This window comes from Amycolatopsis sp. NPDC114503, assembly GCF_055633655.1.
The window spans coordinates 899,277-1,008,998 of the sequence record NZ_JBVKDT010000003.1 but is presented as its reverse complement, the minus strand read 5'-3'; the positions used below and the strand labels follow the sequence as shown (position 1 = coordinate 1,008,998).

At 69.3% G+C, this 109,722-nt stretch carries 98 protein-coding genes and 2 pseudogenes (1 of these 100 cut by a window edge); 48 read left to right on the top strand and 52 right to left on the bottom strand.

Annotation, left to right across the window (positions count from 1 at the left end; all coding sequences use genetic code 11):
- Positions 1-127: 127 nt before the first annotated feature.
- The 3 genes from ACZ7OI_RS17185 to ACZ7OI_RS17175 are packed head-to-tail and all read left to right on the top strand — an operon-like array spanning position 128 to position 1,416.
- Positions 128-400: a hypothetical protein gene (locus ACZ7OI_RS17185; protein ID WP_470265166.1), complete on the top strand. Its 273-nt coding sequence runs from the start codon at positions 128-130 to the stop codon at positions 398-400.
- Between the two features lie 15 nt (positions 401-415).
- On the top strand, positions 416-826 hold the full coding sequence (locus ACZ7OI_RS17180) for a PadR family transcriptional regulator (protein WP_470265165.1): 411 nt from the start codon (positions 416-418) through the stop codon (positions 824-826).
- Complete coding sequence (locus tag ACZ7OI_RS17175; RefSeq protein ID WP_470265164.1) at positions 826-1,416, top strand: hypothetical protein; 591 nt, start codon at positions 826-828, stop codon at positions 1,414-1,416. Before ACZ7OI_RS17180 ends, ACZ7OI_RS17175 begins: the two co-directional genes overlap by 1 nt.
- A 234-nt stretch (positions 1,417-1,650) precedes the next feature.
- On the opposite strand, the gene ACZ7OI_RS17170 is transcribed toward ACZ7OI_RS17175, so the two are convergent.
- Positions 1,651-2,766: a tyrosine-type recombinase/integrase gene (locus ACZ7OI_RS17170; protein ID WP_470265163.1), complete on the bottom strand. Its 1,116-nt coding sequence runs from the start codon at positions 2,764-2,766 to the stop codon at positions 1,651-1,653.
- A 661-nt stretch (positions 2,767-3,427) separates the two neighbouring features.
- On the opposite strand from ACZ7OI_RS17170, the gene ACZ7OI_RS17165 reads away from it, so the two are divergent.
- Positions 3,428-3,778 carry a hypothetical protein gene (locus ACZ7OI_RS17165; protein ID WP_470265162.1) on the top strand — a complete coding sequence of 117 codons (351 nt, stop codon included), beginning with the start codon at positions 3,428-3,430 and terminating at the stop codon, positions 3,776-3,778.
- A 384-nt stretch (positions 3,779-4,162) separates the two neighbouring features.
- Positions 4,163-4,507: pseudogene (locus tag ACZ7OI_RS17160) on the top strand (histone-like nucleoid-structuring protein Lsr2); the annotation flags it as partial.
- Between the two features lie 377 nt (positions 4,508-4,884).
- Here the strand turns inward: ACZ7OI_RS17160 and ACZ7OI_RS17155 are convergent.
- The 27 genes from ACZ7OI_RS17155 to ACZ7OI_RS17025 all read right to left on the bottom strand — a co-directional run bounded on the left by ACZ7OI_RS17155 (position 4,885) and on the right by ACZ7OI_RS17025 (position 29,617).
- On the bottom strand, positions 4,885-5,169 hold the full coding sequence (locus ACZ7OI_RS17155; protein ID WP_470265161.1) for a DUF3558 family protein: 285 nt from the start codon (positions 5,167-5,169) through the stop codon (positions 4,885-4,887).
- A 998-nt stretch (positions 5,170-6,167) separates the two neighbouring features.
- Positions 6,168-6,662 carry a hypothetical protein gene (locus ACZ7OI_RS17150; RefSeq protein WP_470265160.1) on the bottom strand — a complete coding sequence of 165 codons (495 nt, stop codon included), beginning with the start codon at positions 6,660-6,662 and terminating at the stop codon, positions 6,168-6,170.
- A 104-nt stretch (positions 6,663-6,766) separates the two neighbouring features.
- Positions 6,767-6,946 (bottom strand): helix-turn-helix domain-containing protein, encoded by a 180-nt coding sequence (locus ACZ7OI_RS17145; protein WP_470265159.1) that lies wholly within the window; start codon positions 6,944-6,946, stop codon positions 6,767-6,769.
- A 373-nt stretch (positions 6,947-7,319) separates the two neighbouring features.
- A complete protein-coding gene (locus ACZ7OI_RS17140) occupies positions 7,320-7,919 on the bottom strand; it encodes a DUF3558 domain-containing protein (RefSeq protein WP_470265158.1) in 600 nt (199 codons plus the stop codon).
- Between the two features lie 174 nt (positions 7,920-8,093).
- Positions 8,094-8,795, bottom strand: a complete 702-nt coding sequence (locus ACZ7OI_RS17135; protein ID WP_470265157.1) for a DUF3558 domain-containing protein — start codon at positions 8,793-8,795, stop codon at positions 8,094-8,096.
- Positions 8,792-9,424, bottom strand: a complete 633-nt coding sequence (locus ACZ7OI_RS17130) for a DUF3558 domain-containing protein (protein ID WP_470265156.1) — start codon at positions 9,422-9,424, stop codon at positions 8,792-8,794. Before ACZ7OI_RS17130 ends, ACZ7OI_RS17135 begins: the two co-directional genes overlap by 4 nt.
- 262 nt (positions 9,425-9,686) lie before the next feature.
- On the bottom strand, positions 9,687-10,346 hold the full coding sequence (locus tag ACZ7OI_RS17125; RefSeq protein ID WP_470265155.1) for a DUF3558 domain-containing protein: 660 nt from the start codon (positions 10,344-10,346) through the stop codon (positions 9,687-9,689).
- Complete coding sequence (locus ACZ7OI_RS17120) at positions 10,343-10,969, bottom strand: DUF3558 domain-containing protein (protein WP_470265154.1); 627 nt, start codon at positions 10,967-10,969, stop codon at positions 10,343-10,345. The genes ACZ7OI_RS17125 and ACZ7OI_RS17120 overlap by 4 nt, the downstream gene beginning before the upstream one ends.
- Before the next feature lie 191 nt (positions 10,970-11,160).
- A complete protein-coding gene (locus ACZ7OI_RS17115) occupies positions 11,161-12,372 on the bottom strand; it encodes a hypothetical protein (protein WP_470265153.1) in 1,212 nt (403 codons plus the stop codon).
- Between the two features lie 277 nt (positions 12,373-12,649).
- Positions 12,650-12,949 carry a hypothetical protein gene (locus ACZ7OI_RS17110; protein WP_470265152.1) on the bottom strand — a complete coding sequence of 100 codons (300 nt, stop codon included), beginning with the start codon at positions 12,947-12,949 and terminating at the stop codon, positions 12,650-12,652.
- 214 nt (positions 12,950-13,163) lie between these two features.
- A complete protein-coding gene (locus ACZ7OI_RS17105; protein ID WP_470265151.1) occupies positions 13,164-13,865 on the bottom strand; it encodes a DUF3558 domain-containing protein in 702 nt (233 codons plus the stop codon).
- Positions 13,862-14,002, bottom strand: a complete 141-nt coding sequence (locus ACZ7OI_RS17100; RefSeq protein WP_470265150.1) for a hypothetical protein — start codon at positions 14,000-14,002, stop codon at positions 13,862-13,864. Before ACZ7OI_RS17100 ends, ACZ7OI_RS17105 begins: the two co-directional genes overlap by 4 nt.
- A 415-nt stretch (positions 14,003-14,417) precedes the next feature.
- Positions 14,418-15,683, bottom strand: a complete 1,266-nt coding sequence (locus tag ACZ7OI_RS17095; RefSeq protein WP_470265149.1) for a helix-turn-helix domain-containing protein — start codon at positions 15,681-15,683, stop codon at positions 14,418-14,420.
- Between the two features lie 453 nt (positions 15,684-16,136).
- A complete protein-coding gene (locus ACZ7OI_RS17090) occupies positions 16,137-16,769 on the bottom strand; it encodes a hypothetical protein (protein ID WP_470265148.1) in 633 nt (210 codons plus the stop codon).
- A gap of 109 nt (positions 16,770-16,878) precedes the next feature.
- On the bottom strand, positions 16,879-17,751 hold the full coding sequence (locus ACZ7OI_RS17085) for a S1 family peptidase (protein ID WP_470265147.1): 873 nt from the start codon (positions 17,749-17,751) through the stop codon (positions 16,879-16,881).
- A gap of 134 nt (positions 17,752-17,885) precedes the next feature.
- The gene (locus ACZ7OI_RS17080; protein ID WP_470265146.1) at positions 17,886-19,190 is read right to left on the bottom strand and encodes a cytochrome P450 family protein; all 1,305 of its coding nucleotides are present in this window, start codon (positions 19,188-19,190) and stop codon (positions 17,886-17,888) included.
- Positions 19,180-20,460, bottom strand: a complete 1,281-nt coding sequence (locus ACZ7OI_RS17075) for a cytochrome P450 family protein (protein ID WP_470265145.1) — start codon at positions 20,458-20,460, stop codon at positions 19,180-19,182. Before ACZ7OI_RS17075 ends, ACZ7OI_RS17080 begins: the two co-directional genes overlap by 11 nt.
- Entirely contained in the window at positions 20,457-21,074 is a 618-nt protein-coding gene (locus ACZ7OI_RS17070) for a GTP-binding protein (protein WP_470265144.1), read from the bottom strand. Before ACZ7OI_RS17070 ends, ACZ7OI_RS17075 begins: the two co-directional genes overlap by 4 nt.
- Positions 21,055-21,405 (bottom strand): DUF742 domain-containing protein, encoded by a 351-nt coding sequence (locus tag ACZ7OI_RS17065; RefSeq protein WP_470265143.1) that lies wholly within the window; start codon positions 21,403-21,405, stop codon positions 21,055-21,057. Before ACZ7OI_RS17065 ends, ACZ7OI_RS17070 begins: the two co-directional genes overlap by 20 nt.
- 3 nt (positions 21,406-21,408) lie before the next feature.
- A complete protein-coding gene (locus ACZ7OI_RS17060) occupies positions 21,409-21,873 on the bottom strand; it encodes a roadblock/LC7 domain-containing protein (protein WP_470265142.1) in 465 nt (154 codons plus the stop codon).
- On the bottom strand, positions 21,870-23,156 hold the full coding sequence (locus ACZ7OI_RS17055) for an ATP-binding protein (RefSeq protein WP_470265180.1): 1,287 nt from the start codon (positions 23,154-23,156) through the stop codon (positions 21,870-21,872). Before ACZ7OI_RS17055 ends, ACZ7OI_RS17060 begins: the two co-directional genes overlap by 4 nt.
- Before the next feature lie 181 nt (positions 23,157-23,337).
- Positions 23,338-24,183, bottom strand: coding sequence for an SAM-dependent methyltransferase (locus ACZ7OI_RS17050; RefSeq protein WP_470265141.1), 846 nt, complete (start codon positions 24,181-24,183; stop codon positions 23,338-23,340).
- Positions 24,180-26,045 (bottom strand): tetratricopeptide repeat protein, encoded by a 1,866-nt coding sequence (locus ACZ7OI_RS17045; RefSeq protein WP_470265140.1) that lies wholly within the window; start codon positions 26,043-26,045, stop codon positions 24,180-24,182. Before ACZ7OI_RS17045 ends, ACZ7OI_RS17050 begins: the two co-directional genes overlap by 4 nt.
- A gap of 62 nt (positions 26,046-26,107) precedes the next feature.
- A complete protein-coding gene (locus ACZ7OI_RS17040; RefSeq protein ID WP_470265139.1) occupies positions 26,108-27,070 on the bottom strand; it encodes an SAM-dependent methyltransferase in 963 nt (320 codons plus the stop codon).
- A 96-nt stretch (positions 27,071-27,166) separates the two neighbouring features.
- Positions 27,167-27,580 carry a hypothetical protein gene (locus ACZ7OI_RS17035; protein ID WP_470265138.1) on the bottom strand — a complete coding sequence of 138 codons (414 nt, stop codon included), beginning with the start codon at positions 27,578-27,580 and terminating at the stop codon, positions 27,167-27,169.
- A 965-nt stretch (positions 27,581-28,545) separates the two neighbouring features.
- Entirely contained in the window at positions 28,546-28,995 is a 450-nt protein-coding gene (locus tag ACZ7OI_RS17030) for a hypothetical protein (protein ID WP_470265137.1), read from the bottom strand.
- A complete protein-coding gene (locus ACZ7OI_RS17025) occupies positions 28,988-29,617 on the bottom strand; it encodes a GPP34 family phosphoprotein (RefSeq protein WP_470265136.1) in 630 nt (209 codons plus the stop codon). The genes ACZ7OI_RS17030 and ACZ7OI_RS17025 overlap by 8 nt, the downstream gene beginning before the upstream one ends.
- 772 nt (positions 29,618-30,389) lie before the next feature.
- Between ACZ7OI_RS17025 and ACZ7OI_RS17020 the strand changes: the two genes are divergently transcribed.
- The 3 genes from ACZ7OI_RS17020 to ACZ7OI_RS17010 all read left to right on the top strand — a co-directional run bounded on the left by ACZ7OI_RS17020 (position 30,390) and on the right by ACZ7OI_RS17010 (position 34,188).
- Positions 30,390-31,544 (top strand): helix-turn-helix domain-containing protein, encoded by a 1,155-nt coding sequence (locus ACZ7OI_RS17020; RefSeq protein WP_470265135.1) that lies wholly within the window; start codon positions 30,390-30,392, stop codon positions 31,542-31,544.
- A 29-nt stretch (positions 31,545-31,573) separates the two neighbouring features.
- On the top strand, positions 31,574-32,317 hold the full coding sequence (locus ACZ7OI_RS17015; RefSeq protein WP_470265134.1) for a 5-formyltetrahydrofolate cyclo-ligase: 744 nt from the start codon (positions 31,574-31,576) through the stop codon (positions 32,315-32,317).
- 548 nt (positions 32,318-32,865) lie between these two features.
- Positions 32,866-34,188 (top strand): helix-turn-helix domain-containing protein, encoded by a 1,323-nt coding sequence (locus ACZ7OI_RS17010; protein ID WP_470265133.1) that lies wholly within the window; start codon positions 32,866-32,868, stop codon positions 34,186-34,188.
- Between the two features lie 11 nt (positions 34,189-34,199).
- Here the strand turns inward: ACZ7OI_RS17010 and ACZ7OI_RS17005 are convergent, their stop codons facing one another.
- On the bottom strand, positions 34,200-34,847 hold the full coding sequence (locus ACZ7OI_RS17005) for an HAD family hydrolase (RefSeq protein WP_470265179.1): 648 nt from the start codon (positions 34,845-34,847) through the stop codon (positions 34,200-34,202).
- 510 nt (positions 34,848-35,357) lie between these two features.
- On the opposite strand from ACZ7OI_RS17005, the gene ACZ7OI_RS17000 reads away from it, so the two are divergent.
- Positions 35,358-36,200 carry an alpha/beta hydrolase gene (locus ACZ7OI_RS17000; protein WP_470265132.1) on the top strand — a complete coding sequence of 281 codons (843 nt, stop codon included), beginning with the start codon at positions 35,358-35,360 and terminating at the stop codon, positions 36,198-36,200.
- Between the two features lie 29 nt (positions 36,201-36,229).
- On the opposite strand, the gene ACZ7OI_RS16995 is transcribed toward ACZ7OI_RS17000, so the two are convergent.
- A complete protein-coding gene (locus ACZ7OI_RS16995; protein WP_470265183.1) occupies positions 36,230-37,225 on the bottom strand; it encodes a hypothetical protein in 996 nt (331 codons plus the stop codon).
- A 264-nt stretch (positions 37,226-37,489) separates the two neighbouring features.
- Positions 37,490-37,672 (bottom strand): annotated as a pseudogene (locus tag ACZ7OI_RS16990) (helix-turn-helix domain-containing protein); the annotation flags it as partial.
- A 344-nt stretch (positions 37,673-38,016) separates the two neighbouring features.
- Here ACZ7OI_RS16990 and ACZ7OI_RS16985 point away from each other — a divergent pair.
- From ACZ7OI_RS16985 to ACZ7OI_RS16955, 7 genes are all read left to right on the top strand, one after another.
- Positions 38,017-38,337 (top strand): hypothetical protein, encoded by a 321-nt coding sequence (locus ACZ7OI_RS16985; protein ID WP_470265131.1) that lies wholly within the window; start codon positions 38,017-38,019, stop codon positions 38,335-38,337.
- Positions 38,338-38,826: 489 nt separating this feature from the next.
- On the top strand, positions 38,827-40,038 hold the full coding sequence (gene fxlM / locus ACZ7OI_RS16980; RefSeq protein ID WP_470265130.1) for a methyltransferase, FxLD system: 1,212 nt from the start codon (positions 38,827-38,829) through the stop codon (positions 40,036-40,038).
- A gap of 83 nt (positions 40,039-40,121) precedes the next feature.
- Complete coding sequence (locus ACZ7OI_RS16975) at positions 40,122-40,259, top strand: hypothetical protein (protein ID WP_470265129.1); 138 nt, start codon at positions 40,122-40,124, stop codon at positions 40,257-40,259.
- A gap of 78 nt (positions 40,260-40,337) precedes the next feature.
- Positions 40,338-43,148 (top strand): lantibiotic dehydratase, encoded by a 2,811-nt coding sequence (locus ACZ7OI_RS16970; RefSeq protein ID WP_470265128.1) that lies wholly within the window; start codon positions 40,338-40,340, stop codon positions 43,146-43,148.
- On the top strand, positions 43,145-44,242 hold the full coding sequence (locus ACZ7OI_RS16965; protein WP_470265127.1) for a lanthionine synthetase C family protein: 1,098 nt from the start codon (positions 43,145-43,147) through the stop codon (positions 44,240-44,242). Before ACZ7OI_RS16970 ends, ACZ7OI_RS16965 begins: the two co-directional genes overlap by 4 nt.
- Positions 44,243-44,256: 14 nt before the next feature.
- Positions 44,257-45,093 (top strand): thiopeptide-type bacteriocin biosynthesis protein, encoded by an 837-nt coding sequence (locus ACZ7OI_RS16960; protein ID WP_470265126.1) that lies wholly within the window; start codon positions 44,257-44,259, stop codon positions 45,091-45,093.
- 249 nt (positions 45,094-45,342) lie between these two features.
- Positions 45,343-46,587: an IS110 family RNA-guided transposase gene (locus ACZ7OI_RS16955; RefSeq protein WP_470265125.1), complete on the top strand. Its 1,245-nt coding sequence runs from the start codon at positions 45,343-45,345 to the stop codon at positions 46,585-46,587.
- A gap of 141 nt (positions 46,588-46,728) precedes the next feature.
- On the opposite strand, the gene ACZ7OI_RS16950 is transcribed toward ACZ7OI_RS16955, so the two are convergent.
- The 4 genes from ACZ7OI_RS16950 to ACZ7OI_RS16935 all read right to left on the bottom strand — a co-directional run bounded on the left by ACZ7OI_RS16950 (position 46,729) and on the right by ACZ7OI_RS16935 (position 53,171).
- On the bottom strand, positions 46,729-47,016 hold the full coding sequence (locus tag ACZ7OI_RS16950; RefSeq protein WP_470265124.1) for a hypothetical protein: 288 nt from the start codon (positions 47,014-47,016) through the stop codon (positions 46,729-46,731).
- A 1,403-nt stretch (positions 47,017-48,419) separates the two neighbouring features.
- Positions 48,420-49,616, bottom strand: a complete 1,197-nt coding sequence (locus ACZ7OI_RS16945; RefSeq protein WP_470265123.1) for a hypothetical protein — start codon at positions 49,614-49,616, stop codon at positions 48,420-48,422.
- 517 nt (positions 49,617-50,133) lie between these two features.
- Positions 50,134-51,309, bottom strand: a complete 1,176-nt coding sequence (locus ACZ7OI_RS16940) for an LGFP repeat-containing protein (protein ID WP_470265122.1) — start codon at positions 51,307-51,309, stop codon at positions 50,134-50,136.
- A 698-nt stretch (positions 51,310-52,007) separates the two neighbouring features.
- Positions 52,008-53,171 (bottom strand): LGFP repeat-containing protein, encoded by a 1,164-nt coding sequence (locus tag ACZ7OI_RS16935; protein WP_470265121.1) that lies wholly within the window; start codon positions 53,169-53,171, stop codon positions 52,008-52,010.
- A gap of 501 nt (positions 53,172-53,672) precedes the next feature.
- Between ACZ7OI_RS16935 and ACZ7OI_RS16930 the strand changes: the two genes are divergently transcribed.
- The 4 genes from ACZ7OI_RS16930 (at position 53,673) to ACZ7OI_RS16915 (ending at position 58,809) form a co-directional block, all read left to right on the top strand.
- A complete protein-coding gene (locus tag ACZ7OI_RS16930) occupies positions 53,673-57,212 on the top strand; it encodes a colicin E3/pyocin S6 family cytotoxin (RefSeq protein WP_470265120.1) in 3,540 nt (1,179 codons plus the stop codon).
- On the top strand, positions 57,209-57,511 hold the full coding sequence (locus tag ACZ7OI_RS16925; RefSeq protein WP_470265119.1) for a DUF7683 domain-containing protein: 303 nt from the start codon (positions 57,209-57,211) through the stop codon (positions 57,509-57,511). Before ACZ7OI_RS16930 ends, ACZ7OI_RS16925 begins: the two co-directional genes overlap by 4 nt.
- A 106-nt stretch (positions 57,512-57,617) precedes the next feature.
- Positions 57,618-57,857, top strand: coding sequence for a hypothetical protein (locus tag ACZ7OI_RS16920; protein WP_470265118.1), 240 nt, complete (start codon positions 57,618-57,620; stop codon positions 57,855-57,857).
- Positions 57,858-58,002: 145 nt separating this feature from the next.
- Positions 58,003-58,809, top strand: a complete 807-nt coding sequence (locus tag ACZ7OI_RS16915; RefSeq protein ID WP_470265117.1) for a hypothetical protein — start codon at positions 58,003-58,005, stop codon at positions 58,807-58,809.
- A gap of 106 nt (positions 58,810-58,915) precedes the next feature.
- On the opposite strand, the gene ACZ7OI_RS16910 is transcribed toward ACZ7OI_RS16915, so the two are convergent.
- Both ACZ7OI_RS16910 and ACZ7OI_RS16905 read right to left on the bottom strand, forming a co-directional pair.
- Positions 58,916-59,713: a hypothetical protein gene (locus tag ACZ7OI_RS16910; RefSeq protein ID WP_470265178.1), complete on the bottom strand. Its 798-nt coding sequence runs from the start codon at positions 59,711-59,713 to the stop codon at positions 58,916-58,918.
- A gap of 5 nt (positions 59,714-59,718) precedes the next feature.
- Positions 59,719-60,546 carry a hypothetical protein gene (locus tag ACZ7OI_RS16905; RefSeq protein WP_470265116.1) on the bottom strand — a complete coding sequence of 276 codons (828 nt, stop codon included), beginning with the start codon at positions 60,544-60,546 and terminating at the stop codon, positions 59,719-59,721.
- Between the two features lie 460 nt (positions 60,547-61,006).
- On the opposite strand from ACZ7OI_RS16905, the gene ACZ7OI_RS16900 reads away from it, so the two are divergent.
- From ACZ7OI_RS16900 to ACZ7OI_RS16870, 7 genes are all read left to right on the top strand, one after another.
- Entirely contained in the window at positions 61,007-61,564 is a 558-nt protein-coding gene (locus tag ACZ7OI_RS16900; protein ID WP_470265115.1) for a DUF4254 domain-containing protein, read from the top strand.
- The gene (locus tag ACZ7OI_RS16895; RefSeq protein WP_470265114.1) at positions 61,564-61,884 is read left to right on the top strand and encodes a hypothetical protein; all 321 of its coding nucleotides are present in this window, start codon (positions 61,564-61,566) and stop codon (positions 61,882-61,884) included. The genes ACZ7OI_RS16900 and ACZ7OI_RS16895 overlap by 1 nt, the downstream gene beginning before the upstream one ends.
- Positions 61,877-62,212, top strand: coding sequence for a hypothetical protein (locus ACZ7OI_RS16890; protein ID WP_470265113.1), 336 nt, complete (start codon positions 61,877-61,879; stop codon positions 62,210-62,212). The genes ACZ7OI_RS16895 and ACZ7OI_RS16890 overlap by 8 nt, the downstream gene beginning before the upstream one ends.
- Before the next feature lie 159 nt (positions 62,213-62,371).
- The gene (locus ACZ7OI_RS16885; RefSeq protein WP_470265112.1) at positions 62,372-62,974 is read left to right on the top strand and encodes a bifunctional DNA primase/polymerase; all 603 of its coding nucleotides are present in this window, start codon (positions 62,372-62,374) and stop codon (positions 62,972-62,974) included.
- Positions 62,975-63,151: 177 nt separating this feature from the next.
- The gene (locus ACZ7OI_RS16880; protein ID WP_470265111.1) at positions 63,152-63,334 is read left to right on the top strand and encodes a hypothetical protein; all 183 of its coding nucleotides are present in this window, start codon (positions 63,152-63,154) and stop codon (positions 63,332-63,334) included.
- A gap of 207 nt (positions 63,335-63,541) precedes the next feature.
- Positions 63,542-63,925 carry a hypothetical protein gene (locus ACZ7OI_RS16875; RefSeq protein WP_470265110.1) on the top strand — a complete coding sequence of 128 codons (384 nt, stop codon included), beginning with the start codon at positions 63,542-63,544 and terminating at the stop codon, positions 63,923-63,925.
- Positions 63,926-64,313: 388 nt separating this feature from the next.
- Positions 64,314-64,619, top strand: a complete 306-nt coding sequence (locus tag ACZ7OI_RS16870) for a hypothetical protein (protein WP_470265109.1) — start codon at positions 64,314-64,316, stop codon at positions 64,617-64,619.
- A 276-nt stretch (positions 64,620-64,895) separates the two neighbouring features.
- Here ACZ7OI_RS16870 and ACZ7OI_RS16865 read toward each other — a convergent pair whose 3' ends face one another.
- Entirely contained in the window at positions 64,896-65,276 is a 381-nt protein-coding gene (locus ACZ7OI_RS16865; protein ID WP_470265108.1) for a histone-like nucleoid-structuring protein Lsr2, read from the bottom strand.
- A gap of 758 nt (positions 65,277-66,034) precedes the next feature.
- On the opposite strand from ACZ7OI_RS16865, the gene ACZ7OI_RS16860 reads away from it, so the two are divergent.
- Positions 66,035-66,238 (top strand): hypothetical protein, encoded by a 204-nt coding sequence (locus tag ACZ7OI_RS16860; protein ID WP_470265107.1) that lies wholly within the window; start codon positions 66,035-66,037, stop codon positions 66,236-66,238.
- A 241-nt stretch (positions 66,239-66,479) separates the two neighbouring features.
- Here ACZ7OI_RS16860 and ACZ7OI_RS16855 read toward each other — a convergent pair whose 3' ends face one another.
- The 3 genes from ACZ7OI_RS16855 to ACZ7OI_RS16845 form a co-directional block, all read right to left on the bottom strand.
- A complete protein-coding gene (locus ACZ7OI_RS16855) occupies positions 66,480-67,067 on the bottom strand; it encodes a hypothetical protein (protein WP_470265106.1) in 588 nt (195 codons plus the stop codon).
- Between the two features lie 283 nt (positions 67,068-67,350).
- The gene (locus ACZ7OI_RS16850; RefSeq protein WP_470265105.1) at positions 67,351-67,932 is read right to left on the bottom strand and encodes a hypothetical protein; all 582 of its coding nucleotides are present in this window, start codon (positions 67,930-67,932) and stop codon (positions 67,351-67,353) included.
- A 627-nt stretch (positions 67,933-68,559) separates the two neighbouring features.
- Complete coding sequence (locus ACZ7OI_RS16845; RefSeq protein WP_470265104.1) at positions 68,560-71,919, bottom strand: hypothetical protein; 3,360 nt, start codon at positions 71,917-71,919, stop codon at positions 68,560-68,562.
- A gap of 737 nt (positions 71,920-72,656) precedes the next feature.
- On the opposite strand from ACZ7OI_RS16845, the gene ACZ7OI_RS16840 reads away from it, so the two are divergent.
- The 8 genes from ACZ7OI_RS16840 (at position 72,657) to ACZ7OI_RS16805 (ending at position 79,429) form a co-directional block, all read left to right on the top strand.
- Positions 72,657-72,986, top strand: coding sequence for a hypothetical protein (locus tag ACZ7OI_RS16840; RefSeq protein WP_470265103.1), 330 nt, complete (start codon positions 72,657-72,659; stop codon positions 72,984-72,986).
- A gap of 61 nt (positions 72,987-73,047) precedes the next feature.
- Positions 73,048-73,617, top strand: coding sequence for a hypothetical protein (locus tag ACZ7OI_RS16835; RefSeq protein ID WP_470265102.1), 570 nt, complete (start codon positions 73,048-73,050; stop codon positions 73,615-73,617).
- 124 nt (positions 73,618-73,741) lie between these two features.
- On the top strand, positions 73,742-75,148 hold the full coding sequence (locus tag ACZ7OI_RS16830) for a pentapeptide repeat-containing protein (protein ID WP_470265101.1): 1,407 nt from the start codon (positions 73,742-73,744) through the stop codon (positions 75,146-75,148).
- A gap of 251 nt (positions 75,149-75,399) precedes the next feature.
- Positions 75,400-75,792, top strand: coding sequence for a hypothetical protein (locus ACZ7OI_RS16825; RefSeq protein WP_470265100.1), 393 nt, complete (start codon positions 75,400-75,402; stop codon positions 75,790-75,792).
- 29 nt (positions 75,793-75,821) lie between these two features.
- Positions 75,822-75,989 (top strand): hypothetical protein, encoded by a 168-nt coding sequence (locus ACZ7OI_RS16820; RefSeq protein ID WP_470265099.1) that lies wholly within the window; start codon positions 75,822-75,824, stop codon positions 75,987-75,989.
- 382 nt (positions 75,990-76,371) lie between these two features.
- A complete protein-coding gene (locus ACZ7OI_RS16815) occupies positions 76,372-77,643 on the top strand; it encodes a NucA/NucB deoxyribonuclease domain-containing protein (protein ID WP_470265098.1) in 1,272 nt (423 codons plus the stop codon).
- Positions 77,618-78,223 carry a hypothetical protein gene (locus ACZ7OI_RS16810; protein WP_470265097.1) on the top strand — a complete coding sequence of 202 codons (606 nt, stop codon included), beginning with the start codon at positions 77,618-77,620 and terminating at the stop codon, positions 78,221-78,223. Before ACZ7OI_RS16815 ends, ACZ7OI_RS16810 begins: the two co-directional genes overlap by 26 nt.
- A 210-nt stretch (positions 78,224-78,433) precedes the next feature.
- Complete coding sequence (locus ACZ7OI_RS16805) at positions 78,434-79,429, top strand: nSTAND1 domain-containing NTPase (RefSeq protein ID WP_470265177.1); 996 nt, start codon at positions 78,434-78,436, stop codon at positions 79,427-79,429.
- Positions 79,430-79,787: 358 nt separating this feature from the next.
- Here the strand turns inward: ACZ7OI_RS16805 and ACZ7OI_RS16800 are convergent, their stop codons facing one another.
- The 3 genes from ACZ7OI_RS16800 to ACZ7OI_RS16790 form a co-directional block, all read right to left on the bottom strand.
- Positions 79,788-80,432: a hypothetical protein gene (locus ACZ7OI_RS16800; protein WP_470265096.1), complete on the bottom strand. Its 645-nt coding sequence runs from the start codon at positions 80,430-80,432 to the stop codon at positions 79,788-79,790.
- Between the two features lie 11 nt (positions 80,433-80,443).
- Complete coding sequence (locus ACZ7OI_RS16795) at positions 80,444-81,730, bottom strand: NucA/NucB deoxyribonuclease domain-containing protein (RefSeq protein WP_470265095.1); 1,287 nt, start codon at positions 81,728-81,730, stop codon at positions 80,444-80,446.
- Positions 81,731-82,152: 422 nt separating this feature from the next.
- Positions 82,153-82,494: a hypothetical protein gene (locus ACZ7OI_RS16790; RefSeq protein ID WP_470265094.1), complete on the bottom strand. Its 342-nt coding sequence runs from the start codon at positions 82,492-82,494 to the stop codon at positions 82,153-82,155.
- Between the two features lie 379 nt (positions 82,495-82,873).
- Here ACZ7OI_RS16790 and ACZ7OI_RS16785 point away from each other — a divergent pair, with 379 nt between their 5' ends.
- Positions 82,874-86,662: an nSTAND1 domain-containing NTPase gene (locus ACZ7OI_RS16785; protein ID WP_470265093.1), complete on the top strand. Its 3,789-nt coding sequence runs from the start codon at positions 82,874-82,876 to the stop codon at positions 86,660-86,662.
- Between the two features lie 617 nt (positions 86,663-87,279).
- Complete coding sequence (locus ACZ7OI_RS16780) at positions 87,280-87,903, top strand: DUF6461 domain-containing protein (RefSeq protein ID WP_470265092.1); 624 nt, start codon at positions 87,280-87,282, stop codon at positions 87,901-87,903.
- Positions 87,904-88,310: 407 nt separating this feature from the next.
- Here ACZ7OI_RS16780 and ACZ7OI_RS16775 read toward each other — a convergent pair whose 3' ends face one another.
- Positions 88,311-88,841, bottom strand: coding sequence for a hypothetical protein (locus ACZ7OI_RS16775; RefSeq protein ID WP_470265091.1), 531 nt, complete (start codon positions 88,839-88,841; stop codon positions 88,311-88,313).
- Positions 88,842-89,129: 288 nt separating this feature from the next.
- On the opposite strand from ACZ7OI_RS16775, the gene ACZ7OI_RS16770 reads away from it, so the two are divergent.
- The 5 genes from ACZ7OI_RS16770 to ACZ7OI_RS16750 all read left to right on the top strand — a co-directional run bounded on the left by ACZ7OI_RS16770 (position 89,130) and on the right by ACZ7OI_RS16750 (position 93,747).
- Entirely contained in the window at positions 89,130-89,348 is a 219-nt protein-coding gene (locus ACZ7OI_RS16770; protein ID WP_470265090.1) for a hypothetical protein, read from the top strand.
- Between the two features lie 80 nt (positions 89,349-89,428).
- Complete coding sequence (locus tag ACZ7OI_RS16765) at positions 89,429-91,147, top strand: DnaB-like helicase C-terminal domain-containing protein (protein WP_470265089.1); 1,719 nt, start codon at positions 89,429-89,431, stop codon at positions 91,145-91,147.
- Between the two features lie 138 nt (positions 91,148-91,285).
- Entirely contained in the window at positions 91,286-91,432 is a 147-nt protein-coding gene (locus tag ACZ7OI_RS16760) for a hypothetical protein (protein ID WP_470265088.1), read from the top strand.
- Between the two features lie 567 nt (positions 91,433-91,999).
- On the top strand, positions 92,000-92,872 hold the full coding sequence (locus tag ACZ7OI_RS16755; RefSeq protein ID WP_470265087.1) for a DUF3800 domain-containing protein: 873 nt from the start codon (positions 92,000-92,002) through the stop codon (positions 92,870-92,872).
- Positions 92,873-93,228: 356 nt separating this feature from the next.
- Positions 93,229-93,747 (top strand): GNAT family N-acetyltransferase, encoded by a 519-nt coding sequence (locus ACZ7OI_RS16750; protein ID WP_470265086.1) that lies wholly within the window; start codon positions 93,229-93,231, stop codon positions 93,745-93,747.
- Positions 93,748-93,865: 118 nt separating this feature from the next.
- Here ACZ7OI_RS16750 and ACZ7OI_RS16745 read toward each other — a convergent pair whose 3' ends face one another.
- The 4 genes from ACZ7OI_RS16745 to ACZ7OI_RS16730 form a co-directional block, all read right to left on the bottom strand.
- Positions 93,866-94,114, bottom strand: coding sequence for a hypothetical protein (locus tag ACZ7OI_RS16745; RefSeq protein ID WP_470265085.1), 249 nt, complete (start codon positions 94,112-94,114; stop codon positions 93,866-93,868).
- Positions 94,115-94,185: 71 nt separating this feature from the next.
- On the bottom strand, positions 94,186-95,784 hold the full coding sequence (locus ACZ7OI_RS16740; protein ID WP_470265084.1) for a DNA polymerase Y family protein: 1,599 nt from the start codon (positions 95,782-95,784) through the stop codon (positions 94,186-94,188).
- Positions 95,785-96,346: 562 nt separating this feature from the next.
- Positions 96,347-97,084, bottom strand: coding sequence for a hypothetical protein (locus ACZ7OI_RS16735; RefSeq protein ID WP_470265083.1), 738 nt, complete (start codon positions 97,082-97,084; stop codon positions 96,347-96,349).
- Between the two features lie 622 nt (positions 97,085-97,706).
- A complete protein-coding gene (locus ACZ7OI_RS16730; protein WP_470265082.1) occupies positions 97,707-98,003 on the bottom strand; it encodes a hypothetical protein in 297 nt (98 codons plus the stop codon).
- A gap of 1,408 nt (positions 98,004-99,411) precedes the next feature.
- Between ACZ7OI_RS16730 and ACZ7OI_RS16725 the strand changes: the two genes are divergently transcribed.
- Positions 99,412-103,218, top strand: a complete 3,807-nt coding sequence (locus tag ACZ7OI_RS16725) for an nSTAND1 domain-containing NTPase (RefSeq protein ID WP_470265081.1) — start codon at positions 99,412-99,414, stop codon at positions 103,216-103,218.
- A 124-nt stretch (positions 103,219-103,342) separates the two neighbouring features.
- Here ACZ7OI_RS16725 and ACZ7OI_RS16720 read toward each other — a convergent pair whose 3' ends face one another.
- The gene (locus ACZ7OI_RS16720) at positions 103,343-104,053 is read right to left on the bottom strand and encodes a hypothetical protein (RefSeq protein WP_470265080.1); all 711 of its coding nucleotides are present in this window, start codon (positions 104,051-104,053) and stop codon (positions 103,343-103,345) included.
- 373 nt (positions 104,054-104,426) lie between these two features.
- Between ACZ7OI_RS16720 and ACZ7OI_RS16715 the strand changes: the two genes are divergently transcribed.
- Both ACZ7OI_RS16715 and ACZ7OI_RS16710 read left to right on the top strand, forming a co-directional pair.
- A complete protein-coding gene (locus tag ACZ7OI_RS16715) occupies positions 104,427-104,738 on the top strand; it encodes a tetratricopeptide repeat protein (protein ID WP_470265079.1) in 312 nt (103 codons plus the stop codon).
- A gap of 756 nt (positions 104,739-105,494) precedes the next feature.
- Positions 105,495-105,692, top strand: coding sequence for a hypothetical protein (locus ACZ7OI_RS16710; protein WP_470265078.1), 198 nt, complete (start codon positions 105,495-105,497; stop codon positions 105,690-105,692).
- On the opposite strand, the gene ACZ7OI_RS16705 is transcribed toward ACZ7OI_RS16710, so the two are convergent.
- Positions 105,682-105,924, bottom strand: a complete 243-nt coding sequence (locus tag ACZ7OI_RS16705) for a DNA cytosine methyltransferase (protein ID WP_470265176.1) — start codon at positions 105,922-105,924, stop codon at positions 105,682-105,684. The two genes, ACZ7OI_RS16710 and ACZ7OI_RS16705, sit on opposite strands and share 11 nt — an antisense overlap.
- A 108-nt stretch (positions 105,925-106,032) precedes the next feature.
- On the opposite strand from ACZ7OI_RS16705, the gene ACZ7OI_RS16700 reads away from it, so the two are divergent.
- Both ACZ7OI_RS16700 and ACZ7OI_RS16695 read left to right on the top strand, forming a co-directional pair.
- Entirely contained in the window at positions 106,033-107,817 is a 1,785-nt protein-coding gene (locus ACZ7OI_RS16700; RefSeq protein WP_470265077.1) for an AAA family ATPase, read from the top strand.
- Positions 107,814-109,166 (top strand): 5-methylcytosine restriction system specificity protein McrC, encoded by a 1,353-nt coding sequence (locus tag ACZ7OI_RS16695; RefSeq protein WP_470265076.1) that lies wholly within the window; start codon positions 107,814-107,816, stop codon positions 109,164-109,166. Before ACZ7OI_RS16700 ends, ACZ7OI_RS16695 begins: the two co-directional genes overlap by 4 nt.
- Before the next feature lie 449 nt (positions 109,167-109,615).
- Here ACZ7OI_RS16695 and ACZ7OI_RS16690 read toward each other — a convergent pair whose 3' ends face one another.
- Positions 109,616-109,722, bottom strand: the end of a protein-coding gene (locus ACZ7OI_RS16690) for a hypothetical protein (RefSeq protein ID WP_470265075.1). 724 nt of this gene lie beyond the right edge of the window; the window shows 107 of its 831 coding nt (coding positions 725-831); its start codon lies beyond the right edge, outside the window — the gene reads right to left on this strand; it ends in the stop codon at positions 109,616-109,618.

The window sequence follows — 109,722 nt, the reverse complement described above, 5'->3', positions numbered from 1 at the left end:
CTATCGCCTTTACTTCATGCCAACTACCGCCTGTACTGGGCGAAGAACTACAACGTCAGACGACCCGGTGATGCCAACTACCACCTGTCGTCACAGCGGTGCGCCCGAGAGTCCCGAGGATTTGACGATGTACCGTCCGAAGTGGGAGGTGCTGCTCGACTTGGCGAAGGTGTATCCGGTCGGGTCGGCGGAGGTGTCCGTGCCGGGCGCGGTCGATTTTCAGGCGACGGTTCCGGCAACGTTGGCGATGCGGGCGCGGACGACGACCGGGCGCAAGATCGGGTACGTGATCTTCCGTTTGGGAGATCCGAGCCGGGGGTCGACGGGGCACAGTCAGTGGGTGCTGTGGGACGCGATCCGCGAAGGACAAGTCGAGGGCGGACCTGCGCCGGGCCGGTGAGGTGCCCCTTCCTGTATGCGCGCCGTGCTCCCGGTCACGTCTCATCCGAGACACCTATGTAGAGTAAGTGTCATGCGAGTCACGCACGCGCTGGTCCAGGTCGCAGTGGCCATCATGTTCGACCCCGACGCAAGGCAGTGGGGCTATGACCTCAGCAGGGCGTCCGGCGTGCGCTCGGGCGTCATGTATCCAATCCTTCGGCGGATGCTGGACGAGGGGTGGGTAACCGACGGGTGGGAGTCCGAGGAGGAAGCAGGCAAGCGGCCTCCTCGGCGGTACTACCTCTTGACAGACAAGGGGCGTCAGGCCTTGGCGGCCCTTCTAGCGTCTGCGCGATCCGATGCGCGCTTCCAAGGCTTCCGGTTCGGGCAGCCGTGGGAGGCGACTCGGTTCAATTGGCGGCGGATCGGGTCAGGGTGCAGCTGATGTCCGAGTTGATCGATTTCGCAGGCTCGCCTTGGTCTCTTCTTCTTGCGATCATTATCTTTGGATTTGCGCCCGGGTTCTTCCTTCGGCTGACTGTTCGGCTATATCCAAAGGGTGACGGGCGACGCAAAGAGCTTGTGTCTGAACTCTACAATATGGCGAGGCTGCAAAGACCTTTTTGGGTAAGCGAGCAGATTGAAACCGCCTTGTTCGAGGGGCTCCCGGAAAGGTGGCTTGAATTCCGTCGAAAGCGGTCCGCGAAAAAGTCTAGAAAGAAACATGATGAGGATCGGCGCTGTCTGCTCGGCGCCGTCTCCCGCACCATGGACGACTTGCATCAGTCGCAGGTCGGCCAACGCGCGATCTCGGGTGGAACTGCAAAATTGGACGGATTCTACGCCGAGCTAGACTCAATTGAACTGAAACCCTTGGCCAGGTCTATGGCTTATGATTTGCTGAAGGGGCATCCCGATCAGAAGAGGCTCGTTGAAGCTGAACTGCGCTGGCAGAAAATGGGGTTGTATCTACAGGGCGCTGTTGAATCAGATCCTAGCGTGCGAGTAAACGATTCCAACCGCCCGGTGTCGTGAGGGCGGTGTGCCGGTCGTGGCACGGCTTGCCCAGCGGGCGTAGCCGGTGCCAGGCGTCGGGATCGGGCACTCCGCGGTCGACGAGCGATCGGCGGTTTCGGGATAGTGGTCGGCCACGGTGGCGGGTCGTCGGCAGAGGTCGCAGATCCGGTGCGCGCGCAGGAACGCGGCGCAGTCGATCGTTTCCTCTGCCGCTTCATGCTGAAGCAGGCTCAGCCGGGTGAAGGACGGAAGTCAATTGAGTCGCAACGCTGCGGCTGCGGAGTCGAACCTCTCGGCGACCTGCCGAGACGGCGCGTTCACGAGGTTCAGCACGGGCAAGCCGTATCGATCCGTTGTCTCTTGGTGCAGGTGCCCGAAGTGTTCTTTGATTCGAGCCGGGTCAACGCCGGCTATCCGCATCGCTGTGGCGAGAGTGTGGCGGCCGACGTGTGCGGTGACTCGTGCCGGGTCGTCGATGCCGGCCCGTCGGGCCAGGCGTTCGAGCGTGACGTTGACATTCTGTCGCGCCATCCGTCGGCCGGTCGCGGTCGCGATCAGATACGGCGGTTCCGAGTGCACGCCGCGGACCGCGAGCGCCGATCCGATCCCGCGCGAGGCGAGATACTCCTCCAGTCGGCTCCATACTTGGTCCGGGATCGCGAAGGAGTGCCGGCGGCCGCCTTTCATCGCGATGTCCGCGATGCGGATGCCCTGTGTGATCCGGATCTTGGTCAACCTGATGTCCAGCATCTCCGAGACGCGGGTTCCGATCATGAGCAGCCACGCCACGATCACTCGTGAGCGGAGCCGTACCTGTTCGACCGGGTCGGCGTCGGCCGCGGCGAGCAGTCGCGCGGCTTCGTGTTCGTCGAGCGAACGGGATGCAGCCGGTGTTTTCGGGATGTCGACGCCCAGGTTTGCCCGGTCGACGAGGGTGAAAGGGTTGACGTCGAGGTGGCTGGACCGCGTCAGCCATCTGTAGAAGGTGCTGGCAACAGTGAAGGTATGTCCCCTGGTGGCGTGGCTGAGCAACTGCCCGTCCTGAGGGCGGGGAGTTTCCCGCAACGCTTCTGTCCATGCGACGACAAGCTCTCGGTGCGCGTCGAGCAAATGCAGACGTTGGCGGGCGCACCAGTTGAGCCAGGTGACGCCGTTGCGAAGCTCAGCAGTGCTGCGCGGGCGCTTGTCCGCGACGTGGTATGGCCAGCCGATGCCGTCCGCATAGACCAACCGGGTATTGCCCTTCACCCCACCCAGCCATTTGCGCACCAAGTCCAGTTCCCGGGCCCACCGCTCGCCAGCCTCATCCGGAACCACTTCCGGGACGACACGGACAGGCGCGAGATCAACCGCGTTCGACCCGGTCATCGACAGTGCTCCGCCCAGACGGCACCGGTCTCGCCGTGTCGCAGCGAACGACCTTGTTTCTCGAGCATGGCGACCGTCGCGAAGATCTGTGATCCGAGTCCGGTGATGCGGTCGGCGTGTGAGGCGGCGGTACGGAACCCATCAGGACCCGCGGTTTTAGGGCACAGGCCCGCAAGCGGCGAGTTAACAGTAGTCATCATGTCCTGGTCGCAAAGCGAGTGCGGCGAAGGTACTGCCTGCACCACAAAGGATTCGTCTATGTTGGCACGGCTTCGCCGCGCCTCGTCGCTTGACGTTCTGCCATCACGTGCTTGGTAACCGGCTCGAACGACTCGTCCTTGATCGCCGTTGACGGTGTCCTCGCCCGCATCGACACTGATATCACCGAGATGCGCAACGCTCCCGTGTCACGCCCCGACAACTGACTCGCAGGCGCGGGCCGGAGAAGCCGAGCGACGACCGTCAGAACCGCGGCGGTGTCAGGTCGTCTCGGGGAGCATGAGCATCGAGCCGTCGTCCCAGTACAGACTCGCCGGAGATGGGCTCCATCGCGGGCGGGCGGGACCTTGGCCGTTCCACACGACCGCCGGTTCCGTGCCGGGGTCGGCCAGTTCCACGATTGCCAGCTGGCTCTGCCCCGGACGACGGCAATGGTGCCGCTGTGCTGTGTCAGCGCTTCGGCGACGCGGTAGGCCTGGCCGGCCGCGCGGCCGCCCGGTATCGCGGCGTGTCGTTTCGGGTCTTGCCGTTGAAAAAGCCGGGTCAGGCTCCAGATCGCGGCGAAGGGCCAGGTAATTGCGGAGAACACGTCGGCGAAGAATTCCCCGATCTCCGCGAGGCATCCGCCCGGGCCGTTCCCTCGTGCCGCACCGCGTTTCCGCTTGGTGTGACGGTCCCGCCGAGCAGCGACGGTGACCCGGCCCAGCCCGGTAACCTGCACCGGCTCGCGCCAGGCCGCTTCGAAGTGCTGCTGTGCCTGCATGATCTGTATTTCGTTCATCAGCCTATCTAGAAGACGTTTCCAAGGATGCCGGGTTCTGGCAAGGCGTCGGTGCCGACGTTGCTGCCGGAGACCGAACGCAGGCGAACTCGAGTTACCGCGGTCCGGCCGTAGCTTCTGCCCGGCGAGTCACCAGGCCCTCGATCTCTGCTGCGGCACGACCGGTTGTCCGCTACGCGTCTAATCTACCGCAGCTTTCTGAGGCGGAAAGAGCGAGCGTGCCGATACGGAAAAAACGTCCAGCCGCTCATGTCATAAAGTGGATTATGACATGAGTTCCCCGTCGGACTGGCGGTTCACGGAAATGCCGTTGTCGGTCAGCTGCATCGGACTTGGCTGTGGTACAACAGGATTCGGCAGGCGGATCGCGTCTGCCGGCATCACTGGAGGGAAAGCATGGCTCAGAAAGTTCTTGTGTCGATGGTGGACGACCTGGACGGCACGGAGGCGGACGAGACGGTTGAGTTTGCGTTGGACGGTGTCGAGTACTCGATCGACCTGTCGAGCGAGAATGCTGGCGATTTGCGGGACGATTTCCACCGCTACATCGAGAACGGTCGTCGTGTCGGCGGGCGCAAGCGCAAGCAGACTGCCCGTGGCCGTGCGCAGACCGGCGAATCGCTCGCGGCGAAACGTGAACGAAGCCAGGCGATCCGGTTCTGGGCCAGGAAAAACGGCTACCAGAACCTGGCCGAGCGCGGGCGGATACCGGCAGAGGTCGTTGCCGCTTTCGACCAGCGTACTGAAGTGCAGGCGGCCGGGCAGGCCGTCGCCGCGACGAAGAAGGCCCCACGCAAGGCATCAGCGAAGTAAGCTGTTCGCACTTGTTCGATCGAGGCACTGCGTGCCCTCAGGCCGGCATTCGAAGTCCTGCCGGGCGGGGAAAGTTGGGGAGCGTGCGCACGCGACGTCGCGTGCCCGCGAGGGAGTCCCCGGCCGGTGGCCCCGCCTGGCAGTCCAGGCGGGGCCTGGCGGGTCGATGTCGCTGTCCTCCTGCGCTGACCCAGATGCGAGCCGGTGCGCCGCCTCTGTGCGTGCCGCACGCTGGCCTTCGCGGCCTGGAACGACGGTTGCCTGCTCGTAGATCTCGGCGGCGCGGGGGCATCGCTCCGCGACCGTCACCGACCGCCTTTCAGATTCCCCAGCACGAGTTGGGCGACCTGGTGAGCCGACTCGCACGCATCGCCGTTCGTTCCCCTCTTTTCCGGGGACTGGGTCACGGAGATCGCGACGATGTCCTGGTCGCTGGTTCCGAGCGCGACTTCGCATTGAGCCTTCGACGCTCGCAAATCCATCTGGCCGTAGGCGACGATCGGATACCCGTCGATCGGATTCAGCGGCAGGAAGAACGGATAGATGCTTCCCTTTGCGCGGTAGTAGCTCGTCAGACCGAGGGTGTCCACAGTGGAGAACGTCACGATGACGTGCGCTTGGCTGTGTCAGGCGCACGAAGGGCCGGCGGGCGCGTTCACGTCCTCTTTGGGAGCGGTTCCGGCGCCGACCAGGTTTTCCGCCTGGGCCTGGCTCAGGGCGGTGCAGGGTGCGGTGTTGAAGCGTGCCGTGTCGATGGGGTTCTCGACCGTCGGCACACCCGGGCCAGGAACCTGTGCGGTCCTGGCGGTGGCTGAGGCGGGAGGCGAGGGCTGGACGGCAGATGCCGTCGCTGCTGCACGGCCCTCAGTCGTGTTCGAGCATCCGGAGAGCCCTGCCAGCGCGGCGCAGGCGAAGGCGGGCAAGGCGTTTTTCATGAGATTCCCTCGTTGTTCTTGACCTCCGTCGAGTGCATGTCCTCGGCCACTGCGTGCTTTTTTCCTAGCACAGTGCGGTGCTTCTTGGCTTGCCAATACTTGCTTCTGCCGGATCAGTGTCTCTGCCGCCGGCCCTCGGCGACCGTGCGGCGGAGCGCCGCCAGGCGCACGGACTGCCATGGCTGAATGGCTGTGCGTTCATCGAGGCAGCGCCCGCGAGTCGGGCGCCGGCGCGGAGCGTCACAGCCAATTCCTCACTCGGCGTCCGCACGGCCCGCGCCGTCAGGATTCGTGTCTTGTCGGCACCCGGCCGGCGGAACGATCTCCTGCGGCCGGGACATCTCGTCGGCCGAACGAGGCCGGGTCTCCGCCGAGGTGCACGCCGCGTCGGAGCGCGGCGGCGTGCAGCGGCCGGCGAACCCGGGTGCGGAGACCTCGGGTCCGGCATCGAGGACACCGCGGGCAATGCGCCAGAGACCGGCGAAGCAGCCCGCTTCGCGCGCGGTCCGATGCGGCGCAGGACGGCGCGGGGCGGGCGTTCGTGCTGCGGGTGGATCCGGAAACGTGGAGCCGGGCAACGCGGGGCGACTTCCCCTGCAGGAAAGCCGACACCGCGCTGCCCGGCGCGACTGCCCGGCCGGGCGGGCATCGCATCAGACGCCATGGTGATTCCCTGGCCTTGGCCGGCGCGGATTGCTGCTGTCGTCCCGTTCGTCCGGTGCGTCGGCTGCCCCCCTCGTGATCGTGGATACGAGCGCCTGTGCGTGGCCGCCGGCGGGCAGCAATTCCGTCATGAGGTCGTAGAGCGGCGCCTCGAGCTCCCCGCGTTCGTTGCCCAAGGCGAACAAGACGGAGCAGACACCCGCTTGCAGGTCGTCGTCGGTGCAGTAGCCTTCCTCGCGCAGCCGGATGCCGAGGGCTAAGTATTCCTCCAGTCCGTCGGTCCGGTCTGACTTGTGCCGGCGCAGCGCCTTGTACCAGAACGACGCGATGAGCGTGCCGCGGGTCCAGAGCGGCGGAAGGAGTCCGGCGGCGAGGAGAAGATCAGCTGTTTCTCCGGCCGGGCCCAGCTCGCCGGTCTTCGCGGCGTCGGCGATGTCGTCGATCAGCTGCATGCCCAGGCTTTCGAGCTTTCCAGAATGATGCATCGGGTGTCCTCCTCGGTTGAATTCAGCGACGCCGCTGGGTGGCCGCTTCGCTGATGGGCGGGGTTTCCGGCCGGTACTCCGCAACGGACGGCCGGGATCTCGTTTCACGACGGTTGGTCGTCGCTGGTCTTGCGCCGGTCGAAAGCCTTCTGCCCGCCCGGCGGGCGGAGGGTCACTTTCTCCCGGAGCAGCAAGCGGCGGATAGTTCCCAAAGACGCCTCATGCGCGTTGGAGATGCTGTGAATATCGGCTCCGGATTCGTACTTCTGGACGATCCTGTCCACGTCGAGTTCACGGCGCACCTCCGCCGGATTTCCGGCTGGGTGGCGCCCTCGTCGCGCAGAACGCGTCCTGTCCAACCGGGAGACGGGCCGTGCTCGCGGGCGATCTCGGTGATCGACGCGCCGGTCCGCCATGCGGCGAGCATCGCCCTGTTGCGTTCGCTTCGCGAGACCCGGTCTTCGTCTGCGCTCGCATCGCTCACGGCAGGCGTCCTCCGGTCCGGCGTCCTCGTCGGCGTTGCGGGGCGGGCGGGAGTGCGGGACAGATGGCTGCCGCCGGTGCCGACTGCAGTGCAATCTTCCGTTTCTGCTGACAACAGGTCCTTCCCGCGCAGGACAAAGCAGCGCGTTGGCGAGGACTCGGGCAGAGAGGCGGTCATGGCGAGCCTGCCCGTCGCAGAAGGTTGGCGACGGCCAGGTCGGCAACGTGCCGGGCGTCCTGGCAGGGATCGGCTTCTTTCCCCGTTTGAGAGTCGGCCAGCTTCACGTCGACCTCGAATGCGGCGTTGTCGGCGATGCCGATCGCGACGCTGCAGCGGCCGGTGGGCCGGTCGTCGGTCGGCCCGTACGCCACTATGGGGTAGCCCTGCACGGGTGCGAGTTCCGCGAAGAAGCCTTCGTTCTTCTTCGCGTAGACGTGGCCGAGGCCGTCGGTCCAGGCGTAGACGAGCTGCACGCCGATGCCCGAGCCGCGGCTCGGGTTGGACCACCGGCATTGTCTGGCGACGCCGGTGTCCTGCGAGGGCTGCACCTGCGGCGGCACACCGGAGAACAATGCCTTCGCCTGTGCATCGGTCAGGACCGTGCAGGGATCGCCTTGGACGAGAGACGCCGGCAGCGGACTCGCAACCTTGGGAACAGCTGACGAGGGCTGCTGTGCGCCGCTGCCCGGCGAGCCTGCGCCGGGCACGGGATCGGGGTTTCCCGAGTTGCCGCCGCAGGCGGCCAGTCCGGCGGCCAGCAGCAGCGCGAGCAAGGCTGCGCGGGGAGGGCTCGTGCGCATCACCGGCCGCCCTCCGGCTGCTTCGATGCGACGGCGTCGCCGAGCTGCTCCGGGTCCGTGCCGGGGTCCTGTGCGGGGCTGGTGTCGTCGCCCATCGGGTTTTTTCCTTTGCTTTCACGGTTGTCTGCGCGGGTGCCGGCGGCCGGGTCAGCCGCGGCGCAGGTTGCCGAGCGCCTGTTCCGCCACGTCACGGGCGGACTGGCACGGGTCCCGTTCTCCTTTGCGCGCGGCCGATTGCCTGATCGAGACGACGAGGGTTTCGCGGTCGCTGACACCCATCGAGACGTCGCATTCGCCCCTGGGGCGGGGATCGTCTTCGCCGTAGGCGACGACGGGATACCCGTCGACGGGCTCGAGAGCGAGGAAGAACGGGTACGCGCCCCCTTTCTGGAGGTAGACCGACGTCAGGCCGACGTCGTTGATGTTGGGGTACAGGACCGCGAGGTTTGCCACTCCTGTGTTGCTGAACCACGCGCAGGCCGGTCCGACCGGGCCGTGCGGGTCTGGGTGGATCTTGGCGCTGTCGCCGAGGAGGCCCGTGATTTGCGCCGGGGTCAGGGTTTCGCAGGGATTCCGCTTGAACCGGGTGATGTCGAGCGGGTTCGGGACCTTCGGCACGCCGGGGCCGGGAATCGTCGCGGCCGGGGCGCTGTGCGGCGACGCGGTCGCCGTCGTCGGTGCGGGGCTCGCGGGTTGCGCGGCAGGGGCGCGGACGGGATCCGAGCAGGCGGAGACCAGCGCCGTCGCGGCCGCGGCCGCGACCGCCAGGGAAGCCGGTGCCGCAGGCCGGCGCCGGACGCCTCGCGCCGCTGGCGCCCGGCCGGGGGCGCGGGTCCCGACGCCGTTCACCGGGCGCCTTCCGCGCGCCGCCGGAGATTGGCGACGACCATGTCGGCCGCCTGTCCCGCGACGGCGCAGGCGTCGGTGTCGCTCTTCGTGCTCTCGCCGAGGGCGATGGTCACGTCGACGGACAGGTCGTCCGCGGTTCCGACACTGACCTGGCACAGGTCGTCGCCGAGGCCGGCCCTGAACGCGACCGCCGGCAATCCTTGCTTGGGAGGAAGCGGCCGCCAGAATTTCGACTGCGGTTTACTGTGCTGGTAGACGGCGCTGAGCCCTTGGTGGTCCTCGGTGACGTAGCCCGCGCTGACCGCGGAGCCGGAGTCGATGTTGCTCCACCAGCAACTCGGTCCGAGTCCGGCGATGTTCCTCAGCTTGCCCGGCGGCGCAACCGAGATAATGCGTCCCACCTGGTCGGGGGTCAACGCGGTCTGGCACGGATCGCCGGACAGGACGCTCGCGGGCAGTGGACGCTCGACTTTGGGCGCTCCGCTGTGCGGCAGCGCGACGGAGCGCACGATCGCGGTCGCGGCCGTATCCGCGGGGTCTCGCGCCGGGCTGTGGGAACAGGCGGCGGCGAGCACGGCGGATCCGACGACGAGTGCGGTGCGGCGGGCTCGGGGCATCAGGTGTCTCATCTCGGTGCTCCGCCTCTGTCGGCGGATCTCTGGGTGTGTGTCTGCGGTCGCCGCCGCCGGGTCGTAAGACGGCGTGCCTGCTCCGGCTCGAGGGCGCGCCCGCCGAGGCCGCCGCCGTGCGCGGAGCGGTCGGCATTGCCGGGAACGGGGGCGCCGCCTGCTCGCGGTGCGGGACCGGGCTCCCGCAGCCGGCGTGCCGCGAAGCCTGGGCAGCAGGGGCGGTCGCGTGGGCAGTTGCGGGCGGGCGGATGCGGGAGGCGTGTCACCGGCCAGCCTTCTGCCGGAGGTTGGCGATGACCATGTCGGCGACCTTGGCGGTCAGCTCGCACGGGTCGACTTTTCCTGCTTTGCTGCGGCCGAGGTTCAATGCCGCGTCGACGGTGTAGTCGTCCGCGATGCCCACGCTGACGTCGCAGGAATCATCAACGCCGACACCGGTGTAAATCCTGTATGCGACTGCGGGAAGTCCTTGGATGGGCGGCAGCGGCCGCCACATGGTCGCCAGACGCCGGGAGTTCTGGTACACCGCGCTGAGACCCTGGCGGGTGCGGGTGTCGTAGAAAACATTCAGCCCGGCACCGGAGTCCGGATGGTCCCACCGGCAGGCCGGGCCGGTGGCCGAGACGTCTTCGGATTTGGGCGGATCCGTGGCGCCGAGGATTTCCTTGAGCTGCCCGGCGGTCAGCGCCTCGCGGCACGGGTCGCCGGACAACACCGACGAGGGCAGGGGCCGCTCGACCTTCGGGGCTCCCGCGTACGGCAGCGGGGCCGTGGACTCTGTCGCGTGGCGGGATTCGGGCGGTGCGGGGGTGTCGAGCGAGGAGCAGCCTGAGGCGAGGGCCGCTGCGCCGAGGACGGCGAGCAGCAGCGCTGGCGCGGAGGGACGGCGACGTGATCCGGCGGGGCGCCGGAAGAGCGTCACCGCCCTGCCTTCTTTCGGAGGTTCGCGACGATCATGTCGGCGACCTTGGCGGTGGCCACGCACGGATCCGCTACTGCCTCTTTGCGGTGGCCGAGGGTCAGCGCGGCGTCGAAGGTGTAGTCGTCGGCGATCCCCACGCTCACTTCGCAGGAAATGAGGAGTTCACCGTCGCTCGAGAACGCGACCGCGGGGAATCCCTGGATGAGGGGAAGCGGACGCCACGTGGTCATCTGGGGCTTGGTGTTCTGGAAGACGGAACTGAGGCCCTGGTGCGTGCGGATGTCGTAGAAGACGTTCAGGCCGGCGCCGGAGTCTGGATGGTTCCACCGGCAGGACGGCCCGGTGGGCGGGATGTCCTCGGGTTTGGGCGGATCCGTGGCGCCGAGGATGTCTTTGAGCTGCCCGTCGGTCAGCGCCTCGCGGCACGGGTCTCCGGACAGCACGCCAGGCGGCAGGGGCCGGCCGACTTTCGGGGCTCCTGCGTAGGGCAGGGCCGCGGCCTGCGTCTCCGAGGCCGGAAAGGCGGGCGGCGCGGGCGTGTCGCGCCCGGTGCAGCCCGCAGTGATCGCGGCCGCGCTGACGACAAGACCCAGCCTCCTGGCAGGCCTGGTGAGGGTGGCCACGACTGTCCTTTCAGGGCAGGGTGAAACTCGGGGATTCGGAAGGGGATTCGGGCAGGAGGCGAGGGCACGGCATGTTCTGCGGGTCCGAGGGCGCTCGCGGGCGCCGGTCGCGCTTCTGTGCCCGCCGACGGCGGCCGATCCGGCGGGCGGTCTCGCTTCCGGCACGCGATCGGGGACCCGGGTCAGGTTCATCAGCGATGTTCCTCGCTGGGCTCGACGGTCTCCTGACCTGTTTGCCGGGCTGTGCGGAGTTGGTCGAGATCGTCGAGTGCGGCACGGATCTGCTGAGCGTTCCGCGGCGCCGGGCGGTTTTCGGCGCGGCCGAGCAAGTCGGTCAGCATCGCGCGGGCCGCCTCGAAGTCGCCGCGGCCGGCGAGGATTCCGGCCAGTGCGACGTGAGCCGCGGTGATCTGGGGGACGTCGTCGATCTCCGACATGTAGTCGGCAGCCGCCGTCAGCGCGGCCACGGCCTCGTCCTCGCGGTCCAGCAGGTACAGCATTTCGCCGCAGCGACGGCGGTTCATTTCGGCTCCGCGCCGGCTCGGCGGATCCATCTCCAGGTGCAGCGTGACGCTCCTCGCATAGTGCTCGTAGGCGCCTTCCCAGTCGCCGCGGGCGCGGGCGGCGCGGCCCCGGCGGGACTCGGCGGTGGCCAGGGTCGGCGCGTGCTGTTCCTGCACGCCGATGTCGAAGGCGGCGAGGTCGTGCTGTTCTGCGAGTTCCCGCTCGCCCAGCTCGTCGTAGACGAATGCCGCCTGCTGGTGCATCCGCGCCACGGCCACCCGGTCGCCGCATTTCTCGGCGGCGTAGAGCCCGGCGAGGCACAGGCGGAGGAAGGGTTCGTGGTCGCGGGTTTGCAGGTACAAGCCCCAGACGTCTTCGGCCAGGCGCCACAGGTCTGGGTGCCAGCAGTAGTGGAGCGCGATGCCCGCGACGCCGTCGACGATGCGCCAGTCCCGCTGCCACCACGCCATCGCCTCGCCGATCGTGGCGAAATCCTTTTCCTCCTTCTGCGGGCGGCGGTTTCCGAGCGCGGGCCGGTAAGGGTGCACGGCCGCGCTCGCGGCCTCGGTGAGGCGGCAGTACGTGAGAACGATGCTGCGCAGCAGACCTTGGCGGGACTCCTCGCCCTCGTACGCGTAGTGCTTCTCCGCGCGGCGGCGGGCGTCGGTGCAGACCAGCCCGGGTTGCGCGGCGGTTCCTTCCTCCTGGTTCAGTTCGCCGAGGAGGCCGGCCTTCACCAGTTCATCGACGCGCTCGTCGAGGAGTTTGCGTTCCCATCCCAGGGCTTCGGCGAGCGCGCCGAGCCCGATGTGCGGGCCGGGCAGGTCCGTGCAGAGCACGTGCAGCCGCTTCCCGGCGGGGCTGAGGCCCGCGACGATGTTCTCGAGGTAGTTCTCCATGGCGTCTCCCTGAGGTCGAGTCGGTCGGATTCGGTGGCGGGCTGCGGTGCGGGGGCAGCAGTCCGGGTCGGGCCCCGGCGCTGCCGCCGCGAAGGCGATGTCAGGGGACGCCTCGGCAAACCTCGGCGACGGGGCGAGGGCGACGGCGTCGATCGCGTCCAGGTGCGGCGTTCGCCGGTTCGCGTGTCTGCCGTCCGCACGCGGCCGGAGCGGCTGATCAGCACGGGAGACGCGGGCAACGGCCGGGCCGGCACGCGCGCTGGCGTCCGCCGGACAGTCACGACGCACCGGCAGGCGACGCGACGTCCACATCGGACACCGGACGGGCGATGCCGACGCTCGCGATTGCGGGCGTCGGCATCGCTCTGAACACGTCTTCCTTGAGCAATTTTCGCAGGCAGGAGGGGGCCAGCCAACCCTGGCAGGAGCGGGTCGCGTCCGGGGCGGGCGTGTGTCGGCATCCGGCTGCGAGCGCACCGGTCGCCGCCAGCGCGGCGATGAGCGCGGTCCTGCGGGTTCGCCGTTGCCGGGACCGGAGGTCGAGGCCGCCGGCGCGGTTGCGGTCGTGGGGTGTCATCGATCCTGTCGGTTCGTCGGTCGGGCGGTTGCGGGCGATGTCCGGAGCGAGACGGCCGGAGACGAGAGCGGCGCCGACGCTGCCCAGGACGCAGGCGCGGCGGCGTCGGCAGGGACCGGCGCCGGTCTGCCGGAGCACGCGGCGACGAGCGCGGCTGATCCGCCGACAGCGAGCGCGGTTCGACGTGCGCGGGCCATGGGATGATTCCCCGCAGTCAGTGCCGGAGATTGGCGAGGACGAGACCGACGATGTCCCGAGCGGACGCGCACGGGTCGTTGTCGGTCTTGCGCGCCGGCGATTGCCTGACGGCGACTTCGACGGTTTCGCGGTCGCTGGTTCCGAGCGCGACGTTGCATTCGCCTCTGCTGCCGCGCGCATCGTCCTGGCCGTAGGCGACGACGGGGTATCCGTCGACCGGCGCGAGGGGCTGGAAGAACGGGTACGCCCCGCCGTTCGCGCGGTAGATGCCCGTCAGGCCGAGGTTGTCCACGTTGGGGACGGCGACCTGCACCGTGGCGAGGGAAAGCCAGCCGCAAGACGGTCCGGCCGGCGACTTCAGGTCGGGCGCCACCCGGGCGCCGGGGCCGAGGAGATCCGCGAGCTGTGCCGAAGTCAGTGCATCGCACGGGTTGTGCTTCAACCGGGTGATGTCCAGAGGGTGCTGCACTTTCGGCACGCCCGGTCCCGGAACCGGGTCGACGGCCGCCGGGGCCCCGGGCAACGGCGCGGCGCCCTCCCCAGGGTGTCCGGAGCGCTGCGGAGCGGAGCAGGCGGCGAGCAGCGCGACGGCGAACACGACGGGCGCGACCGGGCGGCCTCGCGGACCGACGCCCCGGCCGCGGAGCGCGCGTGCGGTCGTCCGCGCCCCGGAAGCCGGGAGGCCGGGCTGTCGCTTCCGCTGATGCCCTCCGGTCATTTGCCGGTCGTCGGTGTCGTCGGCTTGAGCGTGTCGGCAGCTTTCTGAAAAGCCGGCGGCCAGGGCTTCGCCTGTGTTGTGCCGCTGTTCCGAGCCGCGTCGTCCTTGTTCACTGCGCCGGCGGGTTTGCTGCGCATGGGCGGGGTCGCTTTCCTCGTGCGGCGGCTGGATGTGCATGGGCGTCGTCCTTTCGGTCGGCGGAGGTGTGCTGGCCCCATCGGCGGGCCATCCGGGGTTCCCGGCGTGGTGTGCTCCGCGCTCGGCTCGGGCGCAGTGTTGTTCAGGGCGCTGTGCGGCGGCACGGTCGCCGGCGACGCAGCGGCGGTCTCGGTTTCTGCGGTGCGGTGGCGGTCGCGGGCGGGGCCGGAGCAGCCGGGGAGCAGAGTTGCCGCGACGGCAGCCGCGACGAGCACGAGGGCAGGTGAGGCAGAGCCTCCGACTGCGGGCGCGCGCGTGACAGGGCCGGCCGAGGAGCCGTCCGCCGACGAGCCGGGGGCACGTGTCTCGGCACCGTCCGCGACAGGTCCGGGGATCGTGGTCACAGCGTTCCTTTCAGGGCAGGGTCAAATTCGGCGGGCGGGCCGGGCGCTGTCGTCGGCGCAAGTGCTTGCGCAGCAGGCGCGCGAGTTCTGTCGAGCGTGCGTCCCCGAGCCCGGGAAGCCCGCTCCAGCGCGTCGCGGCCACCGCTGCGAGCTGGGCGACGCTGGTGAATCCTGCTTGCTTCAGGGCGTTGCGGGTCGCTGCCGGAAGAGGCGGGGCCATGTCGTCCAGCGGGGTCGCGAGGCCGGACAGCGGCGTGAGGCGCAGGCGCGCCGGGCAGTCGGGCTCGGCGACGGCGCTGCGCAGCTGTGCGGCGAAGGCGCTGGGCCCGAGGATCAGCACCTCCGCGCGGCGTGCGGCGACGACGGTGGCCGTGTCGGCGGTCCCGGCGCTGGTGTCGCTGCGGCTGAGGGCGAGGAAATGGAGTCCGCCGCGGATGCCGACGGCGGTCTGTTCGAGCGCGCTCTCGAGGTTGTCGGTCCGCCACAGCGCTGCCTGGCTGCCGAGGCGACGGGCGGTGATCGACACCGTGTCGTCGGCGGGAAGCGCGCGCGGGTTCCGGTCGGCGAGGGTGTCGAGTGCGCGCAGCCGCGCGACGAGGTCGCCGGACCGCAGCCCGCACAGCTCGGCCATGGGCGCGAACGCGCCCGGCGCCAGGTGGACCTCCAGGGAATGACCGGGCCGGCGGAGCAGGCTGTCGGCCCAGCGGGCCGCCGGGGCCAGGGCGAGGTCGTCGCAGGCAGCGAGAACTGGCAGCTCCACCCGCAGGCGGCCGGGTTCCCGGCCGAGGATCCGCCGGTCGACGCTGTCGAGGACCTCCTGCAGCGGGACGTCCATCGCGACGCACAGTTCGACCAGCCGGTGCGCGGTGGCCTGGCGGATGCCCAGTTCGTAGCTGGCGAGCGTCTGCAGGGACACCTCGCACGTCAGACGGCCGAGCAGATCCTGGCGCGTCCACCCCTTGCGTTTGCGGCGCTTGCGCAGCTCGTCCCCGAGAACCCGGTTGTACAGGTCGGCATCCTCGGCCAGCGGGGCCAGGAAGCCGGGCCGGTCCCCGAGCAATGCCGCTGTCTCGTCCTCGTCGCCGACCGGTGCGGCGGGGCACGCGTCCGTCTCGCCGGTCGCGCGGCCCGGGTGCTCGCGCCGCACCGGCGCGGGCTCGGCTGGTTCGTCCGGGCCGGGAGAAGGGGACGCGTGCAGCGCGTCGGTTCCCAGCGCGCGGAATCCGTGCAGGAGCTCCGGGGGTGTCGGCAGCCGAGAGTGCTCGCCTGCGGTCATTGTGGTCCTTGCAGAGTCGTCGGGAACGGGACGGGAACAGGCAGCGGACCGGGACCTCACGGCCCCGCCCCGGCCAGCGCGGGTTCTCGCCGTGCCGCGTGCGCCGCCCCCCGGCGGGGGCGCGTCGCGGGGGTCGGGCGCGATTCGCTCCGCGGAGCGCGGCGGGTGCCGGGCCGGGTCGCGGGCATCAGGTTTGCCTTTCGACGTGTGCGGCGGTAACGCGGCCGGTCTTCGGATCGGGTCCAGAAGGTCCGGGCACAGCGATTCGGCGGCGCACGCGGGTGTCGTCGGCCGTCGGTGCGCGATGTCCGGCTCGGGCGAAGCCCGGATCAGACCCGCGATCGGGGATGCCGCGCGCGAGACGGCGCAGGAAGCGCAGACGCGGCCCTGCTGCTGCGGCGGCGGGGGGAGCGCAGGCGGACAGCCCTGATCCGGGAGGCACGTGGGGCCTGGTCATCGGCAGCCGAGGGAATCGAGGATGCGGCGGGTTTCGGCGTCGGCCGGGACGATGCCGTGGTCGGGCGGTTCGCTGCTGTCGTCGAAAGGCGGGCGGGGGTTGATCCGGGCGAACCGGATCTCTGGCCCGTGCTCCGGCTGGAGCGTGATGGTGTCGAGCTCGTATATCATCAGCAGCACGGCGTTTTCGTCGTAGGCGGTGCCTTTGAGGCAGCCGTCGAAGTACGCGCCGATGTGGGTGCCCTCGTCGTGCCCGCGCTGCGGGAATCCGAGGGCGAGGAGACAGAGCGCGGGCAGCAACGGGATGAGGCTGTGCGCGAAAGCCGAGTTCGCGTCGATGCCCGGGCCGAGCCAGATCGCGAGCACCGTTCCGGCCGCGCCGCCGAGGCTCGCCGCGACGTAGGCCACCAGGAAAGGGTCCGCGCTGCTCGGAGTGAGCGCGACCGCGCCGAGGACGGACCAGCCGGCCGACCCCGCGGCGGTGATCCACTGGCCGGTGTCGAAACGGCCGTCCGTCTTGTCGCGGAGGCCGCGGCAGAAGGAACGGAGCCGGCCCGCGCGGTCGCTCGTCGGCGCGGTGCGGCCGGTGAGGCGGCGCGCGACCGCGGTCCAGGTGCTGCGGAAGGACATTGCGTGTGACCTCGTTGAGGTGAAGGGGCGTTCGTGGCGATCGGGAGGGAGCAGCGGGGCGGAAGGCGGCGGGCCGGGGCCGCCGGTGTGCGGTCCCGGCCCGCCTGTGTCAGCCGGCCAGCGCGAAATCGTGTCGCGCAGGGCCGTGGGTCGCGGCCGGTGCGGGGATTCGCCCGCGGGCCACGTCGAACATCCAGGCCCGGAAAGCCGCCGCGCTGGTGTACACGGTGGGTGCTTCGCCGGGGAGCGGCTTCGCTGCGCGGCTGCACCAGCCGACCAGGACCGGCACGCCGTCCTTGTCGACGACGACGGCGGGACCGCCGGAGTCGCCGGGGCCGGGACCGTCGGTGCCGTGCGGGTTGTCGGTGCAGATCTCGCCGCTGGTCTGGCCCGCGTCGGCGCACTTCCACGCCGGAATCACCCGCGTGTCGAGCTGCTGCAACTGCGTGGGCAGCGGCCCGGATCCGTCGGGATTCCACACGCCCCAGCCGTAAAGCCGGATTCCCGTTCCGGGACGGGCCTCGCGTGCGGCGATCCTGATCGGCTGGATGTCGACCGGGTGCTCGAGCTTCAGCATCACGGTGTCGTCCATCGGATCGCTCCCGTATTTCCACCCGGGGTAGACCGCGATCACCGGCACGTCCAGCGTTTCGCCGCCCTGGGTGCGGTCCTTCGACCCGAGCCGGACAGTGAACTGCTTGTCCGCGACGGGAATCGGTTCCTGAGCGCCCGGCTCGTCGGTGACGCAGTGCGCGGCCGTGACCACCCACTGCGCGAACACCAACGCCCCGGTGCAGGTGTGGTGGTCGACGACGTTGTGCTTGACCGCGGTGTAGCGGACCGAGGCGACGTAGCCGGTGTCGCCGGTGGCCTGGGTGCCGCCGACGATGTGCGGCTGCACAGCGGCCGAGGCCGTGCTCGCCCCGCACAGCGCGGACAGGGCGAACGCGACGCCAGCGAGCGCCGCGGTGATTCTCTTCATGGTTTCCTTTCTGTCTGCAATGGACATTTCTGTATCCCTCTGCGGAAGGGGTTGCGCCGCAGAGGAAATCGAGACCGGCGGCCGCGCCCGTGCCAGGACTGGGCGCGGCTGCGCCGGACGCGGGGACGCGCCCGTCACCGCCGCGCGGGCGGGCTGTCCAGTCGCACGGGCAGGCGGGCGACCGAGTTCGCGAACAGGGACTCCAGCGGGGGCAGGGATCCGGGGTCGTGGGCCAGGGCCAGGCGCGGGAACCGGCGGAACAAAGCACGCAGGGCGACGGCGCCTTGCAGGCGTGCGAGGTGCGCGCCGAGGCACAGGTGCGGGCCGCCGCCGAAGGCGAGGTGTTTGGCTTGTGTGCGGCGGATGTCGAAGGCATCGGCGTCGGGGCGGTGGCGGTCGGTGTCGCGGCCGGCACTGCTGTATCCGGCGAGGACGAGGTCGCCGGCGGGGATGACAATGCCGGCGATCGTGATGTCGCGCAGGGGGTAGCGGCCGGGGAAGTTCCCGACGGGGGCGTTGTGGCGCAGCGATTCCTCGACGACCCGGCTCCAGACGTCCGCGCCGCCGTCGCACGCCGCGCGCCGTTGTGCGGGATCGCTGAGCAGGGACAGCGTCGCGTTCGTGAGAAGGCTCGCGGTCGTCTCGGATCCGGCGGTGAGCAGCAGCCACAGGGTGTCGATGAGTTCGTCGTCCGACAAAGCCGTCGCGTCCTCGTCGTCGGGCCGATCGTCCGGCAGTTCGTCCGTGTCCGCGGCGGTGTTGCAGAGTTCGATCAGCGCGGTGGTCAGGTCCTCGCCGGGTTCGTTGCGGCGCAGGGTGACGAGCCTGCGCAGGAGGCCGTGGCGGGCGTCCTGGATGTCTGCGGCTTCGCCTGCGGTGAGGGTGCTGTCGAAGAGTCGCTGGACCAGACGCGCGAGGGGCTCCCACCAGGCGCGGGGGACGCCGACGAGATCGCAGATGACGGTCAGCGGGACCTGGTCGGCGAAATGCGCGCGCAGGTCCACGACGCCGTCGGGGTCGGCGTGGCGGGGGAGGGCGTCGAGCAGTTCGGCGACGACCTCTTCGACGCGGTGGCGCATGGCGTCGACGCGGCCGGGGGTGAAGACCTTGGCGACCGGGCGGCGCAGCCTGCGGTGGTCGTCGCCGTCGGCGTAGACCATGTTGTCCACCTTGAACATGCCCAGCAGCGGCCAGTCGGCGGGGACGCTGCCGTCGGCGAACGCGGCCCAGTTCCGCCAGTCCTTGCTGACCTCGGGGTGGGTGAGCAGTTCGGCGATCGCGTCGTGGCGGGTGATCAGCCAGGCGGGCACGCCGCCGGGCAGCACGACGCGCACGACGGGGCCGGCGGCGCGCAGCCGGGCGGCTTCGCCGGCGCGGTCGGCGGCGGTGGGGTCGAGCGGGAACGGGCCGGGCGCGGCCGGGCGGGTGTCACGCGGCATGACCGGACTCCTTCTGGCGGTCGGCGGTGCGGGTGGCGAGGACGGGCAGGTGCGCGGGGCCGCGGGTCCACGGGGAGGGCTGCAGAGTGATGCGGCGGGGCTCGATCGCGAGGCGGGCGTCGGGCAGCTGGTGCAGGGCGGTTTCGACGGCGGTGCGGGCGATGAGCCGTCCGGCGCGCTGGGCGGGGCAGGCGTGGTGCCCGACGCCCCAGGCGAGATGGGCGCGGTTGCCGGGCACGGGCCAGTCTTGTCCGTCGCGGCGGATCTGCGGGTCGGCGTTGGCGGCGGCGAACGCGAGGATCAGCGGGTCGCCTTTCGCGATGTGCCGTCCGCCGAGGACGGTGTCGCACAAGGCGTAGCGGGCGGGCATGTTGCACATCGGCGGGTCGAGCCACAGGACTTCGTCGAGGGCCTCGTCGAGGCCGAGGCGTCCGCCGCGCAGCCGGGCGGCGAAGCGGGGGTCGCTGAGCAGGATGCGCAGGGTGTGCCCGATCCACACGGTGGTGGTCTCCCACCCGGCCGACATCATCAGCACCATCGACTGGACGATCTCGGCGTCGTCGCACAGGTTCGGGTGCGACAGGAACGCGGTGGTGAGATCGTCCTCGCCGGGGCGGGCACGGTGCGCGGCGAGGACGCGGGCGAGGATGTCCTCGAGTTCTTCGTTGCCTGCCTGGGAGTCGTCGCCGGACCCGAACAGGGCGATCAGGCAACGCTGCAGGTCGTCGGACAGGCCGGGGTCGATGCCGAACAGCCCGGCGACGGTGAGCATCGGGACCTGCGCGGCGTAGCCGGCGACCAGGTCGGCTTCGCCGCCGTCCGGGAGCCGGGCGAGGAGCCGTTCGCAGGTGGCGCGCACGATGTGGGCCATCCGGGGTTCGGACAGCCCGGCGAGCCCGTGCACGAGCGGGGCGCGCAGCCGCGCATGCCTTTCGCCGTCGGCGAAATACGCATTGTCGCGGGGGGCCATCATCGGCGCGAGTCCGGAGTCGGCGGGGACGCGGCCTTCGGCGAACTGCCGCCAGCAGGCCGGGTTGCGGGCGAAGCGCACGTCGTCGCGGCAGACGGTGCGGATGTGTTCGTAGCCCATCACCAGCCAGGCGGGCACGCCGTCGGCGAGAGCGACCGGGGCGATCGGAAGACCGTCCCAGCGGGCCCGCAGCGCGGCGTAGGCGGCCTGCGGATCGACGCAGACGGTGGTGTCGGTCAGCGGCTGCAAACCGGTGACCTGGTCGAGCGGAACCTTGGGCGGGGTGAGCGGGTCGGTCATCGGGCGGATGCCTCCAGAGAGTCGTGGCGGGCGAGGGCGTGGGCGACGACCCGGCACAGGGCAGCGATCGAGGAGCGGCGGTCGCGGGCGTCGCAGTGCATGAGCGGGGTCCGCGGGTTCAGGTCGAGCGCGGCGCGGATTTCGTCGTTGTCGTAGACGGGGGCGTCGGGGAAGTCGTTGACGGCGACGACATAGGGCAGGCCGCGGTCGTCGAGGTGGTCCAGCACGGTGAAGCAGGCGTCGAGGCGGCGGACGTCGACCAGTACCACCGCGCCGATCGCGCCCAGGACCAGGTCGTCCCACATCGCCCGGAACCGGTCCTGGCCCGGCAGTCCGAACAGGTAGAGCACGATCCGGGCCTCGGGCAGGGTGATGCGGCCGAAGTCCAGCGCGACGGTCGTGGTCGTTTTCGCCTCGACGCCCTCCAGCGGGTCGAGGGCCGCGCTGTCGGCGGTGAGGGGTTCCTCGGTGCGCAGTGGCGCGATCTCGCTGACGGCGCCGACCATGGTGGTCTTGCCGACGGCGAAAGGCCCGGCGACGAGGATCTTCGCCGTGCTCGTGACGTCGCGGGACAGGTGGATGTCCTCGTCGGGTTCAGAGCTTCTGGAGGCCACGCAGCACCTGTCTCATCAACTCGTGGTCGGGCGTGTCGGCCTGTGCCTGTGCGTGCACGTCCAGCAGGCGCTCGTCGAGGAGGTCGCTGACGAGCACGCGCGCGACGGCGATCGGGATCCGCTGCCGGGCCGCGGCCTCGGCCAGCGACAGCGGGCGGCGCAGATCGGCCAGCAGCGCCCGTTTCTCGCTGACCGACCCGGTGTCGGCACATCCGGCCTCGGTCGCGCACAGCACCGTGTCCGGCAGCACCCGGACGTGGGTCGGGCGGGTCCGTCCGCCGGTCATCACATAGGTCGCCACCGGCCGGGCGGGAGCACCGTCGTCGCGCACCGCTCAGCCTCGTGCGGAGATGAACCAGGCGGCGTCGCCGGGCCGGGCGACGCGCTCGGCCATCGCACTGCCGATCAGTTTCAGGTTGACGCGGGTGGTGGTCACCACCGCAAGACAGGCGGTCAGCGTGACGTCGTCGCCGAGCGCGGCGCTGCGGACGAACATGTAGTGCCCGGCGCTGGCGCACATGCCGTGGTCGAACGCCTCGCCGGGTGCGCACACGTCCATCAGGACCCGGGACACGGAGAGATGGCTGCTGGCGGCGGCCGCGAACGTTTCCGCCGCCGTGGTCCCGATGTCCCCGCGGTGCTCGCGCACCAGGCCGTCGCTGGTGAACACGACGGCGAAGCGGACCTCGGGCAGGTCGACGAGGTCGCCGAGCAGCCAGGCGTCCTCACGGTCCGCGGTGTCGGAGACGGTGACGGTCGCGGAGGCAGTGTCGTGGTCGGTTGCAGAGGCGTCGGTCATGGCTGGTCCTCGGTGATCGGAGCGGGGCTGGCGGAGTGAGGGGACAGCGTGGGGCCGAGGTAGTCGGCCAAGGCCTGGCCGGCCTCCTCGGGCGTCTGCGCACGGGCCGGGGCAGGCGTCGTCGCCGGTGCGGCGGGCAGCTGCGCGGCGGCGTGCCGGTTGCGTTTCGGCAGGCCGCTCGGCGTAGTCGGCGCCACCGGGTTCTCCGAGGCCGCGGCGGGAGACTCCGGCCATCGGGGTGCGGGTTCGTGGCGCGGTCGGGGCGGTGCGGGCCGGTCGCATTCAGCGGCCGAGGCGAGCAGGTGGCGGGGGATCGTCACCCCGGCCGCGATGCCGCCGTGGACGGAACGGCCGAGGCGCACGGTGATGCCGTGCTCGCCGGCGAGACGGCCGACGACGGCCAGCCCGGTCTGGGGCGGCGTCCCGAGATCGGGCAGGCCGACGGGGACCCGGCCGGAGGCGCGGTCGTCGGCCCAGCGCAGCCGGTCCTCGCCGAGCCCGTTGCCGTCGTCGCAGATCTCGATCGCGTACCCGCAGTCGACCGGGGTGATCGTCACCGGCACCGGCGAGGACGGGGGCGAGGCTTGGGCCGCGTTGGCCAGCAGCGCGGCGACGATGTGGATGACCGGTTCGGCCGCGTGCGCGACGACGGCGGTGTCGCAGGTGTCCGGGCCGGTGATGCGCTCGTATGCCTCGGTGCGTCCCTTCGCGGACCGCACGACGTCGGCCAGCGACAGGGGGTGTTGCCATTGCTGGCCCAGCCATCCCTCCAGCAGCACCGCCAGCGATTGCGTGCGGTGCGCCTGCTGGGCGCTCAGGTGTGCGATCCGGTACGCGATCTCCACGCGGGCGGCGTCGTCGAGATCGGCCGCGAGCGAGTCCTCGGCGAGCTTCTGGATGCGGTGGGCCGCGTTCTGCCAGCTTGTCGCCAGTGCCAGTGCGCCTTCGCGGGAGGCGTCCGCCCGGTCGCGCACGTCGTCCAGCAGACGTGCCACCAGCCCGGCTGTCGCAGCGGCGGAGGGGAAATCGCCCAGGTAGGGCGGCGGCTCGCCGTGCGCGTAGGCCTTCAGCTGCGCGATCACCGCGTCGGCGAGGGCGGCGTCGGAGCCGGCCCGGCACTCGGTTTCCGCGTCGGTCTGGCACATCGCGTCGACCTGGCTGCGCAGCCGGATCAGTTCTTCGCGCGTCCGGCGGGCCATCGCGGGAGACACCACGGGGGCGAGCCAGAACAGGGCGCGTGCGGCACGGCCGGCCAGGCCGCGGGCTGTTGTCGGAGTCTGCATGGTCACCTGATCTGTCAATTGACGGGAATTGCTGCTGGGCAAGGGTTGTCGAATGCGGGGAGGGGCCGGGAACGGTTGCCGCCCGCCGGCCGGAACTTGGTGCTTGCCAGAGGAGCTCGGCCGTTGCGGCGTCGTGCGGTCCGTCGCTTCCCGGCCGTCCAATCCCGGAAGCGTTGTGCGGTCAGGGTTTCCGGGCGACTCCGACCGCCACGATCCGTTGCGCGACCGTCGGCTCGCCCAGCAGCGGGCCGTCCGGCCACCATTCGACCACCGGCACGACTTCCGCCGGCTTGTTCGGTCCGCTCGGGATCAGCTCCATGTCGTGGAACAGTTCCTTGATCTCGGCGCGGGTGCGGGACGAGACGTCTTTCATCGAGCCGTTGTGGACGGACTCGACGATGCCCTGCACCGCCTCGTCGTCCTCGGAACCGTCGTGGGCGTCGAGCAGGTGCGAGATCGCCACGTACGAACCGGACGGGAGCCGGTCGATGAATTCCTTCGTCACCTTGCCCGGGACCTCGCGGTCGCCGGTCTGGTGGTGCAGGGCGAGCAGGAACAGCACCGCGATCGGCTGGTCCCAGTCGAGGTGCTCGTTGACCGTCGGGTGGTCGAGAATGCTCGGCGGGTCGAAGAAATCCGCGAGGACGAATTCGGTGAACTCGTTGTCCAGCAGCCGCGCGCGTACGTTCGCGGCAACCACCGGGTCGTAGTCGACGTAGACGACCTTCGCGTCCGAGTCCGCTCGCTGCACGATCTGGTGCACGTTGTCCATAAAGGGCAAGCCGCATCCGCAGTCGATAAACTGCCGGACGCCCGCCCGCTCCGCAAGGAACCGGCAAATCCTTGTCATCAGGTGCCGGTTGACCCGCGCCGTTTCCGCGATGTCCGGCATCACCCGGGCGGCTTCCCGGGCGACTTGGCGGTCGATCCCGTAATGGTCCTTGCCGCCCAGCAGATAGTCGTACACGCGGGCCGCGCTCGACTGGTTCGGGTTCACCCCGGGCGGCGCATTGACGCGGTCGGTCATGACGCGTCGCTGCCCGGTGTGGGTTCCGTGCCGTCCGCGCCGCAGGGTTCGAGCGCGGCGAGGGCGGCGCGGACCTGGCTCTCGGAATGGGGCGACCTCAGCTGCTGCACGCTCGCGAGCGCCACGGTCAGTTCGTCGCGGGCTTGCTCGCGCTCGCCTCGCCGGGCGTGGACCTGGGCCAGCGCGATGGTCACCTCGGCGTACTGGGCGGGGTCGTCCTCGGTCAGGAAGACAGGGCCCGCTTTGCCCAGCCAGCGCAGCGCGTCGTCGTCGCGCCCCAGCCTGATCAGGACTTCCGCCATGCGCCGCCAGGCCAGAGCAGCGCCGCGCCGACGGCCGATGTCGTCGTGTTTCTTGGCGCTGGCCTCGTACAGCGGCAGCGAGCCCTCGAGGTCCCCGCTGTCGCGGACGGCGCGGGCCTTGCGCGAGAGCGCGGTGGCCTGCGTGGGGCCGTGCTGCTCGCGTTCGCCGATCTCGGCCGCCGCCGCGCGGTGGGCGGCGGCCTCCGCCGTCCACCCGGATTCGAGGCAGAGGAATTCGAGCTGGTGGTGCATCAGCGCTTCGACGACGGGCCGGTTGCACTGCCGGGCGGCGCGCAGGCCGGCGGTGAACAGCAGCACGCACCGTTCGTAGTCCCGGTAGTGCAGGAAGAAACCCCAGGCCGCCTCGGCGATCGGCCACACGTCCTCGTGCCAGCCCTGTTTGGCGGCGGCGCCGGCAACGGCGTGGAGGACGTCCTGGTCCCGGAGCCACCAGTCGAGCGCGTCCGCGCGGTCGGCGAAAAAGGTTTGCGCGGCGGCGGGTTCGGCCGCGTGCAGCGGGCGGTGCGAGTGGATGAGCGCGCTCGCGGCGACGGCTTTGTCGCGGTGCCAGTCGCCGTAGCGGCGCAGGAGGTGAACGCGGCCGGCGTCGGCGCGTTCCTGTGCGTGCTGGCGGACGAGATCGTGCTGGGTGACGGTGTCGCCGTCCGTCTGCACCAGGTTCGCTTCGGACAGTTCGTCCACGGCGTCGTCCAGGATCGCGGGCTTGACGTTGAGGGTGTAGGCGAGCGCGTCCAACGCGACATGCGGTCCGGGCAGGTCGGCGCACGTCAGGTGGGCCAGCTTCGCCAGGTCGCCGACGGCGGCGTAGGAGTCATCGAGAGCGTCGTGCACGGTTCCTCTGATCGTTCGGTTCTGCAGGCGGATGACGTCCCGGCGCGCGTCGCGTTCGGGACGCGCGCGCAATCTCGCCCCGGTGAGGACGAGCATCAATGGCAGCCCGGCGCATGCGGCGGCCAGCGCGTCCGCGACGTCCCGGGGCCTGTCGCGGCCGGTGTAACGGGCGAGCAGTTCGAGGGCGGAGGTGTCGGGCAACGGTGCGAGCGGGAGGATCTCCGCGTCGTGCTCGGCGAGACCGGTCAGCTGGGATCTGCTCGTGACGAGCACGAACGCGCGCGGGCTCGACGGCATTACGGCCCGGACGTCGGCGCTGTGGGCGACATCGTCCAGCAGGACCGCGAAATCGCAATCCGCGGTCCGTGACCGGAACTCCGCCGCGCGATGCGGCAGCGCGGCGGGGATCTCGGGTCCCGCGAGACCGGTCGCGAGGAGGAATCCGTGCAGCACCCCGCTGGCGGAGAGGGCGGGCTCGTTCTCGCGCGCGGAGACCCGGGCGTAGAGGATCCCGTGCGGGAACGCCTCGCGGTGGGTGTAGAGCCAGTGCAACGCCAGCGCTGTCTTGCCGATCCCGCCGATGCCGGTGAGCACCGCGACCCGCGGAGCCTGACCGGAGGTCCGCCGCAGCTCGGTCAGCAGCCGCAGTTCCGTCTCGCGCCCGATCAACGCAGCCGGCCCCGGCGGCAGCTGAACCGGCGCGGACACGCGCCGCACGCTCACAGCGGAGCCGTCGCGCCCCCGGGCGACGGCACGCGCCGCACGGCGGTTCACGCTCGCCCCGCCGATCCGCTCGCGGACCGGCCCGTGGTCTCGGCGACGAGGCCCAGGCACAGCAGTTCGGCCTGGCTGCCCTGGACCCGCTGTGGGTTGTTCCACTCGACGGCGGGAGCGATTGGGTCGAGCGGGTGGATCGTGTCGCCGAAGATGCGGCCGAGGTCGTCTGCGGTGCGCAGCGCTCGCGGGGGCCGGTGATCGCCTTTGTACTGTCGGCAGACGTCCCGCATCTGCTGTTCCAGCACTCGGTCTTCCGGCCGGTCCGGGTCGAGACTGTCGACACTGGCATGCGTGGCGATCACCAACGACTGAGCCGGAAGCCACGCGAGATAGGACCGCACTACGGCGGTGGCCGTCGCGGCGTCGTCGATCGCGTCCAGCATGCCGGCGAGGACCAGGCAGACCCGACTCTCGGTGTTCAGCAGGCCCCGGGTCGCCTCGTCACGCAGGACCGTTCGGGGGAGACGGAAGGTCCCGTCCGCGACCCGGACTTCGGGACGCTCCGCGGCGAGGACTCGCCAGTACGCCTTGACAACCTCGTCGTCGACGGCGCCGACCACCGCCGCTCCGGCCCCGGAAGCGACGACAGCGTCGACAACCGGGTTGCGCTCAGGAAACATGTCCCCGACGAACACGAGCTTGTTGATGCCCTTGTCCTGCAACGCAAACTCGGCGGCTCGGCCCAAGAACTCGTGCTCGGCCCAGTAAACGTCAGCCAGGTCGGGCATGATCCCCTTCACCAGGAGCGACCACCACTCCCGCTCCAGGGAGTACGAGTACTCGCCTCCCATAAGGACTTCCCGGATGCGGGCCCGGCTCGCACAGCACAGATCGGCGTCCGGCGGCTCCCATCCGTCCGCGTCCGCATTCAGCGCGGCGTACGCGGCGAGAAGGGCCACCGCCGGATCTTTCCCGGCAGGGTCGGGCGGCGGCGCGGGTGGCGGGGTCGAGGTCATCAGACAGGAACACTTTCTGGCGGAGGGGAAACAGACGAATTGCGACGGGAAACGCCGGGGCGGAGGGAAAGGACGGGGCCGTTCGAGGGCGAGTCCTCAGGCGCTGCTGCCAGGGGGCCGGAGTGTGTCGCCGATTTTGTCGACACGCTCCGTGACGGCCCGGTCCATGGCATCGCGGTCGACGTCGGCGGTCGCGACCACCAGCAGAAACGCCAGCGCTCCGGCGTTGTCGCCGGCACTGATGGCGCGCACGGAGACGCTGGTCTGGGCCGGCGGGCCGAACACCAGAGCGGGCGGAGTGACCCAGCCGGCTTCGGAGAACAGGTCCGCCGAGAGCCGGAGGAGGCCGGCCAAGGCTGCGGCCGCTTCTTGCTGGACTGCGTTGAGCTCGGCGGTGGCGGCCAGAACAGCGCCGTCGCCGTCGGTCACGACGGCGAGCAGAAGTTCGGGAACGTCGACAAGACCGTCCAGCATCCAGGCGTGTTCGCCGGTGACAGGTCGATCAGCCATTGCAGTTTCCTCACGTTGACGTAGCCCGTGCTCGGGGCCGGAGACACGAGGCCGGGGGACCGGCCGACTAATCGCGTGCCGCGCGGGTGCTTCCGAGGAACGGCGGTTCTGTCGTGTCGACCCGTCCGTCAGCGATTCGGTCCGGGCCGGACTGCCGTCGCTCAGCGCGGCGACATCACGCCGCTGTGGCGCGACTTTCGGGCCTGGGGAGGCGGGAGTCTCGTCGTACCATCGCACGCAGACCGGACGCCGCCCGTCACGCAGAACTCCTGAACTGCTCTGGCCACAGTGGACCGATCTGTCTCGGACCGGACGGGCTGGGGGAAGAAGCGTTCCCGCGAGACTGCGGTACCGCACCGGGGAGCTGTCGTCCGCGCCGCCCGCTGGGTAGACCTCGCGGCCGTCCTCGTGCCAGGCCAACAGTCCGACATCGACGCCTCGCCCTCCGGCCCGGAGAAACGGCGCACCCACCGAGGTGCCCTCGTACAACACGAAGCACACCCCCGCGTCGTCCCTGGAGGCGCGGCTCGCCTTGTCGAGAGAGCGCAGCACCCGGGCGGCCGAGGTCCGGGCCACGTTGATCGTGAACGGCGCGTCACCGCGAGCGGGTGCCGTCTGCGCGAAGGTCGTGCTCATCAATTCGCTTCCTGAACAAGGTCAATGCGGTGTCGCGTCGGCGTTCTGGGTCCCGAGTCGCGTGGACGGGCGTAAAGGGAGTTCGGAAACATCGACGTGACCGGAGGGCTCTTGACCGCGTGTGGTCGGGCTGCAACGCCGGAGACTCGGAGTGAGAGGGCGAGCCAGACGGAAATTGCGGGCTTGGCGGATGTTCGGTGGTGTTCGACCGCTGTCGCCGAGTGACGTCGTCAGCGGGAGACAAGCGGTCGCACTAGGGCCACGGAGAAGGACGTGACGAGCGTTGACCGGAAACTCCGGTTCACGGAATTCGCCTGCGGCCGTGTCGCTCAGTGTGGGACCGGTGGCCCGGCCGGCGGGGGAGGAGGTCGCTCGAGGTTGCCGGGGCTGTCCATGCCCTCGCTGATCATGGTTGACCAGTCGGCTATGAGGCGGTCGATGGCCTGCCCGTCGACGTCGGCTCCAGTCTCCACCAGCAGGCACCACGCGGGGCGTTCCTCGTTGCCAGGTCTGGCGCTGCGCAGAAATGTGCGGTGACGGGACGGCACGCCGCGCAGTTCGGCGGGTGCGTCGGGGCCGAACTTGGACACCAGTTCCGGATCCCGTCGGAATTGGCCGTGGCAGGTGGCCGCGTACGCGGCCGCTGCGGGTTGGCCGATCCCGTCCCAGGCCTGGAGAATGCCGTCGCTGGTGAACACGATGGCGAACGTGCACCCAGGGATGCCGACGAGGTCGGAGAGCACGCGGACGCTGTCGTCAGTTGAGGGAAGATCAGTCATCGCGGTTCCCCGATACGTTCTTTGCCTGAGAGCCGAAGTCGCGAGATGTCGGCGTTGTGTCCCGCGGGTCGTGTCCTGAATGGACTGGTTCGCCGGGACGGTGCCTCGCGCGTCGATTGCGGATGAGGCTGCGGTCGAGCGCTTCCAGCAGGGTGCGCAGCGCGCCCGGCGGTCGTGCCAGGTCGAGCCGCTCCACAATCTGGGGCGCGAGGTCGAGAATCAGCCCTTCGGGTTGCAATCGCCGGAGGCCGTGCCACAGGATGACCTCGTCTATCGGCACGTGACTCCCGTCAACCACCGCGGATACGAGGCGACGACGGGCCCACGTCGTCGTCGCAGTCTCGGTCAGGACGAACTGGGCTTCCCGGCGCAGCAGCGTGGCCGGTTTGCGCTCGGCTAGGCCGTCGTGGATCAGCCGCTGCCACACCAGATTCGCAGCCCGGGATCCGCAAGCGAGATGCTCTAGCAGCACGCCGCAGGGCTCGTGGTCACGATCCACCTTCAGCAGTTGGAGAATTGCCCGGGACGCGAGGTCGTCCGCGTCGGCCCGGCGACGCGCGGTGACTCGCCCGTCGCTGGTGACGCGGACGTGGCTGCGCAGGTGGAGTTCGCCGATGAGCATGAACCCGACCACGCAGGCGACCTGGCGATCATCGCGCGCCAGGGGACGCCCTGCGTCGTGGAAGGTAGCGGTGAGGACCAAATCCGCCAGACGGCCCGAGTCCGGACGCCCGACCCCTTGCATCGCACCGGGCCGTGGCCGCCTGCGGTCGGGACGACCGCCCGGCCGTACAGAGTTCCTGGTCTGCATCTGACACCGGCTCATGAGCAGGTCCGGTTCGCGGGACCGGGTCGCAGAACCCAGGGCCTCCTGGAAAGCAGCCGACCACTGCAAGCTGGATCTTCCCGAACTCGCCAGCCATGCGGCCGCGCCGCTCGAATGCGGTTCAGTTCGGTGCGACGCCGCCCCGCTTCAGCACAGTCCTTTCGCAGCGACCGGTATGGCAACGAAACTCTTTCGTGGCGCAGAACGCGGCCCGGCCGCGTGGTGCAGTATCGGGTGCTCGTGCCGCACGCACGTGGCGCGCCGGTCGAACCCGGTTGCGGATCGAACACCGTGAGCACCTCTCCCGCTTGCTTCAAATATGTGGCTGTCCGGAACCAGCGACGGGTCCCGTTTCCCGGCGCGGCAGCTGTGTCGGTGCCACGCTGGGGTCATCGGAGTCAGCCGTCGAAACACCTGGCTGGCCTGCCGGAGATGACAATGCCGCTCCGCCGGATCCAGGACCAGGCAAAACCCCCGGGAAGAAACCGGCAAGAAACCGGCAAGGTGAGTTGCGCTTGTAATCTTTACCTGCGGTAATGTCGCGTATCCGAGGCGTGGGGAGGCGGCCGTGGAAGACAACGAATCGGAGATGGCTCACGCGCGCGCGAAAGCGGGCCTGACCCAAGAGGATCTCGCCCGCTTGCTGTCGGCGGATGTGAAGAGCGTCAGGAACTGGGAATCGGGCCGCAACAAACCGCAGCCCGGGCGGCGTCACGAGCTTGCCGAGCATCTGAGCGTTTCGCTGGCGGAACTCGAGGAACTCATCCGCAGGACAGCCGCCTCGAGAACCGCTCCGAGGCCGAAGCCGCCTGGTTCCCGTGCCGGCCACTCGCAAGCCGGTCAGCTCGCGGCGGAAACGCTGGCCCTGGAAACCGCCTACGACGAAGCACCGTCCACGAACCTGCTCGGCCGCGCCACCAGGCATCTCGCGACTGTCGTCGTCGCGCGAGACGCGGCCTCTGCTACGGATGCTCGTCGCGAGCTGTACTCGATCGAAGCGGATACGGCAACGTTGATGGGACAACTGCTGTGGGACGCTTCTCAGCGTCGCGACTCCGCGACCTCACGAGGCTACTTCGACCAGGCGATCCACGCAGCGGGCCAAAGCGGCAACATCGAGGCGGAAGCACATGCCACGCTGCGGAACAGCTATCTGCATCTCTACAGCTTTGAGAAAGATCCCGACGCCGGCTGTGCGCTGGCACAGCGCGCAGCCACGCTCGCCCAGCCCGTCAGCCCGGGATTGTGCGGGCTGGCGCTCCTGCACGTCGCCGAGGCGAACGCGATGCGCCAAGAGCGACGTGCGTGCGAGTCGGCGCTGGACGCGGCTCAATGGCAGCTGAGCCAGGTAAACTGTGCTGGGGCCGGCGGCGAGTACCTTTCGGAGTCCAAGATCGATCGCATGGCCGGTTCGTGTTACGTGTTCCTCGGCCTGCGTGAGCCTGCGGAAGGGCATCTGGTCGCAGCGGCCGACGCATTGGCGTCGAAAAGGAAATCCCAGTCCATCGTTTTCGGGAACCTCGCGCTCGCCAGGGTGCGCGCGGGCGAGATCGAAGGGGCAGTCGACGCCCTGAACAAGGCGATCGATACGTTGGAGGTCACCCGAGGGGGCGGCGGCCTCAACGTCGCGTTCAGCGTAGGGCGAGAGCTGCGACCCTGGCGTCGGGAATCCTCCGTCGCGGCGGCGGGCGAACGGCTGTTCGCCCTCATGGCTGGCAGCTAGCCGCCAGGCCCGCGCGGTACAACGGAGACATGCAAATCGAGGAAGAGAAGCGCGCTGCCCGCGAGCGTGTCTGGGCGCTGCTCGACACCGCGGCAGTTGACCCGCAGGGCAGGAGCGCGGTCGGGAGGATTCCCTCCTTCGTGGGAGCAGAGATCGCTGCTCAACGTCTGGCCGCGCTAGAGGCCTGGCGGGAAGCGCGGGTAGTGAAATGCAACCCGGATCGAGCCCAGTTGCCGGTCCGTGAGACAGCCCTGCGGGACGGAAAAACCGTCTACATGGCCGTGCCCGCGATGGCCAAACCAGAACCGTTCTACGAACTAGACCCGGCCAAGGTCAGCCTCGACGCAGCACGAAGCAAATACGCCGCAGACGCCGCTCCGACCGTCGGCCCGGGACAGATGAAGCCGGTAGACCTCGTCGTCTGCGGCACAGTCGCCGTCGACCGACGGGGCGTGCGAGTCGGAAAAGGAGCCGGCTACTCAGACCTGGAGGTTGCCCTCCTGATCGAGGCCGGTCTGATCGGGCCGCAGACGACCATCGTCACCACGGTCCACCAACTCCAAGTCGTGGATACCGATCTCCCTGAAACCGACCACGACTTCAGCGTCGACCTCATCGTGACCCCCGAACAGACCATTTACTGTGATGCACGCCGTCGGCCCACTGGCATCTCGTGGTCGCACCTGAGTCGCGAAAAGATCCGGGCCATCCCGGCGCTGTCTGCGCGTACTGAAGCGCAGCGGCTGGGTGACCGAGCCGGGGACAAGCCCTGATCGAAACGCGCAATCGGCTGGCACCAGGTATGGCGGGCCGATCGCGCGGAATCCTGTGCCGCGTCGCACTGGTGCTTCGACCTGGGCAATCAGCGGACCGCGTCCCCCAGACTCAGCCGATCATGCCTGTGACGGACGGCCCGCGCTCACAGCCCCGAGGCCTCGGCGCAGGCCGACGCGCGCGGCAGCAGTCCCTGCGGGAAGGACGGCCGGCGCTGTGCTCGGGGACGGACTCAAATGCCGCAGCGAACGCATCGGGACTCGTGCCTGGACCTATCTGCGATAGGTCGACGGTGGGAGCAAAGGAGGCCGCAGCGCTCGGAAGCCCGGCCTGAGAGTCTCCGAGCCCGGCGTCGGCCGGAGGAATCGGACGCATCAGTTCAGAGGCTGGTGCCGTGGTATTCCCCGAGATCGGACGAACCCGGGGCTGCTGCGGTAGCTCCGGGCGGGAACGGCCCCGGAGGAACGGCAAGAAACCGGCAAGGTGAGTTGCGCTTGTAATCTTTACCTGCGGTAATGTCGCGTATCCGAGGCGTGGGGAGGCGGCCGTGGAAGACAACGAATCGGAGATGGCTCACGCGCGCGCGAAAGCGGGCCTGACCCAAGAGGATCTCGCCCGCTTGCTGTCGGCGGATGTGAAGAGCGTCAGGAACTGGGAATCGGGCCGCAACAAACCGCAGCCCGGGCGGCGTCACGAGCTTGCCGAGCATCTGAGCGTTTCGCTGGCGGAACTCGAGGAACTCATCCGCAGGACAGCCGCCTCGAGAACCGCTCCGAGGCCGAAGCCGCCTGGTTCCCGTGCCGGCCACTCGCAAGCCGGTCAGCTCGCGGCGGAAACGCTGGCCCTGGAAACCGCCTGCGGACAGGCACATTACCGTCCGGCCGTGCTGCACACGCCGGAAGCAGCTGATATCCGCGCTCGGATCCCGGTCCTGCGCCGGGTTTTGGACTCCCACGACATCCCTGAGGACGGCCCAGTCCGGCCCGTCGACGAACTGGGCTCTCTCGTGGCGGCAACCGTCGACAAACGGCTTCAATCCGACTATCGAGTCCTTGCTGCCGAGGTTCCGCTGCTTCTGTCTGAATTGCATCGCGGATTCCTGGACTGCACGAGGTCCGAAAGGAGTCGCTTCGCGCGCCTGCTCTTCCAGGTTTACCGCGCAGCCGATGCCGTGGCGGACAAGTACGGATACTACGATTTGTCCGCGCGCATCATCGGCCTGTTGAACACAGCGGCAGCCGATGCCGAAGACGAACTGCTGGAAGGAAGCGCTTCCTACGTGCGGGCAGAAACATTCTTCGCTTCAGAAGACCTCAGTGCCGGCCGGCGGATGCTTGAACGGGCCGCCGACCGGATCGACCTCGCGGCTTCCGAAACTGCGGCGGCAACGTACGGGGCATTGCACATGCGCGCCGCAGTGATGGCAGGTCGCGCGGGCGAGAGCCTCCGAGCACGCGACCATATCGAGGAAGCTCAGGAAGCCGCGCGACGCGTGAACGAGGGAATCCACCTCGGAACGGCATTCGGGTCGGCGTCTGTGCGTATCCACCATTTCTCTCTCGCGGCGGAGACCTGTGACATCAGCGCTGCCTTCCGCCTGGCGGCCGGGTGGCGGCCAGATGCGAATATGCCAGCCGAACGGCGGTCGCATTTCTACATCGACCTCGCGCGCGTTCACAACTTGGCGGACGAACGCGACAACACGATCGATGCCTTGCGCGCAGCTTTGCGGATCGCGCCGGAGCACGTACGAGCCCACCCCCAAGTCGGGGGAATGGTCGAGCAATTGCGTCGAGCGACTCCGGGCGCGTCGAACGATGCGATGAACAGCCTCGACCGCGAACTCTTTTCCGGAGTTCCGGATCGCTGACGGCGAGGAACTCAGCGTTCGCTGCTGAGGAGATCGGGCAGTTCGGCGAGGCTTTCAAGCGTCCAGGCAGCGTTGCGAACGACGACGGGGTCGTCCGCCCACAGGTAGCCCCAGGGGCCGCGGCGAATCAGCGCCGGCCTCAGTCCAGCCGCCTGTGCGGGCACGATGTCGTTGTCTCGGTGATCGCCGACGTAAACGATCTCCCGGGGCTCGCCGGGGGCGAAGTCGACGACTTTTTCGAAGAACGCAGGGTCAGGCTTGGCGGTGTTCCACTCGCCCGACGTCGCAATGGCGTCCACCGGTAGGGCCAGTTCGCGCAGAAGCCGCGCCGCTTTCGCGGTCTGGTTTCCCGCGATGCCGACCCAGAACCCGGCGTTCCGCAGCGCCGAGAGCGCCGGGCGCACGTCGGGGTAGAGATCGGACTCCTCGATCTGCTCACCGCGCCCGGCGGCTTCTCGGCGCCGGCGTTCGGCGTCCAGGTCGAAGCCGGGCCGGAAAATCTGGAACGTCTCCGCGTTGTTTCTGCCGCTCGAGGTCACCGCGCCCAGGACTGCCGAGAACGTGTGCCGCTTGACTCCGATCCAGTCCGCCCACGCGCCGAACTCTCGCGAGTCGTCGAGCAAAGTCTCGCCGACATCGAACACTACCGACCGAATCACGCTGCTCCCGATGTCTCTTCCTGCATGGCCCCCCGCACCGTAGCCGACGAAATCTTCCCGCAACCACCTCCCACGCGTCGGTGCCTGCGGCGCGCAGGACGTTCGTCATGCGGTGAGGAGGTCAATGGGCTCGTGTCGGCTCGGAGCTCGGGCTCCTCCGTCAGCGTCTTGCGTGGTTGATCACGATGTTGAGCACGGACCAGCGCGTTCTCAATCGCTTGGCAGGAAGCTCTTCTTGAGGCCCATGAGAATCGCCCAGGGTCGTTGCCCGAGTAAGTAAGCGGGATTGTCGGATGGCACGCTTGCACGGACGCTGCTGAGCGTCGCATCGTGGTCTCGGAAGCGGAGGAATGTTCGGGTGAATGCTGGCTATGCCGGTGCCGGCGACGGGCATGCGGTTCGGCTGCGGGCTCGCACCGGGGACTCGGACAAGACGCGCGTCCGGCCAGCCCAGTCCCCAGCTGCGTTCCGCCGCTGTCGGCGGGTGCGAATCTGGCACACTGTGCCTCGATGACGACTTCGGGAGTGTCCATGTCTCGCGACGGTTTTCCGACGGTGCGTACACCGGACGGGCTGCGCCTGGCCAGTACGTTGACTGAACCTGACAGCGAGCCCTGCGGTGTCGTCCTGCTTCTCCACGGTTCGAGCGTGACCCGTGAGGAGGGCGGGTTCTTCACTCGTCTCGCCGCTGGTCTGGCCGAGGGCGACGTGGCTTCGCTCCGGCTGGATCTGCCCGGGCACGGCGAGAGCGAGGGACGGCAGGAGGACCTGTCCTTGTCGGCATTGCTGAACGTGATCCGGGCCGGACTCGAGTCCGGCGCCGCGGCGGTGCCGGATGTGCCTGTTTCGCTTCTGGGGACCAGTTTCTCCGGCGGGGCGGCCGCCTATTATGCCGCGAAACGTCCGGGCGAGATTGACCGGCTGGTGCTGTTCAACCCGCTGATCGACTACCGCCGGCGGTACATCGACGACAAGCCTGCCTGGTCCGAGGCGGGCTACCTCAGCGACAAGGGCGCGGCCGCGCTCAACGCATCCGGCGGTGTCGGCCACGGAAGCGGGTTCGTTCTCGGCCGGGCGCTGCTCAACGATGCGTTCTGGTTCGAGGCCCGGGAGAACCTGCCGCTCATCCAGGCTCCCACGCTGATCGTGCACGGCACCGAGGACACCTTCATCCCGGTGGAGTGGTCGCGTGCTGCGGATCGCGAGCTGAGGTGTGAGCACCGGCTGCTGGAACTGGAGGGCGCGCAGCACGGCTTCGCTGTTCACGACGATCCGGCATACGCGGATCCGCGGAGCCAGGCATGGCAGGCGCAGGTGATCCGCGAGACGCGGGAGTGGCTCACGGCGGAATAGCGTCTTGGGGGCCGTCCTGCCCGCGCGTCTTACACGCTTATCGTCGCGCACAATTCCCGTACGGCCGGCCGGTTGTGCCACGGCCGCAGCACGTCCACAACCCGGACGAGTTCCTCGCGGGTGCGCCGTGAGTTCGTTTCGGCGGCCCTGTTCGCGGAGACCAATCCCGTCGCGGCGGCGTGGTCCGGTTCGCCGGACAGCGCGAGCGACGCCGTCATCCAGGACAGGAAGAACCCGTAGTCGCGCGGCGAGAACCGGCTTTCGATCAGGGCCTTCTCGAACAGTTCGACCGCTCGCCGGGGCTGTCCGGCTTCGGTGTAGCAGACCGCGGTCTGCATGGTCAGCAGCGTGGCGTTGTAGTGCGCGCCGAGCGCCGAGCCGTCGTCCCCGTCGTCGTCGAGCAGCTGCCAGGCGTCGTCCAGCTTGCGGCTCACCGTTGTCGCGGAGGCGCCGAGCATGGCGTCGGCTCGTGCTTCTTGCTGGGCGGCTTCGGCCTGAACGCGTTTCGGCAGGGCTCCGGTGCTGCGGCGCGCCGCCTGCGCCAGGATGAGCATCCGTGTGGGATCGCGTTCGTCGTAGGCGAGCTGAGCCTTCTTGACCAGGACGTAGCCCTGCATCGCGCCGTCCCCTGCGGCTTGCGCCCACTCCATGGCCCGGTCGTGCCAGTACAGGGCCCGCGCCATGTCGCGATTGTCCCGGTAGAGCCATCCCGCGAATTCCGCGCCTTCGGCGCCCAGCCGGAGAAGGCCGGGCCGGATGTCCGGCTTGACCTCCCGAACATGCTCGTCGACGGCTCCGAGAAGCCCCAGTACGGCCTGCAGCTTTGTGGTCGGGCCGAGCGCCCCGTCCTCGGCTTTGCAGGCATCCAGTTGCTGGCGGAAATAGCGGATTACCGAGCCGTCCAGATAGCGGCGAGCGTCGTCGAGCGCGATCGCGACGTGCTGCGCCTGGTCCGGTGCGAGCGCGGGCAACACGGCGGCGGCGAGCCCGTGTTTGAAGAGGGACCGGCGATTCAGCGGGCTCATGGCATCCCGTTCTGCAGCCGACGCTGCGTGGGGTGTCGTCTCACCGCTTCGTGAGCTGACAGCGGACGTGCGGTGGCCGAGAGCGCTCGCCGCAACGGCGGTGCCGTCGTGACAGGGCACCGCGTGTTTCCCGTTCACGATAACGGGAAACACGATCCCGGGCGCGCCGCCCGGGACAGCCGAGGCAGCGTGCGGTGCCGGATTCGGCGCTTCGGCTGGGACGGTCGTGGCCGCCGCGGTGCCTTCCCGCAGGAGTTCCTCCAACCGTGCATCCGTGATGCGCAGGCGTGCCGCGAGCCGGCGGCGTCGGGCAGGGTGCGGCTCGGAGCAGCCTGATTCCCAGGCCCTGACGCTCTTTTCGCTCACCCCCATCAGCTCGGCGAGCTTTTCTTGCGTCAGGTTCGCCGCTTTCCTCGCCCGGCGAAATCCTTCTCGGCGCCTGCCCACGGCCGTCTCCCCTCCGCCACTGCCCGAGGTCGTCACGTTACCGCAGGTCACCGCATTGTTGGCAAGACACGGTCACCCGGTTCCGCTTCCGATTCGCTTCCGGTCCCTTCCGGTCCCTTCCGGTTCACTGGCTGGTCCTGTCCGATCCCCGGCTCCAAGGTTGTCAGTGTGAAACCCCGGCAGACGCCAGCACCGCAGCCTCCCCGGATTGCATCTGCCCGGGCTCCGGCCCGCGGCCGGAAAACGGCTGCGACCGGCACAGCCGGCCGGGAGGCCGCCGGGGCGGCAGGGCCGGAACCCCCTTGTCCTGGGGAGAATCCGCGTTCGGAACTGGGGTGCATTGCATGACTGCCGCAATCACGCTCGGCGAAGCGGTTCGACCGGGCCAACCGGCTGTGGTCGTGGCGTGCTGCCTGCTCGCGTTGCTGGTGCTGGTCTCGCTGTGGCTGCGACGAGCCCGGCGGCCGATCCCTGCTCCGCGCGGGCGACCGACCGTAGACGACATCCAGGCACGATTGGACGCCGAGAAGGCGCGGCAGGACCACGCGGTCCAAACCGCGATCCAGGCGGCACGGCTGACGGACTTCCGCAGCAGCGCCGAACAAACAGCCTCGGAGCGTGCCAGGGAAGCCGCTGCGACGATCCCGGGGACGCGACAGCCGTGACCCCGCGGACGGAGGCCACCCTGCCCCGCGGGTCCCTGCCCGGCGCGGATCGGTTCCTGCGCTGCCTTCTCGCCGGGGACTGGGCCCGGCGGCCAGGTCCGCAGGAGAGCGACGGCGCGTTCGGCGTTGTCGCGCAACGGGATCGTGAGGCGAGCGTAGTCGCCGGGCCTGAGCCGCAGCCGCGTCCGCGCGGTGGCCTGCGGCTGCGAGAACAGGCGGCAGAGCTGCCGAACTGCCGGGCGAGCTCCGCCCGGTCTCCCTCTGCGACCACGGGCGCGGCAGCGAGCGCACCGCCGCCTTTCACTGACCGACGTCCTCGAACACCGTGCCGCTGGCGACGAGCAGAAGACCGAGCGGCACGTGCGCCGGCCCGTGAAGCCGTCCGCCCACCGTGTCGGGATCACAGCGCGGTAGACGCGCCCGGCATACTGAAAATCGCTGCCTGTCGACGATTGACGACTCTGCATAAGCCTAGGAGGCGCGCATCTCTTGAACGCAGAAACCACTACGAGGGCACAGGAACTCCGCAACGTCCTGGTCGACAAGCTCGTGGAGGGACGTGCGCGGCGAGGTCTCGCACTGCCCGCTGACATAGAACGCGCGCTGCGGACCGTGCCGCGCGAACTGTTCGTCCCCGGGATCTCCTTGGAGGAGGCGTACGCGAACACCGCGGTGGTCACCAAGCGGCGCGAGGACGGCGTGAACATCAGCTCGGTGTCCGCGCCTCATCTGATCGCGGACATGCTCGGGCAGGCGACCGGGCGCCACATCCTCGAGATCGGCAGCGGCGGGTACAACGCGGCGCTGCTGCGCGAGATCGCCGGTCCGAACGGGTCGGTCACCACCGTCGACATCGACCCGGACGTCACCGACCGGGCACGTGCCTGCCTGGATGCGGCGGGCTACGCCGATGTCGACGTCGTGTGCGCCGACGCCGAGTTCGAGATCAGGCCCGGCCGCCGCTACGACTTGATCATCGTGACGGTCGGGGCGTGGGACATTCCTCCCGCCTGGTTCAGCCAGCTGACCGACGACGGCATCCTCGTGGTCCCGCTGCGCACCCTGGGGATGACCCGCTCCTGGGCGCTGCAGCGAACCGGGGGTCGCCTGGTCAGCCTCAGCAACCTCTCGTGCGGATTTGTCCCGATGCAGGGCGCAGGAGCCAGCACAGGCCGGGAGATCCCCCTCGGAGACGGCGTCAACCTGTGGCTGACCGAGGAACACCAGGACATCGACGGCGCCGCGCTCCAGGGCGTGTTCTCCCTGGAGCGCTACGAAGTTTCTTCTGGCGTGATCGTCCCCTCCGGCCGGCGCTCCGCTGATCTCGACCTCTGGCTCGCGAGCCACATGCCCGGATTCGCCGTCATGATCGCCCAGACCCGCGCCGTCGACAGCGGCCTGGTCGACCCCTCGTGGCAGTACGGGACTCCTGCGTCGGTTCACGGCGCGGCGCTGGCCTACCGGGGGCGGCTCCGCCAGGTCGCCGACGGCGAGTTCGAGTACGCGGCGTACGCCCACGGCCCCGACAGGGCACGGGCCGCCGAGGAGATGGCAGATCAGATCCGGGCGTGGGATCGCGCCGGCCGCCCCGCTCCGACCCTGCACGTCCTCCCGATCGACACACCCGACACCGATCTCCCGGAAGGACTGGTGCTGAACAAGCGCCACAGCCGTGTGGCGTTCACATGGCCTGCGCAGTAGCCGGCCCGCCGGGGAACATCTCCTTCCTGCCGACGGAGCCATGGAAGGGGAGCCAGGAATCGTTCCGGAGAAAGGAAGTTCTGATGGACCCCTCGGAGTTCCGCCTCAACGTGCGACTCGTCGACGGCGGCACCGAACCCGCGACCGGGTCGGAGGACTGCACGTCGGACGGCTGTGGCGACGGGGACACGGGCAGCGACGCCTGCACGACCAACGGCTGACAGCCAGGCGCTGGTGCGGCCCGGTCTTGCACCGCACGGCCGGGCCGCACCCTCTAGGCGGGGAAGGCGGCGGCGCAGGTGCGCACGTTTGAGGCCGTGGACGCGGCACTGATCAGGGTCACGACGTTCCCGGCCGACCTGGAGTTGCCGGCGTGGCCGGACTTGGCCGGGGACGATGTGGCCGGCTGGCACGACTGGCTGCGGCACGCGTGGAGTGTGCCCGGGTTCGCCGACGCGGTGAGGATCGCCTCGGCCGAGCTGGCAACTCGGGCGGAACGGACGATCGCCGAGCCACAGCCCGGGCGCGAGACGGTGCGCCGCACGCGGCGGCTGGTCGAGACGGTGGCGCGGTACCTGCTGCGCTGGACCAGCCGAGCGACGCCCTTCGGCCTGTTCGCGGGTGTGGCGCCCGTGCACCTCGGCGCTCGCGCATCGGTGCGGTGGAGCGGAGAGCACCAGACGGTGCTGCGGCCGGATGGCGCGTTCGTGGACGACCAGGTCGAGCGGATCGAGCAGCTGGAGACGCTGCGGACCGTCGACGTCGTGACGAACAGTCTCGGGTTCGCCCGCGGCCGCTCGTGGATAGTCCCGGGCGCCGGTGCCGACGATCGCCCAGGCACGGGAGACCGCCTGTGGGACCTCGACGTTGAGCTGACCGGGCCCGTGCGCCTGGCCGTGGAGATCGCGCGGCGGCCGATCCCCTTCAGCGACCTGGCCGCCACACTGGCCGCCGAGGCCCCCGCCGTCGACCTCGCGGTGATCGAGACGCTGCTGGCACGGCTGGTAACCCGCCGTGTGCTGCTCTCAGCCCTCCGCCCGCCGATGACCGTGACCGATCCTGCGGCCCACCTCGCCGGCTACGGAGACCTTCCCGACCGGGCCGGACAGGCGGCGGCCGATGTGCGGGTCGGCTGCTCGGTGACCTTGCCCGCCGCGGTCCTGCGCGAAGCAGAACAAGCCGCGGCGGCGCTCACGCTCATCGCGCCGCACATGCCCTGGTGGCAGTCCTATCACCAGGCTTTCCTCGAACGCTACGGGCCGGGCGCCGTCGTTCCCGTGCGCGATCTGGTCAGCCGGTCCGGACTGGGTTACCCCGCCGGGTTCCGGGGATCGCATCGGCGCGAAACGCGGACACTGACCTCCCGCGACACGACCCTCGCGATCCTCGCCCAGCAGGCCGCCCTCGAAGGCGGCAACGAGGTTCTCCTCGATGACGACCTCATCGCCCGCCTGACGACCGGGCAGCGGACCCCGGCCCCGCACACCGAACTCAGGTTCGGCCTGGCGGCGAGGTCTCTCGCCGACCTCGATCGCGGCGACTTCACGCTCGCGGTCGTCAGCGGGGCCCGGCACGCCGGAGTCACCGTCGGCCGCTTCCTGCACCTGCTCGACGACACCGAGCGGGAGCGGTTCGAGCACGCCTACACGGCACTGCCGACCATGACGCCCGAAGCCAGGGCGGTGCAGGTTTCCGGGCCGCCGCTGGCCCGCAGGATGACCGCCGTCGCCAGGGTGCCCGGACTCCTGCCCGTCCTGCCAGTGGGGGAGTACCAGCGGTCTCCCGGCATCACGGTGGACGACCTCGCCGTGACCGGCGATGCGCGACGCCTGTGGCTCGTCTCCCTGTCCGACGCCCGCGCTGTCGAGCCGATGCTGTTCAACGGCGTCAACCTCGCCGGCGGCCAGCAGCCCCTCGCACGGTTCCTCACGGAGATCTGGACTGCCTCTTGCGCACCCTGCCGCCCGTTCAGCTGGGGTCTCGTCGCCCGCGACCTGCCGTTCCTCCCGCGCATCCGCCGCGGCCGATCGATCCTGCACGCTGCCCGCTGGAGGATCGCGGCCTCCGCGTTGCCCGCCCCCGCCGAGCCTTTCGGCACGTGGCGGAAGGCATGGGAGAGCCTGCGGGAGACCTGCCGGATCCCGTCGGAGGTGCTTCTCGGCGCCGACGACGTGAGGATCCGCCTCGCCCTGGACGAACCCGCCCACCTGGCACTCCTGCGCAGCCACCTGCGCCGGCGGCAGGACGCGATCCTGACCGAAACCCACGGCCCGGCCGGCTGGATCGACGGCAGAGCCCACGAGATCGTCCTCACCCTCGCACGGACCTCGCCGCCCAGCGTGCCCAAACACCCGCGGTCGACGACGGTGCACAGCGCCGTCGAGCACCGGCCGGGCCTGTCGCCGTGGCTGTATGTCAAGGTTTTCGGCCGCATCGACGACATCCTCGCCCGGACGGCCGACCTCGACGCCGCCGTCGGGAACGGCTGGTGGTTCATCCGATGCCGCGAACCCGAACCCCACCTCCGGATGCGGATCCCGCTCCGCGACCCCAGCCGGTTCGGCGCCGCCGCCGAGCAGTTCGGCGCCTGGGCGGAGTCGCTCCGCGCCGACGGGCTGCTGCACGACTACACGATCAACACCTACCGGCCCGAAGCCCGCTTCGGCACCGGAGCGACGCTCGCCGCGGCCGAGGAGGTGTTCGCCGCCGACTCGCACGCGGTCGTGCGGCGCTTGCCCGGCGACCGGGCGATCGCCGCCGCGGCCGGGCTGATCAGCATCGCCAACGGGTTCGCCGGACACGGCCCTGGCTGGCTCATCGAGCACGTCGACCACCGCGGCGAGCCGCACGCGTCCGACCGGCCGGTCAGCGTGCATCGCGAACTCGTCATCCGTGCCCTCGACGCCGGCAGTGACGAGCGGCTCCGGCTGGCCCTGGCGGACTACCGCGCCCACGCCGAACGCGACGGCCTTGATCCGGACCGGATCCTGGCCGACCTCCTGCACCTGCACCACGTCCGAATCATCGGGGCGGACCTGGCGTCCGAGCGGCGCTGCCTGCGGCTGGCCCGCGCCACCGCGCTCACTCTGCTCGCGCGAGGCGCGTCGTGAAACCGGGGCAATCCCTCAGCGGCGGCGCCGCAGGGATCGCGCTCCTGCACATCGAGCAGGCCAGCACCGGTGCGGGAACGTGGGAGACGGCCAACGCGACCTTGAGCCACGCTGTTGCCGACGGGGTCAGCAGGGCGCACTCGGCCAGCCTCTGCCACGGCGCCCCGGCGCTGTCCTTCGTCCTGCACGGAGCCGCCGACCGACCCGGGTTCGCACGTGCCCGGGAAATCGTGGACACCGGTACTGCCCTGATCACCCGCGCGCGCCTGGACGCCGCCCACGCCCGCATCGACCGGCGCGGCCGACCGGCGCTGGACGAGTACGACCTCATCGGCGGTCTGACCGGCCTCGGCGTCGCGCTTCGCCGCAGCGGCGGCCACGATCTCCTGCGCTCCGTCCTGACCTACCTGGTGCGCCTGACCGAACCCGTGGACGGGCTTCCCGGCTGGTGGTGTCCAGCAGGTCCCGAACGCACCCGGCCCGGCCCCGCAGGCGGTCATTCCAACCACGGAATCGCCCACGGCATCACCGGCCCGCTCGCGCTCCTCGCACTCACCCACAACGACGGCATCACCGTCGACGGCCAGGCCGACGCGATGACGCGCATCTGCCGGTGGCTCGACAGCCGGGAACAGCGCCACGCCAGCGGCGGCGCCTGGTGGCCACCGGTCGTCACGCTCGCCGACCTCCAGCACCACACGAGCAGCCAATCAGGCCCGCGCCGGCCGTCATGGTGCTACGGCACCCCCGGCATCGCCCGAGCCCTCCAGCTCGCCGGCCGCGCGCTGCGCGACCGCTCCCGCCAACAGAGCGCCGAAGCCGCCTTCGCCACGTGCCTCAACGACCCAGCCCAACTGGACTCGCTCACCGACCGGAGCCTGTGCCACGGAACCGGCGGCTTGCTCGCGACCGCCCGCCGCATCGCCGCCGACGCCGCCAAGCCGATCGCCCTCACGTCGGTGCTGCAGCGACACCAGAACGCCACGGCCCCGACCGACGAGCCTGCGGGATTCCTCACCGGCGCGGCCGGCGCCACCCTCGCGACCATCGGAACCGCGGCGACCTCGTGGGACGCCTGCCTTCTGCTCCGCTGACCCGAAAGGCCATTGTGGACACGACCGCCTGGAAACAGCTGAACATCGCCTATCCCGGTGCCGGCGCCGCCGAACGGGAACGGCACGCCACCGAGCACCTGACCGGCATCCTCCCGGCCGCGGAAACCGGCGGGCTGATCACCGCCTGGTGGTTCATCCGGAAAGGCCCCTGGCGCGTGCGCTACCTTCTCGCCGGCCCGGACGGCGACCCGATCCACCCGAGACTCGCCGCAGGAGTCTCCTGGACCCGCGACATCTACGAGCCGGAAACCCATGCGTTCGGCGGCCCCGCCAGCATGGACCTGGCCCACCAGCTGTTCCACCGCGACAGCAGCCACCTGCTGCCGTTCCTCCGCGCAGGCGCCGACGACCGGCGGGAACGGTCTCTCCTCCTGTGCACCGCGCTCATGCGAGCCGCCGGGCTCGACATCAACGAGCAAGGCGACGTATGGGCACAGATCGCCGAACACCGCGCCGCAGTGGCTGTCGCACCTGTCGCCGCGGACGTGTGGAGCTCGTTCACCGACGACATCAACCGCATTCTCCGAGGCAGAGCCCGAACCGACGTGCTCGACCGCACCTGGCTCACCGCGTTCGAAGACGCGGGGCGGGCGCTGCGGACCCTCCGCGAGGAAGGCGCCCTCACTCGCGGATTGCGTGCCGTCACCGCACTTCACGTCATCTTCCACTGGAACCGGATAGGCCTTCCCGCGGCAACCCAGGCCGTTCTCGCCCGAGCGGGGAAAGAAGCCGTATTCGGCCGTCCAGTCGACGAGACCCGCCCGGAACGTCCGGCCTCAGCCGGATCCCGAGACAAGCCGCCCCCGATGCCGGACGGCACTGCGCCGTAGCCGAGAAGGCTCGCATCGGCTGCTCTCACAAGGACATCCCGAATTCCTGGTCCTGGAACGCACTAGGACAGTCCACACAGGACTGCCGGAGGCTCCGTACGCGGGTCGGCTCGCGCCCGGTATGGTCGGTCGTATCGGTTGATCATGCTGCGGACGGCTGGTTCGCATCGCGGTCCCGCGCACACGGCACTCGCCGCCGCGGCACCGCGATCCCGCCCCGTGCGGCGATTCCCAGACAAGGAACGACAGGTGACTCGGACACGGTGGTGGGCCGGCATCGACTGGTCGGAAGGACTGAACGACCTCGCTGTCGTCGACACGACCGGCGCCGTGGTTCGTCGCGCGCGGATACCGGAGACACCTGAAGGCGTGCAGGAGCTGCTGCAGGTGCTGCGCGGGCTGAGCAGCAGCCATCGCCACAGCCGTCGGCAGGTGCCAGTGGCGATCGAGACCGAGTCGAGCCTGCTGGTGGAGCAGCTGCGATCCGTGCGCCAGCCGGTGCACGTGATCCACCCGTCCATGGCGGCGCGCTACCGCGCCCGGCTCTCGCCCGCGAAGACGAAAAGCGACAAGAGCGACGCCGCGATGCTGGCCAATATGCTCCGCATCGACGGCGACCTGCACCGGCCGCTGCCGCAGTCCTCGGACCAGGCCCGCGCGGTCGGGGTGCTGGCCCGCGCGCACCGGGAAGCCTGCCGGGACAGGCGGTTCTACGGGAACCGGCTGCGGTCGGTGCTGCGCACCGTGCACCCGGGCGCGCTGACGGCCTGGGAAGACCTGCCCGACGGGTTTCTCCGTGCGGAGGCGCGCGCGGTGCTGGCCGCGGCCCCGACTCCCCGGGAGGCGGCGCGGCTGGACGCGGTCACGCTGTGCCGGATCCTGCGGGAGGCGGGACGGACCCGTCTGCGGATGCCGAGGGCGTTGCACCTGCAGTCGGTGTTCGCGCAACCGGTGCTGTTGCGGCCGCCGCGGGTGGAAGCCGCGATGGGAGCGAAGGTGATCGCGTGCCTGGGACAGCTGGATCAGGCGTGCGCGACCGTCGGCAGTCTCGCCGTGCAGCTGGAGGAGGCGTTCGCGCAGCATCCGCACGCAGGGATCTACGCGTCGTTTCCCGGGTGCGGCCCGGTCATCGGCGCGCGGCTGCTCGGGGAGATCGGGGACGATCCGCACCGGTTCAGGGACGGGCGGGCACTGCGGGCCTACGTCGGTGCCGCGCCGTTGACCTGGGCCTCGGGCAACAGCGCAGTGGTCACCCATCGCCACATCGCCAACCGCTGGCTCAAAGAAGCCGCGCACATGTGGGCCTTCGCTTCGCTGACGAAGAGCCCCGGCTGCCGGGCGCACTACGACCGGCGCCGCGCCGCGGGCGACAGGTACGCACCGGCGCTGCGGAACCTCTCCGGACGACTGCTGAGCTGCCTGCACCACTGCCTGAGCACCGGCCAGACCTACCGGGAGGAAACCGCCTTCGGCGCACGAAAACGCTCCGTGTGACACGAAACCCAAGCGATGGCCGGGCAGGAGCAGCCGGGGATCAGACGCCTCAGCCCATCCCGGGCCGCCGAGCCCTCAAGCGGGAACGGCGCCCCCGGCTGCTCCTGCCCGGCCATCGCAGTCCGGCGCGCGCCGGACAGATCAGCCCGCAGCCGGAAACGGATAGACGTCGTCAGGGATCCACGCCGGCGGATGCACCGCAGGCTCTCGCACGGTGCCCTTCTCTGCCTGCAACCGGGCGGCCCGAGCGCGCAGCGCGTCGTCGCGGATCTCGCAGACCTCGTGCGCGACGCTCGGGAACCGCGTCTTGTCCTCGCGCTCGCGGGCTCGCAGGGCGGCCAGATCGATCGGCACGGTTAGCGCATCACGGTCGATCTCGTCGCGCCAGCGCCTCAACAGTGCGAGAACCTCTCCGTGGACCGTGCTCATGCTCCTGATGTCGGAGGAGGTGCGTGTTTCGCTACATTCGACACGCCTCCTGACGCTGAGGTGAGCCGGAGTACGGCGAACGCGCGACGGAGCTGACTGTGCTGTCGGCGAATGCCACGACCGTCCTGTCCGCGCGTGACGGTTTCGCTGACAGCCAGGCAGGGCCGGCAGCCGGAAGACAGAGTTCGCTGGATCGACGCGTGGGCCGTTGTCGAAACACGCAGGAGGAAAGCCCCGGTCAGGGTTCCGAGGAGCCGAGCGGGCATGCGGCGGTCCCGTCGTCTGCCCCAGCCTCGGGCGGAGCATCGTTCAGTCAGCTGCGGAGCCGGGTGGCTTTTCGCTATAGTACCACAGGCTTTCACCGCACTTCGGACAAGACTCATGGCGTTTGGCATGGTCTTCGTCGGCGAGGGTGCCGGGTCGGATCTGTGCGATGTAGTGCGCCGAGCGGGCGCCGTGAGACCGGACCCGCCGGACCGGCGGCTGCTGGCTGGTCCACCCGACGTAATGGCTGATGGGTTTTGCCTCGGTGTCGATCGAGGACACGGTGACCGGCCGGCCGTAGCAAAGGATGTAGACATGCTCGGCGTGGTCGAGGCACTCGGCTGGGCAGCTGCCGGCGATGTCCGGGGCCCGGCCCGTCACGGACTGGCCGGCGGGTGGCAGGGATTGGTCATGGGAGAACCCTTCTGTGAGATGCCGCCGGGCGGGAGAGACCCGGCGCGGCCGTGTGGCCCGGGACTCCGCAGGACGCGACGGTCTTGAGGCGCTGGGAGTTCCGCAGGGTCGGAGGACCGCACAGGAACGCCCGGGTCGCGGTTGTCGCCGTCGAGGGCTTCCAAGCATGCGCACCGTTGTCCAAGGGCGCCAGCATCTTCCGGGCGGTCAACAGCGATCGGTAGAGCCCGGCCATCGCGTCCAGTGTCCGGGGGATCCGATCGCCCGGCACGTCCAGTGCGCGGAGAAATCCGTCCAGCGCCTGCTCCGGATCGACCGGGCAAAACGTCGCTCGCGGGTGCATTGGGCCCATCGCGTCCGGGACCCATTCCCGAGGCTCCGGCGATCGTGGAGATAGCCACAGCTGCCAGCCGGTTGGCCGGGTAGCCGTCCAGGAGCGCGTCGAGCGTCTTTGTTCTGCGTCTCGACCGGTGAAGTGCTCGATCCCTGTCGGCAACTGGCGTGGCGCGGGGAGCGTCGACGTTCGTACGGACAGCAGATCGGTTTGTTGCGGGCAAAGAACTGCGCTGTCGCACCGCAGCGGTTCCCGTCGACATGCGTGTGTGGGAGAGAAGGCCCGCCCGGCTCGAGGGGGGAGGTGCCGGGCGGGCCTTCCTCGACCGTACGGTTCAGGCTGCCTCTCGGTGCGGCGGCGGCCGGAATTCACTCGTCCGGACGCCGCGGGGCTACGCGGTCAGCGATGACGGGGATTCGCTCGTCCGGCTCGGTTCGAGTGGCTGCGGGTCCATGCGGAACCAGGCGAGCGCTGCAGCGTGGTGGTGTTGAAGGATGTGGGTGACGCGGGGCCGGAGCGCGGTGGGAACGGCGATGTCGTGCTTGCGCAGCGAGTCGAGCAAGCGGGTTTTGCTGGTGGCGTCGAGGTCGTCTCGGACGCGCAGTGCCTGGTGCAGCAGGTCGATGACCGCTGTGATGTCCGGGCGGTCGCGCCAGTGCTGCAAGGGGTCGTCGGCTCCGTGGGCGGCGCGCCAGGTGTTGACCGCCGCCCACAGGTCGGTGACCGAGTAGACCCAGGCTCCGCTGCGCTCGCGGGCGAGCTGGGGTGCTGCCTTTCCGAATGTGTCGTTCAGGGTGCGGGTGAGGCGGTTGCGCGTGGCGGCAGTCTGGCGGTGCTGTGCTTCGGCGTCGGCCTCGGCCAGCCGGGACCATCCCACGGTGTCTGCCGCCGCCCACTGCCGCAGGGCCAAGTCCTGGACCGCCAGCACGATCGCCGGCACCGCGGAATCGGAACCGGCGGGCTCGCGCTCGGGAACCGCGGGCATGTCGGGGGCAGCGTCCTGCGCGGAGTGCGCCGGGTCGCGGGCGTCGATCGGCGCGGCTTGTTCGGCGTCGGGCGGCGTGGCGCCGTTGTCGCTCAGGTGCGCGTCGACCCAGCGGACGAAGGCGAGCGGCGAATCGAAGCTGGCCCGGATGCGGGCCTGGATCGCGCGGATGTCGTGGCCGGACCGGAAGTCGCCGGGACCGGTCGCGCCGCATCCGCATCCGCAGGCCCGGTGCAGGAACGGAAGTTCTTCGGGCAGTTCGCAGTAGGCGACGGGGTTTTTCGACTCGTTGACCGTCGGGTCCGGCTTGCCGAAGCAAGCATCCCGCACGGGATGTCCGGCACCGAGAAGTTTGCCCTCCAGCACGGTGCGTCCGTCGACACTGGTGGTGCCGGTGAGTTCCGCGACCGCGCGCACCAGGCCTTCGCCGGTGACCAGCACGAAACGCTCGCGCGCCAGCCGGTCGCGGCTCATCCTCCACACGCCGCGGCCGGACGACCACGCTTCCGTTTCCGTCATGCGCGGGAAGTACCCGGCGTGTGGCCTGCCCAAGGGGTCGTCGGTACGAGTTTCGTAGGGGCCGAGCGCAACCCGGATCGCCATCGTCATCCCTCGTCACGCAGTCACTGGTTCTTGTCGGTCACAGCTCATCAGTTCGCATCCGGTTCTGGGAAGTCGGACTCGCGGCAGCCGTGCCCGGTTCATCCGTCTGTGTGAGCTGCTGCTGCGGCCGGGGCGGCGCACACGAGTCGGCCGACGATCGCTGCGGCGGCCAGGCTCGGCATTCGAACTCGTTGTGCCGGCCTCGCGATCATTCGGCGGGGCTTCTCTGCGTGGGGGCCGGCGGCACGTCGAGCGGCTGTCGCACTCGTGTCTCGCGAGATTCCACGCGCTCGACGTTGCCTGTGGTCACATGCCGGCACAACTTCCGAACGGGGGAATGCGGAATTCGGACGGCGGCGTGGCCTCGTGCTGATCGGCAGGCCGATCAGCACGAGGCTCGTTTACGGGCGGAGAGCGGTGCGCGGGCCGGGCGGTGCGGCAGTTCGCCGAGGGCCGGACCGCCACGGGCACCCCGAACGGGCTGCCGGACTGGGCGCCGGGAGCGGAGTACGGGCTGTCAGAAGAAGGTGAGGACGGGCGCGGTGGCGCCGCGGTTCCAGGTGATGGTGCCGTGCTGGAAGCGCTGGGTCCAGCCGGTGCTGGTGTTTTGTTCGTCGGTGACGGGGAAACCGAGACGGCCTTGTTCCCAGCCGTTCTGGCGCCAGGTCTGCCGGACCAAGCCTTGGACGAAGTGGGTTTGCCCGGTCTGCTCGCTGTAGTAGATCGAGGCATTGGCGGAGCCGTTCGGGTCGCGCACGGCGGCGTTGGTGGGCTGGCCGAAGTGCACGAAGGCTCCGGCGCCGTTGGGCCCTTTGGGGTTCGGGGTAGAGGCGATGTCGGCGAGGGGATGGGGGTACCAGGCACCGCGGCGAAGCGAGACCCATTTCTCCCAGATGGGCCCGTAGAGGACGCTTCCATCGTGGTTGAAGTCGATGTCGAGGGCCCAGTAGATGGAGCCGCCGTTGCCGCCTCCGGCGGCGGGGTTGCCGGAGAAGTCTGCGTGCAGGATGTCGGTTTGGGCGGTGGCGGTGTTCTGACTGGTGACGGGGTAGCCCAGCGGCCCGGCAACCCCGCCGGTGTCGTGGTGGCGATAGTAGATTTGGCCGTAAATCGCATGGGTGCCGCCGGCAGCGGTGTAGTAGATCGAGCCGGACTCGTACTCCTGGACCCATCCGAGGCGTTCGGGGGTTTCGGGGGCGGCCGGGTTGGCGCGGCGAATGTGCCCTTCGGGGGCACCGAGGAAGAAGTTGGCGAACTCGTTGGCCGCGAGCCGTTGCCGTTCTGCGGTGACTGCGGCGTAGCCTTTGGCGGTGGCTGCGCTGATCAAGCGCAGCGCGGACGCGGCGTTGCCTTCTTTGCCGGCTCCGACGGCGGTCCAGCCGCCCAGGTCGATGTCGACCGCGCCCGCTTTGCCCGTGCCGTCGACGAGGGTGACGGTGATCGGGTGGGCGTCGTCTCCGGCGAGAAGGTAGGCGCCGGGGACGTCGACCGCGTATTCGCCGAAGTCGTCGGGGATTTCGAAACACACCGGCCGCCCGTCGCCCGCCGACGATTTCACTCGCACCACGTCGGTTCGTCCGGCGCAGCTCACCGGCTCCAGCAGCACCGGATCCGCGGCTGTCGCCACCCCCGGCGCGCCCAGCGCCGCCAGGACGCACGCGGCGACCGCTCCGATCCGAGACACGCGCACCATGAATTCCCCCTCAATGAAACGGCTGTCTTGAACTGACGTGCCCGGAAATCGACCACTGCGCCTGGGCTGAGCTCGACGACGTCAGTACGCCATCATAAACACCGCAGAAACCAGATCGAACAAGAGGATGGCTTAAAAGCATTTCTTGAAAACGGTTGTCTTACTGCCGTGTGCAGCATGAGGGTTGTCGCGGTGTGGCGAGTCGTTGCTGTGCAACGATCCTGCAGCGGGATGTGATGCCCGTTACGGTTGTCGGTGATCCGCTTGCCTCAGCGGCTGCCAGATGTCCTGTCTGGAGCTCGGAGGTCTGGAATCATTTCGACAGCGGCACGCTGAATGAACATCGGCGCGGTCTGAATTGTTCATGCGCGAGAACTGCGCACGTGTCTCCGAGGGGTGGGGCAAGCGTTGAGTTGATGGCCGGCTCGGGCAGGGCTCGATGGTGTTCCGCGGCATGGACGACAAGCCCAACTGCGCGGGTACCTGCGCCGTGGTGACAGCCGCGCGCTCGGACGGCCGTCGCGAACCCTGACCGCATTGGCTAGTCGGGCCAGGGCCAAGGGCTGGACCGCGTCGAGTGCCTGAAGTTCGGCGAGGGTTCTGCGCGAGAGGCGTGCGGAACCCTCGCCGGTTCGCGGCGACAGGTCGGGGTGGCGACTCGTCACCCCGACCTGTCGCCTGCGTCAAGGGGTTTGTGCCTAGGCGAGGGCGACGGTGGTGCGGTTCCAGAAGATGGTGCCGTGCTGGAAGTGCTGGATCCAGCCGTCGGCGGTGGGTTGTTCGTCGGTGGTGGGGAATCCGAGGGTGCCTTGTTCCCATCCGCGCTGCCGCCAGGTTTGGCGGATCATGCCTTGGACCATGTGGGCTTGTCCTGTTTGGGCGGAGTAGTAGATCGAGGCGTTGTCCGTGCCGTTGGGGTCGCGGACGTGGGCGTCGGTGGGCTGGCCGAAGTGCACGAAGGATCCGGTGCCGTGGGGTCCTGTGGGGTTGGGCGTGGAGGCGAGATCGCCGAGAGGTTGGCCGTGCCAGGCGATGCGGCCGAGCGCCACCCATTTTTCCCAGACCGGCCCGTAGAGGGCGCGCACCTCGTGACGGAAGTCGAGGCTGCCGTCCGCGGCCCAGTAAATCGATCCGCCGTTGCCTCCGCCGGCTCCGGGATTGCCGGTGAAGTCGGCATACCAGTAGGAGTTGGAGACGAGAACCTGACTGGCGGCCGGATAGCCCAGCGGTCCGGCGGGTCCGCCGGTTTCCAGGTAGCGGTCGGCGACTTGGCCGTAGATGGCGCGCGCGCCGGCGGCTGCCGTGTAGTAGATCGCGCCGTAGCTGTATTCCTGCACCCATCCGAGCCGGTCGGGGGTCTCGGGGACGGACGGGTTGGCGCGGCGGATGTGCCCGTATGGCTCACCGAGGAAGAAGTTTGCGCCCTCGTCGGTCGCGAGTCGTTGCCGTTCTGCGGTGACTGCGGCGTAGCCTTTGGCGGTGGCTGCGCTGATCAAGCGCAGCGCGGACGCGGCGTTGCCTTCTTTGCCGGCCCCGACGGCGGTCCAGCCGCCCAGGTCGATGTCGACCGCGCCCGCTTTGCCGGCGCCGTCGACGAGAGTGACGGTGATCGGATGAGCATCGTCCCCGGCCAGCAGGTAAGCGCCGGGCACGTCGACCGCGTATTCGCCGAAGTCGTCGGGGATTTCGAAACACACCGGCCGCCCGTCGCCCGCGGACGACTTGACCCGCACGACGTCGGTCCGTCCGGCGCAGCTCACCGGTGACAGAGGCACCGGATCCGCCGCTGTCGCCACCCCCGGTGTGCTCAGCGCTGCCAGGACGCACGCGGCGACCGCTCCGATCCGAGACATGCGCAGCATCAATTCCCCCTCAATGAACCAGCTGTCTTGAACTGACGTGCCCGGAATCGTGCGCTCCGCATCCTGGAAGCTCGGCAACGTCGGTTCGCCATCGTAGCCGTTGCCGAAACCCTCAGGGGCAGGCGGATGCTTTTCGTGACTCTTTCCTGAAACGAGTCTGTCGATGCCGGTGGGGGATTTGATGGTCGTTGGTGCCCGGTAAGTCGGTGCCGTGTAACGATTCTGCCCTGTGGTGTGACCTGGGTTACAAACCCCGGTGATCGACTTGTCCTGGTGCTTAGGATTTGCAGCGTCTGGGACTCGGGGGTCCGGAATCGCTTTTACAGCGGCGCGCTCAATGTATATCGGCGCGGCGTGAATTTTTCATGCGCGAAAGCTGCGCGCACGGTTTTGAGGGGGATGGGGCAAGTGCGGAGTTCATGGACAGCTCATGCCGGACGCGGGGGCGCTGCGGCGCGTGTGGTGGCGGGCGTGCTGGCGCTGGCGGTCGCAGCGGGTGTTGTGGGCCCACTGCCGGCTGCTGCGGATCCCGCTCCCGCCGCCGAGCACGTTGCGTCGGATCGGGAGCGGGTGCTCGCGGTGTGGCGGGACGGCGGCCCGGAGGTGCGTGCGGCCGCGGGCGCTGCGCTGACCGGAGCTGACGCGCAGCTGAAGACTTTCCTGGACACGGGACAGGCCGCTGCGGATCTGCAGGACGTGCGAGCGCAGGCGGAGCAGATGGCCGCCGGGGGCGGGCCGGCGGTGCGCGACGGCGCGGCCAAAGCCCTGGCTGGCTCGGCGCAGGACGTACGGGCGTTTCTGGACTCCGGGTGGCGGGACGGGGATCTGCAGGATCTGCGCGCCCAGGTGGACCAGGTCCGCGCGGGGGCCGCGGAGGGCACCGAGGTGCGCCGCCGCGCCGACGCGGCGCTGTCCCGGAACACCGTGGATGCGTTGCGGGGATTCCTGGACAGCGACCGCGCTATTGCCGAGAACATCGACGTGGACATGCGCGTCGCCCGGTTGCTGGATGCCGCGCCGAAGGGTTCCGCGGTCTACCGGGCGATTCAGGTGGCGCTGGACGGGACGCCGGAGGATGAGCGGGAGTTCCTGGACTTCGGGTACGCGCTCGCGGTCGCGCGGGACAACGAGCTGCTTTCGGTGAAGACCCTGGCCGAGCAGGCCCAGTGGGCGCGGCAGAAGGCCGCCGAGCAGACCGCCGTGGCGAAGGACGCCTCCGCCCGCGCGGTCGAGCTCGCCAATGCGGCGGCCTGGGATGCCGAGCGGGCCGGGTGGGCCTCCGGGAACGCGGGGCAGCAGGCGGGACAGGCCAGTTTGCAAGCGGCCCGTGCAGCGGACCTTGCCGGGCGGGCCGCGCAGGCGACTCAGCAGGCCGTGGCCTCGTCCCGGGCCGCCGCGGCCGCTGCGCGCACCGCGGTCTCGGCGGCCTCGCGCGCCGCCGCGGCAGCGGCGGTCGCATCGCGCGCGGCCGGGCAGGCGTCGCGCGCGGCAGCATCAGCGGCAGGAGACGCGCGCAAGGCCGCCGACGCCCGTACCGCTGCGGTTGCCGCCCGCGACGCCGCCGCGGGCGCCCGCACGTCCGCCGAGGCCGGGCGGGCCGCGGGAGCGGCGGCGATCCAGGCGGGCCTGGCCGCGTCCGCCGCCGCCGGCGCGGGGGAGAAAGCCGCGGCGGCAGCGGTGGCGTCGGCGAACGCGGCCCGCTGGGCCGGGGCCGCCAACGCTCATTACCGGCAGGCGGCGCGGGCCGCGGCCCGCGCGCAGGCCGAGGCCGTCCACGCCCGCGCCGCGGCGAACACCGCCACCTACCTGGCGGCGGAGGCCGACAGCGCCGCCCGCACGGCCGCCTACAACGCCGACAATGCCGCCGACTTCGCCGAATCGTCGGCGGAACTGGCCGAAGCAGTGGCCGCCCACGCCAGCGACGCCGCCGCAGCGGCACAGACGACCGTCACCGCCGCCAAGGCCGCCACGGCCGCCGCCGACAACGCCCGCGACGCCGCGGACAAAGCCCAGGCCGTCGCCGACAAGGCACGGCAAGCCGAAACCGCGTTGCTGGCAGCTGAACACCAACAGAAGCTCGCCCTCGCCCGCGCGGCGGCCGACAAGCCGGACGCCGAGCATCCCGACGACCCCGCCAACGACAACCCCGCTGCCGGACCCGAGACCAGCCGCTGGGACTCCGACACGCAGAAACTGCTCGCCGCGGCGCGCGACCCGCAGAGCGCGCAGACGGCCCGGCCGGGCCTGGCCCGCCAGGCCGCGCTGCGCCTGGCCGAGAACCCCGCAGCCGGCTCCTGGACCCGATCGGTCGCGGAAGCCGCGCTCGGCGGCGACGACGCCGAGGCCGGCCTGTTCGCCGACGCGGGACTCGACGCCGCCGCCGAAGCCGACGACCGGGACCGGATCGCGATGCTCGCCGACCCGGCCGTCGTCGTCCCCGACGCGGGCGACCCCGGCAAGCTCCGAGCGGCGGCAGCGAGCGCGTCCGGTGGGACGATCGAGCAGATCCGCGGCTTCCTCGCCGCCCCCTCCTACCCCGGCCGCGAGACCGACGACCAGAATGCCGCCCGCGCGGTGCTGGACACCGCCCGCACCGCGGGACAGCCGGCCATCGCCGACGCCGCGACCGCCGCGCTCGCCGGGAATGCGTCCGACGTGCGGGCCTTTCTCGCCCGCACGCAGTCCTACCGGCAGCAACGTGACGATGTCCTCGCCGTCGCGCGCATCCAGGCCCAGGCTCGTACCGGCAAACAGCAGAACCTCGGCGACGCCGCCGAGGAAGCCCTCGCCGGCCCCGCGGCCGGGGTCCGAGACTTCCTCGACCGCGGCCAGCACCTCGCCCTAGCGAAAGACCAGGTCGCCGCAGCGCACATCGCCAACGTCGAACACTTCCTGACCATGGCCCGCGAGGCGGCCGCGCTCGCCGCCGGCGACGCCGCCGACGCCTGGACCGCCGTCCCGGTCGCGCTGCAGGCTGCCAACAAGGCCGCGGAACAAGCCCAGCGCGCCCGCGGCTACGCCAACCAGGCCGCAGGCTTCACCACCCAAGCACGCGACGCCGCCCAGCGCGCGGCCGACTCCGCCAGCCAAGCGGCCGCCTCCTCGCGCAAAGCCCGCGCGGCCGCCGACCAAGCCAACAACTCCCAAAACACTGCCACCGCCGCTGCGCAGCGCGCCTACCGGTACGCGACCACCGCCCGCATCTCGGCGGTCCAGGCCGCAGCCTCCGCCACCCGCGCCGCCATCTCCGCAGCCAATGCGGCGCATGACGCCGCGGCAGCCCGCGACGCCGCCGACACCGCCTACCGCACCTACTTCGCCAAACTCGCCGCCGAAACCCGTCTCAAACGAGCCAACCCCGAAGAACCCCCCGCCGAGGGCAACTCCACGGACGACCTGGCCCAGCCCGCGCTCGGCCACGACCTGTCCGACGAACGCTACGAAGCCCTGCGCGGCCTCGGCTACACCGGCTCCCGCCGCTTCACCTGGCAGGAAGCCCTCGACTTCGCCGCCCGCGGCCCCTGGCCCCAGGCCGAGGTCTGCTACGCCCTCGGCGGAACCGCCGACCAATGCCGCCCCGGCGGCCCCCTCGGCGGCTTCGCCGGCTTCTTCTACGACGTCTTCCTCTCTGACATCAAAGCCTGCGGCTTGCTTGACGCCAAAGCCTGCGCGACCTTCGCGGCCGGAGCGGTCGGCCGCGGCGCGAAGATCATCCGGGACGCAGCCAAAGTCAGCGAAGACGCAGCCGACGCGGGGAAAGCAGCGAGCCGCGTGGTGCAAGGCTACGTGCCAGCCCCCAAGACGCCACCGCCTGGAGTGAAGGGGGCAGTGCTGTCGAAGCGGAAGACTTCGGTTCAGGGCGGCGGCGGACTCCGCAAGAGGTGGAAAGACGACAAGGGAAACATCTACGAGTGGGACTCGCAGCACGGCGAGTGGGAGATGTATAACAAGCGCGGTAACCATCAAGGTGTTCTTGATCCAGTCACGGGGGAACCCATTCCCGGGAAAGGCCCCGACCCGAGCCGGAGTGTCGAACCATGAGTGATCAAGCGGTCGGATGGCAGATCGAGGCGTTCCGCGAGTCGGACGAGCTCTTGGCCTGGTCCGTGGACCTTCCCGCAGGGGTCAGCCATCACACCCTGGAGACCGTGCTCGGGATGGACGATTTGTCCATCCCGGAGGGTTACCCGATCTCGGCGGAACAGGTTCGTGCCCTTTTGGGCTACTTCGATACGCCGGCAGGGACCGCTGGTCCGCTCGACGACGACAGATTCGCCTACTTCATTAGCGCTTTCGCTGACCCGAGGACTGCGACGTCGGATTCAAGCTCGTCGGTGTAGTGGAAAGCGACGGATAGGTGCGGTCGGCAAATCGGCCTTCTCGGCCGCGGGACGGGAAGGGGCTTGAGGAGACGCGCAGGTAATCCGACATCAAGGCTTGGCCCTGATGGACGCCAAAGCCTGCACCATGATCGCCGCGGGCGTCGCCGGTCGCGGGGTCAAGATCACCCGCGAAGCAGGCGAGATCGACGAAGGAGCCGCTCCCGTCATGCTTCCCGGAATCGGCGAGAAACCGCGGAAGGTCGTCAACGCCGAAGGCATCTCGGTGACGGCAACCGTTGGGAGCGCTGACGAGCCGTCCGCGCGGGAAGCGGTGCAAGCACTGGGCAAAGTCCATGGGACGTGACGGGATCCACCCCCGGATGGAGCCATTCCGGACACCCCCGTGTCGATCGCTTGCTGGTGCGGCTGAATGACAAGGCCCACGTTGTCTGCCAGATCAAACCGAACGGCAGCGCCGTCTTCAAAACCGTCCTGGAAAGCGAGGACAAGTGACCGCAGGGCAGACGAAGCCTCCGGCGACCGCGTTCTTGCGATTCGAGACCGACGATGAACGCCGTGTCGTGCGCGATGTGCTGTACCGGCGCTTTCCTCGCTTGACGAGCCTGCTTGCCGACAGCTTCGAAACCGTGCTCGCCTGCGACATCGCGCGTCCGGGAAACCTCGGCGGCGACAACGACGTCGTCATCGAGACGCTCGTTCTCCTCGCCGAGGTCAACGGGAACCTCGCCCGCGTGCCCGCCGGACAGCTGTACGACATCGTCGGCGTAGCCATGGCCCGCAGTCACGCCCGCACGCCCGAATCCGACGCCGTGAGGGAAGCGTCGACGCGGATCGGTACGGCATCGGAGAACGTCGACTGGGACGCCCTCGCTTGGGCGGCAACTGATTTCGACGGCGGAGCGCTCCCGGAGGACATGCGATCGCGCAGCGCCCCTTTCTGGGCGTTGCTGAACACCCCGGAAGAACACACGGCGGTCAGGGCGGTGCTGAACCGCCAGTTCCCGCAGGCGGTCGTGGTTTTGTCGAGGTGTCTGGAGGAGGCCGACATCCAGGACATTGTGTATCCCGGCCAGACACCGGAATACCCCGATCTCGTGCGCGAGATGCTGGTGTTGCTGTCTGACGTGCGAGCCGACCTCGGCCACGTGTCCCCGAAACGGCTCGAGCACGTCCTGCTCGAAGCAGATGCGCGATGCTTCGGCGAACCGCCCGAGGAAGACCGCGTCGTCCGCGCCGTCGACCTCATCATCACCGAGCACGCGTCCATCGGAGGCGGATGGCGGGCGCCGCACTGAGTTGCTCCGCGTCAAGGGCGTCGACTAGCCCGACGACGCCCTTGACGCAAACGATCAAGGTCAGGTCACCGGGAGTTGACCCACGACGGTTCTCTCCCGCGCGGCGCTAAGAACCGACACTCCTCAGTACCGCGAGGGTTTTGTCGTCGTGGCGTTTGGCGCGAGGGAGCAGCTGCGCGGCGGGATCGCTGTGGCGTTCCCAATCTTCGCAGCGGGCGAGGATCTGGTGCAGCGCCTCCTCGTCCATTCCGGCGAGCCTCGGCCAATCGTCGAGGCTCAGATGCCGCAGGGGTTTGTAGGCGCCGTCGGTGGCGAGGACGGCCCAGGGGATCTCGGCGGCGGGGAAGCGGTGCACGAGGGCGTGCCGCGCGGCTTCCGGGTCGGTCTCGGCGATCCAGTAGCCTCCGTCGCGGTTGCGGCAGGTGGCCTGCTGGGTCTGCAGTTCGCGCAGGATCGCGCGATGGGTCTCGTCGAACCCGGAGCCTGCGGCCAGCCGTTCCCGGTACCGGCGGGCGGGTTCGAGTTCCAGGCGGCTCAGCCGGTCGTCGGTGAGCACGGCGTGGGGGAGGACGACGAGGTTGTCCCCGAGGACCAGGACGTCGATCCACCCGGCGTGCTCGCGCAGGATCGTGACGGTGCTCGACGGCGACCGGCCGGGCTGCAGGTCCAGTCTGCCGGCGACGTCGCGGATCGCGCCGGCGAGAATCTCCGCGAGGTCGCCGCCGGGCTCGCGCAGGAGCCGGTCGCGCAGCCGGGTTCCGAGTTCGTCGGCGTAGCGCGCGGGCGGCACCGGAACCGGCACGAAGGCCGACGCCCCGTCGAGCTGGATCACGGCACGTGCTGTGGTGAACACTCGGTCGTCGCTGTCGGGGGCCGGGGGTATTTGGCTGACGCCGGCTTGCATCGTGCTCACCAGACGAAGGGCCCGGCGACGAGGGTGCTGCCGGTGATCTCGCGTCCGGACACGGTGCAACCGACGATCAGCGAGCACGACGTGTCACCGGTGTCGGTGAACAGCGACGGGAGGTTCGCGGCGAGATAGTGCGCGGCGCCGAGGGAGCCGACGGTGTGGATGCCGGCGATGTGCACGACGATGCGTCCGTCGCGGATATGCCGTGCGACGTAGGCGATGTCGCCGTGCTCGGGAGACGGTGCGTCGGCGGGGGAGCCGTGGCGTGTGCCGGCGGCCGTCTCTTCGATCCACCACCGGTCGCCGTGCTCGACCATGTCCAGAGCGGGATCTTCCCGCAGCAGCGCCGCGCCGATCGGCGCGGATTTCGGGCCGCATACGACCACGACGTCACCGTCGGGAAGATTCCCCCGGTCCGGTTCGATTTGAAAACGCTTGGTCAGGAAGGACATGCCGCGGAGCAGTTCGACCAGACCGTCGGCGGCTTCGGCATCCTCTGCGGCGATCAAAGGCCGTTCGCGATCGGTGGTCTGATAGCGGTACGGCACACCGACCTTCACCGGGCCGTGGCCGAAGAAGATCCGCTCGACGGTGGGCGCCGTCTTCATCAGCTGAGAGAGCCGGCTCTTGCTCAGAGCCATCTGATCCGCGATGTCCTTGTCCTGCGCACCGGTCTGCGCGCGAGCGCGCTCGACCGCGTGACGTCGGATGCGCGACAGCTCCGCAATGTACTGGCTGAACTTCTCGATGTTCTCGGTCGCCAGCCTGCCCTGGATGAACGGATCGGGCTCGAGGCGCAGGTCGTCGAACTCGCGGTCGGTGCTCACCCGCGCGAGTTTAGACCCCTTGACTGAGCCTGCCGGACCGGCCTAACATTCAGTTCATACCCCTAAACTCGCTTGTCGGTCTCTGCGGGGCGCGAGTTGAGGGGTGCGAACCGGCCTCGGGGAGGGAATCGCGGAATGGCGAGCACAGTCGGTCTCCACGCTGCGCTGTCGTCTGCGTCCCTTTCTCCGGGGCTGCGCGAAAGGTGCTCCGCGCCGGAGCGCTGCGACACATTGCCCGGTACTGCAGCCGGGGCATTCAGGCGGCCGCCGCTGTCCGGCGCGTCCCCGATCCGGCGCGGAGCATCGCCTACCCCCACGTCCAGGAAGAGCTGGTCCGCATGAATCAGTCCGCAACGGCGGCTACCGCCGACCGAGAAGGCGGCGCCGAGCAATCGATCGCAACCCGCGAAGAAACGAATCTCTCTGCCAGCCTGGTCCCGTCGCCTGCCGGAGCGGCGTCGTGACCGCCGTCGCGCCGGGCTTGTCCGGCGCGGTGACCACGCAGGCGTCGCTGCCTGGCGCCGCGGCCGTGGTCAGGGCATTCCACGCCGTCCCCGCCGGCTGCTACGGGCATCCCGTGCCGGCCGCCGCCGCGGCGATAGCGGCCGCGCATCGGATGCACGCCGGAGCGTTCCAGATCGTCGGCGACCCCCGCGCGGACGATGCGGTGCGCGCCGCGGCCTCCCGTGCCGTGCGCGCGCACGCCGCCGCGTGCGCGGTGCAGATCGACGGGATCGACCGGTGGGCCTCTGCGGCGCTGTCCGAGGGACGCACCGGAATGCTGCACACCGAATCGCTCGGGCAGCTCGTCGCCCGGATGGCGTCGGTGTGGATGCGAGGCAGGCTCCTCGCCGATGCCCGGGCCGATGCCGGTGATCCGCGGGTGCGGCTCGCGTCGGCGCAACTCGGCGAACTGGGACGCGCCTGCGACGACCTGATCACGGACCTGCGGCTGGGGCGACGCCGCCTTCCGGTGTTGCAGACGCCCGCCGGTCCGGCCGGGACCGCGTGCCCCTGATGGACACCACACCGATCCGGCCGTGGACGTGCCTCGTGGTCGCGGCGGACAGTCCAATCGGTCTCGTCGCCGAGGCTGTCAACGACCTGAGCCTGCACCTGCCCGAACCCGGGATCCCGGACAAGTGCTCCACGTGCGGGAAGGACAAGTACTGGCCGTGCCCGCGCTTCGACGACGCCGTGTACGCCGTCGGCGCCGCGAAGCTGCGAATCGACCGATTCGTCCCGCCCGACCTGCACCCGCGCCTGCCGCAGCCAGACCAGCTCGACACGCCGCAGTGGCCGAACAGCGCGCCTGACGAGGAGAACCGTCGTGGATGACGTCCTGAACGCGACCCTGCACACCGGGGTGAAGCAGCAGCTCGACTACATCGACAGGCTGGTGGCCCGAGCCGACGACCTGTCGAAAACGAAACTGGCGGACAGCGTGATTCCCCAGCTCACCCACGCGTGGCGGGTGCTGCTCGCCGTGCACGCGCCGGACGAGCGCGGGCGGTGCCCCGAATGCTCCCCGCGGAAGCGGTTCTGGTTCCGGCGTTCGCGGTGCACGGTCTGGCGGACCGCCCAGCTGAATCTGCTCTGCGAGCCCGCCGAGGTAGTCCGTATCGGACGCCACCGCTTGCGGGGACAGCGTCAAGCCTCGTGCTGACCCGCGTCGGGGCATTCGCCGGGACCGAAAGACCGCGGTGCCGCCCTGTGTTTCCGCGCGGCATTCAGACCGCCCGGCCCCGCTCGTCCGCGCAGTGGGCGGGTTGCTCGATTTCTCGGCCTGCGCGGCGAAATTTCCATCCTGGAAGGAATTGTTCCGATGACCGGTGTTGTGCGGGGCAGCCGTTCACGCACGCTGACGGAAGACCACGGCGCAGGGGTGCGCGCGCTGCGCGCCGCGGCCGAAGGCTATGCGGCGCGGGGCTGGGCGGTGTTGCCGGGTCCGGTGTGCGACGGACTGACCACCTGGCATCCGCTGACGTGCGAGCCGCTGGGCTCTCTCGAGCCGACGGTGCCGCCCGCCGATGCCACCGTCGACCGCCGTGTCATCGCGGAATGGTGGTCTGTGCATCGTCAGTCGATCCTTGCGCCCGTCGGCGGGCGCTTCGACGTGCTGCGCACTCCGACGCGCCTGGGCTGGCAAGCACTCGCGGCGTGTGACGGCGGCCGGCCGCTCGGCCCGGTGGCGTTGTCGCCGCACGGAGCATGGTTCGTCGTCGAACCCGGCGTCCGAGTACCTGCCGACCTCGTCCTCGCGCCCGGTGTCGGGGTCGTGCCGTCGGGGGAGTTCGTGTCCCTTCCCCCGAGCAGGCTCGTCTCAGGGGTCGTGTGGTGGCGCATCTCGCCGCTGGAGCGCGGCGCGCTGGGCGACGGCACGGAGATCCTCGCCAAGCTTGCCGAACTGTCCCGCGCAGCCCGGTAGTTCTCCACCGGCGGGTCGAACGGCTTCCAGGGCCGGCCCGGTGCGGCGTCCGCCGGCGACCGGCGGTCCGAAAGGTCAAGCGCACGGTGAAAGCCGTGTGAAACAAGGAAAAGGGAGGGTGAACATGGACAGCATTCCGGAGAACGAGGCCGCTCAGCCGGAGCGCGACGGGGCTCCGTGCTCACCCCGAACAAACCGGCCATCACCGCCTACGAACGCGCCGGATTCCGCACGATCGGCGAGCGCCGCAACTCCGGATACTGGCTCGGCACCATCGTGAACGAAACCCTGATGGACGCCATCCCCGAAGACTTCACCGGCCCGTCCGCAATCCGCCAACCCGTCGAGCTTCACGAATAACCCTGCTCTCCGATCGCCTCCGCTGACCACCGTGCCGCGAAGTCCGCAGAACGGTGACTGACAGGGCCGTGTTCGCGCAGCCGGAAGAAGGGACCCGTGCCAGGTGACCGAACAGGTCGCGGGCACGGTGCTGGCGAATCTGAAGCACCATGCGGGTTCGCGACTGCGTTGTTCGAGGCGATTGGCGTCGCAGTGAAAGGGGAATCGATGACCCGGGACATTCCCGGCAGTGACGAAGGGGCCAGGGCTCAGTTCCGCAGCCTGGTCGCCGCGGCCGAGCAGGCTCGTCCCTCCAGGTCGGCCGCCGCACGACAAGGACTGGACAAGGCCGTCGCCCTGGTGCTGAAACACGCGGCCGTGGCCGCCGATCTCGGCATCTGCGGGACCCGCGAACTGCCCACCGCGCTGACCGCGCTGGCATCGGCCGACTGCGCGGACGGCAGGGAAGCTGCTGCCCGCCGGACCGCCCGCGCGTTCACCGCGAGCCCAGGCAAGCTGCTCGCCGCCCACGCCGGCAGCGAACTGGCATTGTGCGGCGCGGTGATCAAGCTGCGGAGGGCTCTGGCCGAGCTCGACGTCGCGCAGCCGTGATCACGGCCAGGAGCCGGCTGCGCCGCAGCCTGTGCGGAGACTGCTCGAGCTCCGGCGAGCGCGACGACTGCGGCTGGGTCGTCGCGACTTGGCGTACGGGCGCTGTTCGAGCACGCTTTTCCTGCAAACGGCCATGGCCAGGGTGAACACCCCTGGATGCTCATTTGAACCAGCGCAGATCAACTTGCAGCCGGCATCCGCTGCCGCCCCACGACCTCGACGTCGCGACAGTTGCCGGCGCACAACAGGCGACCGCGAAGGACTTCGCGAATGGAGGCTGCCGCCGCCGGCCTGGCATGACCGGTCAGCAGAGGTCTTCCTGCCCGGCGGGAGAGGACCAAATGCCGCTGGGGGACAGGCTGCGTGCGGGCATGGTTGAACGGTGGACATGTCTCGCGCTGTGGTCGCCGCCAAGGTCGGGCCGGGCATCGACCCTGCGGTGTTCGACGATGTTTTCGAGCGGGGCAGGGAAGTCTGCGCGGCGCACCGATTCGATTCAGTGTCGGTCGTCGTCTGCCGATGGGTCGGGCACCCGGAGTCGACGGACGCGGTGCGTGTGGATGTGCGCGCGACGTTGCGCGGCCGGCTGGTGGAAACCCGGGCGATCCGGGCGGGCTTCGAGGCTGCGTTGAATCTCGCGTTGTCACAGCTGTCCGAACAGTTCGGCCGCACTGTCGCGGTTATGCACGACTGAATCCTTGCCTCAGAGTGCCGAGAGACCGGCTCCCTCGCGATGCGACGAAATGACGCGGGTTCCGGCATCGGGAAAGCCGCCAGCAGTGCCGAGCGGGTACTCCGGTCCGAGCGATGAGCCCCAGAAGCCGGAGACGAAAGCCCTGCCTTTGGCCACGAGGCGGCACCAGGCTCGCTGGTGCCGGCTCGTGGTTGTTCGGCGGACGCGGCGCGGACGGACCAAACCCGGCCGGCCGCTGTGCGGTGCCGAGTTCGGTCGGCCCGGTCTTGCGTTCTCCTATTTGGCGGCGGTCTTCTTCGCGGTGCGCTTCCGCCCGGGTTTCGTGGTCTGGTTCTGGGCGTCCTCGTAGGCTTCGACGATCTCGGCCGGGATGCGGCCGCGGTCGGAGACGGGCCAGTTGTTGGCGACGGCCCATGCCCGGATGGCTTGGGAGCGTTCGCGGTCTGCGGCGGTGGGGGCTGCCCGGACAGCGGCTTTGCGACCGCCGGCGCGGCGGCCGGAGGCGATGAACCTGGCGAGCTCGTCGCGCAGGGCGGCGGCGTTGTCGTCGGACAGGTCGATTTCGTAGTGGGCGCCGTCGAGTCCGAAGGGGACGGTCTGGCTGGCCTCGGTGCCGTCGAGGTCGTCGATCATTTCGACGAGAACTTTCTGTGCCATGGCGCAATTCCTCCAGAGAAACGCGGGACGTGATCGTCCACTGACGATAGCAGTTGTCCACTGTGTCCGGTCGGTCGCGCGAATCACCGTTGCCAACAAAACCTTTCGGTGTTGCCTGGGGAATCCGGGTGGCAGAAGCGGCGACGCGCGCCATGAGGCGTCACAGTTTCCGTGCGGACCCGGTGGGGCGGGGTCGAGGCGTGTCGAATGCCGAGCCGGAACGCGGGACTGCTCGCGCACGCGAGGTTGTTGTGCGGGAATGCGGCACTGTGCATGCACACCAGAGGCGGCGAGTGCAACGCCGCCGCTGGCGACTGCGTCGTTTCGACCCCATGCGGCCAGGGCGGCCCAGTGGCCCAGCGGCGGATCTTGTCTGCGGAGCAGACGAAATACGAATTCGAGCAGTAGCTCGCGGTGCGTCCGGCCGGGGCGGTTTGGACCGTGCGGCGGCCAAGTGCGTGGCATTCCGACGCGAGACTGCGACGAGGCCGGGCTTTCGGCCGGGCGGTGCGCTGATGGTCTCCCCGGAGAACGGCCGCCGTCGCCGATCTCCGCGATGAGAACGAGCGGCTGCTCGGGCGGATCCGGCCCGAACTGGGCCGAAAGCCGGTTGAGTCGCCCCTTCGCGTCATCGTCGCACGGGCGGCGGGCGGACCGTCGCCGTCAGGGCGCGCTCTGTGCTGTGGACAAGTCCGGGTTGTCCACAGATTGGCCGGCGGTCGTGGCGGGCCGCGGGCTGCTCGACCAGGATGAGGCGTATGGAACCGACTTTCCGGCTGTGGCCGCTGCCCGTGTCCGCGGGGTTCGTCCGCCGCGACGTCGACACCGAAGCCCTGCAGGACGACCTGGCGCACGCGGAGCTCGTCGCGGCGGAAGCCGGACGGCTCGACGACGCCGCCGACCTCGCGCGCGCCCGGAGTGCCGTCCGTCGTCTCGCCGATCACCCGCGCGCTGGGCGGTGACACCGCACGACGCCGCGGTGGTCGCGGTGCGGATCCGCTCGGGGCGGCTGCGACCGGGTTCGGCTGGCGCCGGAGCGGCTGATCGGCGGGGGACTCCCGGGCGTGCGCAGCAGCGGACCTTCGCGTTCGGAATCGGATGGCCGGTGCGGCCGCGCGGGCCGCGCGCACATGACTCGGCTCCGTGCCGGCCTGGCGAGCTCCAGGCCGGCACGGTTGAAACGGCGCCTATCGCGACTGATCCTCAGCGACCGGTCCTGGTGCGCCAAATCGGGAAGTCGAGTGTGTCGCGTATCTGGCAGTCTCCGTCGTTCCAGAGAAGCAGTCTGCAGTGGTCGTCGCCCGGGCCGCATGCCCATGTGCTGTCGCTGGCCCAGACGGGGGTGCGTCCGTCGTAGACGACGAGGTTTCCGTCGTGCTGGAATTCCGCGCGGTCGCCGCCGGATTTTTGCTTGGCTGTCCAGATATGGTGCCTGACCCCGTTGTCCGTCCTCCATACCTCCAGAAGCCCGCGATTCAACAGGAGCCAGGTTCCGTTGTCGGGGGAATGAATCTGGTACCCGTTGGGGATGACCAGGCCGCCTTCCCAGTAGGCGCCGTCGGCAGGCCGCGTGTCCGCACGTGCCGGCGGTGTTCCGATTGGCGTGGGTGCGGGCCCGGGCGATACCGTCGCGGGACTGTCCACGCTGGACGTCGAGTGTGCGGACGGGCCTGTTTCGGTTGCCGCCGAGGCGGATGCGGGAAATCCGACGAAGGCGACGGCGGCGCTCAGGGCCAATGCCAGCAGGGCGGTCCGCGTTCTTCTGGGGTTCGGGTCGGGTGGTGTGCGCATAGGTTTCCCCTCTGTTGAGCATGCGGCCCGGCCGTCGTCGCGGGTTTTGACGGCTGAACGTGCTGCAGGTTCCGTCGTTGCTGTTGATCGGAAGCCTGTCGGCAGCGGGTGAATTCCCCGGCGAATGGCAGGGTCTGCATGCGTTGTCGTCCCCGACGTTTTCGATTGTCCCGAAACATGTCGGTGCTGACAATGGTCTGCAAGGGTGAGCAGGCGACGGCGGGAACCGTGAAAACTGCCCGCTATGCGGACTTGCCGGGGAAGCGGCGTGGGGTCCTCTGATTTAGTGGCTTCCCGGGGCGGAGTTGCGGAGTTGCGCGCCGTCGATTGTTGCCGATGTGAGCGGAATGCCGAATGCCGGCCATTCTACGGTGAAATCGAAGTTTTCCGCAGGCGGTGCGGGCCACAGCCACAGGTTCTCTGTCGTGCGGATGTTCGCGCCGTCGATGTGGTACCCGGCTCCCTCGAGCGCGCGGAGGACCGGCGGTTCCGGTTCGGTTGCCGGGGTGAGCACGTAGTCAGTGGTGGCCGCCTCGCGGCTGTCGTGGAACCGGACGCCGAAACGCAGCAGCGAATCGGCCGGGCCGTCGTGGGCTTCGGCCGCGCATCGTGCCAGCAGTTCGCCCGGAGATTCGTCGGTGGTGCGCGCGTCGGCTTCGACCTCGATCAGGCATCCTTCCGGGTAGACGCGGATTCCGGCGAGGACGACCCGGCCTTGCGGCGAACTGGCTAGTGTGCGGTTGTGCGGAATGCGTGCACCGGTCCGGATATCGCGGGGGCCCGCCCATGGCGGCACCGCGTTCGGACGCCTTGCCGTCTCGTCCTGACTGCCTGGCCGGGATGCTGGGTGGCGTTGCTCGTCCATTCCGCAAGCCTAGTGGATTCTGAGGCGTCCTAGGGGATCAGAATGCGGACGGGGCTTGGCGGGACGGGCACTGGTTTGCCATTCTTTGTGGGCATCTTTTCTGTGGTGCGGCCGATTCTGTGTGCAGGAATTAGTTGACCGCCGCCGGTGTGAAACGGGTCCGGCGTCGACGGCTGGCGTGGCGTCTTCTTCCGTGCTGACGACAGTGCCGCCGCCGGCGGACGCTGTAGGTGCGTGTCGCCGCACGTCCCGGCTGCGGTCGCAACTCGCCGATGGCCGGACAGCCGTCGCGCACAGTGCAGCGTCCCGGCCGACGACGCGCCGGTGCATCAGACCGGCGAGACCGGACGCAATGTGGTGCCGCGCGGTTGTCGACTGCAACACCGCGCCGCGCAGAGGGCGCCTGCCGGTTCGGACGGGCGTGCTGGCCAGGGCTGGACGATGAACCGTTCCACACCGCGGTGCATGTCCTCGGGGTCGGCAAGGAGATCATGCCGGCCGCTGTCCGGCAGGGATGATCTGATGGGAACGCGCAGGCGAGTGAACGACGTGCTGCGCTCGGTGCGGTGCCTCTCGACGCCCGGGAACGGCCACACCGGGAGGTGAGGATTCCGTTTCCTGCGGAATTCATGCTGAGCTGCCGTAAACATGTACGTCACCGCCGATGTACCCGGCTTGGACGACGTTTCCCGCACTGCCGTCCAGTGAGTTGTCCACCTGCTGCGGCTGCGGATTCTCCGGTGTGGGAGGTCGGGACGGGTTATGCACGGATTTCGGCGGGCGAGGCGTGTCGTCGGTGTCCATCTGCCAGGGCGCTGCGATCGCGGCTTCGAGAGTGATGCCCTGTTCGCGGAGTTCGCGGAATCGCTTGGGCGTCTTGAGGGCGGTCAAGACCTGCTCGATTTTCGTGAGGGTGTCGTCGTCTCCGTGCAGGAGCGCGCACTGGTAGTGGGCCAGAGCTCGTCGGTGTTCGCCGGTTCGGGCGAGGTGATCGGCCAGGCAGTGGTGCGAGGCGGCGTCGTCGGCGTCGATGCCTTTCCGGAGAAGGTCGTTGGCTCGGGCGGTCAGCTCCGCGGCTTTGCTGCCGAGGCGTTCGGCGTGTGCGTCGAGCCGGGCCGCTTCCTGGGCGAGGCGGGCGGCGCGGCGCGGCTGGTTGTCGGCGGCGGTGCGGTCGGCGTCGGCGAGCGCTCGGTGGGCGGACTCGCGTGCGGCTGTGACGCGGTCGCGGTCTGCTTCGGCGATGTGGCTCGTGTGCAGGAGCGCCCGGGACACGGGCGCGATCGCGCGGGCATCACCGCGGTCGAAGCACCGTCGCGCCAGTTCGATCGCGTCGTCGACGCGATCCTGATACGCCCATGCGGCGGCGAGGGGGCCTTCGGCGCCGGAGACTCCGGCCGCTCGTGCGTTGTCCAGCGCGGCGACGGCCTCGCGGAACCGCATGATCTGGACGAACACTTCTCCGGCCCGCAGGTAGCCGGCCGGATGGCCGGCCGCCGCGGCGGCGAGCGCCAAGTCGGCTGCGAGGCCGAGCTGCGACGGGGGCGAGGAAAGGGGGAGACCGCTGTTTCCGTACTGGCCGGCGGTTGCCTGGCGGTGTTCGCGGATGCCGGCGTGCCAGAGAGCTTGGGCGACCCAGTCCAACGCCAGACCGCGGGAAGCGCCGGTTCGGCAGGCGTAGGCGTCGGCGACGGACTCGGCGATCTCCCGGGTGTCGAGGAAGGGAAACAGCGGCTGCAACACGTTCGGGTCGGCGATGTCGGCGTGCTTGATGAACCAGGGCAGCGTCTGCGCGGCCTTCCCCTGCTGGCACAACGGAAGCACGACGGCATCGATGTCGGGTGCGGTGCCGGCGTCCACGGCGTTTTCGTAGCAGGAGAACGCGTCGGAGGCTGAGCCGTCGGCGGCCATGAGCACGGCGGCGCGAGCCCATGCGTCCGCGAGGTCGAAACCGGCAGCGGCCTGCAGGCATTCGACTGCTTCCTCGCTCCATTCCTGTGCGGCGAAGGCCTCGGCGGTCTCGGCCAGCACCGACGGCTCGCCGGCCCGTGCGGCGCGCATCGCGTAGCGGCGTGCCTCATCGAGCCGCCCCGCACCGGCGTGGAGACGAGCGGCCATCGCGAGAGCACCGGGGACCTCGCAGTCCAGCGCGGTGCGGCACCAGCGCCGGGCGTCTTTGCGCCGGCCGGCGGCGAGGAGGATCTCGGCTCCGACGAGGTAGGCGTGACGGTCCCCGTCCTTGCCGCGCCGGTCCAGCTGCTTCGCCGCGTCGTCGACGCCGTAGGCGTCGGTCATGATCTCCGCCGTCAGCGCCAGCGCGTTGTTCCGGCCTTCAGCGACCAAAGGGTCCAGCCATGCGAGAGCGTCCCCGGGCCCGCGCCGGTCGACGATGTGGTGCGCCGCGGCGGCGAGCGCGCGGGCGTCGCCGTTCTCGGCGAGGCACTGGAACTCGGCGCTCGCGGCGTCCGTGTCCTCGAGTTCGATGTACGCGTAGGCGCGGAGTCTGCGGGCCGGATCGCTGTGCCGTCCCGGACGTTCGTCGAGCCACGCGAGAAGCTCCCCCGCTCGAGCCTTGGCCCGGGTTCGGGCTTCCAGGCCGTCGCGTCCCTCGCGTTCCGCTGCGACGAGCCCCAGCAGCAATTCGCCCGCGATCGTCAGCGCTTCGTCGTCTCCGTCGTCGGCCAGGCGCTCGTACTGCGCTACCGCGTCCGGGACGCGTTCGGCGTCGGCGAGGGTGTCGGCGAGCGCGTGGCGTGCTCCCTCGACGTTCTCGCCGATCGCGCGCTCGTACAGCTGGACGCTGATGCGCAGAAGCCAGCGGCGATGTGCCTCCTTGGCCAGCGGGAGCAGGCTGCGGCGGTCGGCAGCCGCGACGAGGACGGTCCACAGACGGGGTTCAGGGCGGGGGAGGTCCTCGCGGTCGCGGACGTGCCGCTGCTCGAGGCAGTCGTGCAAGCTGTATCGGGAGGCGTCGTGTCCTGTACCGGCGGTCCGGCCGGCGAGGAGCGCCTGCAACGGACTGACCTCACCTGCCCAGCGCGGGGTGAGTTCGGCGATGGCGTCGGCGAACCAGCCTTCGGCGAGAGTGTTCCGCTCCGACTCGGACAGCAAGCAGCGTGCCCCGAGCTCCAGCGCGGCGTGGGGAAGCCAGCGGTCGTGCCCCAGCACACGAAGCTGGATCGCGCAGTCCAGTACTGCTCTGGCCGGTGCGGTGTAGACGCGGGTGCCGAGCACTGGGCTCGCGGCGAGGCATCGGATCACATAGCCGTCGCGTGCCGCGTCAGCGGCCTCGGCCAGCCGGGGGTCCTGTGACGCGGCGGCGCGGCGGATGTCGCCCGGACCCCACTCATCCTCCACCGTGACGATGTCGCTGTCCTCCAGCAATTGCCGGATATGCGCATTCCAGTCTGGCCTGCCCGGGCGGCGCGGTGCGGTCAGCCTGGCCAGCTGCCGCGGCGCCAGAGTGCCGAGAATCAGCACGGTCCGCCGTTTGCAGAGCGCTCGCAGGGCCCCTGCGAGGTCGTCGCAGAGGAGGTACCTGTCGAGTCCGGGAAGCCACAGGACGGTGCACGGACCGCACTCCGAGATCGCGCGCTCAAGAGCGGCGGGCGTGCCCGGGCTCATGCAGGGCCACACTCTCCAGAAACGCAGCAGCAGTTCGCCGGTCACCGGGTCGCGGTAGCGGATCGCTTCCCAGAACGCTCGCTTCTTGCCCGCCGGGTAATTGCTGACCGCCACGATCACCGCGCTCCTGCCCGCGCACGCCTGCTTGATCCTCTCGAGCAGAAACCGGTCGTGCTCGCGCGCGATGTACTCGGTCAGCCCGAAGTTCTCGTCCGTCGCGGACAGCCTCGTCCCCGCCCGGTCCCTGCCGCGAATCGGCCTGATCTCCAGCATGTCGGGCGAGCACCCGGGCAACGGCATGCCAGGCCAGGCGGACCGCGCCCCGGGGTCGGCCAATTCCTCCCATACGGCATCGGGCAGGTCCATCCGGATTCAGACTCCTTGCAGGGCACGGCACCTCGAGCGGCCTGGCCGGCGACGCTCCTGAACGCCCTCCGACCGTGCCCGGCCGGACGAAGTCCGTCCATACCGGACAGTGCGCCTGCGCCGAACGGTCGGCGCGATCCGGCCAGCCGCCCCAGGGCGTTCGTTACCCCTTCTCAGCTCGAACCGCCCGAAGGTGTGCATCTGCACGGGCGTCTTCACGACCGAACCCGGAACGGTGCATAAGAAATCCCTGCCGCGCGGGACCTGTGCGCCGCCGAATTCGAAACTTGCGGGGGACAGGGGCGGCGGATTCGCGTAGTCGAGGCGATGCCGCAGCGGTCGTGAGTTCAGGCCGCGCGTGCGGAAATGCCGACGGGCGAGCTTCCGTTCGTCGCGCGAACAGGAATGTTCCATAGCGGTCGTGCATCCTTCGTGGTAGCGCTTCGGTTGTCCAGGCGCACGCGCCGCAGCGGGGGATGAGCGGGTAGAAGAATTCTGCGGGGCCGGAAGTCGGCTGAGGTTTGACGGAATATTCCAGCTTGCCTCGGTCTGGTCACGAATGGAAGCGAGTGCCGCACCCGACGGCGAACTGCCGGACCCGTTCGGCCCGCCGGTCCGGACGGGCGGGACCCGAATGCCGGGTGTGTCGCGACGGTCCTTACCCGCAGTTGCGCACCACGATCGAAATCCGGATCTGGCCGCGACGAGCCAGGCATGGACACGAGGGAGAATCCGCGATGGAGGGTGCGATCGACGGCACGTGGGCGCTGGCCCTGCCCGGCTGGGACGAGCTGAGCATCTGGGGCTACGACACGGGCCCCGGCAGCTTCTTCGCCCAGCTGACCCGCAACTTCTTCGCCCAGCTGACCCGCAACGGCCGCAGCGACGACGACGGCCCCGACGTGTGGATCACGCCCGGCGGCAGCGTCCCGGCGGTGACAGGCCCCGCGCAACTGCAAGCTCTGATCGCGAGCTCGACCGGCACCGCGGCCGTGGACGTCGCCTCGGCAATGAACCACGCCGTCGATCATCAAGGCGCGCCCGCCCGCTATCGCCTCGACACCTGAGGAGAAGCCATGGGGCCGCCGATAGGTTGGTCGCCGAGCCGACGCCGCAACCCGCAGGCGCATGTACGGCCCCCTGTCCGCGCCCATCCACGACCTGCCCGACGGAGCCCAGGTACAGCTCATGCCCGACGAACCCGCCCCCGACGCCTCCCGGATCGCCCACGCCGAACTCGACGTCTTCGCCGACTACGGCAGCTTCTTCGTCCAGGACGACCTGGCCCGCCCCGACCCCGACCGCGCGTTCATCAAGAGCCTGATGAACAACCTCGTCGCCGCGACCGACGGTGCCATCGGCGTCGGCACCGCCCGTCGGCTGACCCTGCCCGTGATTCTGGACGTCCGCGCCGACCCGCCCGGCGACGACCTCGAGGGATGGGACCACGTCACCGAGAGCGGCCTGCGCGTCTCCAGCGGCCGGGTCCTCGTGTGCAAGTTCGACTACCGCCCCGGAGTTCCCCGCGCCGCCGTCCCGCCCGGCAGCTACACCGCCCGCGTCTACGCCGGAGGCTTCGACGCCATCGCCGAAGACCGCATCCACGGCAACGACATCTACCATGTGATCCTCTGGCCGGGACCGGTCGTCGAACCTCGGGTGCTCAAGCGATACCCGCACCTGCCGATCCCCGGATGACGGTTCCGCCGGCCGCGGTCGTGCCCTGCGGTCGGTGCCGGGGTCATCAGAACGCGGCTTCCGCTGAGCCGGTCGGATCCGGTGAGCTGGAGCCGGACAACGGACACAGGATCAGGTGACCTTCATGAGCGACGACCCGTCGAAGCCCGAGGAGCGCGTGGCTCTCGACCCGGCCTACCCCGTGACCGCGCGGGCCAGGCGGTTGAGCCAACTCACGCCGAGAGCGATGTGGACGACCGCGGTCGTGATCGCTGTCCTCACCGCGGCCGCTGTGGTGCTGCTGTGGTGGCCGGCGACAGCGGGTTTGAACGGTGCAGACCTGGTCAGGGCGCGGTTGGACGCGCTGAAGATCGGGCTGAGCATCGGGGTGGGAAGCGGCGGAGTCATCGCGCTCTACCTTGCCTGGCGGCGGCAGCACTCGGCAGAAGCCGACCTCGACACCCGCGAGCGCACACTCGCGCACCAGCAACAGGTCGCCGCGGACACCAAGCAGCACCAGGAACGCATCGCCGAGGACGCCCGGCAGGACGCTGCCGCGAGACGGATCACCGAGCTCTACACGAAGGCGGTTGAGCAACTCGGGTCCGACAAAGCCCCGGTGCGGTTCGGCGGGCTCTACGCACTCGAACGCCTGGCACAAGAGAACGCATCGCAACGCCAGACCATCGTCAACGTACTGTGCGCGTATCTGCGCATGCCGGAAAAGAGCGCATCCGAAAGATCCGGCGAGCTCGGTCGAAAAAACGCCGAGGATCGCGAGAACGCCCAGGAGCGCGAAGTCCGCAGCGCCGCGCAACGGCTCATCACCGACCATGCGAGACCTGACCTCGGCGAAGCATACTGGGGACCGTGTGACCTGGATTTGTCCGGAGCGCGCCTCCGAAACTTCGACCTGGCGCTCAGCTGCGTCGGATCGGTGAGACTCAACGGGACGATATTCACTGGACCTGCACGATTTTCGCATGCAGTTTTTGAGCGAAATGTGGTGGTTCACGGCGCGAGATTTTCCAATGTGGCCGCATTCGACCACGCAAAGTTTTTGGCTGCGGCAGCTTTCTCCGAGGTGGCATTCGAGAATGATTGCACTTTTGGGCACGCCATGTTCGAAGGGGCTGCCGGATTTACCGCCGCAACTTTCGGCGGTCTCGCAGACTTCGCCTGGGGCAGGTTTGCGAGGTCCGCTTCCCTTGATTCCTCGAAGTTTGCTGCTGTTGCGGACTTTTCGGAGGCGCAGTTCAGTCAGTTCATCGTTCGCGATACAAACTTCTCGAGAGGGGCGGAGTTTCGACTCGTCGACATTGGCGGACCCGCGACGTTCGAAAAAGTTCGCTTTTGCGACGATGTCGAGTTTCAGGGAAGCGCATTTAATGGATTTGTCAGATTTGCCGACCTGATTTTCTCGGCTGAGGCAAATTTCCGCAGGGTGCAATTCGGCTGGGGTCCAGAATTTGAGGCGGTGGAATTTGCGAAAGACCCGTTGTTCGAGGGGGCGGCGGTCCGAGGGGTCGAGTTCAAGTTTGAGCGGTCATGAACAACCGGGCAGTCGGCCTGTTTGGACATGTTCCAGGACGGGCCGGCGGCGGAGTGAACGTGCGGCCCTGGCTGCTGACCGCGTAGTCGAACCCGATCGACGCATGCATTCGCAACATGGCCTGGAGGCCTTCCGGCGGCTCGGCGGTGGGCTAGGTTCGCCGGTTCCTGGCGTCGATCGCGGCCGAGTATCCGGCGCGCGGGTCCTGGGACTGCCGTGGGGCCGGGAACCAGTCTCCTGCGGTGTTGCGGGTGGTGGGGGTACCAGAGCTTGTCCGTGCCCAGCCGCAGCTGGACCTGCGCGGCGGAGTAGGTGAGCCAGTTGTCTTCGATGCCCGGCGTGGAGCCGCGCAGCGAGTGGCGTGCTGCGATCTCGTCGGCTGCCCGTTGCATCACACCGGGCGGCGGGACGAAGGGGCGGCGCGCGGTTCGGACGCCGTGCACCCGGCCGAACGTGTAGGCCGATCGCAGGCGGCTGAGTTCGCCGGTGCGCAGGCCGGCGCGCTCGGCCGCGTCTTCGACGGAGCCTGCCGGGCATTCGGCCAGGATGCACACCAGGTCGACGACCGGGTCCGGGTCGTCGGCGAGACCTCCGGCGAGCAGCGTCGCCGCCCGCTGCGCCGCGTTGCAACCTCGTCCGGCTGACCATCGACGCGGAACAGAGCGACGGCCCCGTGATCGAACTGCCGGCCATCGCATTGCAGCGCCTGCTTGCCGGCGTTGAACACGACCTCGCCGAGTTCCTGGTGCTGGTTGCCGACTGGGGCGCGCGGAACCTGCCTAGCCACGCCGTCCCGGTCACCGCGGCCGTCGCCCGCGTCCTCGACCTCCCGTCCGTCTGAGTCTTCGTCTGCGGCCGGGAGGCTGACGAGGTCCTGACCATGGCCTGTGCGCTCGCAGCAGCGGAGTTTCGCCTACGGAATAATGAGCGCACTGCGCGATGTGATGCGATCTTCGTGCAATCACGGAATCGATGTGCATCGCAGATTAAGTCCGCCTGCGGCAGCGATTTATGTCGCATGCGGAACAGTCATGATTGACAGGCTCGACCGCAAACCTGCTTTTCGCTAGCATCGTCGACGAACCGAGGGGGCGTTTCCCGGAAAACCGGTCGGGGGAATTCTGGGAATCGTGACGTCCTCTTCATGTTCATGCGTTCTGCTCGGAACATGAAAAAGGGGAGTTGATGTTGTGAAAAGACGCGTTTTTCGTAGTGTTCTGGCGGTGGCGTTGGCGGGGCTGGTGTGCGGCTCGCTCGCGACACCGGGTTCGGCGTCCGCCGCCGGACGCGACGCCAGCGGTCCCGCGGTCGTCGGCGTCGGCGGGTTCGCGGGCTTCGACGAACCGACCCCGCAACTGCAACAGCAGCCCGAGCCCGCGCGCACCGGATCGCTGGAGGAAGCACGCCGGATTGCGGCCGAGCGAGGCCAGGTGTCGGACGGCTACGGCGGCGACCAGCGGAACGCCGACGCAGCCCGGGCCGCGCTGGGTGCCGCCGGCACGCGGGCGGAGCCGCCGATCCCGATCCTCGACGAATGCCTGAAGCGCCCCGGATCCGGGTCGCGGGAAGGCCATGTCCTGAACCGGAATTTCTGGTGCCAGCACGGGAAGATCTGGGCCGCGATCTTCGTCAACGGCAAGGAAGAGGGCTACTTTGAGATCCCGTACCGGGCCGCCGCCGTCGCGAACCCGCTGGACCGGCGAACGCACATCTTCATCCACGGTGACGACCACAGCACTCGCGGGACCTTCTCCGGATGGTCGACGATGGGCGCGACGTTCAAGTGCACGGTCCTGACCGCCGGCTGCTCGATCGACAACGAGACTGTCGTGAAGGACGTCGGGGACTGGGACAACGGGGACTGGGTCCAGTGGAACATGGCCTCGGACGAGAATGTAGCCACGCAGCTGCCGGAAAAGGTGATCCGGAACTTCGTCCAGGGCAGCGGATTCGCGATCGACGACTTCGGACGCCGGATCGACTGGGGTCCCGGGACCCGGCTCGGGCTCCGCTGCGACTCCGCCGCGTATTTCACCACCCCGAAGTCCTGTGTCTTCACCGACGTCGTCTCCCGCCTGAACTACGTGAAGGGAGAGGGATACGACCAGGTGGTCGACCACATCATCCTCGCGCAGGATCACCCGGAACAGACCGACCCGAACAAGGGGACGCCGAAAGTGATCCCGGGGAAGTGGGCGGACTTGAACAAGCCCGGGCTGACCCGGGTGCCCTACCGGGGCGAGGACTGGAAGAAGAACGAAGCGGCGAAGGACCGCGCCTGCGCGACGATCCCGAAACCGAACCCGACATATCAGTGCGACGAATACCCGTTCGCGACGACGCGGCAGGGCGCGGGCAAGGGAGACGGGAACTTCTCGGTCAAGTACGTCGACGGGACGCAGAACGGCATAGCCGGCGGGCTTCTGCGAGGCTGGTACGACCGCGATCGCGTCCTGTACGGTTCACTCGATGAATTCTACGTCTGGGCGCGCTGACCGGGCTCCTGACGGGCCGGCGACGCCGACCGCGTTCGTGGAAGGCACTGTCGGCGTCGACCACGGCAGGTTCGTGGTCGAGGTGCGGGGGCTGGACCAGCCCCCGCACCTGCTTCCGCACCAGCCGGGCTGGGCCGCGGCCGACGCCGACGCGATCGTCGTTCAGCCCTCGAGCGAATGGACGAAAGCCGCCGCCGTGCGGCTCGAGGCATGGCCCCGGGAACCGGTGTGCAGCGGGCCGCCCGGGAGCGACGCCATAACGGTCGCAACGTCGTTCGCCCGCCGTGAAGTAGGAGCCCGAGGGTTTTCGGCTCCTGGTCTCGAAACAGGCTTGCTCGACTTGGCCAGTCCGGGGAGTTACCAGGTGCGTATCTGCCGTTGGGGCGGCGACCAGGTCGACGCGGTCTTCGGTGCCAACCCCGACGACATGATCCACCGTGTCGAGAACTTCCTCCTGCAATTCTGGCCCTCCGCAACGGATCCTGGCCAGACCGCGTCCGGCGACGACGCCGCGGGCAACCCGCCCGACGATACCTTCGCTGCCTACGACGAAATACGCCGCTGGGCGCACGACGCATGACAGTCGCTGCCGTTCAGCGGCAGGTCCGGCACCAGCCGGTCGCAACAGGACCTCGGGCAACGGAGGTGCGCACGGAATCCGGCAACCCGCTGCTGGGCGCGGGCTGCGGGCAGTTCGTGCAGCAGCATCGGTCGCGACAACGAGAACGACTGCTGCAAAATCCCGTATGGTCGGCGCCGGAAACACCGGTGACCGTCCAAAGCGGGTGCTCTGCCGCTGGTATCGCACGCGCTGCAGGAAACCTGGCGGCGCCGGCGCGGCACCGCGCTTACTCTCAGCGGTTACGACGCCGCGGGCGGGATCCGGCACGCGCTCGCCCATACCGCCGAATCCGTCTACGGCTCGCTCGACCCGCACCAGCAGCGGCTCGCCAAGCACGTGCTGCTGCGCCTGACCGCGCTGGGCGAGGACACCGACGACACCGCCCGGCGGATCGACCGCGACGAACTTCCCGCCGAGGACTCCGATATCGACACAGTGTTGGAGGCTTTCGCCCGGGCCCGGCTGATCCTGCTGGACAACAACACCGCCGAGATCTCCCACGCGGCCCTGATCGCGAGCTGGCCGCGGCTCAGCGGCTGGCTGGCCGAGGACCGCGAAGGCCTGCGCACCCACCGCCGCCTCACCGAAGCCGCCGACGCCTGGACCTCCCTCGACCGCGACCCCAGCACGCTCTACCGCGGCACCCGCCTCGCGCACGCCCGCGCATGGGCCGAGGGCAACCAATCCGCGCTCAACACCCGGGAACAGGAATTCCTCACCGCCAGTGCCGCCGCTGAGGCCGAAAACGAAGCCGCGCACCGGCGACGCGTCCGCCGCCCCCGACAGCTCCTCGCCGCGCTCGCCGTCCTCGCGGCCGCCACCGTGACCGCCACCGTGCTCGCCGTGCGAGGACAGACACCGGCACCAGCACCAACGCCGGCCGCGGACAGCGACCAGCCCGCCCCCACCGTCCCCTGCGGCCCGCAGCAGGACGTCGTCACGATCTACACCGACACCGGGAACCAATGCGTCACCGGCAGCGGCACACTCGCCGCCGTCCACCAGGTCCAGAAAGTCTGCGCCGGCAACGCCCCCGTCAACGTGCAATGGTCATCAGACGACGTCCACAACGCGACCACCACCGCTGCGGCCGGCAAATGCCTGGACTTCAGGGACACACCAGGCGACACCTGGATCCACCGCGTTCACATCGACCGCCCCTGAACGGGATACAGGAAGCATCTGTCTGACGAGGCGAACGGCCATGAGCCGACTGCACCGCGTCACTGAGGAAAAGGCCGCCGCGGGCGAGTTACGTCCAGTAACGGACAGACATTGGGCGACAATCTCCCACTGTTGTGGCGAGCATTGCGGGGGTGGCCCCGGGCGACACCCTTGAGCTTCCTGGCGAGGCCGACGACGTCGACGAGGAAGCGCCCAGCACCGCTGCGGGGTGGCCGCAGCCGAAACGCGACCTGGGGCCAACGTTGCGCGAACTGGCACGGCAGCAGCAGACGCCGCCTAAGGGGAGCGATATTCCCGGCGACGCTGCGTGGCACTGCTCGGGACGAATGTTGCTTGGTCAGCGATGGCCTCTCTCGCGTGCGGCTCGTTCGGTGCGCTCGAGGGCGTCGCTGAAATCGCTGGGGTCGCGGGTCGCGATGGCGTGGACTGCGTCAGCGAACCGCTGCTGCTCGGAGTCCTCCGAGTAGAGCCTCCCCGGAGGTTCGATCTGGCCGCGGGTGTCAGACGGCGGTGCGGGCCAGAACTGGACGAGGAAACGCTCTGCGCCGCGCAGGGGCTCAGGTTCCGCTCCTTCCGCGATACGATGCCGCGCGGCTTCTGCTTCCTGCCGGATCCGGTCGCGGTCGCCGGTGTGGGCGCGGACGCGGTAGAGCCCTGGCCCTCCGAGGTCGAACCTGGCGAGCGGCTGCTCGCGGATGGTGCGCCAGAGGCAGAGCCGGCCGGTCGAGAACCAGGTCAGGGCCTCGCTGACGGCGGGCCAGTCCGCGGCGGGCGGCGGCTCGCCATCCCAGTACTCGAGCAGTGTTTCCGGGACGAGGTACATCCCGGAAACACTGCCCAGGCTCACCTGCTGCTCGGTGGCGTGCATCCACCCGTCCGAGTCCGGCGGCACGATGTCGCGGTCGACCGCGTCGTCCTCGATGAACAGCGTGGAGTAGTCCAGTTCGAACTCGCCGGCGAAGCGGCGCAGCAGCGTGGCCATCGCACCTTCACTCAGTCAATGACGTTGACGTAGAATTGGTCCTGGAGTTTGTACAGTATCCTGTCGTCACGGTAGAATTTTTGCAGGTCGTTGCCTCCCACTTGATTCTGCTTCCCGTCGATGTGTTTCACGGAGAAGTCCCACACGGGGCTCGCCGCTCCTTCGAGCGTCGATGCGAACGGGTACTCGTCGCACTGCTGGGTCGGCTGGCGCGGGGGGAGTTTGGCGCAGGCTTTCCTTGCTTCGCGCCGGTTCACCTTATTGTCTTCCTGGGGCACCCTGTGCAGGCCTGGTTTGAGCGGGTCGCCGTTGAAGTACTTGCCGGGGATCCGTTTCGGGTGCGACTCCGTCGGGAGCGTCGTGTTCGGCTCGTTCTGCGCCTGGCGGAGATGCGCGGCGTATTCGGGAAGTTTGCTGGATTCCACGGGGAGCCACGAGATCACGTCGGAATTAATGCATGACTGGGGGTAGCCGGGGAAGTAGGGGGCGGAGTCGCACCGCATCCCGTTGTCCGGGCTGTCAGCGGTCCATTCGGACCCGGGTATCGGCGTGTGGGCGCCGGCGGTGACGTGCCACTGGTGGCGGGACACCTTGTCGACCGCGGTGCTCTTCGTCGCGTCCGACTCGATGCGCCAGCCGAACCACGACGCGCTGCGGACTTCGCGCTGCCAGTCGGCCAACGACAGTGCGAGCGGCCCGGTGTGGGTGCTGCAGCCTGGATCGCCGGTGGTGCTGCACACCGGGCCGACCGTCAGCTGGGTGGTCAGTGCGTCCTTGTAGTCGCCCCAGTTGTCGCCCGCGAGCGTCGGCTGCAGCTCGAAGAGATTCTCCCGGGTCCTGGTTTGTCCCATCGCGACCGCGATCCATTTCAAGGTCACCTCGCCGCTGAGCGCGCTGCCCCGGTACGCTTGCGCCTTCAGTCCGAAGCGTTGGCACCAGAACGTGCGGTGAAAGACGTGGCCCGTCGGGGATTCCGCACGCGGATCTGTCTTGCACCGGTTCAGGAAATCTTGCGGAATTTCCTGGGTCGTTCCCGGTTCGGCGGGCGATCGGCTCTCTAATTCCGCAATGGCTTTCCGGAACTCCGGAGTGGCCTGTTCGGGCGACGGTTCGTTGCCCTTCGCCGCGGCAGCGGCGAGGGCTCCCTCTGCCGTCGCGGGATACGCCGGGCCCGATTGCCAGGGTTTCCCGTCGAGACCGGTGATCACTACCCTGGTCGGCGAACCGGGCGGGGGCGCTGGTTGCGCGGCTGCCGCCGGGTTCGCGCCGAGGGCTGCGGCTCCCGCGAGAACAGTCACCGCGACGAGCGCGCGTCGAAGTATCCATCGGTTTCTTCGCACAGAAATGACACCTCTTCCAAATCGGAGCATCGCACCGGTGCGCGTGCTGTCTTGCGGCGGTCGACTGCCGGCCCTGGGTCTCGAGCGCTGCAGGCGGTCGCGGGCAGGGGCGGAACGATCCGTCGGGGTCCGGACACGTGCCGGCAGGAATCCGTGTCACTCGGGCACGGATTCCTGCGCACCAGTCCGAGAAAGCCGTTCGACATCCAGATGCCGGGGACTGGCCTGCAGAACCGCCGTGGCTAGTGGCGTCCGGTGGCCGGATCGAATGCCCGGTGATGACCTTGCTGCAGTGGCTCCGTGCCCAGTCGGCCCGGCATCCGGATCTCAAGCCGGGACTGCTGATTCCTGCCTGATGCGGTATTCGTCCGGGTGTTGTGTCAGCAGTTGAGGTAGTGACTCGCGATCCAGTAGAAGCTGGTGTAATCCGGGCCCCACAGGTGGCCTGCGGACCAGTTTCCGCGGCGTTCGACGACGTCGAAGCCTTGGCCCTTGTCGACCCATCCGGCAATGAGGTACTCGGTGCCGGGCCCGTAGCGATAGTCGACGTTGTCGGCGTTGAGGAAGCACACCTGGACGGGCTTCGCGTGGTCGACCGTCGCGGTCAGGACGGTGGGGGCGGCGGCGGACGCGGCGGGCGGCACCGCGGCGAGACAGAGTCCGGCAACGGCTGCAGTGCCGGCGATCCGTGCTGCGCGTCGGCGTGCGGTCTTGGACGGCATGACGATGGTCTCTCCGATCAGAGTGGTGTTTCGAGAGGGATTTCGGATCGCCGCCGCGCCGCGGGGGAACGCGGGTTCTCCGACGGAATCGGCGGGACGGTTCCAGATGTAGCCGGTCGTTCGTGTCCGGTGTCGCTGTGCGTCGCACCGGACAACAGTTCCGGACAACGACTCCGGGGCCCGGTCGGGCCGCGCTCCCGTGGCATGAGCCCATTGACGCAGGAACGTCGTAACGCAGCCGGGAGGGTGTTGCCCGAACGGCAGGAAATAGTGTGCCGCGGTGTCGTGCTGCGGGTTGGTCCGTTCGGGGTTGTCCGCCGGACGGCGGACGCGCGGCCGGTCACCGTTCTGGGACCCTCAGTGACGGGGAGGGAACGCGATGCCGCGTGCGGAACAGCCGTTGCCGTCGGACGGGTCGGTGCTGACCGAGTTCGCGCAGGCGCTGCGCCAGGTCCGGACCGTGGCGGGGAATCCGTCGTATCGGGCATTGGCGGCGCGTGCGCATTATTCGTCGACGACCTTGTCCGACGCCGCGGGCGGCAAGAAGTTCCCGAGCCTCGCGGTCACGGAGGCGTTCGTGCGCGCCTGCGGTGCGGACACCGCTGAGTGGACGCGACGGTGGCAGGAGACCGCTGCCGCTCTCGCGGCTGAGGCGCCACCGCAGGAAGAGACTGCCCAATCTCCGGCTGATGACGGCGTGGCGCCGTACCTCGGGCTGCGCGCCTATCAACCGGGTGACGCCGCACGCTTCTACGGGCGGGACGAACTGGTCGCACAGGTCCGCGCGGCGGCGGCAGAGCATCGGTTCGTCACCGTGGTCGGTGCCTCGGGCGCAGGGAAGTCGTCGTTGCTGTACGCGGGCCTGATCGCACAGGCTGCTGAAGCCTGCGAGCCGGTTGTTGCTGTCACGCCGGGGCCGCATCCGGTGGAGGAGCTCGCGGTCGCCCTGGCGGCGGTGTCCGGCGAATCGGCGACGGGGTTGCGTCACGACATCGCCCGTGAGGCCGCCGGGTTGCACTACTCCGCCCGGCAATGGCTGGCGGCCGGTGAGGCCGAGGGGGATCTGCTGGTGGTGGTGGACCAGTTCGAGGAGCTGTTCACCGTGTGCCAGGACCCGGCGGAGCGGGCGGCGTTCCTCGCGGCGCTGATCACCGCCGCGACCGCCGAGACCAGCCGTGCCCGCATCGTGGTGGGGGTGCGCGCGGACTTCTACGCGCACTGCTGCGCTCATCCCGAGCTGGCGCAGGCGATGAACGGCACCCAGGTCGTGGTCGGTCCCATGACCTCCGATCAGTTGCGCGCCGCGGTCTCCGGCCCGGCGTCCGCTGCCGGGCTCAGCGTGGAGAGCGCTCTGCTGGCCGAAGTGACGGCCGACGCGCTGGGAGAGCCGGGTGCGCTGCCGCTGCTGTCGCATGCGCTGCTGCAGACGTGGCGGCGTCGCCGCGGCACGATGCTGAGCCTGAGCGGTTATCAGGCTGCGGGCGGGATCGCGCACGCGCTGGCACAGACCGCCGAGACCGCTTTCACCGATCTCAGCCCGGCACAGCAGCACGCGGCGCGGGAGCTGTTCCTCCGGCTGACCGCGCTGGGCGAAGGCACCGAAGACACCAAACGCAGGCTGAACCGCAGCGAACTCGACCTGCCCGACAGCGATCTCGAGGCCGTGCTCGACAAACTCAGCACGGCACGGCTGATCGTGCTCGACCACGACTCCGTCGAGATCGCGCACGAAGCCCTCATTCGCGCGTGGCCGAGGTTGCGCGGTTGGCTGGACGAGGACCGCGACGGACTGCGGCTGCATCGCCGCCTGTCCGGCGACGCGAGCGACTGGACATGCCTCGACCGCGACCCCGGCACGCTCTACCGGGGTCTCCGCCTGGCGGCCGTCTCCGACTGGGCCGATGGCGCGGACATCCGGCTCACCGCCCTGGAGCGGGAATTTCTTGACGCGAGCCGGGCAGCTGAGGTCCGTGAGCACGCCCGGCGGCGGCGCCGAACCCGGCAGTTGCGCTGGCTCGCCGCGAGCCTGACCGTGCTGCTGGTCGTCTCGCTCGCGGTCGCAGTCGTGGCCGTGCGGCAGCGCGAGAACGCGCTCGCCCAGGAACGCGTCGCGACCTCGCGGCAACTCGCCGCCGAAGCCCAGACACAAGCCGGGGTGGACCCGGCCGCGGCGATCCGGAAGAGCCTTGACGCCTACCACGCCGAGCCGACCGTCGAAGCCCGCGGCGCGATTCTCAGCCTCGCGTCCAACCGTGCCTACCACGCGCTGCTGCCCGGGTCGGCCAAGGCCAGTCCGGAGGCCCAGGTCGCGCTGAGCCCCGACGGGCGATGGCTGGCCGCGCCAGGGGAAGCACGCCGCCTCACGCTGTGGGATGTTCCCGGCCGGCGCCTCGTGGCGGTGTTCGACGCCCCGTTCGACCGGGTCATCGCGGTCAGGTTCAGTCCGGACAGCCAGCGGCTGGCCGCTGGAACGATCGACGGGCACATTCACATCTGGCACCTGGCTTCGCGCAGAATCACGGCCTCGTTCACCGTTACCGAGCCCGACACGGCTGTTGCAGTGTTGCGGTTCAGCCCGGACGGACGGCTGCTGGCCTCCGCCGATCAGCGCAACCAGGTGAAGCTGTGGGACACCGGCGGGCACGCTGCCCCCGTCACCCTCGCCGCCGAGCACGACGGGCCCGATATTGCCAGCCGCCCCGCTGTCGCGTTCAGCCCCGACGGCACGCTCCTCGTCTACACCGACACCGCCGGCACGCTCGCGCTCTGGGACCTGCGCACAGCCACCCGCGCGGGAACGCTGCCGCCGGCCAGCGCGTGGACGAACTCCGCCGACTTCGCACCCGACGGGCACACTCTCGCGACCACCAACCGCGCGACATCGGCGATCCGACTCTGGGACGTCACCACGCGGCAGCAGGTCGGCGAGCTACCCGGAGACTCCATTCCGCAGGCCAGTGTCGTGGTCGATCGCGCCAATGCGCAGCTGATCACCGTCAACATTCGCGGCACCGTCAATCTCTGGGACATCGGCCGCCGGAGGTTCCTGGCCACGCTGGCCAAGAGCGTCTCGCTGAACGGGCCGTTCTTGGCGGTCAGTGCCGATGGAAAAACCATCGCTAGTAAAGTCACCAAAGGCATCGCCCTGTGGGACCGTGGCCGCCTCCCGCTCCTCGGCGGTGCCCCCGTAACGAACTCGCTGCAAGTCAGCGATTCCGGCCGTGCGGTGCTCGCCGGCGGCGGCGGCTCGCCCACCGTCATCTGGGACACCAGCACCCGGAAAGGCCGAGTGATCGCGACCGTCCCCAGGCTCAACATCGGCAGCATGCTCGCGCTGCTCAGCCCGGACGAGAAACTCGTCGGGATCAGCGACAACGGCCGCTTCATGATCCTCGACGCGAAAACCGGCGCAGTGCTCGACACAGTGCCGGAGACCCCGGACCGGCGGTTCTCCAATTCGTCTTTCGAGTTCAGCCGGGACTCGCGCACCTTGGCCGTCGCGACCGTCATCGGCGGCGGCATCTGGCTCTACGATCTCGGCGCACGACGATACGTGCGACACTTCGCCGAAAAAGACGGCGCCGCCAACCTGCGCTACAGCCCGGACGGGCGCATGTTCTCCTACACCAGCGAAGGTACGACGATCAACCTGCTGAGCACCGACGGCTACACTCTGATCAAGAAGCTGACGGTCGTCGAAAACCCCGGTGACGCATGGCCGGGGTACCGGTTCAGCCGCGACGGATCGCTGCTGGTCTCCAACGACAACAACCTCACCGCCTCGGGCAAGCTCACCGTCTGGGACACGGCGACCTTTATCAAGAAGGCCGAGTTTTCCACCCCTGACACGGAAGCGCGCGTGCCGTACTTCAGCCCGGACCGCCGCTACATCGCCACATTCGGCAACAGCGACGCTGTGGCCCTCTGGGAAGTCGCCACCGGAACTCGCTGGGCGACTCTCACCGGTCACACCGGAAAGATCACCGGCATCTACTGGAACGCGACCGGCGTGCTCGCCAGCAGCAGCGAAGACAACACCGTCATCCTCTGGAACACCGACGTCGACGACGCGATCCGGCAGCTCTGCGACAGCATCGAACACGACTTCCCCGGCACCGGACCGGCACCCGCTATCTGCTCCGCGCCGTCGCAGAGCGGGCCGAGTTGATCAGGTGGATGACCTCAAGTGCGAGGAATGGCGGCGCGCTGCCCGTCACGGTGAGGCGGATTGCGGCGGAGGGGTCGAGACTGTCGTTGACCGCGACCAGCGCCGGTCGCAGTCCAGCGCTGAAGGACTTGTGTTCGGCGGGCGTCGGCCAGTTCGACGAGCCGGTCGCGGAGGTCGGTGCGGATTTCTTGCGGCCGGCGGCCTCCGTGCTGGGGCGGCTCAAAGCAAGAGACATCCGACGCAGACTCGCACTGGCGGCCAACTGGGCCGTGCGGAACTTGCCCTGCACGCCGCCCCGGTCATCGCAGCCCTAGCCGCGTCCTCGACCTCCCGCTCGTCCAAGACCTCGTCTGCGAACGGAAGGCTGACGAGGTCCGGATTACGGTGCGCGCTCGGTGCATCTCTCCGCGGTTCTGGATCAGGCACTCGGCAACCGCTACTTTCAGGGCCGAGTTTGTCGGCGCCGGGCACGGGTGCCCGCGGCAGCACGCGTCGGCTGGCCGGTGCGTCTAGCCGTGAGCAGGGCCGCTCGACGCAGTGGGAATGATGCCGACCGTGATCGCGAAGCCCGTGCCCCGGACCGGTCCGTCGGGCGCGGGCCGGGAGGAAGGAGCAGCGTGACGGTGCCGTTCGATATGGAGAACGAGCTTGGCGAAGGTTGGTGCGTGACCCTGGTTCGCGGGCGGGAGCCTGACGAGGTTCTGACCGTGATGGGTGCTGCTCCGGGCAGCGTCGGGCCTGCGACGTTCGGGGACGTGCCGTTCGGAGTGATGGATCGGGAGCTGGTGCTCGCGCGGGAGTGGCCGGAGCGGGGCTGGACGTTCGTGGTCGAGTGCGACGGGCCGAGCGGGTTCGTGGGATGGCGGCGCGAGTTGCTGGCCGCTCTGTCGGCTCGGGGCGGTTTGGCCGGGACGGCGCTGTATTTGCCGAATGTGCAGGAAGTCTGCGCCGCCGAGGACGGGCAGGTGGCCACAGTGGCCGATCCGCTGCACAGCTACCGCCGCTCGGGCGCGGACCCGGACCGGTTCGCCGTCCGGATGCGCGAACTCGGGTTCCGCGTCGACGACGAGGACGACCTCGCCGGTGCCGCCCGCGGCTTGCCGCCCGGGGCGTTGACCGTACTGCTGCTGGAGGTCATGACCGGCGTCGCGCTGGACGCCTCGGCACTGGAGGGGCCGTGGCGGGGCGGCACGATGCGCTTCGACGAACGCGGAGCGCAGATCCGTTTCCCCGCCGGGTGACCCGTTCCCGCCGTTCGGCGGAGCACCGACCCGCATTCAGCCGCATTCCGCTTTGGCGCCCCCGCGCGACCGCTTCCCGCCGCTGTCTCTGATTGAATGGCGGTGCCACCCCGCGCGGGTGCGCGGGGACGAAATCAAAGGGGAAAAGAATCGTGTTGGAACGCGTGCCAATCGCGGTCGTGCTCGCGACGGCGGGCCCGGTTACGGCATCGACGAAACAGCCCGTCGCGTCTGCTCCGCCGACGGCCATCCGACGATCGACGTTGGCATTGACGAAGCTGCCTGGGCGGCACCGGCTGCCCGCCAGCGCTCCGCACCAGTGACCCGGGTGCTGTCGGCCTCTCAGGCCGTGCCTGCGGCTCTCGCAGACACCCGCTGAAATCGTGGCGCCGGGGCGGTGCGCACGGTCAATTCTTTCTGATCGAGACCCCGTTCTGGCCGATTCCGCCGCTCCGGGAGTAGACGCACTGGTACGCCGATACGACCGCGAGTGCGGTCCATCCCTTCGGCGGTTGCTGGACACCGCAGATGACGATGGTGAAACCGGACGGGACCCCGTTGAGGTTGGTCACCGCCTGCTGGTTGTTGAAAGTGTTGTCAGGGGTCTTGCTGGAATTGCAGGAAAACGAGTTCGAAAACGACGTCGCGTAGAAACCGGCGGCGGTCGGCATGACGCAGGTGGGTGCCGAGGCGCCCGGGGGCGTGTCGGTGATGTCCTGGATCTTCTTGCCGTTGTGGATGTAGGGATCCGGGGTTCCGCAGGGGTACCAGTCGAAGTACGCCGTGACCATCCACCCGTTCGGGACGGGCTCGGAGAAGCATACGTTCTTCGCACGGCCCAGCGGCTGTGCCGAGGCGGACGGCGTCGTGGCGGCGACCAAGTTCGCAGCGAATGCCAGTGCGACAGCGACACCGGCCAAAATTCTCTTGGCGATCATTCCGGTCATGCTACTTTTCGCCCTAGATCGACACTTCCGCCGCTTGGCTGATTTCCCGTGCACCGCACCGGCAATTTGGTGGAAGGTGGGTATTTAGGTCAAGTTTCCAGAGGTGTCGAAAATGTTCTCCACGGTTCAGGTCAGGCTGCCGGCAGGGTCCGCCGCCGCGGCGAAGACATAGGCCATTCGGTCGACGGCGGGCAGGTCGATTCGCTCCACTGCTTCGAGCGTGTGCTCGGCAAGCGGTGCCTTTGCCTCGTCGAACCCGAAAGGTGAGGGCGCGCAAATTTGACAGATCCGCACAATCGGAGGGCCGCCGCGCTGGTGTACGTGCTGCGGGCACCGGTGCTGATTCCCTCCGACGAGGCGGCGCGGAAACAACGCTGGGCCCCCTCGTCTCACCGGTACACGCCCGCGCAACTCGTGGGAGCGTCGGATCGCGCTCGCGGCGCGGGCAACGGCACCGGCCGTCCGTACCACGAGTGGGCGCATTCGCGGCCTCCGTAGAGCACGGTGACCCCCGGCCGCGGTGGTCGCGGTTCCGTGTCCGGGCACGCCCTGCGCCGCCGCTGCCGGGGTTCCCTGCAATGCCGCAGAAGCCCCGTGGAACCAGCACACCGCACGGGTGTTGGAGGCGGTCACACGGATCGCCGACATCCGGGGCGCGGCAGCAGGCTGACCGTCGGACAGTTCGCGCCGCAGGCGCTGTGCGTCGTTCGACGCCACCCCTTGACGATGCCGCGCGAGCCGTTCGGGCGAGGGCCCGCGGCGGCCGCCGGGCAGACTGCGGGTGCGAACAACGCTGGGCGGACGGCGCTGGGACGGCGGCGTGTGCACCTGCGGGCCCTGCCGCTTGCGCGGACGGCGGCGCACCTTATAAAGGTCGGGTGACGGCGTCTTCCGAGTCTTCCGAGTCCGACAGTGCGCATGACGAGATGTCCGCCCGGAACAGGCAGGGCGGGGAAAGCGGCGGCCTACTTCATGATCACGGCGCTGAACAGGCGACTCTCGGCGGCATGCTGCTGAGCACAGCTGCGATTGTCGACGTGGCTGAGATCCTGGATCCGCGCGACTTCGACGACGCGGTGCACGCCGCTGTCTACGAGGCCGTCATCGACCTCTACGGCGAGGGCGAAGCGACAGACGTCGCGGTCGTGGCCCAGAAGCTGCACAACGGAGCCGGGCCGACGGGCGCAGGCAGCGTGACCGACTTGCTGCAGGCCCTGGCCGACCGCGTCCCGACGGTCGAGAACACCGGATACTACGCCCAGATCGTGGCGGACAAAGCGGTGTTCCGCCGGTTGTGGCTGGCCGCGAGAATGATCGCCGAACTCGCCGAAAGGGAGAGCGAAGACCTTGCCGGCGACACCGGCGAAGCCGTCCGGCGCGCCCGGTCGCTTGTCGACGACGCCGCGTCGGACCGCACCGGCAGACGCGTCCCGGAGCTGGAGAGCCTGCTCCGCTCGACCATGGACGAGCTCGACGCCATCGAGTCCGGTGGGGGAGCGGGGCGGAACGTCCCGACGGGGTTCGACGAACTCGACTGGATCACCGGCGGTCTGGCGGCGGGGTCCCTGACCGTGATCGGCGCCCAGCCCGGCGTCGGCGCCAGCACGCTCGCTCTCTGCTTCGTGAGGTCGGCCGCATTGCGCGACGGCATTCCCGCGGCGTACCTCGCGTTGGCCAGCCCGATCGGTCCAATCGCCCAGCGGTTGCTCAGCAGCGAGGCCAAGGTGCGGTTGGAAGACATGCGGACCGGGCGGATGGGCGACGACGACTGGACGCGGCTTGCCAAGCGCACGGCCGAGATCAGTGCCTCGCCGATCGTGATCGCCCGCCCCAAGGGCGTCGAGATCGGCCACCTCGCCGACGAGATCAGCGGTCTGGCCGCCCACCGGGACGTGCGGCTCGTCGTCATCGATTCGCTGCACCTGGTGACCGCCCGGCGCGACCTGCCGTACGAGAATCGCGAACGAGAAATCGCCGAGGTCACCCGGCGGCTCAAACGCCTCGCCCTGGACGTCGGCATCGCCATCGTCGTCACCTCGCAGCTGACCGCCAACCCCGGACCGCGGAAGCCGATTCCCGCCCCGCCGTCGCTGGCCGACCTGCGCGACTCCGGGACCATCGCGCACCTCGCCGACTACGTGCTGCTCATCCACCGCCCCGATGCCTGGGAACCCAACGACCCGCGTGCGGGCGAAGCCGACCTCATCCTCGCCAAGCACAAGTACGGACGGACCGCCACGATCACCGTCGCCCAGCAGCTGCACTACAGCCGGTTCGCCGACCTGGCCCATGACTGACGCGAGCCCGTGCGCAGCTGGATCAGGTGCCGGTCGGCGGGGTCGGGGTCGCGGGGGTCGGTCCGGTGTAGACGAGCGTCAGCGCGTCGGTGGCGCCCGGTCGAGGATCCGGAAGGGCAGTTCCATCGTGGTGACTTCGTGGATCGACGCTCCAGCGAATCGCCGGTGAGCTGGATGGCCGGGGCGTCGATCGTGAAGGACGAGGGCTTCCCGTCTCTCGCTTTCGTCGCGCCTGTGCACGTGATCCGCACAGACAGCGCTGCGCCGGCGAAGAACGCTTCGTAAAGGGCGAGCGTCGAGTCTTCCCATTCGCGCGACCGGAATCGTCGTGCCGGTCGTTGTCCTGTTTTGTCCAGCGCGAACCGGCAGGCTCACTGGTGCGGCCGGTTCGCGCCCAGCAGCGTCGGGGTCGGCAGGGTGTCCGAGACCGGCGGACACTAACGCTGGATGCGAAAGGGGACGGGCAACCCTGCGCCAGGTCGGAGCCGACGCTCGAGAAAGGAGAATCCCCGCGAAGGGCGAGGAACGCACACAGCTCCGCCTGGGCCTTCCTAGCGATATCAGGACGACTCGTTTAAGAGGTGAATCGAGCCGGCGGCGGACACGTCGGATGCCGGGAAATAACGGTCGCGACATGCTGCACGCACAGATCTGACGCGGAACGCTTAAATCAGAGAGCATCCCGGCCCCGGACTGGGTCAGTCGGACCTTGCCAGGTCCCGCCAGAACTCGCAGGACAGCAACTCGACCGGCCAACAACACGCGACGTGCTGCAGAACGTTGGTGCGCGTGTCACGTTTTCGCTGTTCGGGGCGACTCCTTGGTACTAACAGCGCACCGGAAGGCCCCGCTATGCGCGTCGTGTTCGTTGACGATAGCCAGCAGCTCGAACCATGCCGGGCCGGGTTGAAGCGTCTGCTGGCGGTCGGCGCGGTCAGCATCCCCGGAGACCAAGTGGCCGGTTACGCCGCTGACCTGAACGCCATTCGGGACGAACTTGGAATCCCGCCCGGGGAGGAGTTGAAGTGGGCACCCGCGCGCGGAAGCTTCCTCAAGGACAACTGGGGAATCGTCGGGCCATTGCGGGCTAAGATGCTGGAGGCCGCCGCCGCGCGCCAGGCCGTGACGATCGTGGTGATCCTGGACCACGGAGTCAGCTATGCCACCCGCTCGCCGGCCGAGGTCGGCGCCGATATCCTTCTCAAGCGACTCTACGAGCGGGTGATTCTGCACCTGGACGATCTCGGCGAGATCGGGCTGATCATCGCGGACAAACCCGGAGGCGGTGCCGCCGAAGAGAAAAAGTGGCTCGCAGAGTCGCTGGGGCTAACCAGCCTCGGCACCGAGTACGTCAGACCCGACAAGATCGTCCTGCCGATCGTGACCGCTGACAGCCGTCATGTTCCTCACCTGCAACTCGCGGATCTCGTCGTCGCCGCGACCACCGCCGCCTACGCAGGACGGCCGAGCGGAATGGACCTGATGCCGCTGCTCAGACCGCTCATCCGCCGACACCCGGTGGGCTGCATCAACGGCGCCGGGATAGTCCTGGAGCCCGAATACATGAACCTCTATCACTGGGTGTTTCAGGAAACACACGCAGGAAGGCCAAAAGGCTGGCGAAAGTGGCCCTTGCCCGTGCCTGGGCAGGCCTACTACGACAACGACGGGCTGGGCAAAGGCGAGCCATCGGCGGGCCAAGAGGGATTCGGGCGGTCCGCCTGACTCGATCAACAGCGAGCACACACGCGTTCTCGGCAATCGCGCGCCCATGAGGAATCGGCGCGGTCAACGGCCAGTTATCAAACCCCAACCACGCCTCAACCGACCGGTGCACGGCCGGTTGTTGATTACTACCGTTCGCCTGTCCAATGGCGCCTCACGGATGACGCAAAGCCAGGCTGGCATCAGCGCGGGTACCTCGGCACCGGACTGGCCGGCTTGAGTCGCAGCTGTGACCGGCAGAACATCTGTTCGACAATGCAGGCGTGTGGAGTGATACTCCCGCTGTGTCCGCCGTGCCCGTCCCTCCGCCGTTGGGTATGTCCGTGCGTCCGCGCGGCTGGGATCACGAACACTGCGTGAACGGCCATGTTCTCGAGCCTGGCGGCGGGTATGAGACCTCGCCTGGTCACGGCCTGCGGGCGCGCCGTCGCCGGTGCGCGCTCTGCATCGAGCGGGGGATGCCGCGCGCGGTCTGGCTGGAGGTCGACCTCGTGCCCGGGCCGCGGGGGAGCGCGTACGGGCACCTGGAACTGGCGGTCCGGCCGCCGGCGACGACCGCTGGCGTGGGACAGGTCGTCCTCGAGTGGCACGGCCGGGCGATCGCGGACGTGGACCTGCGGGTGTGCGAGGCGGAGCGGGTCGGCGTGATCGAGCATCTTCGGGTGGACGCGGCGTACCTGCGCCACGGCATCGGGACCTTGCTGGTCGCGGCGGCACTGGCCCGCGGGCCTGGCTACGCGTGGTCGACGACCGTCCTGGCGAACACAGCGGAGTCGCGAGCGTTCTGGGCCGCGCTGCGCCCGGACCAGCCGCTGCGGCTGGGAGATCCGGTGTACTGCCCGCACATGCGCGCGGAGGACGAGTCGGTCCTCTAGCGTGACGGCCCGCCGGGCCCGCTCGCCGCCAGCTCGGTCGCGACCCGGGCCTGGCCGTTGGACACGGCGACGACGAACCTGCGGGCATTGCTGGATCCCGGCAGTGCTCGCAGGTTGCCTACGGCGACGTTTCGGTCGGTTCCGTGAATTCGGCGAGCAGGCACCGCGCTGTTTCCATTGCTTTCTCGGGATGCTGCTCAAGGAGGAAGGTCGTCAGCAACGGCACGGCGGCTTCGCGGTAGTGCGGGTCTTCTCGCCAGATCCGGGCCAGCTCCTGCAGGCCGAGGATCTCGGTCCGGGGCTCGCGCAGCAGGTTTGCCGCGGCGAGGTGCCTGTCGGTCAGGTCGTTGCGATCAGCGTCCGGCACACTCTGGAGGCTACCGCGTCGCGCTCCCGCTTGGCTGCTGCGCGGGGAGCTCGCGGCGGCGAGGCCGCGGCTCAGTCGTAGAGCCCTTCCACCGTCCATGCGAGGGCGTCCGCGGTCGCTTTTCCCGACAGGAGCAGAGCGACTTCCCTGTCATCGGGGCGAGCAGCGGCGAGAACGACCTGGATCCGGACGACGCGCTGGGCGCAGCCGGGCCCGACGCGCACGGTGACAGCCGGCCAGGGCCCGGCCCAGCGCGTCACCTGCCGCGCAGCGCGGTCGCCCACAGCGACCGTGTCCGGAGGTTCGGTCAATCGCGCTCGCGCGGTCCAGGCGACGGGGGCGCCGCTGGGGCCGAGGACCTGTGCGGGCCAGGGACGATCCGGCACGGTCGCGGGCGAGGGCGCGGGCAGGCGTCCCGGCCACGGGGCGTCGGCGTCGGCAGCGTCGGGTTTGTCGCCCCACGGCACGAGAACTGCTTGTTCGGCTGGTCCGCGCCCGCCCGTCAGTACAGCGGTGAACACGCGGTCCGGGCCGAGGAGTCCTTGCACACGGCCGATCGCGCGGGCGGCGCGGTCGTCGGCGTCCGGCTGTGTGCCCGCGGCGGGCAGGCTCAGCTGCAGCGCGCCGCCGGAGACGGTCTCTGCGGGTTCGAGGGTGACGCGGACGATGCCGGAGGAGGGCCGGTCGTCCTCGCGGCGTCGCAGCCAGCCCTCGCACTGCCACCGCACCCGATCGGTGATCCCTTGTGCGGTGAGGGGTTCGGAAGCACGCCAGGTGCGGCTGTGTTCCTCGCCGGTCTCGGTGAGAGCGTGGATGGCGAGCTGGGTGACCGCGAGGCCGCGGTCGGCCAGGCGCACGTGCAGGTCGCTGCCCAGCGTTCTCGCTGCGAACGCCACGGCGTCGATCCGGTCCAGCGGGTCGTCCTCGAACCTCCGCTCGACCGTCAGGTCCGGCGGCGGTGTTCGTCGTGACGGCGGGCGTTCCGACAGGCCGCGCGCGAGCCGGTGCGCGGTCACGGCGTCGCGGGGGAATCGGCCGAGCACGTCGCGTTCGGAGAGTGCGGCGAATGCTCCGAGCGTCCGGATGCCGAGCCGGTGCAGCAGGCTGACCAGCTCGGTGCGGTCGGTGCCGGGCTGGCTCAGTTCCGTCAAGGGCAAGGGCGCGAGGAAATCCCGCGTGCCACCCGCCGGAACCAGGTGCCCGCGTTGCGCGGCGAGCGTCGCGGCGAACAGGCCGTCCGCGATCCCGACTTGGCTTTCCACGCCCGCGAGCGCGGCGACCTGGTCGACAAGCCGCTCGGCGAGCGCGGCTTCCGAGCCGACGAACGCGGCCGGGCCGGCGACCGGGAGCACGATCATGCCGGGACGGACGATTTCCACGCCCGCGGCCACGGTCTCGACCGCGCTCGCGACGGCCTCGAAATGTCGTGCGTCGCGGTCGGGATCGTGGCCGAACACGGCCAAGTCCGGGCATCGGGACTGGGCTTCGCGTCGCCGCATCCGGCGGGTCACGCCGTCGGCGCGGGCGCGGGCGGAGCAGGCGACGACGCGGTTGGCGAGAAACACCGCTGCCGGAGCAGTGACCGGAAGCCCTGCCGCGGCGCCCGCGGCTACGACCGGCCAGTCCGGGCACCAGAGCGCGAGCAGCCGCGTCGACCCAGCATTATTCATCGGATGCAACGTGCCGTCGGCCGCCTGGAGCGCTCCGATGTGTCGTCGGCGAGGGCGCGGCATCGGGCCGGTCGGTTCGCTGCCCGATGTGGTGTACGTTCCGCCCGGCTTTGTGCGATCACCGCGTTGCCTCTCTCCGCGCGTGCTGCCCGCAGCCGGTCGCCGGCGCAGGTTGTCGCTGCCCGTGCGGCATCGGTTGCGTCGTGTCGAACGCATGTTCCATTCTGTGTGGGAATCCTGAACATCGCGCAGCTGGCTGTCAAGTCGAGGACAAGCGAAGTTGCCTCCACCACGACGGTGCGAAGCGTCCTGCTGCTGGCTCGCACGCGAGGAAGTGCGTTGTCGTGCGCGGTGACGAGGGCGAGTTCGGCGGACGGGCATCGTCGGTTCGCGGCACCTTCTCCGCATGACCGCACCCTGACCGCACGACCTTGAACCGGATGAACGCTTTCCGGGGGACCGCGATCGTCCGCGTCCACCAGGTGTCGTGCACACGCCTACGGGCACGTGGGGAAGGGGAGTCCGATCCGGTTCAGCAGGTCAGGCTCAGGCACGTTCTGGGTCAGCTCGCTCGATACCAGTCCGGGCCGCCCACAACGAACTGATCGTTGGTCGTGACCTGTCGCGGAGTGTCTTCGCCGAACCGGCGCCAACGGCGGCCGTCGGCGTCAGTGAAGCCGATGACCACCTTCGTGCGGAGCGGATAGTCGTCATCGGTGATCGGCGGGTCGTAGGTCAACGACACAGGGATGAGGTCGTCGTTGCCCGCGCCCAGCACCGAGGGCGCGGCTTCGTAGCCGCCGGGAAATTCCGCTTCGACGTCCCACGTGATCGTGCCGCCCTTCTGGTGCACGAAGCCTTCAATGCGGGGACTGAACACATGGCGGGAGCTGAAGTTGGTGATGCGCACCGCGTCCAGGGGATCCATTCCGGTTTGGTTCTTGAAGCTGAGTTCTTCGGAGATGGTCGGGTATTCGACGGCCGCGACCACAAGGCGTGCCTGCTCGAGCGCGTGCTCGACCCTTTCCGCGCGCCGTTGCTCGGCTTCGCGGTTGGCTTCCATCTGTGAGAGCTGGCGGGCATTGGCGGCTTCGCGCTGGGAGATTCGCAAGGCGACGGTCACGGCGAGAACCGAGCCGAACGCACCTGCCCACTGCCCCAGTCCCGCCCACGCGTCCGTGTCGTTGAGCCAGACAGCCGACAGCACCATGACAAGCACAGTCGCAGCGCAGGCAAGAAGGGACCCGCGGTGCGCCTTGATCAGTGTCAGCCGCGCACGTGCCTGCTGCCTGAAGTTCATACGAGATCCCCCAGCTGCGTCCGGTTTGGCCTCGACATCCTGCCTCACAGTCCCGGGCGGTTGAGCTGGGCCATCATTTCGCGGTTTGCGGCACGAGCGGCTTCCAGCTCGTCGGTGCGGTCGGCGGGCTGTCGGCGAAGCTCGAGGTCGTGCTGCTCAAGCTGGGTAGTTCGGCGCTGGAGTGCATCGAGGTCTGCGGGGGGCGCCGAGCCCGGTTTCCCGCCAGACGGACTCGCCGAGCGCGTCGGACAAGCGACTCTCCAGCAGCGTGATCCGCGCTGCCTGGCGGCGGTCGCGTTCTGCGGCGTTGGCCGGAATACAGTCACGTAATTTTGGTCGCCGCCGCGACCGCGCCGGGCCATCCGCCGGACGAGGTCACAGTGATTTCGTCCGGCGGATGGGTGATCGACAGGTGCGGTAAGCGTGACGTCTACAGCAGCGGTGCTGTCGATGATTGCCAGCACCGCTCCGAACCCGCCCGATAGCCGCACCAGGTAGCGGCGCCCACCACGACTTCACCCCCCGGATGGCAGTCCTAGGCAGCTTTCGCCGCACGCTCCCACCGACACGTTGTCACGCCGCTCACTACTGCACCAATGCCGGGAGCATCGCAAACAGACACTCAACAGTCCCCTGCCAATGTCAGATCGCTCGCCGAGTCGACCGGGTTATCGGGGTTAAAATACGCTGCCACCATCTGGTCTTCACCGACCGGAATGCACACATTCTGGTTCGGTAAAACGACCCAGTGGATCTCCACGAGATCACCTACTGTTCTGCAGTTGTGCCACCACAGGTAGGGAGGAATCCCTGCCTCGAGGTGCTTGCCACAGGGAGACGCGCTTGCGGATGTCGCGGATATGGCAAGGGCCGACGCAACCAGGCCGAGCGTAAGCAGCAGGGCACGCGCTTTCTTCATCGTTAAACCTCCAGATAGTTTCCGACTTGCTGATCAATCAGTTTTACCAATGCTAGAAAAATCGACGACGAACCCTGACATCAACTCGCTTTCATTGCAACCTCCCGCGCGGCGCGGTTACTGGAGGCGTCCAGGCTGAGGCGCGGGCAGCGGCGACACTAGGTCACGAACCAGCCACGCATGACCGATCGCGCACTACCGTAGGACGCTAATTCAACCGGTACTGCGCACTCGCCGGGTGGCGAAACCTCCGACGCGTGTTGCCTCAGTCGCAGGCTGACCATGTGCACGGGCGGTGATCTGCAAACATCGCCAGTCGGGACAGGTAATCCCGATCCACATTACGTGGCAATCCAAGCGAACAAAATCATTGGGCCTGAACAACCAATGCAAAGTTCCAGGATCCTCGACGCAGGTCACAAATCCCCAGTATCCACCAGAGGCCAGTCCTGTCGCGTAGATATTATCCACTCTCATCGATCCGACCGTGCCGCCATAACAGATCACCGCGCCTGGGCGAAGAGCAAGTCTGATCTGCGGCGTTGGGTCGCTTGAATCGCACGGCCTTGCGTCGATAAGTGGCCCGACTGGACCACCCGCCGACGCGGCCGTCGTCATTGCTTCACCTGTCAACGCAAACACAGCGACCACCGCCGCGAAGATTGATGTTATTTGCCTCATCATAGAAACCGCCACGCTCCCTTAATAAAGGACTCCTCAAGCTATACGGAAAGGCGTGCTCTCAACGGGTGCTCGAATGCATCTCACGCATTACACTGACCAGCATTCACAGTGGTCGCGCCCGGCCGGCCGATCCGACTCTAGAAGTGTGGGTCATGTCGTCGGCGACCACGGCCACCAGGAGCAGCGCCGCTGCCATGAAACGCCGACGATACCCCACGGTCGTAGCTTCGACACAAATTATCCCTCTGTCGAGCCCTGCACCCCTGTGTGGAAGTGTAATGATGTCACTCATCGTCACAACTCCATGAATCTTCAACATGGTTAGTTCACCTGGCGGATTGAATCGACTGAACGCGCGGCAGGTCAGCTTCTGATTGGCGGGATCGATCAAGCTAATGGCCGCAATTGGTCACTATCCGCATTCAGTGAAGTAGGCCGGACTATCCGGTTGCACCTCCCGTCAGGATGGCCGACGCGTGCGACTCGGGGTCTGCTACGACGCTAGCGATGAGCGCAACCATCGCCGCGGTGTGCACGCACGTGCTCGCCTTCGTTGGACGTTGGAAATAACCGTTAGGGCTATCGCAAGATCACATTCGAGAAATCTGCGATCCGCGACAGCCATCGGTGCTTGTCTAGTGCGTATGGGTTGTTTCGTGTCGCCCTGTGGACGGTAAACAATCAATTAGTGAACAATAAGTGAGGTAGGGGTAGGGAGAGGGCCATGGCGCGACGAGAGCGTCCGATCGACGCGGGGGACAGTCCGCTTCTGCGGTTCGCGGCGGATCTGCGCAGCCTCCGGGAGAAGGCTGGTAGCCCGACCTATCGGCAGCTCGCCGCCCGCGTGCACTACTCGACGGCCACGTTGTCCGGTGCGGCGGCCGGCCGGAAGCTGCCGAGCCTGGCGGTGACCCGCGCCTACGTGCGCGCTTGCAATGGCGACGTCGCCGAGTGGGAGCGGCGCTGGCACGCTCTGGCGGCCGATCTCGCGAACGCCGACGCGGCCGATTCGCCGACCACTGCCGAAGACGACTCGCAGTCGCCCTACGTGGGCCTTGCCGCGTTCCAGCCCGAAGACACCGACCACTTCTTCGGTCGCGAAAACCTAGTGGCCGAGACCGAACAACAACTGAACCGGCATCGGATGATCACCGTGTTCGGTGCATCCGGGGCCGGCAAGTCCTCGCTATTACGCGCCGGGTTGGTTCCCCGCCTGCGAGGCGCCGGACAGCTGGTCCTGCTGCTGGCCCCGGGGCCCTCCCCGCTGGAGGAGTGCGCGATCCACCTCGCGCGACTCATCGGCACCACACCGGGGCCTGTCAACGCCGACCTGCACGCGGACGTGCGTGCCCTGCACCTGCTGGCCAGACAGGCACTGGCGGACCAGCCGGCCGACGCCGAGCTGATGCTGGTGATAGACCAGTTCGAAGAGGTGTTCACGCTGTGCCGCGACCGGGCAGAGCGGACCCGGTTCATCGAGGAGCTGACCACGGCCGTCGCCACGTCGAACAGCCGTTGCCGGGTCGCGCTCGGGATTCGTGCCGACTTCTACGCACACTGCACCGGCCACCCCGACCTGCTGGCCGCGCTGCGGGACGCCCAGATCGTGGTCGGCCCGCTGAGCACCGAGGAGTTGCGGCAGGCGATCACCCAGCCCGCGATCCGCAACGGCTGCGCGGTCGAGAGCGCGCTTCTGGCGGAACTGGTGGCACAGACCGACGGCCGGGCAGGGGTGCTGCCCCTGCTGTCGCACGCGCTGCGGGAAACCTGGCAACGCCGGCGCGGCAACACTCTCACCCTCGGCGGCTATCTGGCCGCGGGCGGCATCCACGGTGCGTTGGCGCAGACCGCCGAATCCATTTACACCGAGCTGGCCGAACCGCAGCGACGCCTGGTCAAAGCTCTGTTCCTCCGGCTCATCGCGCTGGGCGAGGGAACCGAGGACACCAAACGGCGGATCACCAGAGACGAGCTGGACACCACCGATCCGGATACGACGGCGGTGCTGGAACGCCTGGCCAGTGCCAGGCTGCTCACGCTCGAAGAGAGCAGCGTGGAGATCGCTCACGAGGCACTGATCGCGTGCTGGCCCAGGTTGCGCGACTGGATCGCGGAGGACCGCGAAGGGCTCCGGGTGCACCGCAGGCTCACCGAGGCCGCCGGGACGTGGACCTCACTCGGGCGCGACTCCGGTGCGCTGTACCGGGGTGCCCGGCTGGAACAGGCACGAGACTGGGCCGCGACCGCCGACGTGGTGCTCGGCCCCGCGGAACGCGAGTTCCTCGACGCCAGCCTGGCCGCCGAGGCCAGCGAACAGCAGACGGCCAGACGCCGCGCCCGCAGGCTTAAACAGTTGGTGGCACTGCTCAGCATTCTGCTCATTACGGCCACCGCGACCACCCTTGCCGCCGTGCGCGCACAGCGCACGGCGGTAGAAGGCCGCAACGTTCTGCTGTCGCAGAAGGTGGCCGCCGAGGCGGTCGCGCTGCGCGCCACGGACCCGGCGCTGGCGGCGCAGCTCGGCCTGGCTGCCTACCGGCTGGCACCCTCCGCCCAGGCGCACAACGGGGTGCTCAGCACCTTCGGCACCAGCTACGCCACCCGGCTGACCGGACACACCGGCAGCGTGGAGTGGGCGGCCGTCAGCCCGGACGGCCGGACCCTGGCCACTGCGAGCGAAGATCACACCGCACGGCTGTGGGACATCACTGATCGGCACCATCCCGCGCTGGCGGCGACGCTCACCGCGCACACCGACCGGCTCTGGTCCGCGACCTTCAGCCCCGACGGCAAGATCCTCGCGACCGGCGGCAACGACCGGGCCGTACGCCTGTGGGACGTAACCGATCCGCGGCGGCCGGGCGAACTGGCAACGCTGGCCGGACACACCGACAGCGTCATCGGGATCGCGTTCAGCCCGACCGAGCCGATACTGGCCACCGCGGGCAAAGACCGCACCGCGCGCCTGTGGAACATCAGTGACCCCCGGCATCCGCGCGAGCCGATCGTGCTGACCGGGCATACCGACCTGGTGAACACCCTCGCGTTCACCCCGGACGGCGCCACCCTGGTCACCGGAAGCTGGGACCGCACCATCCGGCTCTGGCGGCTCGGCCGGCCCGGCGACCCGGTGGTGGTCGCCGCGGACGACGGAATCGACCGGATCGCGGTCAGCCCCGGCGGCACCGTGCTGGCCACGCTGAACCGCAACCACGTCATTCGCCTGTGGTGCCGCACCAGCAGCGGGTCGCTGGAGAACCTGGCGGCACTGCCCGACAACGCGGACGCCCATTCGCTCACGTTCAGCCCACGCGGCGCCACCCTGGCAATCGCCGGTCTGGACCGTACGGTTTCGGTGGTGGACGTTGCCGATCCGCGGAACCCCAAACGGCTCGTGGTGCTCAACGGGCACACCGGCCCGGCCGTCTCAGTGGCGTTCACCCCCGACGGCCACACCCTGATCTCCGGCGCGGTAGATCGTTCGGTCCGGCTGTGGGACCTGGACGGGCGGGTGCTCGCCGGGCACTCCGACTCCATCTACGCCGTCGCCTACAGCCCCGACGGCCACACCCTGGCCAGCGCCAGCTACGACAGCACCGTCCGGCTGTGGGACTTCACGGACGCCCAAAACCCCCGGGAGCTGCCGACGCTGACCGGACACCGTGGTGCGGTGAACTCGGTGACCTTCAGCCCGGACGGCCGCACAGTGGCGACTGCGGGCTACGACCACACTGTGCGCTTGTGGGACCTCACCGACCCCCGGCACCCCGCCGAGCGGTCGGTGCTGCTCGGCCACACCGACTCGGTGAACTCGGTAGCGTACAGCCCAGACGGCCGCACCCTGGCCACCGGCAGCGCGGACCACTCACTACGGCTGTGGGACGTGGCCGACGGCAGACACCGAGCCACGCTCACCACCGACAGCGACGTCGAGAGCGTCAACTCGCTGACGTTCAGCCCCGACGGACACACCCTCGCCGCCGCCGACTCCGGCCTCAAAGTACGACTGTGGAACATGCGCGACCCGAAGCCGCCGGTGGAGCTTCCCCCGCTGACCGGGCACACCGACAACGTCAAGTCAGTGGCGTTCAGCCCAGATAGCCGGACCCTTGCCACCGGCAGCTCAGACCACGAAGTGCGGCTGTGGGACATCACCACACCGGAACGGGTCACCCCGCCTCGCACCCTGTCCGGGCACACCGACATCGTGCACGCGGTGGCGTTCAGCCCCGACGGACGCACCCTGGCCTCGGCCAGCGCAGACCTCACCGTGCGACTCTGGAACACAACAGACCCACACGCACCACAGGAACTGGCAACCATGGCGGCGCACACCGACCGCATCTACGCGGCGACATTCGCCCCCGACGGCCACACACTGGCCACCGGCGGACAAGACCACCTCCTACGCCTGCTGGAACCCGACATCGAACAAGCAGCCAACCGCATCTGCGCAACAACGTCCCCACCGATCAGCGACGAGGAATGGCACCGATACTTCCCCGACCTCACCCGCAACCTGCCCTGCTGACCCGACACCGACACCCTGGTCTCACGGTGCCAATGCGCCGGCATGCCGCGGCGGCAGCTGAGTTCCGCCGACATTGCCTGCGTGATCGGGAATGTCCGGGGTTTTGTGCTCGACGGGCTCGCGTTCACGACGCGACCACCGTCATCGTCGGACGCGCATCCTCGCTCGGCGCGGCAGGCTGTGCGGTGATCGTGCCGGCCGGTCCGGGAAGCCGGACGGCCACCGCGGCAGCGGCTGCGCGTCGGCCGTCCCGTCGGATCACCGCGTCGCGTCGTTCCAGCCGGCCGCGCCCGTCGACGGCAGCGCCGTGCCACCGTCCTGGCTCGGCCCGCAGGTCGACGTCCGCGCCGGGCCACGGCCCGGCCGCGATCAGGACGGAGCGCCGGTTGCGGGCGCGGCGGGAGAACCGTGCCGCGGCCGCGGCCGAGATCGTGCGGCACAGCGCCGGACCGAGCACGACGATGTCGAGCCCGTCGAGCAGCGTGCCCACCGCGGCGGCGAGGTCGGCGCCCGGGCGGGGGAGCAGCACGACACGCTCCAGCGCGACGCCGAGCTCGGCGGCTGACACGATCCCGAGCGACGGCATCCCGACCACTGCGGCCCAGGACCCGGTCGCGGTGGGTTCGGCTAGCAAGCCCAGCAGCAAAGACGTCGAACCGGTCACGGACACGGTCGTGCCGCGCCGGAGCCCACCGAGCACGGCGAGAGGTCCCCCCACGGGCAGCATGCTGCCGTCGGCCGCGGCCGATCCTCGTTCGCCGGCCAGGGCTGTCGCGGTGCGAACGCCGGGGATTGCGGCGAGACGAGCGAGAGCATCCGCTGCTGCAGCAGTCACCGAACGCCTCCCCGATCCACTCGGCCAGTCGGCGGCCTGTCGTGCGGGGAAGACACGGCAGACCACCTGTACTCGTCGCGCGACGCCCGCCGCGATGCCGCTCCGGCAACATCGCAACCAGATACGGTTGCCGCAGCTGAACGGCCTTGCCTGCCCTCTTTCCGTAGCAGGCGAGCCCTGGCGTCACGTATGACGGAAACCTACGTCACGAAGACTGCGATGTCGAACACTTGTTCGATGAATCACTCGGACGGGGGCGTGCCGGCCAGTTGCTTCGGTGTTTTTGACTACAGGCGATAGTTGTCACTTGCAGGACGTAGTTGTCACCGCGACTTCCTGAGGATGTCTTCGCCCCTCGGGGCCGGCGATCGAGATGGGGCGGGCAGGTCAGGTCGGGGCGCGGGGATTAGCGTCCGACGTGGCGGGTGCCGCGGCAGCGTGCGAGGAGCTGCTTGCCGACCGTTTGCGTGTGCTGGGCCCCGACCATCCCGACACGTTGACGTCCCGCAGCAACCTGGCGTGCTTGCGGGGTGAGGCGGGCGACGCGGCGGGTGCCGTGGCTGCGTTGGATGAGCTGCTGGCCGACCAGATGCGAGTGCTGGGCCCCTGCCACCCCGAAACCCTGAGGTCCCGCAACAACCTCGCCCGATGGCGAGGCATCCCTTCCCGAGAGCCGCTCTCGTGACCAGCTCGGTCGATCGCCGACGTCACCTCAAGTTCGCAACCTGATCTGTCGGACGCCACCACCGACGATGTCGTCTAAGACCTCGGCGACGTCTGCCTTCGGCTCGGGCCGCAACCGCTCGTCCTGCCCCGGCCTGTCGCCGATCTCGTGCACACGCTGCGCGCCTGTGCCGGAGACCGGGCAGCGCGGTTCTCCCGTCCCGCCTGAGTTGGCGCTGCAGCGCCCGGTGGTCGTCGACGCCCGGAGCGGAGAGGCACCGCGAACCTAATCGCGGCCTGCGGCTGTCCGAGTGTTTTCACCGAGAGCGAGGGGCAGAACTGCGGCTGCTGCTTCTCCGTGCTCGCGGCGAAGCCGGTCCGGTGCCGGTTGCGGCCAGGCCTGGTCGCAACCGGCGCGCAGTGTCGTACGGGGTGCGGGGCCCGAAGGACGGCCGAACGAGCCCCGTGCGGCAGGACGAGGGACGCCGCGGCGACCACGAGCAGCAGCCGCGTCCCATCCTCCGGGCCAGCCGAAGACGTCGGTGGCGTTGGGCCGTTCCGGGGTGAAAGCCGGCCATTCCCCCGGAGGTCTGCGCGAGTTGCCAGCCCTGATCGCAGGCTCGTGAAAGCGCTGTGGCGCTGCTACGTTCGCCGGGCCAGGCGGTCCCGGTTGGTGCCGAGCAGAAGAAGGGCTGCCGCCGTCCACGCACTGTCTCCAACCACTGCCGACGAGCGGGTTTTGCATGCCCGCTCGACGTTGCGGTTCAAGGAGATAGCCGTGGAATCGGTCGAAATTGTGGTAGTCGGGGGCCTGCTCCTCTTGGTGCTGGCTGCGGGCGGCGTGATGATCCGGAAAGCTCCATCGGTGCGTCTGGTGGCGCTCTTCGGTGTGCTTCTCCTCGCTGTCCTTGCTGTGTTGAGCAAGGACCCTGAGTTGGTTCGGAGCGTGCTGGAATCCGCACACCTCACCCGATAACAGTGGAGAGGATCGCGCGGGCCAGGACCGGCGGGATCGCGTTGCCGATCTGCTGGAATGACTTGGTCCGCGCGCCCTGCCACCGGTAGTCCGCCGGGAACGTCTGGAGCGCGGCGGCCTCCTCGACCGTGACGCGGATCGGCTCCGAATCGACCCTGCCGCTCCGGGCGACCGCCGACTGCCCAAGGGGCGCGGCGGTGTCGGTTCTCGAAACCTGGTCCGCGCCGTATATTCCGTGCTGTCGCCGCGACGATGGTCGCTAAGCCTGGGGGCGGCAGTGGTCTATCGCGGATGGGACGTCGACGTCGTGGCACGCTTCTCCGGAGGACCTCGGGATCTGGTGGACGAGACAGCTCGGTTGTGGATCGAGCAATGCCTGCTCGAGGACAGGTCGCTGACGAGTCCGTCGCGCGACGGCGTCTGGACAGTGGAGGTTCTCGCCGACCTCGACCGCCGTTTCAACGGCAATCCGCTGGTCAGCGGCGAGGGCGGCGGTACTTTCACCGGGAAATGGGCGATCCAGCTCGACGGCGGCAGTTCTGAACTCGTGCTGCTGGCAGCGGAGATCCTGCTGGTGCACTTCCTGTTCGTCAGCTCGGTCACCTATCGGGGCAAGCTCGAGGTCCTCAACGCGACGGTGGCGGGCACCGAGGTCGCGCTGGATCCGGTGTCGGTGCCGATGCAGGCGATGAGGCAAGGCGTCGGTCATCCGGGTGTCGGGTTCAACACGCGGCGGGATCTTCAGGTCGGCTATCTCATCGACTTCTGCCTGCGGCTCAAGCGGCTCGACCGGGACGAGCGAGCTGTCCTGCTCAAGGATCCGTGGGCGCTGCGCGACTTCGCCGACGACACGGCCTTGCCTTTGCGGGAAATGCGGCACATCGTGCTCCACCTGCTGGATCCGGATTCGTTCGAGCGGATCTCCTCGGGCACGCACAAACGCGAGATCGCCGCGGCATTCGGCGACTTGGCCGAGAATGCGGGTCCGGATGTCGACGAGCGGCTGCTCGCGATCCGGAGCGCGCTGATGACCCTGATGCCGCGGGGCAACGCTCCGGGAGGCGCGATCGACTTCTACCACTCGCCGTTGCGGGGAGTGTGGGAGAGCGCCGGGGACGCGGGGGAGGGGACCGGTGATCTCGAGGCCCTGGAGTGGAAGAAGCAGATCGTGCTGTACGGGCCGCCGGGCACCAGCAAGACTTACCAGGCCCGGGAACTCGCCGAGACGATCATCCGCCGCGCGGCGCTAGACCGGTGGGGCTTCAAGAATTTCGTCGAACGCAGCGAACTGGTCGAGAAAACCGTGGCGGCGAACATTTCCTGGGTGCAGCTGCATCCCGGCTACGGCTATCCGGAATTCGTGCGCGGGCTGCGCCTCGACGGCGACCGCACCCGCTACCACCCGGGCCTGCTGCCTGCCGTCGTTGACCGCTACCGCGACCAGCGCTTGCCTGACGGGCTGGCGGCTTTGCCGGTGGTGCTGGTGCTGGACGAGATCAACAGAACCGACCTGAGCGCGATGTTCGGCGAGGCGTTCAGCCTGCTCGAAGCCGGGCAGCGCGATCGCGCGGTCACGCTGCCCGGCATCAACCCCGACGAGCCGCCCGCGACCCTCGCGCTGCCCCAGGACCTCTACCTGATCGGCACGATGAACGAGATCGACCAGTCGGTGGAGACATTGGATTTCGCACTGCGCCGCCGTTTCTTGTGGCGGGAGTGCCCGTTCGAGCGGGAGACGCTGCTCGAGATCGTCCAGGCACGCTGGGAGGACGCTGTCCGCAGCGTCCCCTACGAGCACGCGGCCGAACAGCTCGCGCGTTTCGCCGACCACGCCGAGGCACTCAACACCGCGATCTCCGAAGCCGCAGTCCTCGGCCGCGCCTACCACGTGGGCCACACCTACTTCGCGGACATCGTCTTCTTCCTCGGCACCTGGCTCAGCACGCGCAAAAGCCGTCCCGCCAACGGCGCATACCTGTGGCGCCAGCCCCGCGACCAACCACAACCGCCGCTGTTCGACCTGTGGAACCGCTCGCTCAAGCCGCTGCTGGAGCAGTACCTCGCCGGCGTCGACGACCGCGACGAACAGATGGACCGCCTCCGTCGCGCTTTCCTCGGACAATGACCGCACGGATCGTGTTCGCCGACCTGGCCGGCCCGGTCGAGCGCGACCGGGTTTTCACCGCGGACGAGGACCGGTGGCTGACCGCGCTGGCGGCCGAAACCCGGCCCGACCGGTTCACCCTGAACCTGGCCCCCTCGTGCGCGTCGGCGGATCCGCAGCCCGTCCTCGAGCGGCAACTCGACGGCAGCTGGCGCGCCGGCCGTTACGTGGGCGAGCTCCGCCGGGACGGCCGGATCCTGGAGATCCTTCCCCGGCTCGGGATCGACACCATCGCCGCGTGGGCCAGCGCTGCCCTCAACCTCCACACCGTCCCCCGGGCAGCTGAGGCCCGCGGCAGCTCCACGCTCATCGCCGAGCTCACCGCCGCACTGTGGCGCGCCGCGCTGACTGCAGCCGCACGCCACGGCCTTCCCAGCTTCCGGGTCCACCGAGGCCATGTCGGCCCCGCGGTCCGCGGAAGCCTCGACGTGCCGGGCACCGTCGCGCTCCGCGCCGCCCGCAGCCCCCTCCTGGCCTCGTCCGAACGCGCGAAGCTGCTCGCGAATCCGGTCACCCGGGTGATCGTCGCGGCCGACCGCGTCCTCGACACGCTCCTGCACCACCGGCCGGGCTGGCGCGGCGACCGTGTCGACGACATCGTGCCGCGCCTGCGCGCGAGCGTCGGCGCACGCCCCCGGCTGCCGAGCCTGCGCGATCTCCGCGGCGTCCGCTACACGCCGATCACGTTGCCGTACAAACGCGTCGCCGACCTGTCCTGGCAGATCGTGCGGCACACCGCCCCGCAGGCGTCGCCCACCGACGAACGCACCCACGGCCTGCTCATCGACGTCGCCGAACTGTGGGAACTGTTCCTCCTGCACTGCGCCCGCCGCGCGACCACGCTCCCCGTCACGCACGGCACCCAGCACCACGTCCCCGCGCCGCTGCTGCGATCAGCCCGCCACCCCGCCGCGGTGCTGGGCCGCCTCTTCCCTGACATCCTCATCGGCCCCGCCGAGTCGCCGACGGCGATCATCGACGCCAAATACAAACCCCTCAACGACCGTCGCGGAGTCGACCGAGAGGATCTCTACCAGCTCAACGCCTACCTCACCGCACACCGCGCGGAACTCGGTGCTCTCGCCTACCCGGTGCTCGACCAGCAGCCGCCGCCTGTCATCCAGCGGCGCAATCCCTGGCTCACACAGCAGAAACGCGCCATGCGCTTCACCCAGGTCCCGATCACCGAAAGCGCGTGCGTGACCGCGCTGGCCGAGCTGCTCAGCACCGGGGACACCAACACGCACGACGCGAATCAGGACAGTGATCTGCCGAGAAGGGCGGGCGCGACCGGCAGCCCGCGGGTCTGAACCGGCTTCCGGTGCGGTCGCCTTCCTCCGAACTCGGCGTGAGCGTCGACGAGACGCGGTGTCGGCGGCAGTTTTCGGCGCAGCGCCGGAACAAGCCCGTCCCTCAGCATCCGGGCTTCGTGTGCCCAGCAGGCAGGACCCGGTGCCGCTGGGCGGCACGCGGCTCGATCGAGGCGGGACAACTTCTTGCACGTCGAAGTCGGAACGAGGTCGCGCCTGCGACACGCGACCGCCCAGCCGGAACCGCCGAACCATGCTGGAACGCAAGGACACCGGTTTCCTGCGCAGCGTCCACGACGACTTCGCTGCAGCGCCGCCGGAATGAAGGCCGCGCCGCCGCGGGTCTGTGCGAACGCCGACCGGATGGGCCGCTGCGACAGAGTGGCTCTGTTCCCGCAGGCGTACAGGAAAGGACAGGTGCAAGCCGAAGCGGCCGGCGCTGCCAGGGTCTATGCGTCCACCGTGAGGGTGAGCGCTTTCAGTTGCCGGATCCCGGGACCGCCGGGCAAGGTCGGGGTGTTCCTGGTGTCCGCCGGGGCCGGGTGCCCGCAGGCGG

Coding starts and splice junctions, on each gene's coding strand:
- ACZ7OI_RS17170 (WP_470265163.1), bottom strand. CDS start 2,766: ATGACCGGGTCGAACGCGGTTGATCTCGCGCCTGTCCGTGTCGTCCCG.
- ACZ7OI_RS16830 (WP_470265101.1), top strand. CDS start 73,742: ATGAGCGACGACCCGTCGAAGCCCGAGGAGCGCGTGGCTCTCGACCCG.
- ACZ7OI_RS17080 (WP_470265146.1), bottom strand. CDS start 19,190: ATGCCGCGTGACACCCGCCCGGCCGCGCCCGGCCCGTTCCCGCTCGAC.
- ACZ7OI_RS16855 (WP_470265106.1), bottom strand. CDS start 67,067: ATGCGCACACCACCCGACCCGAACCCCAGAAGAACGCGGACCGCCCTG.
- ACZ7OI_RS16995 (WP_470265183.1), bottom strand. CDS start 37,225: ATGAGCCCGCTGAATCGCCGGTCCCTCTTCAAACACGGGCTCGCCGCC.
- ACZ7OI_RS17100 (WP_470265150.1), bottom strand. CDS start 14,002: ATGCGCAGCAAACCCGCCGGCGCAGTGAACAAGGACGACGCGGCTCGG.
- ACZ7OI_RS16850 (WP_470265105.1), bottom strand. CDS start 67,932: ATGGACGAGCAACGCCACCCAGCATCCCGGCCAGGCAGTCAGGACGAG.
- ACZ7OI_RS16895 (WP_470265114.1), top strand. CDS start 61,564: ATGGACACCACACCGATCCGGCCGTGGACGTGCCTCGTGGTCGCGGCG.
- ACZ7OI_RS17075 (WP_470265145.1), bottom strand. CDS start 20,460: ATGACCGACCCGCTCACCCCGCCCAAGGTTCCGCTCGACCAGGTCACC.
- ACZ7OI_RS16790 (WP_470265094.1), bottom strand. CDS start 82,494: ATGCCGTCCAAGACCGCACGCCGACGCGCAGCACGGATCGCCGGCACT.
- ACZ7OI_RS16925 (WP_470265119.1), top strand. CDS start 57,209: ATGAGTGATCAAGCGGTCGGATGGCAGATCGAGGCGTTCCGCGAGTCG.
- ACZ7OI_RS16840 (WP_470265103.1), top strand. CDS start 72,657: ATGGAGGGTGCGATCGACGGCACGTGGGCGCTGGCCCTGCCCGGCTGG.
- ACZ7OI_RS17085 (WP_470265147.1), bottom strand. CDS start 17,751: ATGAAGAGAATCACCGCGGCGCTCGCTGGCGTCGCGTTCGCCCTGTCC.
- ACZ7OI_RS16910 (WP_470265178.1), bottom strand. CDS start 59,713: ATGCAAGCCGGCGTCAGCCAAATACCCCCGGCCCCCGACAGCGACGAC.
- ACZ7OI_RS16920 (WP_470265118.1), top strand. CDS start 57,618: ATGGACGCCAAAGCCTGCACCATGATCGCCGCGGGCGTCGCCGGTCGC.
- ACZ7OI_RS17110 (WP_470265152.1), bottom strand. CDS start 12,949: ATGACACCCCACGACCGCAACCGCGCCGGCGGCCTCGACCTCCGGTCC.
- ACZ7OI_RS17060 (WP_470265142.1), bottom strand. CDS start 21,873: ATGACCGACGCCTCTGCAACCGACCACGACACTGCCTCCGCGACCGTC.
- ACZ7OI_RS17105 (WP_470265151.1), bottom strand. CDS start 13,865: ATGACCGGAGGGCATCAGCGGAAGCGACAGCCCGGCCTCCCGGCTTCC.
- ACZ7OI_RS16870 (WP_470265109.1), top strand. CDS start 64,314: ATGTCTCGCGCTGTGGTCGCCGCCAAGGTCGGGCCGGGCATCGACCCT.
- ACZ7OI_RS17030 (WP_470265137.1), bottom strand. CDS start 28,995: ATGACTGATCTTCCCTCAACTGACGACAGCGTCCGCGTGCTCTCCGAC.
- ACZ7OI_RS17180 (WP_470265165.1), top strand. CDS start 416: ATGCGCGCCGTGCTCCCGGTCACGTCTCATCCGAGACACCTATGTAGA.
- ACZ7OI_RS16845 (WP_470265104.1), bottom strand. CDS start 71,919: ATGGACCTGCCCGATGCCGTATGGGAGGAATTGGCCGACCCCGGGGCG.
- ACZ7OI_RS16935 (WP_470265121.1), bottom strand. CDS start 53,171: ATGCTGCGCATGTCTCGGATCGGAGCGGTCGCCGCGTGCGTCCTGGCA.
- ACZ7OI_RS16835 (WP_470265102.1), top strand. CDS start 73,048: ATGTACGGCCCCCTGTCCGCGCCCATCCACGACCTGCCCGACGGAGCC.
- ACZ7OI_RS16860 (WP_470265107.1), top strand. CDS start 66,035: ATGGAACCGACTTTCCGGCTGTGGCCGCTGCCCGTGTCCGCGGGGTTC.
- ACZ7OI_RS17150 (WP_470265160.1), bottom strand. CDS start 6,662: ATGCATCATTCTGGAAAGCTCGAAAGCCTGGGCATGCAGCTGATCGAC.
- ACZ7OI_RS16735 (WP_470265083.1), bottom strand. CDS start 97,084: ATGAACTTCAGGCAGCAGGCACGTGCGCGGCTGACACTGATCAAGGCG.
- ACZ7OI_RS16985 (WP_470265131.1), top strand. CDS start 38,017: ATGACTGCCGCAATCACGCTCGGCGAAGCGGTTCGACCGGGCCAACCG.
- ACZ7OI_RS16875 (WP_470265110.1), top strand. CDS start 63,542: ATGACCCGGGACATTCCCGGCAGTGACGAAGGGGCCAGGGCTCAGTTC.
- ACZ7OI_RS16945 (WP_470265123.1), bottom strand. CDS start 49,616: ATGGCGATCCGGGTTGCGCTCGGCCCCTACGAAACTCGTACCGACGAC.
- ACZ7OI_RS16715 (WP_470265079.1), top strand. CDS start 104,427: ATGGGGCGGGCAGGTCAGGTCGGGGCGCGGGGATTAGCGTCCGACGTG.
- ACZ7OI_RS16865 (WP_470265108.1), bottom strand. CDS start 65,276: ATGGCACAGAAAGTTCTCGTCGAAATGATCGACGACCTCGACGGCACC.
- ACZ7OI_RS16940 (WP_470265122.1), bottom strand. CDS start 51,309: ATGGTGCGCGTGTCTCGGATCGGAGCGGTCGCCGCGTGCGTCCTGGCG.
- ACZ7OI_RS16975 (WP_470265129.1), top strand. CDS start 40,122: ATGGACCCCTCGGAGTTCCGCCTCAACGTGCGACTCGTCGACGGCGGC.
- ACZ7OI_RS16755 (WP_470265087.1), top strand. CDS start 92,000: ATGCGCGTCGTGTTCGTTGACGATAGCCAGCAGCTCGAACCATGCCGG.
- ACZ7OI_RS16725 (WP_470265081.1), top strand. CDS start 99,412: ATGGCGCGACGAGAGCGTCCGATCGACGCGGGGGACAGTCCGCTTCTG.
- ACZ7OI_RS17050 (WP_470265141.1), bottom strand. CDS start 24,183: ATGACCGACCGCGTCAATGCGCCGCCCGGGGTGAACCCGAACCAGTCG.
- ACZ7OI_RS17040 (WP_470265139.1), bottom strand. CDS start 27,070: ATGACCTCGACCCCGCCACCCGCGCCGCCGCCCGACCCTGCCGGGAAA.
- ACZ7OI_RS17130 (WP_470265156.1), bottom strand. CDS start 9,424: ATGAGACACCTGATGCCCCGAGCCCGCCGCACCGCACTCGTCGTCGGA.
- ACZ7OI_RS16800 (WP_470265096.1), bottom strand. CDS start 80,432: ATGGCCACGCTGCTGCGCCGCTTCGCCGGCGAGTTCGAACTGGACTAC.
- ACZ7OI_RS16885 (WP_470265112.1), top strand. CDS start 62,372: ATGACCGGTGTTGTGCGGGGCAGCCGTTCACGCACGCTGACGGAAGAC.
- ACZ7OI_RS17185 (WP_470265166.1), top strand. CDS start 128: ATGTACCGTCCGAAGTGGGAGGTGCTGCTCGACTTGGCGAAGGTGTAT.
- ACZ7OI_RS16775 (WP_470265091.1), bottom strand. CDS start 88,841: ATGATCGCCAAGAGAATTTTGGCCGGTGTCGCTGTCGCACTGGCATTC.
- ACZ7OI_RS17090 (WP_470265148.1), bottom strand. CDS start 16,769: ATGTCCTTCCGCAGCACCTGGACCGCGGTCGCGCGCCGCCTCACCGGC.
- ACZ7OI_RS17055 (WP_470265180.1), bottom strand. CDS start 23,156: ATGCAGACTCCGACAACAGCCCGCGGCCTGGCCGGCCGTGCCGCACGC.
- ACZ7OI_RS17175 (WP_470265164.1), top strand. CDS start 826: ATGTCCGAGTTGATCGATTTCGCAGGCTCGCCTTGGTCTCTTCTTCTT.
- ACZ7OI_RS16950 (WP_470265124.1), bottom strand. CDS start 47,016: ATGAGCACGGTCCACGGAGAGGTTCTCGCACTGTTGAGGCGCTGGCGC.
- ACZ7OI_RS17015 (WP_470265134.1), top strand. CDS start 31,574: ATGCAAATCGAGGAAGAGAAGCGCGCTGCCCGCGAGCGTGTCTGGGCG.
- ACZ7OI_RS16740 (WP_470265084.1), bottom strand. CDS start 95,784: ATGAATAATGCTGGGTCGACGCGGCTGCTCGCGCTCTGGTGCCCGGAC.
- ACZ7OI_RS16765 (WP_470265089.1), top strand. CDS start 89,429: ATGCCGCAGAAGCCCCGTGGAACCAGCACACCGCACGGGTGTTGGAGG.
- ACZ7OI_RS17115 (WP_470265153.1), bottom strand. CDS start 12,372: ATGGAGAACTACCTCGAGAACATCGTCGCGGGCCTCAGCCCCGCCGGG.
- ACZ7OI_RS17025 (WP_470265136.1), bottom strand. CDS start 29,617: ATGCTCATCGGCGAACTCCACCTGCGCAGCCACGTCCGCGTCACCAGC.
- ACZ7OI_RS16695 (WP_470265076.1), top strand. CDS start 107,814: ATGACCGCACGGATCGTGTTCGCCGACCTGGCCGGCCCGGTCGAGCGC.
- ACZ7OI_RS17035 (WP_470265138.1), bottom strand. CDS start 27,580: ATGGCTGATCGACCTGTCACCGGCGAACACGCCTGGATGCTGGACGGT.
- ACZ7OI_RS16785 (WP_470265093.1), top strand. CDS start 82,874: ATGCCGCGTGCGGAACAGCCGTTGCCGTCGGACGGGTCGGTGCTGACC.
- ACZ7OI_RS16730 (WP_470265082.1), bottom strand. CDS start 98,003: ATGAAGAAAGCGCGTGCCCTGCTGCTTACGCTCGGCCTGGTTGCGTCG.
- ACZ7OI_RS16810 (WP_470265097.1), top strand. CDS start 77,618: ATGAATTCTACGTCTGGGCGCGCTGACCGGGCTCCTGACGGGCCGGCG.
- ACZ7OI_RS17095 (WP_470265149.1), bottom strand. CDS start 15,683: ATGACCGCAGGCGAGCACTCTCGGCTGCCGACACCCCCGGAGCTCCTG.
- ACZ7OI_RS17000 (WP_470265132.1), top strand. CDS start 35,358: ATGACGACTTCGGGAGTGTCCATGTCTCGCGACGGTTTTCCGACGGTG.